Source organism: Salinicoccus jeotgali (assembly GCF_055379195.1).
The window spans coordinates 2,002,002-2,117,344 of record NZ_AP043830.1; the positions used below are offsets into that span (position 1 = coordinate 2,002,002).

108 protein-coding genes, 1 tRNA gene, 4 pseudogenes and 2 riboswitches (1 of these 115 only partly in view) are annotated in these 115,343 nt (G+C 45.1%); of the genes and pseudogenes, 48 read left to right on the forward strand and 65 right to left on the reverse strand.

Going from position 1 to position 115,343, the window contains the following annotated elements; all coding sequences use genetic code 11:
- Positions 1 to 108 carry the start of an amidohydrolase gene (locus ACZ43I_RS10335; protein WP_344700852.1) on the reverse strand. It extends 996 nt beyond the left edge of the window, so only the first 108 of its 1,104 coding nucleotides appear in the window; it begins with the start codon at positions 106 to 108; its stop codon lies beyond the left edge, outside the window.
- A gap of 211 nt (positions 109 to 319) precedes the next feature.
- Here ACZ43I_RS10335 and menC point away from each other — a divergent pair, with 211 nt between their 5' ends.
- Positions 320 to 1,459 carry an o-succinylbenzoate synthase gene (gene menC, locus ACZ43I_RS10340; RefSeq protein WP_344700853.1) on the forward strand — a complete coding sequence of 380 codons (1,140 nt, stop codon included), beginning with the start codon at positions 320 to 322 and terminating at the stop codon, positions 1,457 to 1,459.
- Positions 1,460 to 1,560: 101 nt separating this feature from the next.
- Here the strand turns inward: menC and ACZ43I_RS10345 are convergent, their stop codons facing one another.
- The 5 genes from ACZ43I_RS10345 to ACZ43I_RS10365 all read right to left on the reverse strand — a co-directional run bounded on the left by ACZ43I_RS10345 (position 1,561) and on the right by ACZ43I_RS10365 (position 5,897).
- The gene (locus tag ACZ43I_RS10345) at positions 1,561 to 2,418 is read right to left on the reverse strand and encodes a metallophosphoesterase (RefSeq protein WP_344700854.1); all 858 of its coding nucleotides are present in this window, start codon (positions 2,416 to 2,418) and stop codon (positions 1,561 to 1,563) included.
- Between the two features lie 110 nt (positions 2,419 to 2,528).
- Positions 2,529 to 3,335: a phosphonate ABC transporter, permease protein PhnE gene (phnE, locus tag ACZ43I_RS10350; protein WP_344700855.1), complete on the reverse strand. Its 807-nt coding sequence runs from the start codon at positions 3,333 to 3,335 to the stop codon at positions 2,529 to 2,531.
- A complete protein-coding gene (phnE, locus tag ACZ43I_RS10355; RefSeq protein WP_344700856.1) occupies positions 3,332 to 4,132 on the reverse strand; it encodes a phosphonate ABC transporter, permease protein PhnE in 801 nt (266 codons plus the stop codon). Before phnE (ACZ43I_RS10355) ends, phnE (ACZ43I_RS10350) begins: the two co-directional genes overlap by 4 nt.
- Positions 4,113 to 4,907: a phosphonate ABC transporter ATP-binding protein gene (gene phnC / locus ACZ43I_RS10360; RefSeq protein ID WP_344700857.1), complete on the reverse strand. Its 795-nt coding sequence runs from the start codon at positions 4,905 to 4,907 to the stop codon at positions 4,113 to 4,115. The genes phnE (ACZ43I_RS10355) and phnC overlap by 20 nt, the downstream gene beginning before the upstream one ends.
- Before the next feature lie 57 nt (positions 4,908 to 4,964).
- Positions 4,965 to 5,897, reverse strand: coding sequence for a phosphate/phosphite/phosphonate ABC transporter substrate-binding protein (locus ACZ43I_RS10365; protein WP_344700858.1), 933 nt, complete (start codon positions 5,895 to 5,897; stop codon positions 4,965 to 4,967).
- 145 nt (positions 5,898 to 6,042) lie between these two features.
- Here ACZ43I_RS10365 and ACZ43I_RS10370 point away from each other — a divergent pair, with 145 nt between their 5' ends.
- Entirely contained in the window at positions 6,043 to 6,984 is a 942-nt protein-coding gene (locus ACZ43I_RS10370) for an aldo/keto reductase (RefSeq protein ID WP_344700859.1), read from the forward strand.
- Positions 6,985 to 7,093: 109 nt separating this feature from the next.
- Here ACZ43I_RS10370 and ACZ43I_RS10375 read toward each other — a convergent pair whose 3' ends face one another.
- The 7 genes from ACZ43I_RS10375 to ACZ43I_RS10405 all read right to left on the reverse strand — a co-directional run bounded on the left by ACZ43I_RS10375 (position 7,094) and on the right by ACZ43I_RS10405 (position 12,991).
- Entirely contained in the window at positions 7,094 to 8,077 is a 984-nt protein-coding gene (locus ACZ43I_RS10375) for a Gfo/Idh/MocA family protein (protein ID WP_344700860.1), read from the reverse strand.
- A 14-nt stretch (positions 8,078 to 8,091) separates the two neighbouring features.
- Positions 8,092 to 9,336: a hemolysin family protein gene (locus ACZ43I_RS10380; protein WP_344700861.1), complete on the reverse strand. Its 1,245-nt coding sequence runs from the start codon at positions 9,334 to 9,336 to the stop codon at positions 8,092 to 8,094.
- 158 nt (positions 9,337 to 9,494) lie between these two features.
- On the reverse strand, positions 9,495 to 9,701 hold the full coding sequence (copZ, locus tag ACZ43I_RS10385) for a copper chaperone CopZ (protein WP_344700862.1): 207 nt from the start codon (positions 9,699 to 9,701) through the stop codon (positions 9,495 to 9,497).
- Between the two features lie 28 nt (positions 9,702 to 9,729).
- Positions 9,730 to 12,075, reverse strand: a complete 2,346-nt coding sequence (locus tag ACZ43I_RS10390) for a heavy metal translocating P-type ATPase (RefSeq protein WP_464761764.1) — start codon at positions 12,073 to 12,075, stop codon at positions 9,730 to 9,732.
- Between the two features lie 52 nt (positions 12,076 to 12,127).
- Positions 12,128 to 12,430 (reverse strand): metal-sensing transcriptional repressor, encoded by a 303-nt coding sequence (locus tag ACZ43I_RS10395; RefSeq protein ID WP_344700864.1) that lies wholly within the window; start codon positions 12,428 to 12,430, stop codon positions 12,128 to 12,130.
- Positions 12,431 to 12,686: 256 nt separating this feature from the next.
- On the reverse strand, positions 12,687 to 12,836 hold the full coding sequence (locus ACZ43I_RS10400; RefSeq protein ID WP_344700865.1) for a hypothetical protein: 150 nt from the start codon (positions 12,834 to 12,836) through the stop codon (positions 12,687 to 12,689).
- An 11-nt stretch (positions 12,837 to 12,847) separates the two neighbouring features.
- Positions 12,848 to 12,991, reverse strand: a complete 144-nt coding sequence (locus tag ACZ43I_RS10405; protein WP_344700866.1) for a hypothetical protein — start codon at positions 12,989 to 12,991, stop codon at positions 12,848 to 12,850.
- Between the two features lie 304 nt (positions 12,992 to 13,295).
- Between ACZ43I_RS10405 and ACZ43I_RS10410 the strand changes: the two genes are divergently transcribed.
- Entirely contained in the window at positions 13,296 to 14,537 is a 1,242-nt protein-coding gene (locus ACZ43I_RS10410; RefSeq protein ID WP_344700867.1) for a LysM peptidoglycan-binding domain-containing protein, read from the forward strand.
- Between the two features lie 120 nt (positions 14,538 to 14,657).
- Here the strand turns inward: ACZ43I_RS10410 and ACZ43I_RS10415 are convergent, their stop codons facing one another.
- The 3 genes from ACZ43I_RS10415 to glcT form a co-directional block, all read right to left on the reverse strand.
- The gene (locus ACZ43I_RS10415; protein ID WP_344700868.1) at positions 14,658 to 16,442 is read right to left on the reverse strand and encodes a S9 family peptidase; all 1,785 of its coding nucleotides are present in this window, start codon (positions 16,440 to 16,442) and stop codon (positions 14,658 to 14,660) included.
- Between the two features lie 113 nt (positions 16,443 to 16,555).
- A complete protein-coding gene (ptsG, locus tag ACZ43I_RS10420) occupies positions 16,556 to 18,595 on the reverse strand; it encodes a glucose-specific PTS transporter subunit IIBC (RefSeq protein ID WP_344700869.1) in 2,040 nt (679 codons plus the stop codon).
- A gap of 123 nt (positions 18,596 to 18,718) precedes the next feature.
- Positions 18,719 to 19,552, reverse strand: a complete 834-nt coding sequence (glcT, locus tag ACZ43I_RS10425) for a glucose PTS transporter transcription antiterminator GlcT (protein WP_344700870.1) — start codon at positions 19,550 to 19,552, stop codon at positions 18,719 to 18,721.
- A gap of 173 nt (positions 19,553 to 19,725) precedes the next feature.
- On the opposite strand from glcT, the gene ACZ43I_RS10430 reads away from it, so the two are divergent.
- The gene (locus ACZ43I_RS10430) at positions 19,726 to 20,046 is read left to right on the forward strand and encodes a winged helix-turn-helix transcriptional regulator (RefSeq protein WP_344700871.1); all 321 of its coding nucleotides are present in this window, start codon (positions 19,726 to 19,728) and stop codon (positions 20,044 to 20,046) included.
- Between the two features lie 198 nt (positions 20,047 to 20,244).
- Here ACZ43I_RS10430 and ACZ43I_RS10435 read toward each other — a convergent pair whose 3' ends face one another.
- Positions 20,245 to 21,417: an MFS transporter gene (locus tag ACZ43I_RS10435; RefSeq protein WP_344700872.1), complete on the reverse strand. Its 1,173-nt coding sequence runs from the start codon at positions 21,415 to 21,417 to the stop codon at positions 20,245 to 20,247.
- A 196-nt stretch (positions 21,418 to 21,613) separates the two neighbouring features.
- Here ACZ43I_RS10435 and ACZ43I_RS10440 point away from each other — a divergent pair, with 196 nt between their 5' ends.
- Positions 21,614 to 22,045: a pyridoxamine 5'-phosphate oxidase family protein gene (locus ACZ43I_RS10440; protein WP_344700873.1), complete on the forward strand. Its 432-nt coding sequence runs from the start codon at positions 21,614 to 21,616 to the stop codon at positions 22,043 to 22,045.
- Positions 22,046 to 22,116: 71 nt separating this feature from the next.
- Here ACZ43I_RS10440 and ACZ43I_RS10445 read toward each other — a convergent pair whose 3' ends face one another.
- From ACZ43I_RS10445 to ACZ43I_RS10455, 3 genes are all read right to left on the reverse strand, one after another.
- On the reverse strand, positions 22,117 to 22,566 hold the full coding sequence (locus ACZ43I_RS10445; RefSeq protein ID WP_344700874.1) for a hypothetical protein: 450 nt from the start codon (positions 22,564 to 22,566) through the stop codon (positions 22,117 to 22,119).
- Positions 22,563 to 23,369 (reverse strand): DUF3100 domain-containing protein, encoded by an 807-nt coding sequence (locus tag ACZ43I_RS10450; RefSeq protein ID WP_344700875.1) that lies wholly within the window; start codon positions 23,367 to 23,369, stop codon positions 22,563 to 22,565. The genes ACZ43I_RS10445 and ACZ43I_RS10450 overlap by 4 nt, the downstream gene beginning before the upstream one ends.
- A gap of 121 nt (positions 23,370 to 23,490) precedes the next feature.
- Positions 23,491 to 24,552 (reverse strand): tartrate dehydrogenase, encoded by a 1,062-nt coding sequence (locus ACZ43I_RS10455; protein WP_344700876.1) that lies wholly within the window; start codon positions 24,550 to 24,552, stop codon positions 23,491 to 23,493.
- A 281-nt stretch (positions 24,553 to 24,833) separates the two neighbouring features.
- Between ACZ43I_RS10455 and ACZ43I_RS10460 the strand changes: the two genes are divergently transcribed.
- Together ACZ43I_RS10460 and ACZ43I_RS10465 are read left to right on the forward strand one after the other, a co-directional pair.
- Positions 24,834 to 26,300, forward strand: a complete 1,467-nt coding sequence (locus tag ACZ43I_RS10460; RefSeq protein WP_344700877.1) for a carbon starvation CstA family protein — start codon at positions 24,834 to 24,836, stop codon at positions 26,298 to 26,300.
- A complete protein-coding gene (locus ACZ43I_RS10465) occupies positions 26,300 to 27,364 on the forward strand; it encodes a branched-chain amino acid aminotransferase (protein ID WP_344700878.1) in 1,065 nt (354 codons plus the stop codon). The genes ACZ43I_RS10460 and ACZ43I_RS10465 overlap by 1 nt, the downstream gene beginning before the upstream one ends.
- Before the next feature lie 59 nt (positions 27,365 to 27,423).
- On the opposite strand, the gene ACZ43I_RS10470 is transcribed toward ACZ43I_RS10465, so the two are convergent.
- From ACZ43I_RS10470 to ACZ43I_RS10490, 5 genes are all read right to left on the reverse strand, one after another.
- The gene (locus ACZ43I_RS10470) at positions 27,424 to 28,170 is read right to left on the reverse strand and encodes a 2-keto-4-pentenoate hydratase (RefSeq protein WP_344700879.1); all 747 of its coding nucleotides are present in this window, start codon (positions 28,168 to 28,170) and stop codon (positions 27,424 to 27,426) included.
- Positions 28,171 to 28,333: 163 nt separating this feature from the next.
- Positions 28,334 to 28,669: a cupin domain-containing protein gene (locus tag ACZ43I_RS10475; protein WP_344700880.1), complete on the reverse strand. Its 336-nt coding sequence runs from the start codon at positions 28,667 to 28,669 to the stop codon at positions 28,334 to 28,336.
- Positions 28,670 to 28,679: 10 nt separating this feature from the next.
- The gene (locus tag ACZ43I_RS10480) at positions 28,680 to 29,963 is read right to left on the reverse strand and encodes a TRAP transporter large permease (RefSeq protein WP_344700881.1); all 1,284 of its coding nucleotides are present in this window, start codon (positions 29,961 to 29,963) and stop codon (positions 28,680 to 28,682) included.
- On the reverse strand, positions 29,960 to 30,436 hold the full coding sequence (locus tag ACZ43I_RS10485; protein ID WP_344700882.1) for a TRAP transporter small permease: 477 nt from the start codon (positions 30,434 to 30,436) through the stop codon (positions 29,960 to 29,962). The genes ACZ43I_RS10480 and ACZ43I_RS10485 overlap by 4 nt, the downstream gene beginning before the upstream one ends.
- A 33-nt stretch (positions 30,437 to 30,469) precedes the next feature.
- Positions 30,470 to 31,498 carry a DctP family TRAP transporter solute-binding subunit gene (locus ACZ43I_RS10490; RefSeq protein ID WP_344700883.1) on the reverse strand — a complete coding sequence of 343 codons (1,029 nt, stop codon included), beginning with the start codon at positions 31,496 to 31,498 and terminating at the stop codon, positions 30,470 to 30,472.
- Between the two features lie 221 nt (positions 31,499 to 31,719).
- Here ACZ43I_RS10490 and ACZ43I_RS10495 point away from each other — a divergent pair, with 221 nt between their 5' ends.
- Genes ACZ43I_RS10495 through ACZ43I_RS10505 form a run of 3 tightly spaced genes read left to right on the forward strand, consistent with a single transcriptional unit; the run spans position 31,720 to position 35,209 of the window.
- Entirely contained in the window at positions 31,720 to 32,874 is a 1,155-nt protein-coding gene (locus tag ACZ43I_RS10495) for an aminotransferase class I/II-fold pyridoxal phosphate-dependent enzyme (protein ID WP_344700884.1), read from the forward strand.
- A gap of 48 nt (positions 32,875 to 32,922) precedes the next feature.
- Positions 32,923 to 33,588, forward strand: a complete 666-nt coding sequence (locus ACZ43I_RS10500; protein WP_344700885.1) for a GntR family transcriptional regulator — start codon at positions 32,923 to 32,925, stop codon at positions 33,586 to 33,588.
- Between the two features lie 25 nt (positions 33,589 to 33,613).
- Complete coding sequence (locus tag ACZ43I_RS10505) at positions 33,614 to 35,209, forward strand: M20/M25/M40 family metallo-hydrolase (protein ID WP_344700886.1); 1,596 nt, start codon at positions 33,614 to 33,616, stop codon at positions 35,207 to 35,209.
- A gap of 62 nt (positions 35,210 to 35,271) precedes the next feature.
- On the opposite strand, the gene ACZ43I_RS10510 is transcribed toward ACZ43I_RS10505, so the two are convergent.
- Positions 35,272 to 36,183 (reverse strand): AEC family transporter, encoded by a 912-nt coding sequence (locus ACZ43I_RS10510; RefSeq protein WP_344700887.1) that lies wholly within the window; start codon positions 36,181 to 36,183, stop codon positions 35,272 to 35,274.
- 393 nt (positions 36,184 to 36,576) lie between these two features.
- On the opposite strand from ACZ43I_RS10510, the gene ACZ43I_RS10515 reads away from it, so the two are divergent.
- A complete protein-coding gene (locus tag ACZ43I_RS10515) occupies positions 36,577 to 36,927 on the forward strand; it encodes an RDD family protein (RefSeq protein WP_344700888.1) in 351 nt (116 codons plus the stop codon).
- Between the two features lie 465 nt (positions 36,928 to 37,392).
- On the opposite strand, the gene ACZ43I_RS10520 is transcribed toward ACZ43I_RS10515, so the two are convergent.
- The gene (locus tag ACZ43I_RS10520) at positions 37,393 to 37,530 is read right to left on the reverse strand and encodes a hypothetical protein (RefSeq protein WP_344700889.1); all 138 of its coding nucleotides are present in this window, start codon (positions 37,528 to 37,530) and stop codon (positions 37,393 to 37,395) included.
- Between the two features lie 617 nt (positions 37,531 to 38,147).
- On the opposite strand from ACZ43I_RS10520, the gene ACZ43I_RS10525 reads away from it, so the two are divergent.
- Positions 38,148 to 38,639, forward strand: a complete 492-nt coding sequence (locus tag ACZ43I_RS10525) for an AAA family ATPase (protein WP_344700890.1) — start codon at positions 38,148 to 38,150, stop codon at positions 38,637 to 38,639.
- Between the two features lie 120 nt (positions 38,640 to 38,759).
- Positions 38,760 to 39,137: a DUF3021 family protein gene (locus ACZ43I_RS10530; protein WP_344700891.1), complete on the forward strand. Its 378-nt coding sequence runs from the start codon at positions 38,760 to 38,762 to the stop codon at positions 39,135 to 39,137.
- A gap of 195 nt (positions 39,138 to 39,332) precedes the next feature.
- Here the strand turns inward: ACZ43I_RS10530 and ACZ43I_RS10535 are convergent.
- Positions 39,333 to 39,551, reverse strand: a pseudogene (locus tag ACZ43I_RS10535) (recombinase family protein); the annotation flags it as partial.
- 392 nt (positions 39,552 to 39,943) lie between these two features.
- Between ACZ43I_RS10535 and ACZ43I_RS10540 the strand changes: the two are divergent.
- The 5 genes from ACZ43I_RS10540 to ACZ43I_RS10560 all read left to right on the forward strand — a co-directional run bounded on the left by ACZ43I_RS10540 (position 39,944) and on the right by ACZ43I_RS10560 (position 42,893).
- Positions 39,944 to 40,165 carry a hypothetical protein gene (locus tag ACZ43I_RS10540; protein ID WP_344700892.1) on the forward strand — a complete coding sequence of 74 codons (222 nt, stop codon included), beginning with the start codon at positions 39,944 to 39,946 and terminating at the stop codon, positions 40,163 to 40,165.
- A gap of 77 nt (positions 40,166 to 40,242) precedes the next feature.
- On the forward strand, positions 40,243 to 41,478 hold the full coding sequence (gene istA, locus ACZ43I_RS10545; protein ID WP_344703131.1) for an IS21 family transposase: 1,236 nt from the start codon (positions 40,243 to 40,245) through the stop codon (positions 41,476 to 41,478).
- Positions 41,471 to 42,202, forward strand: coding sequence for an IS21-like element helper ATPase IstB (istB, locus tag ACZ43I_RS10550; protein ID WP_239416364.1), 732 nt, complete (start codon positions 41,471 to 41,473; stop codon positions 42,200 to 42,202). Before istA ends, istB begins: the two co-directional genes overlap by 8 nt.
- A 74-nt stretch (positions 42,203 to 42,276) precedes the next feature.
- Positions 42,277 to 42,627, forward strand: coding sequence for a hypothetical protein (locus ACZ43I_RS10555; RefSeq protein ID WP_344700758.1), 351 nt, complete (start codon positions 42,277 to 42,279; stop codon positions 42,625 to 42,627).
- A gap of 23 nt (positions 42,628 to 42,650) precedes the next feature.
- A complete protein-coding gene (locus ACZ43I_RS10560) occupies positions 42,651 to 42,893 on the forward strand; it encodes a hypothetical protein (RefSeq protein WP_344700759.1) in 243 nt (80 codons plus the stop codon).
- A 1,356-nt stretch (positions 42,894 to 44,249) separates the two neighbouring features.
- Here the strand turns inward: ACZ43I_RS10560 and ACZ43I_RS10565 are convergent.
- Both ACZ43I_RS10565 and ACZ43I_RS10570 read right to left on the reverse strand, forming a co-directional pair.
- A complete protein-coding gene (locus ACZ43I_RS10565) occupies positions 44,250 to 45,179 on the reverse strand; it encodes a 2-dehydropantoate 2-reductase (RefSeq protein ID WP_344704405.1) in 930 nt (309 codons plus the stop codon).
- Between the two features lie 20 nt (positions 45,180 to 45,199).
- Positions 45,200 to 46,261 carry a PTS sugar transporter subunit IIC gene (locus tag ACZ43I_RS10570; protein ID WP_115337949.1) on the reverse strand — a complete coding sequence of 354 codons (1,062 nt, stop codon included), beginning with the start codon at positions 46,259 to 46,261 and terminating at the stop codon, positions 45,200 to 45,202.
- 720 nt (positions 46,262 to 46,981) lie between these two features.
- Between ACZ43I_RS10570 and ACZ43I_RS10575 the strand changes: the two are divergent.
- Together ACZ43I_RS10575 and ACZ43I_RS10580 are read left to right on the forward strand one after the other, a co-directional pair.
- Positions 46,982 to 48,241: pseudogene (locus tag ACZ43I_RS10575) on the forward strand (Y-family DNA polymerase).
- Between the two features lie 61 nt (positions 48,242 to 48,302).
- Positions 48,303 to 48,398: a type I toxin-antitoxin system Fst family toxin gene (locus ACZ43I_RS10580; RefSeq protein ID WP_344704402.1), complete on the forward strand. Its 96-nt coding sequence runs from the start codon at positions 48,303 to 48,305 to the stop codon at positions 48,396 to 48,398.
- A gap of 206 nt (positions 48,399 to 48,604) precedes the next feature.
- Here ACZ43I_RS10580 and ACZ43I_RS10585 read toward each other — a convergent pair whose 3' ends face one another.
- The 3 genes from ACZ43I_RS10585 to ACZ43I_RS10595 form a co-directional block, all read right to left on the reverse strand.
- Positions 48,605 to 49,288, reverse strand: coding sequence for an amino acid ABC transporter permease (locus tag ACZ43I_RS10585; protein WP_425568423.1), 684 nt, complete (start codon positions 49,286 to 49,288; stop codon positions 48,605 to 48,607).
- Positions 49,289 to 49,302: 14 nt separating this feature from the next.
- Positions 49,303 to 50,142, reverse strand: coding sequence for a transporter substrate-binding domain-containing protein (locus ACZ43I_RS10590; protein WP_344704398.1), 840 nt, complete (start codon positions 50,140 to 50,142; stop codon positions 49,303 to 49,305).
- Between the two features lie 400 nt (positions 50,143 to 50,542).
- Positions 50,543 to 51,793 carry a DUF3991 and TOPRIM domain-containing protein gene (locus ACZ43I_RS10595; RefSeq protein WP_344704396.1) on the reverse strand — a complete coding sequence of 417 codons (1,251 nt, stop codon included), beginning with the start codon at positions 51,791 to 51,793 and terminating at the stop codon, positions 50,543 to 50,545.
- Between the two features lie 123 nt (positions 51,794 to 51,916).
- Between ACZ43I_RS10595 and ACZ43I_RS10600 the strand changes: the two genes are divergently transcribed.
- The 6 genes and pseudogenes from ACZ43I_RS10600 to ACZ43I_RS10625 form a co-directional block, all read left to right on the forward strand.
- Positions 51,917 to 52,876 carry an IS30 family transposase gene (locus tag ACZ43I_RS10600; RefSeq protein ID WP_344704394.1) on the forward strand — a complete coding sequence of 320 codons (960 nt, stop codon included), beginning with the start codon at positions 51,917 to 51,919 and terminating at the stop codon, positions 52,874 to 52,876.
- Between the two features lie 221 nt (positions 52,877 to 53,097).
- Positions 53,098 to 53,200: riboswitch (TPP riboswitch) on the forward strand.
- Between the two features lie 102 nt (positions 53,201 to 53,302).
- Positions 53,303 to 54,052 carry a 3-oxoacyl-ACP reductase gene (locus ACZ43I_RS10605; protein ID WP_344704392.1) on the forward strand — a complete coding sequence of 250 codons (750 nt, stop codon included), beginning with the start codon at positions 53,303 to 53,305 and terminating at the stop codon, positions 54,050 to 54,052.
- Between the two features lie 11 nt (positions 54,053 to 54,063).
- Complete coding sequence (locus ACZ43I_RS10610) at positions 54,064 to 55,365, forward strand: NtaA/DmoA family FMN-dependent monooxygenase (protein ID WP_344704390.1); 1,302 nt, start codon at positions 54,064 to 54,066, stop codon at positions 55,363 to 55,365.
- 221 nt (positions 55,366 to 55,586) lie between these two features.
- Positions 55,587 to 56,399 carry a lipoate--protein ligase family protein gene (locus ACZ43I_RS10615; RefSeq protein ID WP_344704415.1) on the forward strand — a complete coding sequence of 271 codons (813 nt, stop codon included), beginning with the start codon at positions 55,587 to 55,589 and terminating at the stop codon, positions 56,397 to 56,399.
- A gap of 45 nt (positions 56,400 to 56,444) precedes the next feature.
- Positions 56,445 to 57,392: a lipoyl synthase gene (gene lipA, locus ACZ43I_RS10620; protein ID WP_344704388.1), complete on the forward strand. Its 948-nt coding sequence runs from the start codon at positions 56,445 to 56,447 to the stop codon at positions 57,390 to 57,392.
- 521 nt (positions 57,393 to 57,913) lie between these two features.
- Positions 57,914 to 58,309 (forward strand): annotated as a pseudogene (locus ACZ43I_RS10625) (IS30 family transposase); the annotation flags it as partial.
- Positions 58,310 to 58,354: 45 nt separating this feature from the next.
- On the opposite strand, the gene ACZ43I_RS10630 reads toward ACZ43I_RS10625, so the two are convergent.
- Positions 58,355 to 59,578 (reverse strand): MalY/PatB family protein, encoded by a 1,224-nt coding sequence (locus ACZ43I_RS10630; RefSeq protein WP_344704386.1) that lies wholly within the window; start codon positions 59,576 to 59,578, stop codon positions 58,355 to 58,357.
- A gap of 443 nt (positions 59,579 to 60,021) precedes the next feature.
- Entirely contained in the window at positions 60,022 to 61,062 is a 1,041-nt protein-coding gene (locus ACZ43I_RS10635; protein ID WP_344704384.1) for a YeiH family protein, read from the reverse strand.
- 118 nt (positions 61,063 to 61,180) lie between these two features.
- Here ACZ43I_RS10635 and ACZ43I_RS10640 point away from each other — a divergent pair, with 118 nt between their 5' ends.
- Both ACZ43I_RS10640 and ACZ43I_RS10645 read left to right on the forward strand, forming a co-directional pair.
- Positions 61,181 to 62,098 carry a LysR family transcriptional regulator gene (locus ACZ43I_RS10640; RefSeq protein WP_344704382.1) on the forward strand — a complete coding sequence of 306 codons (918 nt, stop codon included), beginning with the start codon at positions 61,181 to 61,183 and terminating at the stop codon, positions 62,096 to 62,098.
- A 58-nt stretch (positions 62,099 to 62,156) separates the two neighbouring features.
- Positions 62,157 to 62,408, forward strand: a pseudogene (locus tag ACZ43I_RS10645) (IS30 family transposase); the annotation flags it as partial.
- Here ACZ43I_RS10645 and ACZ43I_RS10650 read toward each other — a convergent pair.
- The 8 genes from ACZ43I_RS10650 to ACZ43I_RS10685 all read right to left on the reverse strand — a co-directional run bounded on the left by ACZ43I_RS10650 (position 62,372) and on the right by ACZ43I_RS10685 (position 69,056).
- Positions 62,372 to 62,716: an Hsp20 family protein gene (locus ACZ43I_RS10650; protein WP_344704380.1), complete on the reverse strand. Its 345-nt coding sequence runs from the start codon at positions 62,714 to 62,716 to the stop codon at positions 62,372 to 62,374. The pseudogene ACZ43I_RS10645 and the gene ACZ43I_RS10650 sit on opposite strands and share 37 nt — an antisense overlap.
- Before the next feature lie 29 nt (positions 62,717 to 62,745).
- Positions 62,746 to 62,934 carry a hypothetical protein gene (locus ACZ43I_RS10655; RefSeq protein WP_344704378.1) on the reverse strand — a complete coding sequence of 63 codons (189 nt, stop codon included), beginning with the start codon at positions 62,932 to 62,934 and terminating at the stop codon, positions 62,746 to 62,748.
- Positions 62,935 to 63,090: 156 nt separating this feature from the next.
- Positions 63,091 to 64,806 carry an anthrax toxin lethal factor-related metalloendopeptidase gene (locus ACZ43I_RS10660; RefSeq protein WP_344704376.1) on the reverse strand — a complete coding sequence of 572 codons (1,716 nt, stop codon included), beginning with the start codon at positions 64,804 to 64,806 and terminating at the stop codon, positions 63,091 to 63,093.
- Between the two features lie 179 nt (positions 64,807 to 64,985).
- Positions 64,986 to 65,261 (reverse strand): YciI family protein, encoded by a 276-nt coding sequence (locus ACZ43I_RS10665; protein ID WP_344704374.1) that lies wholly within the window; start codon positions 65,259 to 65,261, stop codon positions 64,986 to 64,988.
- A 45-nt stretch (positions 65,262 to 65,306) separates the two neighbouring features.
- Positions 65,307 to 66,299: a FecCD family ABC transporter permease gene (locus ACZ43I_RS10670; RefSeq protein ID WP_344704372.1), complete on the reverse strand. Its 993-nt coding sequence runs from the start codon at positions 66,297 to 66,299 to the stop codon at positions 65,307 to 65,309.
- A complete protein-coding gene (locus tag ACZ43I_RS10675) occupies positions 66,292 to 67,263 on the reverse strand; it encodes a FecCD family ABC transporter permease (protein ID WP_344704370.1) in 972 nt (323 codons plus the stop codon). The genes ACZ43I_RS10670 and ACZ43I_RS10675 overlap by 8 nt, the downstream gene beginning before the upstream one ends.
- Positions 67,253 to 68,068: an ABC transporter ATP-binding protein gene (locus ACZ43I_RS10680; RefSeq protein WP_344704368.1), complete on the reverse strand. Its 816-nt coding sequence runs from the start codon at positions 68,066 to 68,068 to the stop codon at positions 67,253 to 67,255. Before ACZ43I_RS10680 ends, ACZ43I_RS10675 begins: the two co-directional genes overlap by 11 nt.
- A gap of 16 nt (positions 68,069 to 68,084) precedes the next feature.
- Positions 68,085 to 69,056 carry an ABC transporter substrate-binding protein gene (locus ACZ43I_RS10685; RefSeq protein ID WP_344704366.1) on the reverse strand — a complete coding sequence of 324 codons (972 nt, stop codon included), beginning with the start codon at positions 69,054 to 69,056 and terminating at the stop codon, positions 68,085 to 68,087.
- A gap of 111 nt (positions 69,057 to 69,167) precedes the next feature.
- On the opposite strand from ACZ43I_RS10685, the gene ACZ43I_RS10690 reads away from it, so the two are divergent.
- Positions 69,168 to 70,187 carry an NAD(P)/FAD-dependent oxidoreductase gene (locus tag ACZ43I_RS10690; RefSeq protein WP_344704364.1) on the forward strand — a complete coding sequence of 340 codons (1,020 nt, stop codon included), beginning with the start codon at positions 69,168 to 69,170 and terminating at the stop codon, positions 70,185 to 70,187.
- Positions 70,188 to 70,277: 90 nt separating this feature from the next.
- Positions 70,278 to 70,375, forward strand: a riboswitch (SAM riboswitch).
- An 80-nt stretch (positions 70,376 to 70,455) separates the two neighbouring features.
- Positions 70,456 to 71,748 (forward strand): Na+/H+ antiporter NhaC family protein, encoded by a 1,293-nt coding sequence (locus ACZ43I_RS10695; protein ID WP_344704362.1) that lies wholly within the window; start codon positions 70,456 to 70,458, stop codon positions 71,746 to 71,748.
- A 55-nt stretch (positions 71,749 to 71,803) separates the two neighbouring features.
- On the opposite strand, the gene ACZ43I_RS10700 is transcribed toward ACZ43I_RS10695, so the two are convergent.
- Together ACZ43I_RS10700 and ACZ43I_RS10705 are read right to left on the reverse strand one after the other, a co-directional pair.
- Positions 71,804 to 72,973 (reverse strand): M20 metallopeptidase family protein, encoded by a 1,170-nt coding sequence (locus ACZ43I_RS10700; protein WP_344704360.1) that lies wholly within the window; start codon positions 72,971 to 72,973, stop codon positions 71,804 to 71,806.
- A 19-nt stretch (positions 72,974 to 72,992) separates the two neighbouring features.
- Positions 72,993 to 74,522, reverse strand: coding sequence for an AbgT family transporter (locus tag ACZ43I_RS10705; protein WP_344704358.1), 1,530 nt, complete (start codon positions 74,520 to 74,522; stop codon positions 72,993 to 72,995).
- A 265-nt stretch (positions 74,523 to 74,787) separates the two neighbouring features.
- Between ACZ43I_RS10705 and glnA the strand changes: the two genes are divergently transcribed.
- From glnA to ACZ43I_RS10720, 3 genes are all read left to right on the forward strand, one after another.
- Positions 74,788 to 76,122 carry a type I glutamate--ammonia ligase gene (gene glnA, locus ACZ43I_RS10710; RefSeq protein WP_344704356.1) on the forward strand — a complete coding sequence of 445 codons (1,335 nt, stop codon included), beginning with the start codon at positions 74,788 to 74,790 and terminating at the stop codon, positions 76,120 to 76,122.
- A gap of 136 nt (positions 76,123 to 76,258) precedes the next feature.
- Positions 76,259 to 76,693 (forward strand): MarR family winged helix-turn-helix transcriptional regulator, encoded by a 435-nt coding sequence (locus ACZ43I_RS10715; RefSeq protein WP_344704354.1) that lies wholly within the window; start codon positions 76,259 to 76,261, stop codon positions 76,691 to 76,693.
- A gap of 26 nt (positions 76,694 to 76,719) precedes the next feature.
- Positions 76,720 to 77,469, forward strand: a complete 750-nt coding sequence (locus ACZ43I_RS10720) for an SDR family NAD(P)-dependent oxidoreductase (RefSeq protein ID WP_344704352.1) — start codon at positions 76,720 to 76,722, stop codon at positions 77,467 to 77,469.
- Between the two features lie 83 nt (positions 77,470 to 77,552).
- On the opposite strand, the gene ACZ43I_RS10725 is transcribed toward ACZ43I_RS10720, so the two are convergent.
- Positions 77,553 to 78,212, reverse strand: a complete 660-nt coding sequence (locus tag ACZ43I_RS10725) for a haloacid dehalogenase type II (protein ID WP_344704350.1) — start codon at positions 78,210 to 78,212, stop codon at positions 77,553 to 77,555.
- Between the two features lie 129 nt (positions 78,213 to 78,341).
- Between ACZ43I_RS10725 and ACZ43I_RS10730 the strand changes: the two genes are divergently transcribed.
- Complete coding sequence (locus ACZ43I_RS10730; RefSeq protein ID WP_344704348.1) at positions 78,342 to 78,848, forward strand: peroxiredoxin family protein; 507 nt, start codon at positions 78,342 to 78,344, stop codon at positions 78,846 to 78,848.
- A gap of 181 nt (positions 78,849 to 79,029) precedes the next feature.
- Entirely contained in the window at positions 79,030 to 80,256 is a 1,227-nt protein-coding gene (locus ACZ43I_RS10735) for a hypothetical protein (RefSeq protein ID WP_344704346.1), read from the forward strand.
- A gap of 54 nt (positions 80,257 to 80,310) precedes the next feature.
- Here ACZ43I_RS10735 and ACZ43I_RS10740 read toward each other — a convergent pair whose 3' ends face one another.
- Both ACZ43I_RS10740 and ACZ43I_RS10745 read right to left on the reverse strand, forming a co-directional pair.
- The gene (locus ACZ43I_RS10740) at positions 80,311 to 80,922 is read right to left on the reverse strand and encodes a M20 metallopeptidase family protein (RefSeq protein WP_464761568.1); all 612 of its coding nucleotides are present in this window, start codon (positions 80,920 to 80,922) and stop codon (positions 80,311 to 80,313) included.
- A gap of 30 nt (positions 80,923 to 80,952) precedes the next feature.
- Positions 80,953 to 81,324: a M20 metallopeptidase family protein gene (locus tag ACZ43I_RS10745; RefSeq protein ID WP_344704344.1), complete on the reverse strand. Its 372-nt coding sequence runs from the start codon at positions 81,322 to 81,324 to the stop codon at positions 80,953 to 80,955.
- A gap of 395 nt (positions 81,325 to 81,719) precedes the next feature.
- On the opposite strand from ACZ43I_RS10745, the gene ACZ43I_RS10750 reads away from it, so the two are divergent.
- A complete protein-coding gene (locus ACZ43I_RS10750) occupies positions 81,720 to 82,883 on the forward strand; it encodes an acyl-CoA dehydrogenase family protein (protein WP_344704342.1) in 1,164 nt (387 codons plus the stop codon).
- A gap of 46 nt (positions 82,884 to 82,929) precedes the next feature.
- On the opposite strand, the gene ACZ43I_RS10755 is transcribed toward ACZ43I_RS10750, so the two are convergent.
- The 4 genes from ACZ43I_RS10755 to fmdA all read right to left on the reverse strand — a co-directional run bounded on the left by ACZ43I_RS10755 (position 82,930) and on the right by fmdA (position 87,747).
- Positions 82,930 to 85,473 (reverse strand): heavy metal translocating P-type ATPase, encoded by a 2,544-nt coding sequence (locus ACZ43I_RS10755; protein ID WP_344704340.1) that lies wholly within the window; start codon positions 85,471 to 85,473, stop codon positions 82,930 to 82,932.
- Positions 85,470 to 85,862 (reverse strand): ArsR/SmtB family transcription factor, encoded by a 393-nt coding sequence (locus ACZ43I_RS10760; protein WP_344704338.1) that lies wholly within the window; start codon positions 85,860 to 85,862, stop codon positions 85,470 to 85,472. Before ACZ43I_RS10760 ends, ACZ43I_RS10755 begins: the two co-directional genes overlap by 4 nt.
- 437 nt (positions 85,863 to 86,299) lie before the next feature.
- Entirely contained in the window at positions 86,300 to 86,563 is a 264-nt protein-coding gene (locus ACZ43I_RS10765; protein WP_344704336.1) for an FmdB family zinc ribbon protein, read from the reverse strand.
- On the reverse strand, positions 86,563 to 87,747 hold the full coding sequence (fmdA, locus tag ACZ43I_RS10770) for a formamidase (RefSeq protein ID WP_344704334.1): 1,185 nt from the start codon (positions 87,745 to 87,747) through the stop codon (positions 86,563 to 86,565). The genes ACZ43I_RS10765 and fmdA overlap by 1 nt, the downstream gene beginning before the upstream one ends.
- A gap of 209 nt (positions 87,748 to 87,956) precedes the next feature.
- Here fmdA and ACZ43I_RS10775 point away from each other — a divergent pair, with 209 nt between their 5' ends.
- Entirely contained in the window at positions 87,957 to 89,336 is a 1,380-nt protein-coding gene (locus tag ACZ43I_RS10775; RefSeq protein WP_344704332.1) for an MFS transporter, read from the forward strand.
- A gap of 43 nt (positions 89,337 to 89,379) precedes the next feature.
- On the opposite strand, the gene ACZ43I_RS10780 is transcribed toward ACZ43I_RS10775, so the two are convergent.
- Positions 89,380 to 90,540 (reverse strand): aminotransferase class I/II-fold pyridoxal phosphate-dependent enzyme, encoded by a 1,161-nt coding sequence (locus tag ACZ43I_RS10780; RefSeq protein WP_344704330.1) that lies wholly within the window; start codon positions 90,538 to 90,540, stop codon positions 89,380 to 89,382.
- A 114-nt stretch (positions 90,541 to 90,654) separates the two neighbouring features.
- Between ACZ43I_RS10780 and ACZ43I_RS10785 the strand changes: the two genes are divergently transcribed.
- Positions 90,655 to 91,998 (forward strand): YjiH family protein, encoded by a 1,344-nt coding sequence (locus tag ACZ43I_RS10785; RefSeq protein ID WP_344704328.1) that lies wholly within the window; start codon positions 90,655 to 90,657, stop codon positions 91,996 to 91,998.
- A 76-nt stretch (positions 91,999 to 92,074) separates the two neighbouring features.
- Here the strand turns inward: ACZ43I_RS10785 and ACZ43I_RS10790 are convergent, their stop codons facing one another.
- Both ACZ43I_RS10790 and ACZ43I_RS10795 read right to left on the reverse strand, forming a co-directional pair.
- Positions 92,075 to 93,346, reverse strand: a complete 1,272-nt coding sequence (locus tag ACZ43I_RS10790) for an amidohydrolase (RefSeq protein WP_344704326.1) — start codon at positions 93,344 to 93,346, stop codon at positions 92,075 to 92,077.
- Between the two features lie 24 nt (positions 93,347 to 93,370).
- Positions 93,371 to 94,894 (reverse strand): AbgT family transporter, encoded by a 1,524-nt coding sequence (locus ACZ43I_RS10795; protein WP_344704324.1) that lies wholly within the window; start codon positions 94,892 to 94,894, stop codon positions 93,371 to 93,373.
- A gap of 327 nt (positions 94,895 to 95,221) precedes the next feature.
- On the opposite strand from ACZ43I_RS10795, the gene ACZ43I_RS10800 reads away from it, so the two are divergent.
- The 4 genes from ACZ43I_RS10800 (at position 95,222) to ACZ43I_RS10815 (ending at position 98,557) form a co-directional block, all read left to right on the forward strand.
- Positions 95,222 to 95,294: transfer RNA gene (locus ACZ43I_RS10800), tRNA-Ala, on the forward strand.
- 157 nt (positions 95,295 to 95,451) lie between these two features.
- Positions 95,452 to 96,666 carry a DUF819 family protein gene (locus tag ACZ43I_RS10805; protein WP_425568422.1) on the forward strand — a complete coding sequence of 405 codons (1,215 nt, stop codon included), beginning with the start codon at positions 95,452 to 95,454 and terminating at the stop codon, positions 96,664 to 96,666.
- 159 nt (positions 96,667 to 96,825) lie between these two features.
- The gene (locus tag ACZ43I_RS10810; protein ID WP_344704322.1) at positions 96,826 to 97,872 is read left to right on the forward strand and encodes an ABC transporter permease; all 1,047 of its coding nucleotides are present in this window, start codon (positions 96,826 to 96,828) and stop codon (positions 97,870 to 97,872) included.
- Position 97,873: 1 nt separating this feature from the next.
- Positions 97,874 to 98,557, forward strand: coding sequence for an ABC transporter ATP-binding protein (locus ACZ43I_RS10815; RefSeq protein ID WP_344704411.1), 684 nt, complete (start codon positions 97,874 to 97,876; stop codon positions 98,555 to 98,557).
- A gap of 65 nt (positions 98,558 to 98,622) precedes the next feature.
- Here the strand turns inward: ACZ43I_RS10815 and pruA are convergent, their stop codons facing one another.
- The 6 genes from pruA to ACZ43I_RS10845 form a co-directional block, all read right to left on the reverse strand.
- Complete coding sequence (gene pruA / locus ACZ43I_RS10820; protein ID WP_344704320.1) at positions 98,623 to 100,167, reverse strand: L-glutamate gamma-semialdehyde dehydrogenase; 1,545 nt, start codon at positions 100,165 to 100,167, stop codon at positions 98,623 to 98,625.
- Positions 100,168 to 100,362: 195 nt separating this feature from the next.
- Entirely contained in the window at positions 100,363 to 101,067 is a 705-nt protein-coding gene (locus ACZ43I_RS10825) for an MOSC domain-containing protein (protein WP_344704318.1), read from the reverse strand.
- A gap of 17 nt (positions 101,068 to 101,084) precedes the next feature.
- The gene (locus ACZ43I_RS10830; RefSeq protein ID WP_344704316.1) at positions 101,085 to 102,500 is read right to left on the reverse strand and encodes an IS1096 element passenger TnpR family protein; all 1,416 of its coding nucleotides are present in this window, start codon (positions 102,498 to 102,500) and stop codon (positions 101,085 to 101,087) included.
- Between the two features lie 14 nt (positions 102,501 to 102,514).
- Positions 102,515 to 104,029 (reverse strand): gluconokinase, encoded by a 1,515-nt coding sequence (gene gntK, locus ACZ43I_RS10835; protein WP_344704314.1) that lies wholly within the window; start codon positions 104,027 to 104,029, stop codon positions 102,515 to 102,517.
- Positions 104,030 to 104,169: 140 nt separating this feature from the next.
- Complete coding sequence (locus ACZ43I_RS10840) at positions 104,170 to 104,799, reverse strand: SDR family oxidoreductase (protein ID WP_344704312.1); 630 nt, start codon at positions 104,797 to 104,799, stop codon at positions 104,170 to 104,172.
- A 93-nt stretch (positions 104,800 to 104,892) separates the two neighbouring features.
- Positions 104,893 to 105,744: a fumarylacetoacetate hydrolase family protein gene (locus tag ACZ43I_RS10845; protein WP_344704311.1), complete on the reverse strand. Its 852-nt coding sequence runs from the start codon at positions 105,742 to 105,744 to the stop codon at positions 104,893 to 104,895.
- A 156-nt stretch (positions 105,745 to 105,900) separates the two neighbouring features.
- On the opposite strand from ACZ43I_RS10845, the gene nhaC reads away from it, so the two are divergent.
- Entirely contained in the window at positions 105,901 to 107,316 is a 1,416-nt protein-coding gene (gene nhaC, locus ACZ43I_RS10850) for a Na+/H+ antiporter NhaC (RefSeq protein WP_344704310.1), read from the forward strand.
- Positions 107,317 to 107,370: 54 nt separating this feature from the next.
- On the opposite strand, the gene ACZ43I_RS10855 is transcribed toward nhaC, so the two are convergent.
- Both ACZ43I_RS10855 and ACZ43I_RS10860 read right to left on the reverse strand, forming a co-directional pair.
- Positions 107,371 to 108,570: an MFS transporter gene (locus ACZ43I_RS10855; RefSeq protein WP_344704309.1), complete on the reverse strand. Its 1,200-nt coding sequence runs from the start codon at positions 108,568 to 108,570 to the stop codon at positions 107,371 to 107,373.
- A gap of 15 nt (positions 108,571 to 108,585) precedes the next feature.
- Positions 108,586 to 108,996, reverse strand: a complete 411-nt coding sequence (locus ACZ43I_RS10860) for a MarR family winged helix-turn-helix transcriptional regulator (RefSeq protein ID WP_344704307.1) — start codon at positions 108,994 to 108,996, stop codon at positions 108,586 to 108,588.
- Between the two features lie 232 nt (positions 108,997 to 109,228).
- Between ACZ43I_RS10860 and ACZ43I_RS10865 the strand changes: the two genes are divergently transcribed.
- The gene (locus ACZ43I_RS10865; RefSeq protein ID WP_425568420.1) at positions 109,229 to 109,663 is read left to right on the forward strand and encodes an acyl-CoA thioesterase; all 435 of its coding nucleotides are present in this window, start codon (positions 109,229 to 109,231) and stop codon (positions 109,661 to 109,663) included.
- Positions 109,664 to 109,702: 39 nt separating this feature from the next.
- Here the strand turns inward: ACZ43I_RS10865 and ACZ43I_RS10870 are convergent, their stop codons facing one another.
- The gene (locus tag ACZ43I_RS10870; RefSeq protein WP_344704305.1) at positions 109,703 to 110,551 is read right to left on the reverse strand and encodes an aldo/keto reductase; all 849 of its coding nucleotides are present in this window, start codon (positions 110,549 to 110,551) and stop codon (positions 109,703 to 109,705) included.
- On the reverse strand, positions 110,552 to 111,709 hold the full coding sequence (locus ACZ43I_RS10875) for a catalase family protein (protein ID WP_344704303.1): 1,158 nt from the start codon (positions 111,707 to 111,709) through the stop codon (positions 110,552 to 110,554).
- 327 nt (positions 111,710 to 112,036) lie between these two features.
- On the opposite strand from ACZ43I_RS10875, the gene ACZ43I_RS10880 reads away from it, so the two are divergent.
- The 4 genes from ACZ43I_RS10880 (at position 112,037) to ACZ43I_RS10895 (ending at position 115,308) form a co-directional block, all read left to right on the forward strand.
- A complete protein-coding gene (locus ACZ43I_RS10880) occupies positions 112,037 to 113,425 on the forward strand; it encodes an alanine/glycine:cation symporter family protein (protein WP_344704301.1) in 1,389 nt (462 codons plus the stop codon).
- A gap of 133 nt (positions 113,426 to 113,558) precedes the next feature.
- Positions 113,559 to 114,320 (forward strand): DMT family transporter, encoded by a 762-nt coding sequence (locus ACZ43I_RS10885; RefSeq protein ID WP_344704299.1) that lies wholly within the window; start codon positions 113,559 to 113,561, stop codon positions 114,318 to 114,320.
- The gene (locus tag ACZ43I_RS10890) at positions 114,284 to 114,475 is read left to right on the forward strand and encodes an EamA family transporter (protein WP_344704297.1); all 192 of its coding nucleotides are present in this window, start codon (positions 114,284 to 114,286) and stop codon (positions 114,473 to 114,475) included. The genes ACZ43I_RS10885 and ACZ43I_RS10890 overlap by 37 nt, the downstream gene beginning before the upstream one ends.
- Before the next feature lie 119 nt (positions 114,476 to 114,594).
- Positions 114,595 to 115,308 (forward strand): sulfite exporter TauE/SafE family protein, encoded by a 714-nt coding sequence (locus tag ACZ43I_RS10895; protein ID WP_344704295.1) that lies wholly within the window; start codon positions 114,595 to 114,597, stop codon positions 115,306 to 115,308.
- Positions 115,309 to 115,343: the final 35 nt, after the last annotated feature.

Sequence of the window (115,343 nt, forward strand, 5' to 3'; positions counted from 1 at the left end):
TGCTTCCAACAGGTTATATATGTATTCCGTCGTTTCTGTTTCTTCATAGCTGATTTCGGGATGCGCATGCAGATGCTGGAAGGCCTTCATCATCTTTTCTTCTATCATAACTAAAACTCCTTTATGTATATCATTGAATGTCAATGTAATCTTCACTATAATATATTATTAATTGCTGGAAAATTCAAATTTCCACCACTCTACAGTTACATGAGTGGTCTACATAGCTTTCAGCATAAAAATGGCGTGTCCCCCGCATTATCTATATAATTACACTTAGTGCGATGGAAGGGATTCAATCTATAGGAGGAATAGTTTAATGAAGATTAAAGAAATCAAGTTGCATCAGTTGCTGATGGGATTGAAACACCCCTTCACGACAAGCTTCGGCACGCAGCAGGAGCGTTTCATCACGATTGTTGAAGCGATTGATGATGAGGGGCGTTCAGGATTTGGTGAATGTGTATCAGGAGAGGATCCACTCTACTCGGAAGAGTTCATGGACGCTTCACTCATTGCTATGAAAAAGTACTTTGCACCGCTCGTCATCCAAAATGAAATTGCACACCCTGATGAAGTTTGGGAGTTGTTCAAGCCATTCAAGCGGAATAATATGGCCAAATCGGCGATTGAGGGCGCTGTCTGGGACCTTTATGCAAAGCAGGAAGGCATAACTTTATCTGAAGCCATCGGTGGAAAAAAGAAAGAAGTGGAAGTCGGCATTTCTCTAGGCCTGGAAGACACTGACGAAGGTCTCCTTGAAAAAATACAGGAAAAAGTCGAAGAAGGCTATAAACGCATCAAGGTCAAAATAAAACCAGGACGCGACGTTGAGATGATACGGAAGATAAGGGAGCAGTTTGGTGACATCCCACTTATGGTGGATGCCAACTCCGCTTATACCCTCAATGATATGGACACTTTGAAGGCGCTCGATGCATTCGACCTCATGATGATCGAACAGCCTCTCGCTGCTGGCGACCTCATCGATCACGCCAAGCTTCAAAAGGAAATCAGTACCCCTGTCTGTCTGGATGAAAGCATCGACTCCTATGAGGCCGCCGCTGGGGCCATAGAACTTGGCAGCTGTCGGATCATCAACGTCAAAGTTGGGCGTGTCGGCGGAATTACACAGTCCAAAAAGATTCATGACCTTGCCCTGGAACATGACATTCCACTGTGGTGTGGCGGCATGCTTGAAGCAGGTGTCGGACGTCTTCACAACATCGCCATCACGACATTGGCGAACTTCACGCTGCCAGGCGATACCGCTTCCTCCAGCAGATATTGGCACGAAGACATCATCACGCCAGAAGTTTCAGCCAAGGATGGCATCGTCTCAGTCAGTCAGGAACCTGGTATAGGGGCGGTGGTCGATTTCGGTAAAATGGAACAATACCTACAAAAGACGGAAGTGGTTACAACGGAAGATGCCGTCGATATGATCTTCTACGACTGATGTCACACATAGAAGGCCGCCCGGTGCATAATGCTGCACTGGGCGGCCTTTATCGTTTCGGTGACATTCATGCGGATGCGACGATGACACTAGCCAGCAGATTACCTATTCATGCCATCCCGCTCCCCCTTGAGTTCCATCACTACGATTTCTGGATGGTTGAAGACCCGGAACGGGAAACGGCTATTGCCGAGACCCCGGCTGACGACCATATGCGTCCCATCCTTCTCATGTACCCCTTCCGTATATTTCGGCAACACTCCCTGGTGGGGGGCGTATAGTCCTTTGACTACCGGAAGACGGATCTGCCCACCGTGGGCATGACCGGTAAACACCAGGTCAATTGCATGTCTGCCATATAAATCAAGCAGCTCAGGACGATGCGATAGCACGATGGTGAATGGGTCGGATTCATTATTGAGCCTCTGCCTCAAGTCTGCCTCAAAGAAATCAGAGAGCTCGTGCTCTTCCTCATTTCCATAGAACCAAAGATCTTCCATGCCGATCAGCCGGATGTAATCGTTCCCGATATAGAGCCTCTCACTCCCCTTGCTGATGTTTCTTACTTGTGACATTCCAATGGCCTGCTCCAACCTGTCAAAATGCACATAATGCGCCTCATGGTTGCCCGTGACGTAGTAGACGGGCAGAATATCGGTCAGTTCATGCAGTAGATGGACAGCGCGCTTAAGGTTCGGTGTACGCCTGTCGATCACATCTCCAGTCACGAATATGACGTCTCCATCTGCCGCTCTGACCTTATCAAGGAGTGCCTTGGAACGCCTCCCGAAATACGCATTATGGAAATCTGATACTTGGACGATTTTATAGCCATCAAATGCTTCAGGCACCCTCTCCGACTCATGCACATAGTGTGTCGTCACGATTTTTTTATCTTCTTTATATAGGAAGCGGGCCAATGCAATGGAGAACCCAAGTATAATTTGTGAAAGTTTCATATTGATTACCTCGATTTTATTTTAATTATAAGGTATATCGGCATCTCTTGAAATAATAACATGACTCGAATGACAAAAATAAGAAGCTTCTCCGTAATCGGAGAAGCTTCTTATACTAAACGCTTCCTTATCGAACTGGATACGATGTCGATTAGACTTACAAATACTACTACCACTACCAGAATCATACCGACATCTTCCCAATTGCGCTGATATGTCGCCAGAATGAGCGGCGCCCCGATACCGCCTGCACCTACTATTCCAAGAACCGTTGAGGCGCGCACATCGATTTCGAACCTGTAGAGCGCATACGATACGAACTCAGGCAGCACTTGTGGCAATATGCCGAACCACATGGACTGGACACGATTACCGCCACTTGCCTTTATCGCATCCACATTCTCCCTATCGATCGACTCGATGACTTCTGCATACAGTTTGCCGAGCATGCCGATGGAATTGATGCTGATCGCAAGAACACCCGCATAAGGTCCGATGCCTACGGCTGCCACAAAGATAATCGCGAAGATCAATTCAGGTATAGCGCGTATCGCATTCAACAGCGCCTTTCCTATGTAGGAAAAACGTCCGCCGACATTACGGGCAGCAAGGAAACCGACAGGTATCGCAAGTATGGCTGCCACCATGATACCCGCATAGGCGATGGCAATGGTTTCAAACATATATCCGATATATTCTGGATACTGCCCATAACGTTCCGACTCCACAAGAGGTGCAATGAATAGCCGCCTCAAGGTATCCAACGTGGATACAGAAGAACTGTTGACGTCAAAAGGCGTTGATATGAGGGCTATGATATAGATGATCAGCAGCAGGGACAGGACGGCATACATATACATGCGCTTTTTTTTGCCGAAAGTTTCCTTCATTCTGATTTTCTCTTTATTTTTCATCATTCAAGACGCTCCCTTAACCTGTTGCTGATAAAGTCTATCAGGGATATTGTAATGAACAGGACGAAGATGATTGCCGCAACATTTTCGTAGTTGAACATGCTGAGCTGCTGCCTCAGGATGATGCCGATGCCACCGGCCCCTACGAAACCGAGGACGACGGATGCTTTAACATTGATCTCAAGCGAATACAGCGTGTATGACGCATACTGCGGCAGAATCTGTGGGATGACGCCATAGCGTATGACCTGCAGTGTATTCCCACCGGTTGCACGTATCGCTTCCATTGGACCAGGGTCGACTGCTTCAATCGTTTCACTGAGCAGTTTGCCGATGATTCCGACGGTCAAGACAGTCAATGCAAGGATACCGGAAACATCACCGATCCCCACCAGCGCCACAAACAAGACGGCCAAGATGATCTCAGGCACTGTCCTCAATATGTTGAAGAAGAAGCGGACGATCCGGTAGAACGTATTATTGCGGTTGATGTTCGCGGCTGCCATAAAGCTGACCGGCATCGCAAGCACTGCCCCGAAAGTGGTGCCGAACAAGGCGATGTTCCATGTTTCGAGCAATGGCTCCAACACGCTTGTAAAATATTCCCAGCTAGGTGGCCACAAATCATTGACCACAAACAGGAATATGATCGGGAATCCTTCTATCACCCGTGTCGGGTATGATTGCGTCAAGTAGGCCGCTCCCACATACAGCATCAGAACAAGCAGGATTATACCCAGGATGAAGAATTTGAACCGCCTTGGCATCAAAACAATCCGTTCAATCCTTTGCTGTTTCATCCGTCTCCTCCTCATTGCCGATCAGATCATCCTCTTTGATCGGACGACCATATATTTCTTCGAATGTCTGCTCATCGACTTCTGAGATTGGGCCATCAAAAACCAGTTCCCCATCGCGCAGGCCAATTATACGGTCAGCATACTCCATCGCCATATCGATGAAGTGCAGGTTGACGATAGTGGTCAATCCATCTTCTCGGCTTACACGCCGCAGATCCTTCATGACCTTATGGGATGTTGGTGGATCAAGACTCGCCACCGGCTCATCGGCCAGGATGATCGATGGCTGCTGCGTCAAAGCCCGTGCGATGCTTACACGCTGCTGTTGGCCACCACTCAGGTTGCTTGCTCTGACGTAGGCTTTCTCATCAATGCCAACGCGTTTAAGATTATCCATCGCAAGACGCATGTCGCTTTGTGGAAAGAGTCCGAAAATACTCCTCAATGTTCCGATATGGCCCAGTCTGCCCGCAAGGACATTCCTCAGTACGCTCATTCTCTTGACGATGTTGTAGCTTTGAAAGATCATGCCAATTCCAGTCCGTAGCTTCCTCAACTGCGGTTCTTTGAACTTCAATATATTTTCTCCACCGATGATCAACTCTCCCGAAGTCGGGGTGACCATACGGTTGATGCTTCGAATGAGGGTGGACTTGCCGGCCCCGGACATGCCGACGATTACAACGAATTCACCTTCCGGGATATTCAGGTTGATATTCTTAAGCCCTTCATGGCCGTTGGGATAGACCAGGGAAACGTCTTTGAACTCTATCAATGGAGTCACCATCCTATATAAATTGCACTCAAAAAAAGGGGCTTAGCCCCTTGCTTATTATTCGTTCAGCTGATCTTCGAATTCTGCATAGACTTCACGCACGATATCATAGTCTTCTGAACTTGCTTCTGCAACGCCATCCCACTCATAGATTTCGTACATCGTTTCCAAGACTTCCTCATTGTCGTTCATGCTAAGGAATGCCTCGGTCACTTTTTTCTTCATCTCGTCCGGCAGTTCAGAGCGCACAGAAATCGTATCGTTTGGGATATCCTCTGTGTGGCCGATGATTTTCACCTTATCCATGACATCAGGCAGATCTTCTTCCACCGTCGTACGGGCATCGTCGAATGTCGTCGCGAAATCGGCTTGGCCATCATAAACTTGAGTGATTGCGTTATCGTGCCCCCCTACAGATAATTGATCGAAATGGTTCTCCAGATCATCAACACCCTTATCCTTCAACTGCATGGCCGGGAACAGATAACCTGAAGTCGATAATGTATCTGGGAATGCCCATACAAGATCTTCTGTAGCCACCAGATCATCGATATCTTCAATATCGGAATCGGCGTTCACCACATATTGTGCTGCATATGATTCAGAACCATTTCGGATGGATTTCAATATGACTTCTACGTCCGCCCGCTCTTCGGCCTGCACAAAACTGAATGGTGCGAGGAAACCGATATCAACTTGCTGTGTACGCATCGCTTCTATCAATCCACTGTAATCTACCATCACTTCGGCCTTTACTTCGATTCCGAGCTCTTCACTCAGGAATTCTTCCAACGGCTCCGCGGTAGTCGCGATATTTCCAGCATCACTTGAAGGAATGAAGCCCATGGAGAGTGTCTCCACTTCCCCTTCCTGACCTTCCCCGTCTTTTTCTGCTGTATCTTCTGCCCCATCACTGCCACATGCTGCGACGATGACTGCCAATGCCACAAGCGAGAATAGGAAAAACAAACGTCTGAATACAGAATTCATCTGATGCTACCCCCTGAAATTATGTATATTTAGCGGAAATGAAAATCTTCCTCCTACTCCTAGAATATTCAAACCGAATTTCAAAGTCAATAAGATTCACGATACTTCAAATAGATTGTGATAAAATGGTGGCGAGGTGATTAATTTGGATAAAATAAAACTAGGTGGTTCAGACCTTGAAGCATCAAAGATAGTACTTGGCTGCATGCGTATTGCAGATATGACGGATGACGCTTTGCACCGTCACATCAGTACAGCGATGGAGGCCGGCATCAATATCTTCGACCATGCAGATATATATGGTGGCGGCGAATGTGAACGCAAATTCGGCAAAGCACTGAAATCAGGCATAAAAAGAGAAGACATCCTCATTCAGAGCAAGTGCGCCATCCGCAATTCCAGCTCGGAAGGTGACAAGTCAGGCGAATATTATGATTTATCAAAATCCCATATACTGGATTCCGTCGACGGCATACTGGAGCGTCTGGACACTGAATATCTCGATCTCCTCATGCTCCATCGTCCCGATGCACTCATGGAGCCTGAAGAGATTGCTGAGGCCTTTGATCGTCTGCATGAGAGCGGCAAAGTCAGACATTTTGGTTTGAGCAACTTCAATGCCCGCCAGTTCGACTTCGTTCAAAAATATGTCGATCAGAAACTGATTACCAACCAGATTCAATTCGGTGTCGCTGCACCGCACATGATCAACAGCAACATGCAGACGAATACACCATTTGAAGGCGCCGCCGATCGCGACGGCGGCATGCTGGATTACGCCCGCCTGAACGATGTGACCATCCAGGCCTGGTCTCCATTCCACTACGGATATTTTGATGGCATCATCATGGACGACCCTAAGTATAAAATACTCAATGAAGTCATGGAACAAATCGGGGATGCACATGGAGTGACGAAGAATGCGATTGCAGTTGCATGGATTCTGAGACATCCGGCAAACATGCAGACAATCATCGGCACCACGAATACCGATAGGCTCTCACAAATCATGAAAGCACCTGATGTATCACTTTCCCGTGAAGAATGGTATCAGATCTACAAAGCAGCTGGCCATGTGCTGCCGTAGTAATCACATGTCAGTTGGATAACTCCCTAAATAAAACGGCCTGCAAATCTTGGTTTTCAAGATTTGCAGGCCGTTTTATTTGTGGTGAGGCTGGTGGTTATCCCTCAGGCTACTTTTCATCCGCAGGATACTGTATATCAGCACTGCTTCTTGCCGCTTCGAATGCTTCCATCACATTCATGGAATGCTCAAGCAATTCAGTAGCAGCCCCCCGGTCTTCCGATGAGAGCATATCCCTGAAGCTTTCAAGTTCCGCCACCATATTATTGTCATTTTGTCCCAGGTCAATATGCTCCTTGCCTTCGTCGGTGACTACATCCACAGAATCCATGATATTTGCAGAACCATTGACCCGAATATAGCCCTTGTTCCCTTGCAGCAGCACACTATTATCCGTTGTCGTGTCCTTCGAGCCGATGCATGACGCGACACAGCCATCATACTTGAGTACACAGACACCCGAAGTGTCGGCTCCGTTATCATGTTTATTTGGCAAGTAGACTATTTCATCCGGTCGGCCAAGCAACCGGATGACGAAATGAAGATTATATATATTGAGATCGGCAAGCGCACCGCCTGAAAATTCCAAGTTGAAGACATTGGTCACCTGACCATGCTTCAACTGCTCATAGCGGCTCGAGTACTGCGAGTAGTTGGCCTGGATGATTCTGATGTCCCCTATCCGCTTCATATTCTCCTGAACTGCTTTAAAGTGTGGCAGATGAATGCCTGTTACCGCTTCAAACAGGAAAACATCCTGCGCTCCGGCCAGGTCAATCAGCTCCTTCAATTCCGCAGCTGTCGATGTGAATGGTTTTTCACATATGACATGCTTGCCCGCTTCAATGGCTTTTTTGGCATATGCATGATGTAGACTGTTCGGCGAGGCGATATAGACAGTATCATGCGCCTCGTCCTTGAGCATGGCATCCATATCCGTGAACCTGCTCCCGATATCATGCTTCTGTCCAAATGCCTCGGCCGTTTCCAGCCGGCGTGAATAGACGGCTGTAGCCTCCACACCTTCCACTTGACAGACTGCATCAAGAAAACGGTCTACGATGAAACCCGTCCCGATCGTAGCGATCTTCATATCATTTCCCTCCATCATTCTTCTTCATTCTCATCTGTTTTGACAATATGGACTTTACGGATCATCTGATCTTCCATGACTAGCACTTCAAATTTCAATCCTATCTGCTCAAGGACATCGCCTTCGACCGGAAAGTCATTGAATTCCTTCAACAGAAACCCTGAAAGGGTGTCTTCATCTTCCGGTATCTCCGTATCAAAAATGGAGTTGAGGCGGTGTAGTGTAATCTTACCGTCGCAGACGATCTCCTCATCGGAAAGCTTTTCGACGAGTGCATCGTTGCGCAGATCCGTTTCATCTTCGATTTCAAAACCGAGCATCGCTTCGATGATGTCTTCATGTGTGAGTATCCCTTCCGTGCCGCCGAACTCATCAATGACGACGGCCATATGCCGCCTTTCCTTAGTCATTTTTCTGAGTACATATTCAACGGGTTGGAATTCATGCACGGTCAATGGATCATTATCACAGTAATCCAACAAGGTCTTTGAAGGTTCCACCGACCACTGGAGAAGATATTTGGAATGGAAGACGCCGATTATATCATCCATATCTTCATCATAGATCGGATAGCGGGTGAACATATGCTCGATGACGAAATCCCTGACCTCTTCAAATGATGCAGTGGCGGAAATGGCTTCCATTTCCGTCCGGGGGGTAGTCAGGACATCCTTGACGTTAAGGTGTCTGAAATCAAGCACCCCTTTGATCCGGTAGGATTCATCTTTTGCAAGCATGCCTTCCGAATCCGCAATGTCCACGATTGCACGCAGTTCATCTTTCGACACGGTGGCTGCGCCCTTCAATTCGCCCTTTGACAGCAGTCTCGCAATGGTGTCAGTCAACCAGTTCAACACTACTGTAACTGGCTTCAATATCAGCACGAAGAACATGATGATAGGCGCCACACGCATTGCAATCGGTTCCGGGAACGTTGCCGCCACCGATTTGGGTATGACTTCGGCAAAGACGATGATGGCAATGGTCAAAGCTGCCGAAGCGATCGCTATACTGATGCCGTATTCAAGCGCCAATGTGGTTACCAGAGTAGGCAGCAAGATATTTGCTATATTGTTGCCGATGAGTATCGTGGTGATGAATACGCCTGGCCTTGAAACCAATCTGAGCAGACGCTCCGCCTTCGCGTCGCCCTTTTTCGCCATCGATTGAAGTTTCATTTTGTTGACTGCCGTCAAGGCCGTTTCACTGCCCGAGAAAAACAGTGAAGTAAACAGCAGTATAATGATCGCAACGATCATTCATTTTCCTCCTCATATATATAAAACCTAGAAATGTCTTAATTATCTATTTTAAATTTATTTTCACCATTTTACCACTCATAAGTGGAAATGTTTAATATCTCGATTCATTTTGGGCAAAAAAAAGCCTGCTCCGAATGCCGGAACAGGCTATCCCATTACTTCACATCATATCCTTGATCTTCAATTGCTTCAACCATTGAGGACTCTGTCACTTTCTGGTCGTCATATTCAACATCTACTTTATCTGCGTCCAGGTCCACATTCGCTGAAGTGATGCCATCAAGTTCGTTGAGGGCACCTTCTACTGCACTTTTACAGTGCCCACATGTCATACCTTCAACCTTTATCGTTTTTTGAGCCATTATGAATCTCCTCCCATATATCTTCATTTTATATCTTTACCCGTTTCAACCTCAAGGAATTCGTCACGACACTTACGGAACTGAAGGCCATGGCGGCACCTGCCACCCATGGTGCAAGCAGACCCAGCGCTGCTATTGGTATGCCTGCACTATTATAGGCGAAAGCCCAAAAGAGATTCTGTTTAATGTTGCGAATTGTTTTGTGACTCAATCTCACTGCTTTAGGGATGAGTGTCAATTCTCCACCCAATATAGTGATGTCCGCCGCTTCTATCGCCACTTCCGTACCTGTACCGATGGCGATTCCAATATCCGCTGTGGCCAGAGCCGGTGCATCATTGATGCCGTCACCAACCATCGCTACCGTCCTGCCTGCTTCCTGGAAGCGTTTGACCTGTTCTGCTTTTTCCTCTGGCAGAACTTCTGCAATGACCTGGTCGATTCCGACCGATCTGCCTATTGCTTCCGCCGTGCGGGTATTATCCCCGGTAAGCATGACGACTTCAAGCCCGTCTTCCTGCAGCTGGCGTATTGCTTCTGCAGCACTTTCTTTAACAGTATCCATAACCGCTACGATACCTTTGATATCACCATCGACTGCTACAATCATTGCTGTCTTGCCGTCATATTCGTACTGGGTCATTTCCTCTGTGATGGTATCATTGGCAATGCCATTGTCAGCCATGAGTTTACGTGTGCCGACGAGCACTTTCCTCCCCTCTACCGATGCCTCGATGCCGTGGCCCGGTATGGCAGTGAAATCGTCCACTTCCGGAATATCAAGCCCCCGCTCTGTTGCGTGTGCAACTATTGCTTCAGCCAATGGATGCTCTGAGCCTTTTTCAGCTGCAGCAAGCAACCCGAGCACTTCATCATTACCGGAAAAGTCGGTGACTTCTGGTTTGCCTTTTGTGATGGTTCCGGTCTTATCCATGATGATGACGTCCAATGAATGGGTCTTTTCAAGGTGCTCCCCACCTTTAAAGAGAATACCATTCTCTGCTCCTTTGCCGGTTCCGACCATGATGGAAGTTGGTGTGGCAAGACCCAGAGCGCATGGACAGGCGATGACCAGAACCGCTATCGATGCAATCAATGCCGGCTCAAAATTGCCTGGCTGGACAAGAATGTACCAGACAAGGAACGTAAGGATAGCAATCCCGACAACTATGGGCACAAAATATCCTGAAATGACATCCGCCATCCTCTGGATCGGTGCCTTCTTGCCCTGTGCCTCCTCGACCACTTTGACGATGGAAGCGAGAGCCGTATCCCTACCTACTCGTGTCGCTTCAAATTCAATCGTACCGTTCACATTCAATGTGGAGCCCACAACCCCATTCTCAACTTCCTTCTCGATTGGAATGGACTCACCGGTGATCATCGATTCATCAACTGAAGTCCGGCCTTTGACAACTTGTCCATCAACCGGTATCTTCTCACCCGGTTTGACGATAAGGCGATCTCCAACCACGACATCCTCAATCGGGATCATCGTTTCCTTACCTTCTTTTATCACACGTGCCTGCTTTGCCTGCATATCAAGCAACTTGGAAATGGCAGTGGTCGTCCTGGATTTGGCATTGTGCTCAAGATACTTACCGAAAAGGATCAATGTAATGATCAGGACACTTGTTTCGAAATAAAGGTGCGGACTATGAGTCGGATCCGTTGCCCAGACTCCTGTCTCATACACACTATAGAAATAGGCGGCGCTGGTGCCCATTGCCACAAGGACATCCATATTTGCGCTTCCACTCTTGAGATTCTTGTACGCTCCTTCATAGAACTGCCACCCTATGATAAATTGTACCGGAGTCGCAATCGCCAGCTGGAACCATGGATTCATCAGCAAACTTGGCAACTGGATACCAAACAGATGGTCCAACATTGTTATAAGCAGTGGAACAGAAAGCAATGCAGAGATGATCAATTTGATCCTCAGCCGGTTCAGCTGCCTATCCTTCGCATCCACCTTATCTTCTGCACTCCGTTTCGGCTCTGCACCATAGCCGAGTTTCTCGACACGGCCAATCAGATCTTTTTCGCTCAGCACATTCGGGTTATACTCGATGACCGCATTCTCCGTCGCCAGATTGACTGTCGCCGAGCCGACTCCATCCTGCTTATTGAGCACTTTTTCGATTCGGCTGGAACAAGCCGCACATGTCATACCCGTTATATCGAATTCAGCATGTTCCATTTCAACTCCATAGCCAAGATTCTCAATTTTACTGGTGAGGTCACCAACATCAACAAGTTCCCCGTCAAATTTAATGCTTGCCTTTTCCGTAGTCAGGTTGACGGAGGCATAGACATTGTCCATCTTATTCAGAACCTTTTCTATGCGGTTCGAACAGGCGGCACATGTCATGCCTGTTACGTTCAATTCGACATGTTTCTCATTATTCAACGTCTGTCACCCCCTATTTTGAAAATTGTTTAAGGACAGTCATCAATTCTTTGATTGATTCCTCTCCCTCTCCTTTGTTGATCGCATCTGTCACGCAATGGTTCATATGACGTTCCGTCACTGAATATCCAACATTTTTAAGCGCTGACTGGATGGCACTGATCTGGACCAATATGTCGACACAGTACCGATCTTCCTCGACCATCTTCTGGATACCGCGCACTTGTCCTTCAATCCGCTTGAGGCGGTTAAGCGTCTTCGTCTTTTCTTCGTCCGTCCTTGGAACGACGGTGTAGTCATGCATATGTTCACCCATAGTGATCACGTCCTATTCATTATAGTTAAATTATACCCCATATAGGTATTAAAGTCAATTTTAAAAAGCCAGGTCATAAAGGCCTGGCTATTTCTTTCGTCATAAATAGATGACATCTTCTTGGTCTTGCGATTCATACTATATATTACCTTTCTTACAAAAGCCTTCAAATTGTATTGTATACACTCAAGCTAGTTTTTCATTTTGTGTATGCATATGATGATTAAAAAATGAATCCAGACATTTTCTGCTGGATTCATTTCCCATTCCCTTGTTGCCTGAACATCAGATAGTTCGTCACCGCAAAGAACAATCCTGCGCCGATGCCGATCGGCCAATTGTCAAAACCGATGCCGATCAGCAATAAAAATAAAATCCCTGTACTTACCGCAACCGCAATATGCATAATTTCACCCTCTACAGCATGCTGAATACTTTTCCAATGAGACGTAGGATGAGACCGAGTGATTCCAAAAACATATCGAACAAGAAAGTGTACCAGTACTCGTTCTTCTGTAGTGGATACTGCGGCCCGTCCTGTCTTCCCTTGTTTCGTGCCATGGCCCTCCCCCCTTTTTAAACAATACCCGAATCGAGATGGCCTAATAACTTTTTTTGTTGTCTCCACTATCATATGGACCAATATATAGATATTACATTATATTTCAAGTTTTTCTTTCTAGTTACATATCTATGACATTTAACAATAAAGCTACAATTCATGATAGACTTTCTACTTGTGAATCGTCATGAATCTTTAACCGTTCCATCTTGGATATATTTCAATGATACATATAAATACACCTCAATTAAGAAACAGTTTTAGTCGTGGACGAAAAAAATTTCAAGGAGAGTTTATCTTATCATGAAAAAAACATTGCTATCAATTGCGACAGTTACTACACTCACAGGAGTTGCATCACATAATGTTTCGGCCGCGGACTACACCGTTGAGAGCGGCGATACACTGTGGGGACTTGCTAACGAAAACGGCACTTCCGTATCAAATCTAAAAGAGATGAACAACCTTTCCAGTGACCTGATCGTCCCTGGCGAAGTTCTTGAAGTGGATGAGGAAAAGGAAGAAACCCACGTTAAAGAAGAGAATCAAGGCATATATACAATTAAAAGTGGAGACACGCTTTATAAAATCGGCCAGAAATTCAATGTCGATTATAAACAGATCAAGACATGGAACAACTTGTCTTCTGATATGATCTATGCAGGCAAAACGCTGATTGTTTCTGCAGACGCCGTTCCAGCTGAACAAAAAGCACCTGTTGTGGCAGAAGCAGCAACACAAAATAATTCAGCGGACACACAGGCTCAGGCTGACACAACCAATCAACAAGCCGACTCAGAGAAAACTGAAGCCCAGCAATCAAACCAAAATAATGAAACCGAAGCACCTGCTGTTGTTGAACAAAGCCAGGACAATACCGAAGTTCAGGCAACTCAGTCAGATAATGCAAACCAACAGGTTGAGCCGAAGCAAGCCGCAACCCAGCCTGCAAATCAAAATAATGAGCAAGAATCATCTAATGTTGCCCAAACTTCAAATCAGAATAGAACAGAAGATGTTCAACAATCTGCTAATGAAAACAACCAAAATGTAAATCAATCATCTCAAGAAACGCCTGCAGTAGTTGAAAATACTAGCAATAATGAAGTTGCGACTCAGAACGTAAATTCACAAGAAACAACTCAAGTCCAAGCTCCGGCTCCACAGGCCCCAGCACCTTCAGTTGCGTCCGGTTCATACGGCAGCAACTACTATATGACTGGAGACTGCACATGGTATGTCTTCGAAAGACGTAAAGAAATGGGCGCATCTGTCAGCAATTCATGGGGCGATGCAAAAAATTGGGCGAGTGCTGCACGTAGCGAAGGCCTACAGGTCAACAACACTCCGTCCGTAGGGGCAATCATGCAATCTGCTGCTTTCCAAAACGGCTCGTATTCCTTTGGCCACGTGGCTGTTGTAGAAGCGGTGAACGCTGATGGCTCAATCGTGGTTTCAGAAATGAACTGGTCCGGCGGCGTTGGAAATAAAACAACCAGAACCGTCAGTGCAAGCAATGTTGCGAGCCATAACTTTATCCATTAATTAGGAACACCCCGTAGTCAGGTCAATGACCTCACTACGGGGTGTTTTTTGTTTTATTAATTTAAATGCACACTTTCTTATCTAGCTAAAAATATTTTCCCTGTCGTAGAAAAGCAAATCTCATTGATGCGACTCCAAAAATCGCAACATCGTTTTATAGACCTTTATTTCGTTGGCTTTTTTAGAAAAACCATGACCTTCATCATCTAGGACGAGGTATTCGACGTCCCTCCCTGCATCACGCAGCTTTTCTACAATCTGATCGGACTCCTCTTTAACGACGCGCGGGTCCTTAGCCCCTTGAATGACAAGCATTGGACGTGACATCGTATCGAGGTAAGTGATCGGTGAATCTCTTTCGAATCGTTCCTTATCCTGCTCGGGATCTCCTATCCAACGCTTCATGATCGGTTTCCAGTGCTCCGGCACTGAGTTATAGAACGTAAACAGGTTGGACACTCCGAATATATCGACTACAGCCTTAAAATACTCAGGATGCCTGCCATGAAGCAGAAGCGCCATATAACCTCCGTAGCTGCCACCGACAAGGAAGAGTGTGTCGGGTGAAGAAACTCCATTATCAAACAACCATTTGATTGCTTCTATATTGTCCAGCCGGGGCCCTTCTCCCCAGTCCTGTTCGACGTATGTTACGAACGAGGCACCATAACCGGTGCTGCCCCTGAAGTTGGGACAGAATATGTTATATCCCCTGTTAAGCAGCATCTGGAACATCGCACGATAAGATTTGCGTTCTGCTGCCTGAGGTCCTCCATGGGGCCAAAATATCGTATAACCGTTATGGTTTCCTCCCTTCGCCCGAAATAGCAGCGCTTCTATTTCGAGGCCGTCGAAAGATTCGTAAAAGATGCTTTCAGGTTCTACCATATCTCTTGCGGTGACCCCCGGCACACGGTTTTTTGTCAGCGCACTCCATTTTTCCTTATTATATTTCCAGATGTTGAAAGGTTCTGTGGCGCTGCCTCCAAGGGCGTATAGTGTACCGTCCTTTGTGACGGCGAGTTGACGCACGACATCAAAAGGCACTTTGATTTCATCTGACATATCATGGTTCAGATCGTAGTAATAAAGCCAGTCTGAAACCCCTCGCTCTGTATTGATGTACAGCATGTTGTGGTGCCTGTCGAACTGCAGGCCTGATACGGATTCATTGCCGAAGTCCATCACTTTCGAAAATACTTTATCCGTTAAATTATATTTGGCCAGATAAGTGTATTCACTGCCGTAGTTGGTAGCAAACCATACTTCGTCATCCTTCACGAATGTCATCCCACTGACGGTTTGTACAACGGTTTCATCAGGCGTAATATAATCGATGCCCGCCGGTGTTTTGATGAAGCCGAGCATATACGTATTGGACAGCACCTGAAGATAGGCACTGTTGGTCTCATCATCTGATATATCTACAAGATAGGTGGGGGCACCCTCCCCTTCGTGCAAGATCCGGGTCTCTCCATTTTTCAGATCATATACCTCTGTATTCAAGTAATTCTCATTTCCTTTGGAAGTTCCGTAGTATATCCTATCGCCGTCTCTCGATGTCTTTGAGAAAAAGAATTTTTCATCCGGTTCACCAGTGACCAGCGGCTTAGGCAGACCGCCCTTTGGACTTAGCGCATAGATTTGAAAGTTCTCATCTCCATCATTATCGTATCCAGCCAGAACATAGCGGTTCTTTGGATCGAACTTGATGAAACTGACCGCTTCATCCTTTTTTCCGAAAAGATAGGGATATGTATCCGGCTGATCCATGGCCCAGATATTCACTTTACCATCGATGTTCGTACTGAAAAGCACCCTCTCTCCATCGGGACTCACCGTAAAATTATTGATGTTGTAGGAAGAAAAGAATTGTTCTACTGCCGGTTTTGGAAATGAAATCATGCTCTGCACCCCTTTTTCTGAAAATTTTATCTCTTCAATTGTAAACGATATCAATGTGGCTGACAATTCCAGACAATAAAAAAAGGGGACGGCATGAGCCGTCCCCCATATTGTTATTTGACGTTGATAATGACATCTTCATTGGTTACTGGACCGAGCTCTCTCGCTGCGATTTCAACGCCTGCTGGTCCTGTGATTATGATCGGAGTGATGTCACTCTTTGCGTGTTCCCTTATATACTCGAGATCCACTTCCATAAGCACATCACCTTTTTTGATTTCGTCTCCAGTCTTCACTTTGAGGTCAAAACCTTCACCTTTTAGATTCACGGTATCAAGGCCGAAATGGACAAGCAGTTCAAGTCCGCCCGCGTTCTTGAGTCCAAGTGCATGTTTGGTAGGGAAGTCCGTCACTACTTCACCATCGAATGGTGCACGGACGATACCGTCTGTTGGCTTGACTGCGATACCATCACCCATCATCTTCTCACTGAACACCTGATCCGGAACTTCAGATAGTTCAACTGCTTCACCTTCTATTGGAGAATAGATATCTTTATCATTATCCTGCATCATTTCCTCGCCGGCTGCCGCTTCCACTTCTTCCGCTGTGGAATCCGTGACGGTCGTTTCGGCCGGGGAAGTGATTTCTCCGGCGATGATGCGCTGCATGTCATTCCTGATCTGATCGGATTTAGGTCCGAAGATTGCCTGCATGTTATTGCCGACCTTCATCACGCCTGAGGCTCCGAGTGACTTGAGTTTACTTTCATCTACCGCAGCCGTATCGGACACTTCTACACGCAGTCGCGTGATGCAGGCGTCGAGATGTTTGATATTCTCTTCGCCACCCATTGCTGTCAGCACACTGAATGGCAGTTCCTGCGCTGTGGAAGTTGTGACTTCTGCACTATCGTCTTCGCGTCCTGGTGTCTTAAAGTTGAGTGCTTGAATCAGGACTCTGAACACTGTGTAATAGATGACAGCGTAAACCAGTCCCACAACGATCACCCACCACCATTCTGTACGGTTCTGAAGGATGCCGAACAGGAAGAAGTCGATGAAGCCGCCTGAGAATGTATATCCGAGATGCAAATCAAGCATGAACAGTATAAGGAAGCTGAGTCCATCCAATACTGCATGGATGACATACAATAATGGTGCTACAAAAAGGAATGAGAATTCCAGTGGTTCTGTAATTCCTGTCAAGAAACTTGTAAGCGCTGCTGAAATCATGATACCTGCAACATATTTCTTACGCTCCGGACGCGCTGTGTGATACATCGCCAGAGCTGCAGCAGGCAGACCGAACATCATGACTGGGAATTCACCCTGCATGAAGTTGCCGGCCGTCAATTCCACGCCATCGCGCAGTTGGGCGAAGAAGATGTTCAAGTCACCGCGCACAATGTCCCCGGCCACGTTCGTGTACGTACCAAATTCAAACCAGAACGGTGCGTGGAATATGTGGTGCAGTCCGAATGGAATGAGGAGCCGCTTGATCATACCAAATGCAAACACGCCTATGGCAGTGTTTTCCTCCATCAACCAAAGGGATACCGAGTTCATGCCTTCTTGGATAGGTGGCCAGACGATGAACATCAACAGCCCTATCAGGAAGGAGAATACTGCGGTGACAATCGGCACAAAACGTTTGCCGGCAAAGAAGCCAAGGAAATCCGGCAGATTGATGTTGTAGTATCTGTTGTAGGCCCATGCGGCAATCACACCGATGATGATACCACCGAACACCCCAGTCTGTATGGTCGGGATGCCGAGCACGTCTGCGTATGCTGGATTTTCGGCTGCCATTTCAGGCGTGACCTGGGCAATCTGACCCATCGTCACGTTCATTATCATGTAGCCGACAAAAGCTGCAACAGCTGCGACGCCGTCACCTTTCGCAAGTCCGACTGCTACACCAAGTGCAAATAGTAATGCCAGGTTATCAAAAACAACGCCACCCGCTGCCTGCAGCATGTTGGATAGGGCAACGATCCATCCCGCTTCCAAAAATGGCAGCAGGTCGACCATCGCTTCAGTCTGCATAGCGGCACCGATTCCGAGCATCAACCCGGCGGCCGGTAGAATCGCGACCGGTAGCATCAAGGCTTTACCGATACGCTGAAGCTGTCCAAATAGTTTTTTGAACATAATGTCCTCCTTTTTGAATATGTTTATTTGTAAGGTGAAGAATCAGCAGAAAAAAGGCATAAGTTTACAAAGCATGGTTGAATAAACCATCCCTTGTAGACTCATGCCCTTACGGTAACACGTCTATTTGGAATAATGATTGAAATGTTGTATATGCATGGTAAGATAAACGACTTCAGAATCATAGACTTTCCGCTGCAATTTATTCTGTATCATCTTCACGATTTTTACAGCTATATTATAGCACGTTGGGTATTCAGTTTTCAACAATGAGTCAAAATGATCTTGGGAGGGTACACTCTCACCATTCATTACACGCTGCACACAAAAGCTGATATGTCTTACAAAACGGTCATATTGGATAGATGACTGATCGATTTCAGTGCGCAGTCCCTGTTCTATGATGACGATTGCCTGATGGACGACCTCGGACAGAAGGTTCATGTCCCTGAGTGAGCGGTTATAAAGAGATGAGTGAACATGAAGGGCAATGAACCCAGTCTCCGCTTCTGGTAGCCTGATGCCATACTTTTTATCAAACATATCGACAACCGCTTCAGCGATATGGTATTCCTTCGGATAGAGCGCTTTCGTTTCGTTGACGAACGGATTGGTGATATCAATCCCTTCTTCAAGCCGTTTCATCGCGAAAAGCAGATGGTCCGTCAAGGAAAGCAGTATGCGGTTGTTGATGGTCATCGTTGTCATATCATCAATCAATTCGATTGCTTCAAGCGTTGATTGGAACAGTTTTTCATCTGCCATCGTCAGCAGTGTCTGATAGCGACTTGTATCCTGCTGCCCTTCTAGTTTATATATCTTATCCGCATCTTCGATATCAAGCGCATCACCCATTTTTTTGCCAAAGCCGATACCTCTGCCGATCAACACGACCTCTTCGAACTCATCTCTGCCGATCACCACATTATTATTCAGTGCTTTTTCTACAGTTACCATAAGTCACCTACCCACTTTCTCTTCTACACTCCAATATATAGAAGGCATTCATCAAGTGCAAGGACACATCCAATCATTATAATGCGCTTATGCATTGTTTATATTCAAGTACGGTTCGTTTAGTTGTGATGCACGCCCAAAAAGAGTTATACTGGCTCTCAAGGAGTGATGATATGGATTATTCGATCTGTCCAAAGTTTGAAAGCGCCATGGGTATTCTCGGTCAGAGATGGACAGGACTCATCATCTACCAGCTGCTCGAAGGGCCGAAGCGTTTCTGCCACCTCGAGTCTTCCATCGGTGTCAGTGGGCGTGTCCTCTCGGAACGTCTCAAGACGCTTGAGAAAGAGGGTCTGGTCAAAAGAGAAGTCTACCCGGAAACCCCGGTGCGGATAGAATATATCCTTACAGAAAAAGGATATGCAATGGAGCCCTTCATGGATGAATTGCAGAAATGGGCCGAAAACTGGTTGGCAACGCCCCAGAAGGTATAATCATTTCAATATAAATAAGCCGCTTATGCTGATTGGCATAAGCGGCTTTTCTATGGCCACAATCCGAATATCGGAGTAAAAACCATACCACAGGAAATACAATGGGTGAGGAAAATACAACATGAAGTCTTTTCTTGTAATGTTCGCTGCTGCGCTTTTATGATTGATGCTTACTTGATCATCTCTTTTGCATCATGATTAAGGTCTTGCACCCCTTCTCTCATATCGGCCATATACGAAGTAGTATACTACCACTCCGGCCAGGACAAGCAAGGCCATCATGCTATACAGGCCATGGTAGCCAATCATCGGTACAAAACCACCAAGGATGTAGGATCCTACCCCTAGACCGAAATCCAGTGCAATGAAATAAGTAGACGTCGCGAGGCCAACGTCTTTGGCATCTGCCACTTTAATGCAGAGTGCCTGTGTAATCGATTGGAGATTTCCATAACCAAACCCAATCAGCACGCCGGATACCAGCAGCATCAAGCCGGAAGTAGTCTGACCGAGTGTAAGATACCCTATCGCCAACACTATAAAAGCCGGATAGGTGACGATATTGGCGCCAACCTGGTCCATGATCCTTCCAGTCACAGGGCGGGTAACCAATATGATCAGTGCATAGACCAGGAAGAAGTAGCTTGAAGCTGAAACAAGATTCTGTTCCTCTGCAAATAATGCAATGAAGGACAGCACCGTGGAGTATGCCATACAGATGAGCAATACCACAATGCCAATCGGCATCGCTTTCCTATCAATCCACTGGAATTTGGGCTTAGGCTCTTTGGACAAGTCTATCGTCGTATTATCCGTCTTGATGAAGATTGTAAAGAGGCTGGCGACAAGCACTAATGTGAAGACGATGACGAACAGCGTCTGGTAGGTGATGTACTGGAGCAGGAAGAAGGCCATGAAAGGCCCAAGGGCGGTCGCCATTACAAAACTCAGACTGAAATAGCTGATACCCTCGCCCCTCCGGGATTTCGGCAAGGCGAGCGCTGCAATGGTCCCAACTGCAGTGGTTGCAACTCCATTAGCCAGACCATTGAAGAAGCGCACAAGCAGCAGCAAGGTGAGATTCCCGGCAACAAAGTACAAGCCATATGTAATGATGAACATGATCGTACCGATGAACATGATTTTCCTTGCACCGATCAGACTGAGCTGATGACCAGTCAATATCCGTCCGACCAGCGAACCAACAATGAAAATACCCGATACGAGTCCTGCTGTACTGGTGGACACATTAAACTCTTCTACCGCGTAGCCGCTTATCGTCACCATAAGCAGGAACATCGCCAGCATGATGAAGAAATTGAAGATGAAGACTATGATGAAATCTTTGGTCCAAAGCTTTTCTTTTCCCATTGAATCATTCCTTAATATGTAAATCTTTTTCACGATTGTCAGACAATCATACCATATTTTGCAGTATATATATGAAGGGAATAGAAGCATATAAATTTTTTTATACTACTAATTGCGCATCAGCAATCAACCGTGATTATTATTTCCTGTAGATGGGTATAAGGATGGAGAATGATCATTAATTGGAGGTTTATCCATGAATAAGACAGATTTCACCAATAAGCTGAAAGAAATATTCGATTCCAACAAAATAGGTACGATGGCCACAATACGTGAGGACAAACCTATGAGCCGTTATATGACTTTCTATAATGATGGTCTTACACTCTATACGTACACAACGAAAGATACCTACAAAATAGAGGATCTTGAAAAGAACCCTTATGCTCATATCCTTCTCGGCTATGAAGAAAGCACTGACAAGAGCGAGCGTTTTGTGGAAATTTTAGGTAAAGCCAAATTGCCTGAAGATGTTACACCTGATGTTGACGAGACACTCGCTAAAATTGGGCAGACTTATCAGAAGTTAAAAGGCAATGATAATCTTCAAGCCATAGAAATAGAGATTGAAACGGCTAAAATAATGAATGATGACGAGACAGAAGCTGAAACAGTTGATCTGACCTAATTTATATCTTCTACCACAGAATGAAATCACGCACCTCGATGAGGTGCGTGATTTTTATATGATGCCTTTTTTTATATGATGCCTTGTATCCTCAGCACAACTTCTGCAATTAAAGCAGAACCGAGAAATGTACCTATGAAAACCAAAATCGCCACTACAATAGACTTCCATCCCATTTTTGCGAAATCGGCCCAGTTGCGTCCTATCGAGATGCCTGCATAAGCGAGTATTGGAGTAGTGATGGCCAGCAGTTCAATATCGTTCGTCCAAGTAACCACCTGTTCAGATCCGGGAAACCCCGGAAGCGATATGATAATGCCGATTAGCGCGATATAACCGACTGCTGGAATATTGACCGGGATATATTCTTCCATAATCATTCCCGCCAATGCAATCAAAATCAGGACCAGTATGCCAGGAACTGCGCCCCATGAGTAGATATCATATCCAATCATGTTCCCGAGCAGGGTTATTCCTGCAAATATCAATAGTATTAAAGTCCAATCGATGATCTTCTTCATTCGCTTCGTCCCCCTGTTTCTTCCCGGTTCATCACAGAATAGATTTTATTGGCAAGAGGGAGTCCGATGAACATGCTGACATAGAGACCAGTAGCAAGAGATATCAGATTGCTTGCTCCAGCCAATGCGATTATCTGGTCTTCCAATGCGGGGTATGCAGCAATCAGTGTCCCGCTGCCGGCCGCCATCATACTACCACTGCCGACGCCTGAAGCGAGCGCAAACGACAATGGGTGAATCGGCGTCACTGTTGCCAACAAACCTGCAATCAACCCAAGGAATATTGCCCCGAACACCGTGCCGAATATGTACATCGTCATGACCCCGCGCCCTTCGGGCGAATTGAAACCATATCGATCCATTATGAGTCCGACATTCGGCTCCCTGCCGATCGAGTGGGTCATCCCTACGCTCTCCCGCTTCATGCCGAGCCATATTGCCACAGGCAGTGCAATTAGGATGGTTCCGAGGTTGCCGAACTCCTGGAGCAGCAAGGCAGGACCAACCGCAATCAGTTCTTTTGCCTGAGGACCGATGATAACCCCTATTTTAGCAATGAGCACCCCCACTCCCATGACGATCAAAGGCTCGGCATTGATGGATTGAATTTTCGAAATCACTGGAGTGAAATACAATCCAAAACCGATAATCAACGCATAGAGCATCGGCAACAACAGAATCGCTCCTGGGCCGACGGGGATGGATATCTGTCCGATTAATTCTGTAAACAAGACAATGGTGAGGACAACAGCGTGCAGCCGCCAATCCTTCAGTATCGATTTCAATTCTTTTCTGTCGTCCATATTTTCCCCTCCTCGGGTGCACAACGTATAAATCCGTTCTTCATTAATCAGAATAGTACCACAACTCTAGTGGTTCTACAATTTCAATTTAAAAAGGATGGCTGATATAACAGCCATCCTTTTAGACTTTCCTTTTCAACCTTTTGATTACCTCACCTGCTACTTCATCAGTTGTCGCATTTCCGCCTACGTCCGGTGTAAGAATTCTTTCTGCTGCGACACTTTCCAGCGTATCGAGCAGTACAGACCCCATCTCTTCCTCACCGTGGTGATCCAGCAGCATTTTGACCGTCCAAATCTGACCTATAGGATTGGCAACGCCCTGCCCGGCGATGTCTGGCGCAGAACCATGGACAGGTTCGAACATCGACGGGAACTTGCCGTTCAAATTCAAGTTAGCCGATGGTGCGATGCCGATGCTCCCCATTATTGCTGCACCGATATCGGTGAGGATATCTCCGAATAGATTGCTGGCCACTATAGTATCGTAGCGCTGTGGATGGGTGACGAGTGAAGCCGCCAGTGCATCGATATGCTGTTGGGACGTTGTAATGCCTTCATACTGTGCTGACGTTTCGCTGAACACTTCATCCCAAAAAGGCATGGCATGAAATATGCCGTTCGATTTCGTCGCACTCGTTACATGATGACTCCTCCCTGCAGAAAGCTTGAATGCATATTCCATGGCCTGTTTTGTGGCCCTTTTTGAAAAGACGTTGTTCTGAATCGCAATCTCATCATCTCCCCGGTACATGCGCCCGCCTACAGAACTATACTCTCCCTCGCTATTTTCACGCACGATGACCAGGTCGAAATGCGCCGGATCAGACAGTGGTGAATCGATCCCTTTAAATACCTTTGCCGGCCTGACGTTGATTCCCAGTTCGAATTCCTGCCGGATTTTCAAAAGCAGTCCCCATAGAGAGATATGGTCCGGCACTTTGGAAGCATCGCCCACTGCACCAAGCAGGATACTGTCCGATTCAGCCAGGCGCTCCATCCCATCATCTGCCATCATTTTTCCATGCTTAAGATAATAGTCGCATCCATATTCGAAATGTTCATATTCAAAATCCAGTCCACCGTGAATTTCCCCTACTACATCCAGTATATCTAAGGCATGGGGCATCACTTCATTTCCGATGCCATCTCCTGGAACAACAGATAATTTTATTTTCTTCATAATTTCCTCCTTCAATCATATTGCGTCCCCTTCATTACTCAGCTCATCGGTATAGTTCAAAATGGGACTATCCTCTTCAGATTACATGAAAAATGTGTACCATGGGTAGAATGCTTCTAAAAACCGGATACACCCCCAGTATTACTACACGATTCGGTTATATTTTTCTGTTGAATTCCTCTGCTAAAAAGAGAAATCTAAATTATCTGAAAAAGTGTTGCTATTCCCTCTGGAAACTGATAAGATGTAAACAATTTTCCAATAAAGGGAGGCATTCGATTATGTGGACACTTACTTTTTCAGTTCTTCTTCTAATACTCGGCTATATGGTGTATGGAAAGATTATTGAGAAGATATTTGTTATTGATGATACTAATGAAACACCTGCTTATAAAAGCGCCGATGGTGTCGACTATATTCCAATGCATCCCATCAAAGGGTGGCTCGTCCAACTTCTCAATATAGCGGGGCTTGGTCCCGTGTTCGGGGCAGTCGCCGGCGCATTGTATGGACCTGTTGCATTGATCTGGATCGTCGTAGGCTGTATATTCGCCGGTGCGGTCCATGATTACTTTTCAGGTATGCTGAGCATTCGCCACAATGGCTCACAATTCCCTGCACTTGTAGAACGTTATCTCGGCAAAGGGGTTAAAGTCTTCATTTATGTCGTCTCTTTGACACTGATGATTCTCGTTGCAGCCGCGTTTACAGCAGGACCAGCAGAATTGATTTCACTCAAGACTGGAGGAGCCATCCCGTTCTTCGTGGCGCTGGTGGTCATCTTCGCCTATTTCCTTACAGCCACCATCCTGCCGATAAATAAAATAATAGGCAGAATCTACCCGATTTTTGGCGCAGTGTTGATCATCATGGCAGCTGCGGTATTTGGCGGATTATTGTTCTCGGGGGCACAGGTACCCAATCTGACGTTTGAGACGGCCCATCCGGAATCATTACCCGTTTGGCCGCTTCTGATGGTCACCATATCCTGTGGTGCAATTTCAGGATTCCATTCAACCCAGAGCCCGATCATCGCGCGCACGGTCAGAAAAGAATCTGAAGGGCGTAAAGTCTTTTTCGGTGCTATGATTGCAGAAGGCATCATCGCACTCATCTGGGCTACGGCCGGCATGACTTTCTTCGGTGGGACGGAGGGGCTCGGCGCGGCGCTGGCCAATGGTGGTCCTGCTGGCGTCATCGACTCGATTTCAATCGGCTACCTCGGTACATCGGGCGCTATCCTTGCATTCCTTGGTGCAGTCATCTTGCCGATCACAACCGGCGATACTGCGCTCCGCTCTTCCCGCATGATGCTCACTGAGGCGATTGGACAATTCGTGAAGTTTGAAGGTAAGATGAAACTATTTCTGATGACCGCCTTGGTCGCGGTCCCTGCATTCATGCTCGCTACAATCGACTACTCCTTCCTGTGGAGGTACCTTGGTTTCACGAACCAGACTGTTGCAGCTACGATGCTATGGGTGGCCACCGCTTACTTGATCAAAGAAGGGAAATTCCATTTCATTGCTGGCATCCCTGCATTGTTCATGACAGGCGTGGTGGGGACCTATTTCTTCTACGCCCCGGAAACGCTTGGTATGAATTATGAAATATCACTTATCCTCGGATTGATACCGGTAATTGCTACTGGAGGTCTCTACGTAAGAGCGATCTATAGACAGAAGTTTAAAAACACTGCACAACCCACAACACCACTTACTGCTCAACAATTAAGGGAGGAATTATAATGACACAGACACTGCAAATCGAACGGGCCAACAACCTTAAGGACAAACCGGATGTATCGACGGTGAAATTCGGTACAGTATTCACGGATTACATGTTCACGAACAAATATACCCCTGAGTATGGATGGTCAGAACCTTCCATACTCCCTTATCAGAATCTGCAGCTTTCACCTAGCTGTCAGGCACTCCACTATGGCCAATCGGTATTTGAAGGGTTGAAAGCCTACAAAAATGGAGAGGATGTACTGCTCTTTCGGCCGGATGAGAATTTCAGCCGGATGAATAAATCGCTCTCCCGTCTGTCGATGCCGGAAATCAACGAAGAAAATGCGCTCAATGCCCTTTACGAATTGATCAAGCTAGAGCGTGATTGGGTGCCCGATGGTCCCGGCCAGTCGCTTTATATCCGCCCATTTGTCTTTGCGGATGAGCCGTATCTTGGTGTCCGACCATCGGAGACATATCAGTTCAACATCATCCTGTCCCCGGTCGCCGGCTACTATGGCGCCCAACTCAGCCCAACCAGCATCTATGTCGAAGATGACTTTGTTCGTGCTGTGCGCGGCGGTGTCGGCTTCGCTAAAGCAAGTGGAAACTATGCAGGAAGCCTGCTTGCCCAGAAGAAGGCCAATGAACTTGGGTATGAGCAGGTTCTATGGCTTGATGGCGTCGAGCAGAAATATATTGAAGAGGTCGGCAGCATGAATATCTTCTTCATCCGTGACGGCGAATTGATCACTCCAAAACTTAATGGCTCCATCCTCCCTGGCATCACCCGGAAATCCATCATCCAATTGGCGGAATATAAAGGGTACACAGTCAAGGAAGAAGCCATCCATATCGATACGCTTGCAGAAGACTTGGAGAGTGGCAGAATCACAGAAGTCTTTGGCGCAGGTACGGCAGTCGTCGTTTCCCCAGTAGGCAAGCTGAACATCCATGGCGTCGACTACATCGTCAACGATAACCAGGTTGGCCCGGCGGCCCAAGAGCTGTATGATGACTTGACGGATATCCAATATGGACGAATTGAAGACCCTTTCGGCTGGGTCGTAAAACTATAAATGACAAAAGGCATCTTGTGGACTGACCACAGGATGCCTTTTGTTTGGTTATATAATCATCACACAGTGACTTCGAAAATCATTTTCCCTATATTTTCATATTCCACTTCGTAATGCCCATGCTTAAGTGGCACCGGCAGATTGAAAGTGCCGGAAGACACGAACATCCCGGGCACAAGCTTCTTACCCCTACCAGCAAGAGACTCCGCCAGCCACTTTACTGATTTGGCCGGATGACCGAACACTTCAGTGGAATACCCCTCCTTCAGGATCTCCCCATCGCGCCGAAGGACACCTTTGATGTCATCAAGATCACCGTAGCCATAACGGGCTGGTGCTCCATATATCACTGCACCGTTCACCGCGCCGTCCGCAATGATCTCAGTTAAGCTGGTGTTCGGGAACCAATCCTTATAACGTCCATCCGGCACCTCTGCACCCGGGGCCACCCGGCATTTCTTCATTATCTCTTCGGCGGAGTCTGACGGAAAGATTTCTTCATCGATCAGAAACACCAGTTCCATCTCGAGCAATGGTATATTATAATCCTTCAAACTGATCCCCCTCCGCACGGTTACATCAGTCATTGCTCCGTAGAGCGGCGTCTCGCTGCCGAACAGATCACGGGTCTCCTGACTCGTCAGGCTGATTTTATATCCCATGAGGATTTCCCCGTTCTCCTCCTTCATCTTCAACACTTCATCCTGGATACTGTAAGCTTCCTCCCTGGATTCAATTTCAAGCGTTCCAAGCTCCAATGGTTCATTCGTCGCGTAAGCCGTATAAAGCTGTTCCACAGTCGACATGGATACCCTCCTATTATTTTTGTAATATTCAGAATCAACTTGCCTATAGATAAAACCTGTCGAGTCAGTGACTCCCATGTCATGAAGTCACACCCAGAATATCTAAAAATGGCAGGCTGCATGATGTCACTGCGCCTGCCGTACATCTATTCAATTTTAGCCTTTAGAAGACAACAGCCAGAAAAATCAGCGGCGCTTTCCCTATATTGACTATACCATGGGACTCGCCTTTTACAATCAGGCAAAGGTCTCCAGGCCATGCCTTCCTCACCGATTGATCTGAATCCATAAATTCTGCCTCTCCGGATAAAATATAGTAGCCTTCCGAGTCGTCAGTATGCTCATGATACCCGATGTTTGCACCAACCTCTACTGTAACTTTTGCGAAAAGGTCCAAGCCATCGACTGTGCCAGGCTGCAATATCTTTTCAATAATTACACTGCCGGTTCCACTATGAAGATTGTCAAAATGTGTGACTTCACTTGGTTTCAAAATCATTTAATCTCTCCTATTTGAACAGTCCTGGAAGGAATGTTGATAACGGTGGGAAGAATATTATGATCAGGACCATAACGCCGACGATCGCCAATACATGAAGAATATATGGCAATGTCTCTTCTATACCCATCCGCCTGTCTGTAATGCTGCACCCAGCGATTAACGACAAACCAACAGGCGGAGTGATGTTTGCCAGAGCGAAATTCATGATCAATACCATCCCGAAATGGACTGGATCGATTCCGTATTGTGTCGCTATCGGCATGAATATTGGGCTCAAAAGCACAATTAGGGATGTTACCTCTGTAAGAGTACCTAGTATCAGCAGAATTATCGAGACTATAATCAGGAACATCCACGGCGATGTAGCATAATCCAGGAAGAAATTCGAGATCATAATCGGTATCTGGTTGGCTGTCAATACATATGTAAATGCATTGGCTGCAGAAATTATAATGAGGATAGTTGCAGAAGTAACTGCAGAAGACACCATTATTTCCTTATATGTCCTGAAGTTAAGTTCCCTGTATACAAGTGCAAGGATAAAGCCATACGCAACGGCAATGACAGCTGCCTCAGTAGCTGTTGCAAAACCACTGAAAATACTACCAAGGATAAATATTGGAGTCAGCAGAGGGAAAAATGCACGCCATGCTATTACCCAGAACTCTTTCCCCTTAGGAGTTTCTGCAGGAATTTCTCCATATCCTTTTTTCTTCGCAATCACCGCCACATATACTGATAGAGCAACAGTCAGTATGATGCCTGGAATGAGACCGGCGATAAACAGATCACCGATTGAAATATTAGCTGTAATACCGAGTATCACCATTGTGATGCTCGGTGGTATGATAAGCCCTAATACTCCAGCTGGTCCAATTATGCTGGCGATAAATGAATTGCTGTATTTCTCTTCCTGCAAGCGGGGTACAAGCACTGACCCGACAGCATATGTTGTCGCAACTGTTGAACCAGATACGGCCCCAAACAAAGCAGTAGTAACGACCGTAGTGATTGCTGTACCTCCGGTGAAACGTCCGACCACAGCACTGGATAATGCCATGAGTCTTTTCGTCAAACCACCCTTACCCATTATGTTTCCGGCCAAAATGAATAGAGGCAGTGCCAAATATGAAAAACTGTCCACACCGGCAAACATGCGTTGGATGACTATTTCGAGTGAAACGCCACTCAACATCAACATGGCAATGGACACCAACCCTATGACATAGGCGATTGGCATACCTATAAAGAGAAGAGCAAAAAAGATGAGCAGTATGAGAATAATCATCATGGTATCATCTCCTCCTCTTCTTCAGTAGGCGAGCCGGTCAGGTTCATTGCTATGAAGTAGAGTGAGAATAATCCACTGACCGGAATCGCCAAGTACGAGATTCCGACTGGAAGCTGCAAAGTCGATGATGTTTGTGACATTGCACTCATGGATAATTTAAATCCATAAAAAGTCAGTACTGCATAAAATACTATTATTAAAGCGTTGACCAGGATATAAAAAATCTTACGATGCTTGGTCTTGAATTTATTGACAAAATAATTTACTGCCAGATGCATCTTTTCATAGATGGCCAGGCTGCTGCCAAGAAAAGTCAACCATACAATGAATAGCCTGGATAATTCTTCGGTGCCCGGCAGGGAATAATCGAAGAATCTGGTGACGACCTGCAACAAAACGATGAACGTCAGTAATGTGATGGTTATAATGCACATCCACGTCAACAACTTTACTAGTATTTTCGTAAATCCCATTTTTATTTACGCCCCTTTAAAGATTGATGGATTTTACTTTTCCCATCCAGATGCTTCTCTATATACATCCATCAGCTCTTTGCCAAATACCTCTTCCTCCCATTTATCATAAACTGGAAGCATAGCTTCTCGGAAAGCTTCAGTATTCACATCATCATTGATCTGCATGCCGTTTTCTTCCAATTCCGCCAGATAATCTTCTTCCATACTGTCGTTCATTTCAGTGACTTCTTCGGATATCTTAGACGTTTCTTCCTTTATAAGCTTCTGATCTTCTTCAGAAATCTGATCCCAAGTGTCCGTTTCGACCATCATCATCACTGTATTGTAGAAGTGGCCCGTCAATGACAGATAGTCCTGGACTTCATAAAATTTAGCTGCATTTATAACAGACAATGGATTTTCCTGTGCATCAAGCGCCCCCTGCTGAAGCGCACCATAGACTTCACTGAATGCCATAACTGTAGGCAGAGCACCTACCTCTTCAAAAGCATCGACTCTAAGTGCTGTTTCGGCAACGCGGATATTGACGCCTTCTAGATCTTCTGGATCGACAATCGGTTTCTCATTGTTCGTTATATGCCTTTTGCCCCATTCGAGATAACCGATTTGGGTGAGACCCTGCTCAGAAGCGATGTCCGCCAGTTTTTCACCGAACTCGCCTTTGTAGGCTTCGCGTGCATGTTCTACGTCTTTCCACATATATGGAAGGTCCTCGATTGCCATCTTCATATCCAGCGTCTGCATCGACCCGACCATAATTGCGCCAGCCTGCATCGACCCTACTTGAATCTGCTCTAACATTTCTGTTTCAGAGCCTAGCTGACTGTCCGGGTAGATGTCGAATACGACCCGACCATCGGTTTCCTCCTCTACAGTTTCTGCCATTTCATCAATTTTGTCTGCAGCAGGCGTCCCGGGTGACAAGGCATGACCTAACTGTAATGTCACAGACTCGTCACTACCTCCACTAGCTGATGACTCTTCTCCGCTTCCTCCACACGCTGTCAATATAAAAACCAAACTTAAAGTAGCCACAATACCCGATAACTTTTTCATCATTCCATCCCCTTTATAATGATAACGTTTTCAATGAGTTGTATACTGTATACAAAAAGATTACAGCAGTTTAAAAAAGTTGTCAACGACTATTGCGAAAAGTGTGATAATTTAAGGTTAAGCGCTTTCTTATATTATTTATTTTTTTCGATAAAAGTTGCTTTTACTAATATATGCCAATATAATCGATATTGTATACTGTATACAATACAGGAGGTGCAAGAATGACCAGAGTGATAAACGATATTGCGAAAACCTTAGAAATACCTGGAATAAGAGTGTTTGCCAACAAAGTAAGCAGCTATAGCGACGGCATAAACCTGACAATAGGACAACCAGATTTTCCTACTCCAGAAAACATTAGGTCAGCAGCCATTGAAGCAATAAGGAAAGGTAAAACTGGATATTCACATAACGCAGGTTTGATGAAACTCAGGGAGAGCATCTCAAGCTTTTTCGCTGATACTTACGGCTTCCACTATGATTCTGCTGAAGAGATTGTGGTGACCAACGGTGCAAGTGAAGCCATCGATTCAGTTCTTCGTACCATCATCCGTAAAGGAGATGAAATCATAATCCCTTCACCTTCCTACTCAGGATACGAACCGCTCATCCGTTTAAATGGAGGTGTACCCGTCTATATCGACGTTTCAGACTCGAATTTTAAAGTCACTCCTGAAAAACTGATCGAAGCGATTACAGATAAGACTAAAGCCATCATTTTCAACTATCCTTCGAACCCAACCGGAATATCATTATCACAGCAGGAAACCGCAGCATTAGTCGACATAATAATGGATAAGGATTTTTTCATCATTTCAGATGAGATATACAGTGAGAATACGTTCAGCGGCGAACACACATCATTTGGTTCATTTCGGGAAATCCGGGACAGGCTATTTCTGATACACGGATTATCAAAATCGCATGCCATGACAGGATGGCGCCTCGGTTACGTGCTCGGCCCTGCAGATCTGATCCGATATGTTCTTCGTGTCCACCTCAACAATTCGATTTGTGCATCCCTGCCAAGTCAATATGCTGCGATAGAAGCTTTAGACCATACACGGTCTTTCCCACAAGAAATGAATGAAACCTATAAGGCACGCAGAGATTTTATATATGACAGGCTCTCAACCATGGGCCTCAAATGCAATATCCCCACCGGCGCCTTCTATATTTTCCCTAATGTTTCACACACAGGACTGGATGATCTGGAGTTTGCCACGAGGCTTCTCGAAGAAGAGCATGTTGCTGTAGTCCCCGGCTCAACCTTCTCGAATGAGGGAGCAGGATTCATCAGAGTTTCCTACGCTAATTCCATGGCCAATCTGGAAGAAGGGATGGAGCGCATGGAACGCTTCATGGCCACACTTTAAAGGATAATCGTCCTCTAGCAGCACATTAGATATGAAAGGATACTTGATATGAAAAAAATCCCCAAAAGCTCCCGCCTCTCCGACCAAGCTTTTGAAATATTGAAAGAATCGATACTCACCGGTGAATTGAGGGCCGGAGATCCTTTACCAGAAGAAAAGTATTCAAAACAACTCGGCATCAGCCGTACACCTTTTCGCGATACTTTGATGCGCCTTGCTTCAGAGGGGTTGATTATACAGAAGACGGGGGCGCCTGCTGTCGTTGCCGATTTCACTAAAGAGATGTCCCTTGAATATATGGAATTACGCAATCTCTTGGAAGTTTATAACATTGAAAAGACGATAATGAAAATCGACTCTGATATGACCAATAACCTGAAAGAGAACCTGGAACTGCAGAAGCAGGCAATAGATAACAACAGATATGCTGAGTTCATGAGACTTGATAAAGAATTCCACCTCTCGCTCGTGTCAGTCACCACCAACACGGAAATAAGGAAACTCCTTCAAAAAATCAATGATGACCTAAGCAGATCATTTCTGATCCTTTCCAAGACGGTGCCTGAAAGCGCAGAAGAGGCTTATAAAGAACACATAGAAATATTGAAGGCCATCGAGCTACAGGATACTGTACTAGCAAAAAATAAAATGCTTATCCACTTAAGTAATGTAGAAAAAAGATTTTTAAACTATTACAACGAAAATGAAAACTAGAACAACCAGATTTAGGAGGAAAATTATGCTTTGGCAATCACCTGAACAAATAGAAGATCTCCTGTGCCGCCTAGTCTCTTGGGAGAGCCGGTCGGGCACACAAGGGGAAATAGAATTCCCTTTTAATTTAAAGAAAGAATTATCCCGGCTGGAATATTATATGACGAACCCGGGCTTTATCACCTTGCATGATGCCGGTAAGGGGCGCAATGCCTTGAGTGCCCTGTATAAGAACTCGGATGCCCAGAAAACGATTGTGCTGATCAGTCATTTCGACACCGTCCATACAAAGGAGTTCGGTTCAAATAGCCAACTTGCATTTGTACCGGAAAAACTCATTAAGCACTTCAAGGAAAGAATCAGCGATTTTCCTGAAGATATACAGAATGACATCCAATCCGATGAATATCTGTTCGGTCGGGGCGCCATGGATATGAAAGCAGGTCTGGCACTGCATATCCATCTGATTGAAAAGGCGATAGAAGAAGAATGGCCGATAAACCTTCTGCTCGTGACGGTGCCTGATGAAGAAGTGGATTCCGCAGGCATGCGCGCTGCAATCGAAAGATTGGATGGCATCCGTATTGAAAATGATCTCGATTTTTCACTGTTCCTGAACAGTGAGCCTAGCTTCACCCAATATCCCGATGACCCAAATTATTATTTCTACTCTGGATCCATCGGCAAAATAATGCCTTCCGCCCTTTTCTACGGCGTCGAAACGCATGTCGGCGAACCACTCAGGGGCTTGAATGCACACTATATGGCCTCATTCATGAGTCAGAAGATGGAATTCAGCGACGCTTTTTCTGAAGAGGAGTACGGTGAAAAGACACCTCTTCCGATTACACTTAAATATTATGATCTGAAAGAGGAGTACTCTGCCCAAACATCGAATCATGTGGCGACTCTCTATAATGTATTCACCATGAAACAGAATGCTGCCGATATATTCAACACCTACCATAACCTTGTTGAAGAAACCATGGATGAATGCCAAAAGCACTATGAAAGCCTATGCAACAGAGAAGGTGTCCATCCTGTGGGCACCATCAGAACCCTGTCGTATAAAGCGCTCCATGACTATATGGCTGATAAATATGGGTCAGAGAAGGTTGAGTCGATCATCTCCGAATATGTGGACCGCAGCGATCTCGACGATCGTGAAAAATCCCTTCATATCGCCAACAGGATGGTCACATACTGCAAGGAACTCGCGCCACTCGCCGTGACGCTCTTTGCACCGCCTTTCTACCCGGCAGTCAATGCCTCTGAAGAACCGTTGGTCAGAAGCCTCGCGTCACTGACGAATGAATTTTTGACGGAAAATCATGGTATTGAGCCAAAAGAAATCCACTACTTCAACGGCATATCGGACTTAAGCTATGTAACATACGATAATTATGATGACAGTTGGGAATCGTACAAATCCAACACACCGGTATGGGGAAGGACCTACAGCATTCCATTCGAAGAAATGCAGAAACTGCAGGCCCCCTTCATCAATATAGGACCGTTCGGCAAAGACCCGCACAAGCTGACTGAACGGCTACACCGGAAAAATGCCTTTGAAATCACTCCAAAATTGCTGGATAAAGTGATAGAACATTGTATGCGCTAGATGAATTCAATAAGGGGAGGACAATCAGCAAAAACTCTGATTGTCCCCCCCTTATTCTTATTTTATATGCCAATCAGATATAGACATATTGGTATCGTGATAAGGCTGATCAACGTAGTGACTAATGTAGAAAAGGAGACAAGATTGGGTTTTACATTGAATTGAACCGCAAGCATCGTCGAATTGGCAGCCACCGGCATCGCGTTGAGGATGACGAATACCATCTTCATCGTATCATCGACAGGCATAAACAGGACCAGTACAGCTGCCACTAAAGGTGCAATAATCATCCTGACAACCGTTACCGCTGTGATATTCTTCATTTTGAATTTTTCTTTGGTAATCTGGGCCAGCTGCATGCCCAGTATGAGCATTACTACGGGGATCGCAGCATCCCCTGTCATTTCTGACATCTCCATGAGTTTATCGTCAACTGTAACGTCAAACACCTGAAGCAGTATGCCAGCCAAGGCGCCATAAATGACTGGAATCTTAAATACGTTCACAATCGCTTCTCGTACAGTTATCAAAGCCCCGGTTCCGAAAGAAGCGATGAATATCCCAATGGTACTGATTAGGAAACCATGTAGTACCATCAGCACTATGGCATAGTCGAACGCCGTTGCGCCGATTGCGAACAATACAACAGGCGAACCATAGTTCCCGCTATTTGGAAAAAGATTACCCAGCAGCATCGCCGACATCTCCTCCCTATCAGCTTTCAGGAAGTAGCCGATTATAATCGTCACCCCACCTAGAATAGCTGTAATGATGAGGGTGAAGGTAAACAAGTGAAAATAGTCCATTGTGATTTCATTAGTATAGAATGTGTTGAATGTCAGAATCGGCAGTAATATGTAAAGTGATAAGGCAGATACGGATTTTATATCCATCTTCAATATCTTTTGGGCGATATACCCTGCTCCAAATATCAAAAAGACCGGCAGTACAATCATCAGCAGTTGCATTTCCATATATCTTCCTTTCTTTTCAGCTCAAGCCGCTACGAGGGCTTCCCGTAGTTGGAATCTTAAAGATCTATACATCGGATTCGTACGCACCATTAATATTTTATATTATTCATAAAATTGAAATAGATTTATCTTTATATGTAGACTACCATAAAGGTCAAGGAAGCAGATAGAATCTATCGGCATATATCATTTAAGTAAAAGTTAGTGAAAAGGAGGGCACTTCTATGTCTTACTCGCCATTTAAAAGACGTATATACGCATTCTTTTTAGATTACGTTGTTATCGTTGTATATGGAATATTTGTTGTAGGCACCATTTCGTTCATATTCCATCCATATATTGAACCACTATTCTCTAACTCGCCGGTAACAGCTGAACTTACAGGCTTTTTTTATGATAACATTGCCAGTTTCACTCTACCTCATTTTGTGTGAATGTTCTAAATGGCAAGGGACATTAGGAAAAAAGAAATTGGGCATCCGCGTTGTTGACGCTTTCGGCCACCGCATTGGTGTTGGCCGTTCTGCTTTGCGAACGTTGGTCAAGTTTCTTCCTTGGGAGATTGCGCACTTTGGTGTATGCCGATTAATGCTTCCTTCTAACCTTTCTGAAATTACCGTTTATATAATCCTAAACGCTGTAAATCTTGCAATATTAACATATCTAATAATTCCTTTCACAAATAAAAAAAGGAAGAATGTTTATGATTGGATAGCAGGTACTGAGGTGATCAATCGAAGTTAGACGTGGTTAATCCTTCAAGCAAATTGATGAAGGTAAGGAATGACTCAGCTGAGCTCATTTTATATTGTCTTTACTCATTTTGTTGAATAAAAGCAGTATTGAAAGGGAGGATATTATATGTGGATGTTCATATTAGCTCTGATTATTTCTTTAAGCGTCGCCTTTGGCTTTTTTGATGATAAGAATAAGAAAAAATGATACGTCCATGTCATTTTAACGGAATGAAAAAATAGTGAAAATAAAATTTTTTCTAAAAGGAATTAAGATATAAAAATCATGCAGACAGATTTTTACATTCAATCGGTTCGAGTTTAAAGATACTCTAAAATAACAGGCTCTGATAGGACTATTAGATCTATCTTCAAAATATTTATATTATTTTCTGATAGTACACACTCCAATCAGAGATCAGACAGATAGTATCAAGATAAGAAGAACTCGATTTTTCTAACGAAAAATTTTCGTTTAAAAAACTATAACAAACAACAAAATAATACTAAGAATTAAAAAGACCAAAGCTAAAACTCCAAAAGGAATCCCAAAAAATTTATCCAAAAAAGACCAAACAAAGTCTCCATCTTTATTTTTAGACTTGTCTTCCATACCTTCTCCTCCTTTTTTTCAGAATATCATAATATTTATTCCAATTTCCTTTTGGTGTGAACCAACGGCAACCCTAAAGATTCAAAAAACTGTCGGTAGGCAAGTAATCTCACAGAACTAGCCTACCGGCTTTTTATTTTATTCAAAGTTGCTTTTCCCTTCCAAATACTTTCTCAGCATAAAATGTACTGCACATCGCTAAGTAATTACTCCATTGGAAACAATAGTCTTTTTTAGAGTTGCAGTATTAAAATGAGAATGAATACTATTATCTCAATTCCTAAAATTTCCTTAAGAAAAATATTAGCTGGCGAATCTTTAGCGTTATTTCTATTTGAATTAAACAATGATGAATTACTTACAAATAACAGAAGCATCGTGAAAAATAATATGGTTAACAAAATACTTAGATAACCCAACTAATCTCCTCACTTTGTTTAAGATGGATATATATTTTATTGATTTATTTGAACTTTCACTATATTAAACTGCTATTGATAGTATACTAATAAAGGAGAGTAATTTAAAAATAGATCATTTCTCATTGCTCAATTTAACATTGTTGTACCTCAAAGATAAGTTAGACATAAAACACTGCTAATGATAAGGAGGATCCTATGTCCATCGTTATTTTGATCAGAGGCAATTCTGGTAGCGGCAAAACTGTTGTAGCCAATAAATTACATAATATTTTAGGCAGTGGCACTCTTTTAATCTCACAAGATATTGTGAGACGAGAAATGCTTAAAGTTAAAGATAGACCAAATAATTTAGCGATTGGGTTAATCGATAATATATTGAGTTATGGTATTTCTAATTGTGATTATGTAATTCTAGAAGGGATTTTGGCTGAAAACAAATATGGTTCTATGTTGAGACAGTCATTGAGCAAAGTTGAAAAAACATTTGCTTATTATTACGATTTACCTTTTGAAGAAACACTTTTAAGACATAATTCAAAACCCTTCACTGATTTTGGAGCAAAAGAGATGCAGTCTTGGTTTACTGCTAAAGATTTTATTGGTTTGGAAAATGAAAAGGCTATAAAAAGGGATGTTACCGAGGAGAAAATGATTGAAATTATACTTGAAGATTTAAATTCGAATTAAAGGAATTTCATTTCTTCTTAATGACAAGAATAATTTGATGATGTTTGTCTACGTATCCTGCACGCTGTTTGTCACATTATAAATTAAATCCAAATTATGGTTGATCAAGGGGTGTGGATTATGATGCTTATTAAAAAGGGTCTTTTAAGGGGTGGCATTCCTTTTATAATTATGGAAGCTTTTGCTTCAGCACTTTACCTACAAGGTAAACTAGCGGAATCTAATGACCTTTTCTTTGGGGGTCTTGTACTATTGATTCTAGGCGCAACGACAGTGATTTATAATATAGATCAATGGAGTTTAACGAAACAAAGTGCCGTTCACTTCTCCATTATGTTGGGCACGCTTTTTCCAGTTCTATTATTAAGCGGCTGGTATCCAGTCACATCTTTACAGGATATTCTTCTGGTATTTATGATTTTCATTTCGTCTGGTTTAATAATCTGGATGATAATGTTCATACTGGCTAAAGTTTTTAAGCATCAAGGTTCTATTTAGGTCGATCAATTGGAATTAATCGATCTAAACCGTTCGCTGGTGATGATTGATCACATTATATATGGTCCCCTTTGAGACCCCTGCCAGTTTCATAATCTCTTTAATAGAGAGCTGCTTGCTCTGATAAAGGGATCCAATCATTACCGCTTTCTCTTGCGTAATCCGGGGCATCTGCCGATCGGGCCCGTGAGCGGGTTGCCTCGTGGTCCGAACCAACCAATCCAATCCCGTAACGCCCAGGGTGTCCTCTGTCCGCAAGTAATCCAAACAGATATCCAATTCGGTTCTGTTAGTTTTACGACCTCCTACCTTCTCAGAGAGTATTCGGTAATATCCAGCAGATTTCAGTATATCAATTTGGCTATTCAAGTTCTGATTGCGGGTACTGACCCGCGCATAACCTACTTTAGTCATATTTTGACTCCTTTCTAATCCGTTTTATTACATGAAACAGGTATTATCCCCTATCACTCTTACTAAATCTGATCTCACAGTGCATGGCATCGTTCAAAAACCCATGTACTTTTGAATAATATATACATTGATTATTATACATGTTTTTGGACTCAATCTATATGAATAAAGGACGATTTGACGTATGGTAAAATCGTCCAATTAACGGTTATTAATTGGACGATAATGGAAAGATATTTAGACAGATTATTTTGACAAAAGAGAATATACGAAATTATTTAATTTTAGGGAATTTTTGGTACAGTGGTGAAGACATTTCATATTTATGGTTTTAGACTATATTTTTAATGTTTAATCTTAGATATTAAATTAATTGAAGAGGAGAATGTGTTTTGAAGAAAGTCTTTTTAACTTTTATGACTGCAATTTTATTGTGTAGTGGTGTAAGCAGTGTTAGTGCTCAAGCCTCAGACAAAAAAGTTGATGAAAATAGTGACTTTGAGGAAACTCAAGAAGTATTAGAAAAATACATAACAAGTACTGAAGACGGAGAAGTTGTATTTGATGTAAATCAAGCTAAAGAGGACGGTGTAAATGGCAGTATTAAAATGTAGGAAATCGGCAATTGAAAATTGTTGGTTTACCTACATTTTTTTGTATGCTTTTCTTATGACATCGAAGGAGGATATTCATGAGAAAAGACGTACGCGAAGGAGTCAGGAAATTTATGAACGATGGTATCAAACCCAACTTTGCCGCATTGGCCCGGCAGTATGGCTGCGATTACCGGACGGTGAAAGCGGCCTATGAAGCAGAGACACAGTACCCAGAGAAGAAAAAACGGGTGAAGAGAAAAAGTAAGCTGGATGAATTTAAACCAATCATCCATGACAAACTGGAAATCCAGTGCAGCGCGTATAGTATATTTAAATTCATTGAAAAAAAGGGATATGACGGGAGTTACAGTCTGGTGAAGCAGTACTGTCGAAAAGAGAGGAAAACCCGTCAGAAGCAGGCAACCATGCGCGTGACCCACACCCCCGGTTTAGCCGGGCAAGTGGACTGGAAAGAAGACATGACTTTAATCAGCCGGCACGGCGAGATCTTCCGTTTCAACATATTCTTATACGTCCTGTCGTTTTCCCGCAAGAAATACATCACATTGACCTTTGATCGCCATCAGGACACCTTGTTTGAATGTCTGGACGATGCCTTTCACCACACTGGCGGCGTACCGGGGGAGATCTGGTTTGATAATATGCGGACTGTGGTGGATCAATCCAGCACCCAATATAATAAGGTCGTGTTTAATCAACGGTTCTACGCATTTAGTAAGGATGCCGCCTTTCAGCCCATTGCCTGCCGGCCATACCGTCCCCAGACCAAAGGGATGGTCGAGGCACTGGCACGGACGATGGACCGGTTGCGGGTCTATAACCATGAGTTCGATGACAGTGTGGATTTGATCCATATCGTCCATGATTTGTGTCATGAACTCAATACGGAAGTCTCCCAGGCGACCGACGCCATCCCCGACGCACTGTGGCTGGATAAAGAAAAAGAGCACCTACATCCACTCCCTGAAGACCTGTTGAAGCCGTACTTTGAAGACCAATTGACGAGAGTGGTCTCTAAAGAGGCGATGGTTCAGTTCCGTAAATGTAAGTACTCTGTAGATCCCCAGTATATTGGAAAGACGGTTGAGATTGAACTGTCGGATACTGAGGACAACATACACATTTATTATAACGGAGAAACGGTGCGTTCACACCCGTTAACCACCCAAAGATTCAATTATAATCAGGCAGATATGTTCAACATATTGAAGTCGGATCTGCTGGCTGGTCGGCCGGACGATGATATCCATGCGTATATCCATGAATCCCTGCAGTTATATGATGCGGTGGGAGATGGTGTCCATGAGTGATTATCAAACGCTTCTGTCCAATTTTGAAGCCCTCGGTTTAAATAATATGCGTGAATATTATCCGGTGTTGTTGGATAAGGTTCATACAGAAGACATGTCGCTGACGAGTGCGTTTCTGGAAATCACAGACAAAGAAATGAAGTTTCAAAAAGAAAAGAAGATGGCGCGTGCGATTCACCGCGCACGCTTTCCTAAAGTGAAGACATTCGATACGTTCGATTTTGATTTTCAACCCAGCCTGAACCGCACGGCCGTCCTTGAATTGAAACATCTGGGGTTCATGGAATCTAAAGAGAACATTGTCTTCATCGGCAGCCCTGGTGTCGGTAAAACCCACCTGGCGATTGCTCTGGGGGTCGAAGCCTGCCGTCAGGAGAAACGCACGCTGTTCATCAACTGCCATGAGTTGTTGATCCGACTTCGGGCCGCTTATGAAAAAGGGACCGTTGAGCGTGTGCTCAGACGGTATGCCAGATACGAGCTGTTGATTATTGATGAAATCGGCTACCTCCCCATTCAGAAGCATGAAGCCGACTTGATCTTCCAGTTATTGAACATGCGCTATGAAACCCATTCAACGATATTCACCACCAATATCGCACTCTCTGGATGGGGTGAACTATTCAAAAGTCCGGAAACGGCCGCAGCGATACTGGACCGCATGGTCCACCATGTAAAGATTTATAAAATTAAAGGTAAGTCATACCGGATGAAACACACTTAGGCTTTCCTCCACAAATTACATTGTCAAAAACCTACATTTTTAGATTGCCGAAAACCTACAATTTTAAGTTGCCCTTGACAGACGGTCAAAGTGAATTTATCATTGGATCTGGTGAAATAATAAACCAATTGAATCAAGAATATAGCCAAGAAGAAGTAACTACTATGGCGATTCCACTTCCTATTTGGGGGAACTGGTGCGGACCTGGTTATGGAGGGGGAGAAACTCAAGATTTACTTGATGCTGCATGTAAGCAACATGATTTAGATTATGCAAAATATGGTTATTTTGATTGCGATAGTGATTTAAGGTTAACAGCTAGAATAGCTGTAGATCGTAGTAAAATGGGGTTCATAGAAAAACAATATGCTAGTGCAGTAGCTGCCTATTTTGTAACTCAAACTAAATATAATAATTGTTATTAAAAAGTAAAAAAGGAGGGGGAATATTGCAAAATAAGTTTAAAGTATTTTCTTTGATTTGCTTTGTATTATGTATTGTAATTTGGGTTCCAAATGTGATTTTTCAAGTCCCTAGCCCATTTTGGATTTTAACTTTTATCATTGCTCCTTTTGGATTAGTTTTTGCACTTTTAGCTAAAAATTATTGGTTAGTTTTTGGTAATTTTGTAATGTTCTTTAGTTTCTTTATTCTTATGGCTCTTGGGTATTATATAAACTCAAAATTATAAAATTATTTATATAGATAGAACTACTTTCTATGTAATCATAATATTTTAGAGCGCCTTAAGCCGCTCTTTTTTGCGTTGAGCAAAAACTGGTTTTAGTCGACTGCAAGTCCACACTCTTTAATGACTTATAAAATAAATCTAGGATGTTATAGCTTTATTCGGATGTACATAAATAAGTACATTGATATATAAGATAATATATACTCTAGCTTTATGCCGAGAAAACTTTTTGATGCGTGACAGGCCTTAAAATACACTGAGAGCGCAAGCGAAGTGGTAGCGACAGCTATCAACTTCCGCTTGGTAGAGCTCTTAGGATTTTTAAGGGCGCAACGCATCACACTCAAAAAGGAAATTGGAATAAATCAGTAATTAGAATGTATTTTTGTGTTTTTGAAATATGGAAATATATATTATAATTAGTGTCAATGCTGGTGCCAAGGGAAGAAAATATAGTCCTAGTGTGTAATAGATTGTTGGAATCAAAATAAAAATAATACTAAGAAAAGTTGATATGGTGGATGTTTTTTGTAATCCATAAACCAATAATAATATGCCTGTTATTGTTAATATTAAAAATGAAATATTGAGAAGCATAGTGGACCCTCCTTTTTTTAATATCTACACTAATTAAAGCAGTGCAAGGTCCTGCACTTTCTCCCTGCAAAGCTTTGCACTTTCATTTTGTCATACATATGAGAGCTTTTAAAAAATTTGTTTTTCCACTATTTCTGTAATTCTTTATGTTATTACCATTAAATTAACATTCATCATTAGTAAAATTATTTTCTTTTATCGTTCGCAAAAGTACACATTAGCGAACGCCTTGTATATTGGTCTGAACGTATAGTAATGTGCGTTCGTAAACATATAAAAATTGAATGTGAACGTTCTCATTTTTTCATATACTTTTACGAACGGTTTATAGTAGAATGCAGACAGATAGCAGATAAAAGGACTCATATAGGCTTATTTGAACTTCTGCGTGTGATGATCCATTAACTGCTTATGTAAGTAAGATAAGCGAACACTCATTATTAAACCCAATAAAACACTTGATTAAACAGTTTTAATATCCTATAAGGGGGTACATACTTAATACAACATGATAAATAGCATTGTCCTTTTATTGTGACAGATACAACCCTTTTAAAACCCGCTTTATCCTCTCCAACATCAGGGATAAAGTAGAATGGCTTAATCGGACTTCAGCGAGTCTAGATTAAGCCATTCTTTTTAATTTTTCTTTCCTGCAAATCAACGGCCTTTGATAAACGTTTTTTCGGCATATAATTTATCGGATATAACTCAGTTATTAAATTTCCACTTTTATACTCTTGTAATTTCTAATCTATTTTAATGATTTTTCATTTCCAATTGATGAATTAGATGAGTAATCATATCGTTATTCGGGGTTTTAATCCCATATTCTTTTCCATATTCAGAGATTTTACCATTTAGATAATCCACTTCTGTCTGAACACCTTTTGCCAAGTCTTGATGCATCGATGGATAATGCAGTCCCGCCGCACTGTCAGGGAATGCCGCTTTGATTTTTTCTAATGAAGCATCAAAATCTAAATTTATACCACGAGCTGCTGCAACTTCTATAATTTCTTCAATTATTGGGGTGATCATTTCAATTACGGCACCGTAGGCGGCAAATTCCCCAATCCTTTTATCCAAAATTGAACATAAAGGATTTAAGACACTATTTAAGGTTGCTTTAGCCCAAATAGAATGTTGAACGTCGCTACTTATAATAGAGTTTAGGTTAGCTGTGTTGAATATATCGTTGATTTCCTCTGTCATTTTTGACGCAATGCCATCTGCTCTTTGAATCTGGATGCCACCTGATCCTGTTAATACAATTTGTCCCGGTCCTTTGAGTCCAGCGGTCCACATCGTCACTGCCAAGTATATGCGATCCTTGGACACATACTTGGCTAGACGGTCCCCATGGCCTAATCCGTTCATCATAGTGAGGATTGCTGTTTCTGCGTGTATTGAATTTTTTTCATACAATGCTTGCAGCATGTCTTCTGCATACATGGCTTTAGTTAAAATAATGATTAAATCATATGATTCATCTATATCTTCCAATAATTTTGCTTTTACAGGAACTTGATATACTTTATCTTCTGTGTGTACTTCCATTCCTTTTTCGTTAATGGCGTTGACATGTTCCTCCCATTTATCTATGAGTGTTACATCAACACCTGCTTCGTGAAGCTGTATCCCTACTCTACCACCTAGTGCACCTGCGCCTGCTACTGCAATTTTCATTTACTATACATCCTTCCATATTATGATTCTGCTTCAAAATAGAAAATAGTTGGCTTATATATCTTAAGTATTTTGACGAAGAGATAGTGGAATAGGAGTGCTGAAATTAAAGGAACAATAACGTATGCAACGATTACTTTAAATATGACACTCCCAATGCCGCCATCTAACAAAGCCATGGACTGAATTGGACCTACAAAACCCACAAGTCCGAATCCCGCTGATGCAGGGGTGCCCTGGATGTTAAGTAAACCAGAGACAAGCCCCGACACTGCTGCTGTTAAACTTACTGGTAGCAGTAGGATTGGATAGCGGATCATGTTCGGCATCATCATTTTCATCGCCCCAAGTATAACTGCGATGGGCACTCCTATTTTATTTACTTTATACGTGCCAATGAACAACATAATTGCAGCTGAAGCGACTCCAATTGCTGCGGAACCCGCTGCAACCCCCGAGATGCCAATTGCGTATGCTATTGCGACAGTAGAAACAGGTGAGATAATTACTATTGAAAACAACACTGATATAAGAATAGACATAATTATAGGCTGTGTAGTTGTAATACTATTAATCAGTAGCCCGAGTCCAAGGGTAATTGTGTTTACGTATGGTAAAAGTAATATACCAGCTAATCCCGCAATCCCCCCGCCAATAATGGGGAGCAGAATGATACTGAGACTCCCGAGTTTATCTTTGATGATTAACATGATTCCAACTGCAATGGCTGAAGTAATCATCGTGTTAATGAGATCCCCAATTCCTGTTATAATCCACCCGGAATCTGTGAATTCAGCAGCACCTGATCCTACGAAAGCAGCCGTACCCACGACGACTGTTTGTAATGGAGTCATACCAAACTGCATTGCAATCAATACACCGGTCAGGACAGGAATAGTAAATTGAATACCTACGACCACATTTTGAAGCGTAGTAAAAATATCTCCATATTGAGCAAGGTACCCAAACAGCCCTCCGAGGATCGCATTTGGAATTAGACCAACAACAATCGCAAGGGCCACCCCATTGAGTATATTAAACAAGAATTTTTTTGGTGTTATTCTTTCTTTAGCTCCATCCATGTAATTCCCACCTTCTATTTGTGATTTATCTCACAATAAATATACCATTTACTATGCTATCTGACAATCCCCTGAATTAAATTCTGAATTGTCAGTTCTCTCGTTTAATAAAAACCAATCCCTGGTAAATCAAAATAATATTTGCGTTACAATAAAAAGAGAACAATTATTAGAAAGGAAGATTTGAATGGAAGAAGATCAAAAATATTATGGCTATATGAACAAAATTGGGGAGGAGAAAATATCGCTTATATTAGTTGGTGGATAATATTTGTTTTAGGTTTGCTGTCTTATTACTGGTTTTTCTTTGTAGAATACGGCGCTTTTGTCACCGTAATTGGCACATTTATTTGTGGTTTGATTGGAGTGGTAATAGCCGTTACGTTAAAAAAGCGTAACTTCATCATCTTAAGTACTTTTCTTTTTCTTAGCCCCTATCTTATCTTCTTGTTCATAGTTTTGTTCTTAAATTAAGAAGTGGTGGGAGCTGCATAAGAAAATAAATGCAACTAAAAGAACAGTTGCGATATTGGCATTTTGATGGAGCTGTTCTTTTATGCCATTTTAAGTACTAATACTATTGTTTCTGTGAAAAAATATTCTAATAGCGATTTCAATTGAACTAAAGCTTCTACCCATTCCTGAAAACATTATAATATCTATCTCAAATTATGATATATTATAAATAGAACATACGTTCGATTTAATAGGGGGGCGGCTATGTACAATTATCATTTATGTTGTAATAGAGATATTCTTTGTGTGGATCAGAAAAGTTTTTTTGCAAGTGTATCATGCATCTTAAAAGGGCTAGATCCTTTAACTACTAAATTAGCAGTCGTTGGAAATACAAAAAGAAAAGGCTCAGTGGTTCTTGCAGCAACACCTGAATTAAAGAAACTGGGGATTAAAACCGGTTCCCGCTTGTATGAGATTCCTTCACGAAGTGATATTTATATTATAAATCCTTCTATGTAGACCTATATCGAATATTCCACTCGAATTTCTGAAATTGCATTGAAATATGTTCATCCGGAAGACTTTCATCAATATTCCATAGATGAATTTTTTATGGACATTACTGATAGCTATCATTTATTTTCTAATACACCGAAAGCCTTTGCGAAGCGCTTAAAGAAAGAGATTCATGATGCCACACAGATCCAGTGTGCCATCGGCATTGGAGAGAATCTACTATTAAGTAAAGTAGCATTAGATTCAGAAGCAAAACGCATGCCTGATGGTATTTCAGAATGGCGATATCAGGATGTGGATAAAAAATTATGGAATATTAAACCGTTGTCAAAGTTTTGGGGGATCAATAAAAAAAGTGAAATCAAACTCAATCATCGGGGAATTTTCAGTATTGGAAATCTGGCAAATTATCCGTGGCAATATTTAAAAAGAGATTTTGGCATCATTGGTGTGGACTGGCACCTCCATGCGAATGGGATTGATGAAAGTGCAATAAGGGATAAACATATGGTACATCGTCCATCTATTGCGAAAAGTCAGGTGCTACTGCGAGACTATAAATTTAATGAGTTGTATGTCATCCTTTTGGAACACGTTGATGAAGTGACTTACCGTATTAGACGAGCCAAACAGCTCGCACGGACAGTTTCTTTTTCTATCGGTACAAAAGATGGAAAAATATATCGAAAGCAATTTACGATAAAAACAGCGACGAATCATTCGAATAGAATCGTCACATTGATATGGAATCATCTTAAAAAAGTGGCTGATCCATACGAACTATATAGAACAGTTAATATATCACTCACTAATTTGATACCGGACTCAGTGATGCAGTTATCACTGTTTGATACGGATGCAAACTTAAAAGAAGAAAAACTGCACGACACAATTGATAAAATCAAAAGACGGTTCGGAGAAGCCAGCATATTACGGGCGATCAGTCTAACCGATGCATCTACATTAAAGCACCGATCGAACCTTATTGCGGGGCATAAAAAATGATACAATATCATCGTCGCCTATACTTCCTGGGCGAACATCGACCAGGAAGGAGGTGAACACCATGGAACTGATTTTTGTTAACATCATTGCCCCAATTATCGCAGGGGGCATTGTTGCGCTTTTTGTCTATTGGTTAGATAAGCGTAACAATAAGTAGGCGACAATAACCACACCAAAAACCCCCAATCTATGCCAGTAGATTGGGGGTTCGGTGATTCCATGAAACTGATTTTTGTTACTTATATTATATCATTCCAATTAATAAAAATCAAAATACTAAGTGAGACGTTCTTGATATATTTTGTAGCAATGAATTAAATATATTTCGGATATCGTAAATCAGAAACAGGGATAGGGTTATCATTAATGCTCCATATACTTGCTAAATCGTTTTTCCATCTTTTCTTGCAATGCGGAAATAACCATACAAATAGGCCAGTAAATAAGGGCTACAAGAATATACATGGTCATCGAGTCATACGTGCGCCCAGCAACAATTTGCGCCTTTTGAAATAATTCCGGAACTGTAATAACAGCGGCGAGTGACGTTGCCTTCACCAAATCGAGATAAACATTTGTTAATGGCGGGATAGCGATTCGAGCAGCCTGAGGCAAAATGATCTTTCGCATTGTCTGCCAATATCCCAGATTAAGAGCCTTAGCCGATTCCCATTGCCCCTTATCAACACTACTTAGTGATGAACGGTTAATTTCTGCGATGAAAGCCGCGCTATTTAGGCCAAATGCCAGCGAAGCAGCTAAAAAAGCGGACAGTTCAATGCCAATCGCTGGCAGCCCTGCATACAGTATGAACAAAAATACAAGGATAGGTGTTCCGCGCATGAACGATATATAAAGACGTGACGGCCATCTTAAGATAATCCACTTCGAACCGCGCCCCAGAGCCAAAAAGAAACCTAGAACTAAGCCAATAACCATTCCAATAAAGGATACGGTTAATGTGGCTGGTACACCTTCTAAAAGGAATGGAAGACTATCCCATGCTAAATGCCAATCAAACAATCCATTCAACTGAACTTGATCCATTTCTAGGTCAAACACTAATCAATACCCTCGATAGTCCGAATATCGTCATCCGGCTTCTCTGAGACATCTTCCCCGGCAAAAAATTCTTCAGACAGTTCAGTAAGGGTACCGTCTTGTTTCATATCAGTCAAAGTCTTATTAATTTTGTCTTTTAATCTATCAGCATTTTTATCGATAACAGCATGCTGGTTAGATCGATAAAATTTTAAATCTGGCTGAATCGTGACATCCAAATCGGGAAGTGCTTTTAGAGCCAGCAATTGTAAGTAATAATCATTAATCACAACATCCGTTCTGCCATTCTCAACATCTCTTAAATAGACATCATTCGTGACATTTCCATAGGTCTTGACTTCAGCGCCAAATTTACGGGCAATATCGCTGTATACCGTTGTTGCTGCACCACCAGCTGTTTTCCCTTCCAAGTCTTCAAGTGATGTGAAATCATCCACTTCATCGTTACGCACAACCATGGTCGCATAAGAATATTTATACGGCTTGCTGTAGGAAAATTTCTTCTTGGTTTCACCCCTTACTCCGGCCGGCGCCACATCAATCCGCCCTGACTGCAATGCAGCGAACATCTCGTCAAAGCCAAGTTCCTCAAATTGCACATTTAGATCGAGCCGTTTGCCAACCTCTTTCATCACCTCAACATCGTAACCAGTTAAATCATCAGAGTCTTCCGGATAATAAGAAGAAGGATACAGTGTTCCAGGTGTTCCGACAACCAGTTCCCCCTCTTCTTTTATTTTGTCCCATGTGTCATCATTAGCATGATTACTTGTCTGGCCACAGCCCCCTAACACAAATAGGAGACATCCAACGCCTACCAAACACCCCTTTAAACGCAACTTTCTCCCCTCGTTTCTAACACGTTTTATAAAAATTAACACGAATATTGTAAATGCTTTATGTCTTTAAAACAAGGTACTTATCACTTATTGTCAACAACATTAATAACTATACGCGATAAAAAACGGGGGCGTCAATAATTTTGTGTAAATGACCCTATCCCTTTTGAATTTCGTCAGCCAGTGTTTTACTTGTTTAAACTTGTTCCTCCAGCGATTCAAACATCTGCAATAATTCTGGTTTTGCCTTTTTGAAGCCTCTGTGGCACCGCATACCGAACTTATGGTTATATTTCCCATGATTTTTCACTATTTCCAGTGCTGAGAGAGCGATTCTAAGGCAAGTTAGTAATTTTAGATGGATAGTTGTCCATTAAAATGCGCTGTATGCGCCCCAGATTTACAGAATATCGTTTACTTCTAATCCAGATGGCGATTTTTGTTTCGCTTCTGACTTTTCTTTTGAATTCTTTTGAGGGTACTGCTCTTGTGCAATAGATTTTGCGATTTTCCAAGAAGAGATGTCTTTACTATTTGTAGCCTCTTTAGACAACTTATCTAAGACTCGTTCATACTTACTCTGATAATCGATTGTATCAAAATATGTGTCCTTATCTAAAACGACTGGCTGATACTGCATTTTAACATCGTGGGATTGAATATTCGTCAAAATGTCATTAAAATCTTTCACCTGATGCCACGATTTCAAATCACTCGGTTCGCCCAGTTGTTCAAAATTTTGATGTCTCGGAGAAGCAACAAAGTTTTGAACGGTGCGATCACTTTCTCGATGTTCGATTTTATTGTTGATGTGTTCCAACATGAAGCTTTCTCCGCCGACATCACTATCTACCGCAAACACCACATTTTTTGGCGGTTGTTTGGTTTCTTCATAAATCTGTCCGATAGCATGATAATATGTCTGTGGTTTTAACCCAGTCATCGAAACCAGCCGTGCATTTGGCGGATTGTACATACTGACATGGCTTAATAAATCAATCGAGGATTCAAACACATACAGATTTTCCGGCCGTCCATTCGTAATATTGAAGCCCTGCTTTTCATCCGAATTTTTGACGACTTGTTTAAACCGTTTATCAGGTTGAGTGCCTTGCTTATCCATGCCGACGACTTCTTTATTTTTCGCCCACAAAAATACGACATTGTTATTGTGATCTTGCTGTATGAGTTTTTTATCAATGAGTGTATCTACTAAGTCTTCATTGATGCCTCGTTGATTAACGAGGTAATCTTTTGCGACGGAAGTGTCTTCCGACAGCTCATCTGGCCGAAAGACAAAGGGTTCTTGTTCTTTATCGACATTGACTTCTGCGGTTTTGTACTCATCATTTAAAGTGAGTTCTTTAATGGCACTTCTAAAGCTATAATCATGAACACTTCTTAAATAATTGATCGGATTCCCTTTTAAATCTTGTGAGTTCCAGAAGAATGAGTTATTTTGCTTATCAATCACAAAACTGTCATGTTCAGCGAGTTTTGCGTACTTATCAGATACGTGGATGACGACATCGCCCTGCTTTTCAATCACATCAATGAGATCTGCTTTTTGAGCTTGAGTGACCAGTTCCTTTGGTATCGGTTTTCTTTCTTTAAACAGTTGCTGTATCTCTTTTTGAGAGTATTCTTTCATAGTCCTTCTCTCCTCTTTTTTAAGGATCGCCGATTGTAAAATTAAGCTAGACACATAAAGAAAGCCACTCGTGATACACTCAAAATGTATTTCCGACCAAAGAAATCATAGGAGTGATCACGAATGACCTACACCCATCTTAGCACGGATGAACTTGTAATTATAGAATCTTATTTCCATCAGAATGTCTCTGTATCAAAGATTTCAGAACAGATTGGCCGAGCACGTCAGACCGTCCACAATGTGGTCACTTTCCTGAAAGACGGTCACACCGCATTGGATTTCTATAAGCGCTACAAGGCAAACAAGCAGCGTTGCGGTCGAAAACAGACGGTGCTGTCGAATGATCAACGCGCATATGTGGCAGAAAAGGTCGCGCAAGGATGGACGCCGGATGTGATTGTCGGTCGCCGTGAACAGCCGATCAACTGCTCCAGCCGCACATTGTACCGCATGTTCAAGCGCAAAGACTTTGATGTTTCCACCTTGACGATGAAAGGAAAGCGAAAACCCAACGGCCATAAGGAACGCCGTGGGAGACAGGCTTTCAGACGGAAACTCTCTGACAGAAAGACGGACTACCCAGCATTCAAAGAAGAATTTGGACATCTGGAAGGCGATACCATTGTCGGCATCCATCATAAAAGTGCCGTTGTGACACTTGTAGAACGGCTGTCGAAAGTGATCATTACCCTCAAGCCCGAGGGCCGGACTGCAAAGGATATTGAAACAGTCATCAACGCATGGTTCCATCAGATCCCCAGAAATGTGTTCAAATCCATTACTTTCGACTGTGGTAAGGAATTCTCAAATTGGCAGTCAATGAGCAACCGAAATGATATTGATATTTACTTTGCCGACCCGGGCACGCCTTCCCAAAGAGGATTGAATGAACATTCCAATGGACTGCTTCGGAAAGACGGCCTGCCCAAGCATATGGATTTCAACACAGTGGATCAGAGGATGGTTGCTTCAGTAGCCTCCAAGAGAAACCACATACCCAGAAAGTTTTTGAACTACCAGACACCGCTGGAAGCATTTATGAGTTACATGAATGTAGGCAGGCTGTCTAGCTTATTTTGACAAACGAAGAAATGAAAAATAACATATACAGGGGCCATTTCCATCAATGAACGACCCCTATATAATAGTAGAAACACGTTCAATATACTGCCGGACCTCATTAGAATTTTTTTGATTCACTTGGATGAGAAGTCCTGCTCAGCTTATTCAATAAATTTCAAAGTATTCACTATTTACTTGACGTATCTCTTAGAAGTACTACAATGATATTAAATAGAATAAATTTGCACTAGGGGCGTTTTTGTAAACTGAGATGAGGATAACCTCAAACCCTTTGAACCTGATCTAGTTAAAACTAGCGTAGGAAAGTGTTACTTCGATACAGCTAAATATCTATGCCTTTATAGGTGTATATAATTCGCTCTCGATACGTAACCTTCTTACGAAGGTTGCGTATTTTTTTTCTAAAATAGAGGAGGTATTTACTTGGCAAGGACAGTTTTAGTAACAGGAAGTGGCAGAGGTCTTGGTAGATGCATCGTAAAAAAATTGAGTGAAAAAGGCTTTAATGTCATCATTAACTACAATCGCAGCAAATCAGAAGCAGAAGCGTTGCAAAAGCAAATCGGACCCCAAGCAATTTCTATTCAGGCAGACGTTACAAATAGGAAAGAAGTTGAACAGTTAGTTAAAAAAGGGACTGAACATTTTGGGCAGATTGATGTTGTAGTAAACAACGCACTCGTAAACTTCAAGTTTGACCCAACTACTCAAAAAGCATTTAAAGATTTAACCTACAAAGATTATGAACAACAACTAGACGGCACGTTAAAAGCCGCGTTCAACGTATCACAAAGTGCCCTCCCCCAATTCCTAGAGCGAAAAGAGGGTGCAATCATTAGCATCGGAACGAATCTATATCAAAACCCTGTGGTACCATATCACGAATATACAACAGCAAAAGCTGCTTTAATTGGGTTCACCAGAAATGTTGCAGCAGAGCTTGGTCAGCACGGCATCCGAGCAAATATCGTTTCGGGCGGATTATTGAAGACAACAGATGCAAGTGCAGCCACAACACCTGAAGTATTTGATTTAATCGCACAATCCACACCATTGAGGAAAGTCACATCCCCTCAAGATGTTGCGAATATGGTGGTTTATCTTTGTTCCGAAGCAGCAGATGGTATTACGGGGCAGAACATCACGGTGGATGGCGGCCTTACTATGAACTAGGGGGATATATTATGATTAATCCGAAACAGTTAAATATAGGAGTTTTATTGTATGGTGTAGGACATCATCAGGCAGCATGGATGACAGCAGATTCGAGCATAGATGAATTTACGACAATTGGATACTATGAAAATTTGGCGAAGATTGCTGAACGTGGAAAATTCGATGCGGTATTTTTCGCAGATGCACAAGCCTTCCCTGCTTATAGTGCTACGGAATTGCCAACGAGTTATTTTGATCCAATAGTTGTATTAACTGCCATGAGTAATGTCACAGCTAACGTTGGACTTGTTTCAACTATTTCGGGAACGTTTAATAACCCGTTTACTTCAGCAAGGCAGTTACTCACACTGCAGCATATAACAAAAGGACGTGTGGGCTGGAACCTGGTGACATCAATGTCCGATTACGAAGCACAAAATCACAGTATGCTGGAATTACCGGAAAGAGCAGTGCGTTATAAGAAAGCAGATGAATTTGCAGAAGTCATGGATAAATTATTTGAATCGTGGTCCATTGATGACTATAGTCCAGACAGAGCGAACAATAAAATCACCAAAAACGATAACATTCAACCGTTCAACCATAATGGAGATTACTTCCAAGTAAAGGGGCCATTAACCCTGCCTTTAGGAAAGGAAGGAAAACCGGTTGCGATGCAAGCAGGGGCATCAATAGAAGGCGTGGCACTTGCTGCGAAATATGCCGATGCAGTCTACTCAGTTGCTTGGAACTTAAGACAAGCAAAAGCCTATCGTGAGAAATTAGATCGGGCAATAAGAGAAAGTCATCGGCCAGACTGCTCAATCAAAGTGTTTCCAGGTCTAGTGACTTATGTGGGTAAGACAAAAGAAGAAGCACAAGAAAAGAAAGCGAAATTAGACGATTTACTGCCAATTGATACTGCGCTGAAGCAACTCGAATTCTTTGTTCAGCAAGACACAAAATCGTGGAAACTCGATGAAAAAGTCCCTGCATTGCCCCCAATCGAAGAATTCACAGGCCCAGTCGGGCGTTATCAAACTGTGTTAGAAATCATAGAAGACAGAAATCCGACAGTCCGTGAACTACTCGGTTACCTAAACGCTGGAGGCGGACACTTGACACTTATTGGTACGCCTGAAGAAATTGTCGATGAAATCGAAAAATGGATGAAGGCAGGTGTCGCAGATGGTTTCAACTTGATGCCGCCAACACTCCCAGGCAGTCTGGAAGATTTTGTTGAATTCATCATTCCAGAAATGCAAAAGCGCAAAATTTTTAGAAGAAATTACAATGGAGAAAACTTAAGAGAAATGCTATCATTATATTAATATTTCAATTTTTATTTTGAAGTACCGAAAATTTTCAACTTTCCAGGTACTTTAAGTTTTGAAAGTAAATTATTTGATAAATATTAAAAAAATCACTGTTTTATAATAAACTGTGATTCACTTCTTTACTTTCACTCAAGGAATTTAATAATAAGAAAATATCTGCATTTTTTCTATCACTTTAAAAAATTAGGTTGGATCTAATAAGGAGGAGGGTTATGATGCCAGAAGAATGGGGATTTTTGAATACAGGACACAACAATGCGGCTACCAATATGGCGATTGATGAGGCTTTATTAAATTGGCATAGTAGAGGAGTTATCCCCCCTACATTAAGATTTTACGGTTGGTCAGCACCAAGCCTATCCGTAGGAAGACTTCAAAGAGTAGATAAACGGATTGATTTTTCTGCACTTGAGCGATATAACTGCGATTTTGTTCGGCGTTTGACGGGCGGTAGCGCCGTACTTCATGATGATGAGCTAACCTATAGTATTGTCGTGACGGAGGATCATCCCTTCATACCCACATCTGTTCGTGAAGCGTACCATATTTTAACAAGAGGGATCTTAGAAGGGTATCGTAATTTGGGCATACAAGCTGATTATGCTTACCCATCGAGAGAAGAAATAATTAAAGGCAGATCATCGGTTTGTTTTGAACAGGCTACTTACTATGAACTAATTATTGATGATAAAAAACTTTCAGGCAATGCTCAAGTACGTAAAGATGATGTCTTACTACAACATGGCTCAATTCCAATGAATATTAATGAAAAAATGTTGTTTGATCTTTTCCTTTTTCCATCTGAAAGAATGAGAGAGAAAAAGCGTACTTCTTTTTATGAAAAGGCCATCGCTATTAATGCGATTACAAATCAAAATTACACATACGATATGTTAGTGGACGCTTTTTATCATGGCTTTCAAACTGGCTTGGATGTCAAGTTTAAACCGATGACATTGACCGATGCACAGTGGGATGAAATCAATCAATTGGCAAAAAGCAAATACGCGACCCAAATTATGAATTAAAACAACTACTTGCATTATATCAACTACTGAAGGAGTGTACTTTCGATGTCTAAAAAAGAAGAGTACCTGCGTAAACCTAAATGGCTAGAAACTAAAATCAATACTAATGGATCATACTCAGGATTAAAGAAATTGATGCGAGATAAAAAATTAAATACGGTATGTGAAGAAGCAAGATGTCCAAATATTTATGAATGTTGGAGCGAGCGTAAAACTGCTACATTTATGATTCTTGGTGATACATGCACACGTGGGTGCCGATTCTGTGCGGTTAAAACAGGAATGCCGAATGAATTAGATTGGAATGAACCAGAACGTGTCGCGGATTCTGTACAAATAATGGGGTTGAAGCACGTGGTTGTTACAGCCGTCGCTCGAGATGATTTAAAAGATGGCGGTGCGGCGGTTTTTGCTGAGACAGTCCGGGCGATCCGCAGAAAAAACCCTGGTTGCACCATCGAAATTTTACCTTCTGATATGAAAGGTGATTACGAGAGCTTGCATACTTTAATGAGCAGTGAACCAGATATTTTTAACCACAACATTGAGACTGTGAGAAGATTGACTAAAAAAGTACGAGCTAGAGCAATGTATGATAGGTCACTAACCCTGCTTCAGCGTGTGAAAGAGGTTGCTCCTGACGTACCAACGAAATCAAGTATTATGGTGGGCTTGGGAGAAGAGAAAGAAGAAATCATTGAGGCCATGGATGATTTACTGGAAAATGATGTGAATATTATGACAATTGGTCAATACTTACAACCGACGAAAAAACATTTGCGGGTCGAGCGTTATTACCATCCTGATGAATTTGCGGAGTTAAAGCATATTGCACTATCAAAAGGTTTCCGTCACTGTGAGTCTGGGCCACTTGTCCGTTCTTCTTATCATGCAGATGAGCAAGTCAATCAAGCATCAGCACAGCGTCGTATTAACTATATGAAAGGCTATGAAGCCCAGGAAAACTCGCAGGTTGACTTTACATTCAGGTGATAAACATAGTGATTATGAATACCTGTAATTATTCTGTTTCAACAAGTCAAGAATTCTCTTTCGGTGTGTGGTTCAGGCAGTTCCTTTTTCCGGCGTACTCTGAAAGACCTCGTACCCTTTAAGGTGTTCCTGAAGGAAAAATGCCAAACTGATAAGGTCTGACGTACTGTTCATCTAAAGTATGTCAGACCTTATATTTTTCTTCGTTTCCTCAAAGGTTTTTCAAAGAAAATGAGGAGCGTATATTACTGTTCTTAGACCACTTTACAGTATTGAATTGAGGGAGGCTTGGAGTCTAATGATGTAATTATAATAATGCTTTTCCATATCTGGTGAATACTTCGAATTGGGTGTGTCTTGTCCGATAGCTTCAGCCCGTAACATTGTCGGTGATCCTCCACAGCATAACCCAATATCATTTATGTCGATACGATGTACATTACCAGCCTATTCAGTGATTTCATAACGATTATGATACAGTGAATTCAACGCAGTCGTGACAGTCGTTTACAACGGCAGGTGTTACACTAAAACCCGAAGGCCGGAACGGCGCAGGATATCGAGGTTGCCATCAATACATGGTGTCAAAAGATGCCCGGGAACCTGTTCAAATCCATCACTTTCGACTGTGGCAAGGAATTCTCCAACTGGCAGTCGATGAGCAATCGGAATGACCTGTCCATCTACTTTGCCGATCCGGGGACACCGTCTCAACGGGGACTGAATGAACATTCCAATGGATTGCTCAGAATGGAGGGGCTGGCCAAAGATATGGATTTAATAGGGTCAGTCAGGCTTTTGTCTCATCCGTCTCTGCAAGAAGAAACCACATCCCAATAAAATCACTGAACTACTGCGCGCCGTTGGAAGTCTTTTTGAGTTACATGGGTGATAAGCAACTGTCTAGCTTATTTTGACAAACGAAAGATGAAAAGATACTTCGATTTATAGAAAATACCCAATTAAATATAGGTCCCAGACTTACAATTTTGAGTATCATATAAATAATCAAAGGTATCCTTAATACGCCTCATCCCATCTTCTATGCGAATCCGGTTGGAGGCAGCATTGAATCTAAAGTGGTTATTCTCATGATTTAAAAATAACTTGCTCGGAGATACTGCAATGCCTCCAATGTCGATGAAAGCTTTATGGACTACGTCAGTATCAAAGCCGGACTTTTCAAAGCTAATCCATCCGAGATAAGTGGCTTTTGGAATATCAAATGATAAACAATCAGAAAGATGCTCATTAATATAGTCATTGATATACTCAAAATTACCTTGAATATGATCATTAAGCTGATCTATCCACTCGTTACACTCAGTGTAAGCTGCTTCAATTGCTGCGAGAGCCAGGCTGGAAACATTACTGACCTGATATACTTCTTTGGCTGTTTCGGTAATTACCTGAGCCAATTTTTTATCTTTTGTAATGAAATAAGAATGGGGAATGCTGGCCAAGTTGAAAGATTTACCGAGGCAGGTGGCCGCCAATATTTTATCGCTTTCTTCCGATAGATCAATGACCGATACAAAATCTTCTTTCGGCCTTACAAAATCCATATGGATTTCATCACTGACCAAGTAAACATTATTGGCTTCACATATATTCTTAATGGTTTCGAGTTCATCTTTTGACCATACTTTTCCTGTAGGATTGTGGGGGTTGCAATGTATGTACATAGTCACATTCTCATTTCTGCATAATGAGGTGAAATGATCGACATCTAAAAAATATTCTTTTGAGCGCTTATCATAAATTAAAGGAGACTCTACAATCTTGCGGTGATTGCTTTCAATTAGATTAGGAAATATATTATATGAGGGAGTCGTTATTATAATGCCATCTTCCTCGCTCGATACCTGCCTCATCGTTTCTCCTATAGTAAACAAGACTGTCGGTGAATAATGAATATCAGAGTCATCTAGAGAGATATTATAACGCGTTTGCCACCAATGTTTAATCGGTTCATAAAACTCCTTATTTTGCCATATTGTATAGCCAAAAATTCCATTATCAAGACGTTTTTTCATAGCATCTCTAATTGCTTCAGGTGTTTCAATATCCATATCGGCAATCCAAAAAGGTTCCAGGCATTGCGTTCCGAATATAGGTTCGGTACCTTCATATTGAACGCTGTTCGTATCTTTTCTTGTAGTAATTTTATTGAAATTGAATTGCATTTCCCCATACTCCTTTTTACATGAAAAATTCAGATATTTAAAATATTATCATTAAACTCGAATAAACATATATCCTGATAAGAAACAGCAGTGTATTACATAAAGATTATTTATTTTGTAAGTTGCTTGAATCTAATTATGCTTGTTGCAAAACTAAACTGGACACATAAAAAGGACGACACACGATACACGCAAAATGTTTTTCGGACAAAAGAAATCACTGGAATACTCATATCACCACTAATGAACTGGTGTTCATAGATAGCTATTTCCATCACAGGATCACCGTACCTCGAGCATAATTTTCTTTGACAGTGATATAAAGAACTACAGTGCTAACTTAGATGCATACAGATAGTCCTTCGCCATCTCAACGTAATTCTCAGGATATTATCGCCACACCTGATATGAATTATATAGCTGCACTCAGAACCCTACTCTTTTTAAACGATAAAGTAGACGACTACAGATAATATGATCGACGTGACCGTCATTGCAGCTAATGGTCGTAACGCACGGTTACGTAAATCTCTCAAACTTACATTTAACCCAAGACCGACCATTGCAGCAGTCAATAGCCATTCTGTTAAAACTGAGACACTTTGCCTTGCACTTTCAGGAAATGGAATGATTGGACCTAGAATATAACTGCCCAAAAGGCTGAAAAGGATAAAACCCACAAGGAACCAAGGAAATTCGACCTTCGCTTCAGATTCAACATTTCCCTTATTTTTCCTTTGAAAGATTGCAATCAAGATGAAACACAGCGGAACAAGTAAGAAGACACGTCCTAATTTACTGAGTAATGCAATCGCCAGTCCATCCTCTCCTGCAGGTGCTCCCGCCAAAGCAACATGTGCAACTTCATGCAGGCTTGTGCCCGACCAAACACCATACTGTATCGCATCGAGCGGAATGATTGGACGCAATATCGTATAAGTTATTGCAAAGATAGTCCCCATCAATGCAATGATGCCGACCCCTATGGCAGTATCCTCATCTTTTGCTTTTATGATTGGAGCAACCGCCGCAATTGCTGCAGCGCCACATACACCTGTGCCAACACCAAGCAATAGGGAAATATTCTTATCCGCTTTAAATATTTTAGCAAGCCAAATCATTGCAAATATCGCAAAAATGATAACACCTGCATCAATTGCTAAAAGCCCCAGTCCGTCACTCAATACTGTATCAATACTCAGCTTCAGCCCGTATAAAATAATTGCCACTCTGAGTAACCGTTTGGAGGAAAATGCTATCCCTGATCGAATTGCCTCAGGATATCCAAATATCTGACGATAGATGACAGCAATGATAATCGCACAGGCAAGCTGTCCCACTCTATCAAATCCTGGGACCAACGCCACTAAAAATCCAATCAATGCAATGAAGAATGTAAATCCGATTCCACCAAACCAAGCCGCTTGATTGGCAAACTGCTTTTCCTTGTCCCCAGAGTTTTGTTGCTTGTTTGGCAATCCCATCTAAAAACACCTCCTTTACTAACAATAAAGTATGGATAGATATAATAAAAATAACTATCTATGATGATGATAATAAGTAATTTGTTATAGTAAAATGAACAGGAGAGAGGATGATAAGATGGATCAACAATTACGAGTTTTCATCACTGTCGCAGAGAAGAAGAACTTCTCCAGAGCTGCCGAAGAGCTGCATATGACACAGCCGGCGGTCAGCCAGTATATCCGAGCATTGGAAGAGAATTTTAATGTCCGATTACTGGAACGGTCAAATAAATATGTTCGTCTTAATAAAGCAGGAGAAATTGTTTATCATCACGCAAAAGAAATTGCAGGTCTGCACTCTCGCATGAATCTGTTGGTGGATGACCTTGTCAATAAAGTGAGTGGTCCGTTATCAATCGGTGCGAGCTATACATTTGGAGAATACGTTCTTCCACATATCATTGCAAAAATGAAAGAAATATATCCTGAAGTCAAACCGGCCGTTGTCATCGGCAACACCGCAGAAATAGCTCAATCCGTTCTTCGTCATCAACTGGATGTCGGCATCGTAGAAGGACATTCTAATCAAGATGAGCATCTGAGTACAAAGGAATTCGCCAAAGACACCATGATTCTAGTCGCTGCCTCCAATCATCCGCTTGTAAAACAAAAGACAGAAATTCAAATCAAAGATTTGGAAAATGAGACGTGGATTTTACGTGAAAAAGGCTCAGGCACAAGAGAAGCTGCAGAAAAACTTTTTCATCAGCTTGATATATCACCAAAGGAAATTATGAATTTCGGCAGTACTCAAGCCATTAAAGAGATGATTGAAGCAGGTTCAGGGGTCAGCTTATTATCCGAATGGGCTGTACAAAAAGAACTGCGTAATGGTGATTTAAAAACCCTCGATATAAAAGGACTACCTTTAGCCAGAAATTTTTTTATTTTGACAAATTCCCCATTTCAAACAAAAGCATTAAAAGTATTTGTCGATATGTTGCATAAAGAGAAGGAGTTGACTGAATTCAGTAAAGCAGACCGCCCGGGGTAATCCGATTTAACTCCCCTAAAAATTAAAGATAATATATAAATATGTACTATTGCTGAAGCAGTATGATCTGTCCATCTACTTTGCCGATCAGGAGACACTATCACAGCAGGGACTGAATGAACATTCCAATGGATTGTTCAGAAAGGATGAGCTCTCCAAAAACATGGATTTCAACACGGTCGACCAGGCTCTTACCTCATTGGTTGCCGCCAAGTGAAACCACATCCCAAGAAAATCATTGAACTACCGGACACCATTGGAAGTCTTTTTGAGTTACATGGGTGAAAAGGAACTGTCTAGCTTATTTTGACAAACGAAATTATTATATGATCTTTCTTTTTGAATTATTTTTCCTTCATCATCTTTTTGCTCATTCACAAGGTTATTCTCAGCTGCAATCGTCAACATTCCATTTTCATAGGATACATCGATAGAATCCTTGGCGAATCCTGGTAACTCAGCTTCTAGTTCGTATTTATCTTTTGTTTCTTTAATATCTGTCTTTATACTTTGGATTTCCGGGAAATTATTGAAGAATTGTTTACCAAAATCTCTGAACATCTCACTTGGACTCATATCAAAATAGTCTCCGTTGAATGGTTTCAGATCATAAGCCATGAAAAATCACTCCTTACAGTAATTTTAAATCAACTTATTTTTTTATTGATTTTTCTCCATAAATCAATTGACTTTAGATATTCTTCCCAAGTCTGACAACCTTCCATTTCGACAAAAGAAGGCATCGTCAGTTTCGTATGGCTTCGCTTACGTTCATAATCTCGTTCTTTAGACTTCAGAGGTTCATTGCGTCCAATGATATCAGTTTCTTTCATCATATCATCTCCTCCTAAACATCTATATTATCCTTACACTTTATATATATCATAATGGTCAATAAAGGTCAATAAATAATGCTTGGCACTACCTCCCAATCATATTATATGACAAACAAAAAAGACGAATGCCACAATTATGGCACTCGTCTTCCAATATCAATTTCTTCTCATCCATAATACAATTGCGGCCACAAGACCAAGTATAAACAATAGAATTGAACCGAATATTAATACTACATTCGATGAATCTCCATCGCTTGCCTGGGCACTTTCTTTGTCTGTATCAACTGATTCGGCACTCTCTTCTTCTGTTTCATCCTCAGCTGTTTCTTCTTTTGAGTCTTCACCTGTTTCTTCGGATGCTGCTTCTGCTTCAGCAGTATCTTCTTCAGCTTCTCCAGATGAAGTATCTCCACCTGCCTCTTCAGAACTTGTCTCTTCAGCATCTCCGGAAGACTCTTCTGAAGACTGCTCTGTGGTGGAAGCTGACTCTTCTGATGATTCATTTTCCGCTTCTTCCCCTACAGCTTCGAAGGATTCTTCTGATGATCCGTCTTTATTGGAAGCAGTTGCTTCTTCCGATGATCCGTCTTCTGGCTCTTCGGAGGATGTATTGCCGGCTGCCTCTTCAGAATTGGATTTTTCTTTCTCTCCAGAAGATTCATCTTTGGAGTCTGATGTCTTATCCTCTTTTTTATTTGAGTCTTTTTTCTCTTTATCCTTCGACGACGATTCCTGGTTGCTATCTTTCGATACTTGTACATCTTCATTGTCTGAGATGGAAGATTTGAGCGATTGTTCCGTTTCATCCAACTGTGCCTGCTTCACATTTTCGGTCTGCAGCAGCTCTTCAGCATTTTCAAGGGCGGCCTGGAGTGCTGGAGAGCGTTTTTCGAGCGGCACCTTTTTTGCTTCTGCCACCATCTGCTCAAGTCCTGTCCGGTCTACCTCTGGGGCGTCTGCCTGGTTACCGGTCGTTGCGGTCCTGTAGTACGAGGCATATAACGGGTTGTCGTTTGCTCCCATTGCGCGGATATAATAATTGTAGCTGGTAGAGGTCTCGAGCCCTGTGTCTTTATAGGAAGTCTTCGTGGTGGTGTCGATCAGCTGGTTGTTCCGGTACACTTCATAATAGGCTGCATTGCTGTTTGCATCCCACGCAAACTGGGTGGTGTTGCCTGTTGCTCCTTGGATGCTGATCAGACGGTTGTGCAGCGTATGCATGAACTGGTATGTCTGGGGCGCACGGTTTGCGAGTTTTGCGTTCGCATTACCCCCCAGATAATACATGGCGAATGCTTCAGCGAAATATTCCCCCGGTGCATCGAAATAAGACGGCACTTCATGGTCATGGAACAGGCTGTTCTTTTCCTGGCTCATGATGTTCAGGAATTCCTGTGTTTCACTGAGCGTCGTTCCAGCCGCAAAGTCATCCACGGCGTGTCCATACTCATGCAGTTCGAGATTGATCGTCGAGTGGCCGTTGCCTGGATTACTGTAGCCGATGCGTGCAGCTGTCGTATATCCTCCAGCCCCGGGCACATCATCCCATGTGGATCCCGTCCCTTCCCAACCATTGGGGGTGACGCCGGATAAGTATTGGAATTCCGGCAGCTCAGTAAGGGGCATATCAGTCAATATGATTTTTACCCCCGCCAAACTTGTATGATACAAAATACGTTCATCGACACGATTGAGGCGATTGGTCATCGCACTTGCTTCGTTTGCATCATAAACCCCATCATCGCTTCGGATCTCCAGCATATTATTGAGGCTTTGGCTGGCTGCCAAGGTGTTTTGGGGCGCATAAATTGTGAAAATCATCATCAGACTCATCAGGAGGACTGCACTTGTAAGTAGTTTCTGTTTCATGATTTCCCCTCCCTTCACTATTCTTATGCTCTATATTCCCTATGATACATCTTTCACACTTATGTTACAGCTTTTAGCATTATCAATTTGGTTGATAACTGCTGCTTGTTTTAAATTCCGACACAAAAAAGTCAGGTCTTGATGGCTTAAACCAAGACCTGATGTTCATATATCACCATTCAGTTGATTGTATAATCTGTCTGCATGTCCCACTCGTGGAGTTGGAGATATCGGGCCCCGTGCACAATGTACGGATCCTGAGACACGAGCGCCTCGACCGCTTCCTTTGATTCGCCCTTATAGATGACAAGTCCCCCTGCCCCATCGGTGAAGCGGCCGAACATCAGGACACTGCCTTCTTCGCGCTTTTCCTTAATGAAATCCAGATGTTGCTCGCGGTACGCTTTACTTTTCTCTTCATCTTTCATTGGAGATAAAGCAGCAAAATATTTCATTCCATCACTCTTTCTGAATGTTTGTCATCATATTACCATGTCCAATCAGATTTGTCTGGCTTTCAGCAGCAGCCGCAGGAAGTATGGGCCTCCGATCAAGGCGACCACGATACCCGTTGGAATGATGACCGGCGCGAGCAGTACTTTGCCGAGCAGGTCAGCACCCGTCAGCAGTACACCACCCATCATAAGGGTGGAGGCGAACAGCACTTTCATATTCTGGCCGAATACCAGCCGGGAAATGTGCGGGGCCAATAGCCCGACGAAGCTGATTGCCCCGCTGACACTCACCGCAAGGCTCGAGAGCATGGCCGACAAGATGATCAGGATCACCTTCTCCCGGCTTACGTTCATGCCAAGCCCAATCAGCATCTCATCATCCAAATTCAACATCTCCATCTCCCTCATCTTGAAAAAGACGACACTGGCCACAATCATGATGTACGGCACGGAAACAAGGACGAATGGCCATGTGTCCCCCCATATATTGCCTGCAAAATAACGGTTGAGCATCTCCATCTGGGACTCATCGAACATGGAGGTGAAGACATAGACGAAACCGGTCACGCCCATTGCGGTGGCGATGCCGATGAGGATGAATATATTGCTTTTGAAAGTTCCACCGATGAATGACAGGAAAAATATGATCAGGACGGTCGCTAATCCACCGAGAAAACTCATCAGAGGCAGCGCGAACAGGGATTGGCTCATCGAGCCGCTGACGAACAAGATGTACAGTACGACCCCGAATCCGCTTCCTGCATTGATACCGATGATTCCGGGGTCGGCCAATCCATTTTTCGAAATGACCTGCAGTATGAGCCCGCTCAGTGCCAACGCAGCGCCGCAGACTAGAGTAATGATGATCCTCGGCAGCCGGAAATCGAACAGCACCAGTTTGATGTCTTCCTCCGCACGTCCACCTACAAGCTTGAGCAGGTCATCCACGCTCAGACTGTATGTACCGGTCAGTAGATGGAGCACCACAATAGCCATGAGCATCAAGATGATCAGGATGAAATTTGTCCGGTTACGCATACTGGTCACCCCGCTTCCTGATGATATAGATGAAGAACGGCAAACCGATCATGGCGATGATTGCATTGACGGGTGCTTCATTGAATATGCGCGCGAGCATATCCGATATCGCGAACACCATGGCACCCGTCATGCCTGTATAGACGATGGTGAAGCGGTGTAGGTTGCCAAATGTCATCTTGACGATATGCGGCACCAGCAGTCCAAGGAAGACGACGTTGCCCACCATCGCCACGGCCATGCTTGCCAGCATGATTGCAAGCGTCAGTGTAACGCGCCGGTAGAACGCCTGATTCTGCCCGAGCGATGTCGCCATTTCATCTCCAAATAGCAGGACATCCAGCTCTTTTGACAAGAATAGGAGCACTGCCGTCAACAGCAGTGCAGCCGGCAGGATGAGAATTATGTTGGATAGCGATTGACCTGCTGCCCCTCCGGCCGTGAAGAAGGCGATGTACTGCCCCAGGTTGAAGGTGATAACCAAGAAATCTGTTACAGCGTAAAGCAACAGACTGATTCCGGCCCCGGCAAGAATGAGATGCATTGGAGACTTTGAGCGGGTGACCGAGAGAATGACCGAGCCCACTAACATCGCCCCGATAAATCCAGCGCCCATCACCCCAATGAAGGGAAGTGTCGGCAACGCGAGCGCCGCAACGATGATCGCAAGGTTGGCCCCTGCATTGATGCCCAGTATGCTCGGCTCACTGAGATCGTTATGTGTCACAGACTGCAGTATAAGACCGGATATGCTTATCATGAAACCGGCGACCAGTGCCGCCAACACCCTCGGCATACGGATTTCATAGAGAATCTGATGGACCTGGTCGGTCATGTCCAGATTGAAGATGACCTGCGCCACGGTCCCTGGACTGTATGCATTCGTGCCATACATCATCGAGAGGATGAAGGACAAAATAATGCCCATCATAAAGATGGGCAACGGGTACCATCTACGATCCATCCTGGACACCTTTTACCGTCTCGCAGAACAGCTCATAATCTGTCATGATCGGCTTTCCAGTTGCAGGATCGATGGCAATCGTACCATTTATATTGAAGACTTCATTGAGGATATCATTGGTCAGGACATCACTTGGATGGCCGCTTCTGATGATTTTCCCTTCATCCATTATGACAAGATGGTCGGAATACTTGATGGCATGGTTGATGTCATGAAGCACCATGACGACCGTCTGTTTCGTCTCCTCGTTCAGCCTCTTGACGATGTTCAAAGTTTCCAGCTGGTGGTGGATATCGAGATATGTCGTCGGCTCATCAAGCAGCAGTACATCCGCCCCCTGTGCAAGCAGCAGACTTATCCAGACGCGCTGGGACTGTCCGCCTGAAAGTTCACTCATCATGCGCCCTTCAAATTCAATGGCGCCTGTTTCCTTCAATGCCCAGTCGATTATCTTATAATCGTCCGGCTTCAGACTTTGGAACCGTTTGAGGTGTGGATAACGGCTGAAGCTGACAAGATCGCGCACTTTGACATCGTACTGCAGTCTATTCTTCTGCGATAGGATGCTGACCTTTTTGGCGATGTCCTTGGATTTCATCTGACGGATATCCATATCATTGATGTAGACACCGCCTTCCTTTGCAGAAATGATCCTCGAAATCGTCTTCAGCATGGTCGATTTGCCACACCCGTTCGGCCCTATTATGGTCGTAACCTTCCCTTCCATCAGTTCCATATCGATATGGTTCAGGATGGTCCGGTTATTAAGCTCGATCGTTATATCCTTCAGTTCTACATGCGTCATGTACGACACCTGCCCATCATTTTTTCGTCAATTCTTCAACGATGATATCCAACTCGTGCTCAAGTGAGTAGGGATCGTTGTAATAGAATGTCGGAGAATCGAATTCGATCACCTGGTCATTTTGAACGGCGTCGAGATTATTCCACACTTCTGTTTCGCGGTATGCATTATCTGCGCCCGAATCCCCCGTTCCGACAAATATATAATCTCCTGCATATTTCTCCACTTCTTCAGCTGATATCTTTTTCCAGCCTGTCTCCACCACTTCTTCCTGGACCGCTTCAGGGACTTCCATGCCGAGCTCCTGGTAGATGATTTCTGTACCGCGTCCCCAGTTTGTACCATATACATAGATATCTTTGGCAAACTGTTCCATGACTGTGGCGGTGGCACCTTCAGGCACGGCTTCTTCAACTTTCTGTCGGGCTTCCTCCGTTTTAGAATCCCATTCTTCCATCCATTGCTCGGCCTTATCCTCGTTGCCTGTAATGTCAGCCAACTCCTTATGGATATCCAGATAGTTCCACTTGGCATAGTCGATCGGAATCGTCGGTGCCACGGATTTTAGTTTATCGAGGTTCTGATCTGAGTTGAAGGCGATGATCAGGTCGGGATTGAGGCTCATGACCTGCTCGACGTTCCCCTCCTCGACCAGTTCTATATCTTCAGTATAAGGTTTCAGCACTTCACTTTCCGTAACGCGCGAATGTACACCCACTACATTTGCATCCATCTGCATCAAGTTACCGAAATAACTTGTCGCCAAAACGACGATGCGCTGTGGATCTTCAGGTATTTCAATCTCTTCTCCCGCATCGGTCGTATAGGAAACCATCTCTTTACCCTCTGCGCCGGATTCTGAAGTTTCTTCTTTCGCGTCAGATGTTTCTCCATTAGAGGCTGACTCTGAGGAAGCATCGTCCCCGCTTCCGCATGCTGCCATCAGCATTACTATGAAAACCATGAGTAATCCAAGTCTTTTCTTCATATATATACCTGCCCATATCAAATTTTTAAGCATTGAAGATTGATAATCATTCTCAATGACTTTATAATAAATGACCAAGAAGCAAATTTCAACAATCAAGGGTGAAATATTATGAAAATTTCCGACACACTCATAATCGGAGGCGGGCCAGCTGGATTATATGCCAGCTTCTATGCAGGATTGCGCGGTATGAGCGTACAGCTCATTGACCATCACCCTGAACTCGGAGGGAAGCTCAACATCTATCCGGAAAAGATGGTGTGGGATATCGGAGGTGTGGCGCCTGCGCCTGCCGAACAGATCCGCCAACAGATGATAGATCAGGCAAAGACTTTTGATCCGGACATCCATGTGTCGACGACATGTGAAGCAATCCACCAACATGAGGATTATTTTGAGGTGGCTACAGACAAAGGACCGCTATTCAGCCGTACGCTCATCGTCGCTTCTGGCCGGGGCATCTTCTCGCCCGTCAAACTTACAGTTGAAGGCACGGAGTCCGGTGGATTCAGCAACCTCCACTATACAGTCAAACGCCTTGACCGCTTCAGGGGGCGTGACATCCTCATCTCTGGCGCCGGCAACACTGCCATAGATTGGGCAGAAGCACTGTGCAATATCGCATCATCCGTCACCCTGGTCTACCGGAGCGAGGAAATGAAGGGGCACGAGGCGATGATCGCCTCCCTCCATAAGAAAGAAAACCTCCATATGTGTCCACAATGCCAGATCGACGCCCTCATCCCTGATGAGACAACAGAGGAAATCGACGCTGTCCGCCTGTCCAATGGCCTCACGATTGATGTCGACGATGTCCTGGTCAGCCATGGATATGAATCGAACTGCACATTCCTCGATGCACTGGGTGGAGAAATTCCATTAAACGACCACCAGATGATATTGACTGATGACATCGTCGATACACCTGTAGCGGGATTATTTGCATGTGGCGACCAGATCACCTACGACGATAAAGTACACCTCATTGCAGGATGCTTTACAGAGGCGGCACAAGCTGCGAATCATGCTAAGAAATTCCTTCAATCCGACGCACCAGCAGAAGGCATGGTCTCTTCCCATAACGATATATTCAAAGAAAAGAACAGACAGCTCATCAAAAACAGACGATAAAGGCCGCAGGCCCATCGTGAGGCATCAGCCGCACACTATTGACACTCCAACTAAAAGAAGGTAGAGTGGATTAAAATTAAATCGAGAAATTTCTTATCCAGAGAGGTGGAGGGACTGGCCCTTTGAAGCCTCGGCAACACCCAAGGGTCTGTGCCAATTCCAGAAGCGTCATGCTTGAAAGATAAGAAGAGATATCATCGCCCTCTTCTTCTATATGTAGAGGGCCTTTTTATTTTCTCAAACCATCAACCATATGGAGTGATAAATCATGATGAAAAATACCCGGGGCAATCCCCTCGCACTATTGCCGCTGCTCATTTTCGTACTGCTTTTCCTTGGAACCGGCATCGTGGCGCAAGACTTCTACGCCATGCCGATCACCGTCGCGGTGATCATCGCCATCATAGCGGCCATGCTGCTCAAACCAAAAGAACGCCTGAATGATAAGATTGCCGTGCTCACCCGAGGTGCCGGTCAGGAGAACATCATGCTGATGGTCATCATCTTCCTGCTTGCCGGCGCTTTTTCACAAGTTGCAGAGAATATGGGGGCCGTCGACTCGACTGTCAACCTCGGGCTGGCCTTCCTGCCAAGTAGCCTTCTGCTCGTCGGCCTGTTCGTGATCTCCTGCTTCATCTCCATCTCAATGGGTACGTCAACCGGTACGGTTGCCGCTCTGGTCCCGATCGCCGTTGGCATTGCGGGACAGACCGATCTCGCCTTGGCATTGACTGTAGCGACGGTTATAGGCGGGGCGATGTTTGGGGATAATCTGTCCATCATCTCCGACACGACCATCGTCTCGACCCAATCCCAGGAAGTGAAGATGGTCGACAAATTCAAAACGAACTTCCTGATCGTCCTGCCCGGGGCCATAATTACGATGATCATACTATGGTTCATTTCATCCGGCCAATCTGCAGCCGCTGGAAGTGATGGAGACTACAGTCTACTGAAGGTGTTGCCGTATCTTCTCGTCCTTATCATCGCGCTGATAGGCGTCAATGTACTGCTTGTCCTTTTGAGCGGTATAGTGTTTGCCGGAATAGTCGGCCTTGCCGACGGAGCCTATACAGTGACTTCCCTGATAGCTGCCGCCGGCGAGGGTATCGGCAACATGCAGGAGATTGCCGTCATCACGATATTGATCGGTGGCCTTATCGCACTTATCCAGCACTACGGTGGAATCGACTATCTGCTCCACTTCATTACAAAAAGGATCCATACCAGGCGCGGAGCTGAGTTCGGTATTGCCACCCTGGTCAGCGTCACCGACCTGAGTACGGCCAATAATACGATCTCAATCATCATCACAGGGCCCCTCGCCCGCGACATTGCTGATGAGTATGGTGTCGACCGCAGGAAATCCGCCAGCATCCTGGACATCTTCGCCTCAGCATTTCAGGGCGTCATCCCCTATGGTGCCCAGATGCTTGCGGCGGCCGGACTGGCCAGCATTTCCCCAATCGCCCTTATACCGTTCGCCATCTATCCAGCGATGCTGCTCATTTCAGGCATTATAGCCATCGCCATCGGCTTTCCGAAGAAATTGAATGCCTGAAGTAACTGAAGCACCCCCTCCATGCGTCATCAGCGCATGGAGGGGGTGCTTTATTTTAGTGTTTGCCCATGTTCAAGGCGACAAGGACCATCATTTTGACCCCATCGCTGAAACTGTCTTCATCGATGCCGAACTTGGGGTGGTGGTGGGGGTATTCCATATCCTTCTCGCGGTTGCCCGCTCCAATGAAGGCATATGTCCCTGGAATCTTCTGTGAGAAGGCCGAGAAATCTTCTCCGCCCATGGCCATCGGGTATTCAAAGATGGCATCACCGAATTCCGCCACTGCAATCTCCCTGACCCGGTCTGTCATATCATGGTTATTGATGACAGCAGAATACCCATAGTTGAAGGCAAAATTAAAAGTCGCATTGTACATGCTGCAAACTCCTTCGATGGCTTTTTCCATCCGCTCTTTAACCAGCTCCCGTGTATTTCCGTCTATAGTACGGACACTGCCCTCAAGCATCGCGCTATCAGGGATTATATTTTTTGCGGTACCTGCATTGAATTTCGTCGTAGAGATGACCACGGAATCCAGCGGTGAGGTAATCCGCGAAACGATGCTCTGGAACTGGGCGACAATCTGACTGCCTATCACCACAGGATCTATTGCGTTTTCAGGTTGGGAGGCATGCCCGCCGCTCCCCTGAATCTTAAGCTCGAACGTATCTGAATTGGACGTGACTGCACCATTGGTGACGCCAATTTTGCCGGTTGGAATCGGTGTGAACAGATGCTGGCCATAAATGAAATCGAGTTCGTCGAAAAGCCCAGTCGCCATCATTTCCCGTGCCCCTCCCGGCGGCACTTCCTCAGCATGTTGGAAAATCAGATAGATGGTGCCATGCAGCTGATCAACATTTTTGCTCAGCACCTTTGCTGCCCCGAGCAATATGGCGGCGTGGCCATCATGGCCGCACGCATGCATTGCCCCTTCATTTTCAGACACAAAATCGATGTCTTCACGCTCTTCCTGAATTTCAAGTGCATCGATATCCGCCCGCAATCCAATCTTTTTTCCGGGATGAACGCCCTTTATCACGCCGAGGACACTTGTTTCAGTCGGCCGTGATACTTCAATCCCCGCCATTCCAGAAAGGGCTTCTTCAATATATCCGCTCGTCCAGACTTCCTGAAACGATACTTCCGGGTGGCGATGCATCTCCCTTCTCCATTCTTTGACTGCTCCCATGACTGCTTCTATCTCTTGATTGACATTCATTTCATTTCCTCCTTGATAATTATTTTTCAGGCAAGTAGATCGGCCCATCAATGCCTAGAGGGATGCCGATCAAATACCATACGATCAGCAAGATCGTCCAAGCGAAGAATAATACAATCGAATATGGCAGCAATGCTGACAGCAAAGTACCAAGTCCTGCATCCTTATCGTACTTTTGCGCAAAAGCCAGCAGCAATGGCAGGTACGGCAGCATTGGAGTGATCGGGTTCGTAAATGAATCTCCGATCCGGTAGAGCATCTGGGTGAAGGCCGGATCGAAACCAAGCAGCATGAACATCGGGACGAAGACCGGAGCCAGAATTGCCCACTTTGCAGAAGCACTGCCGATGAGCAGGTTGATGAGACCAGCCAATAGGATAAAACCGATGATGAGCGGGATGCCGGAGGCGTTCGCCGCTTCCAGTAAATTCGCACCCTTTATCGCAATGATCGGCCCCAGATTACTCCAGCTGAAATAAGCGAGCATCTGGGCGGCGAAGAAGACTAGCACGATGTAGCTTCCCATCGTCCCCATCGCCGAGCCGAGCATGCCGCCGAAATCCCTGGTCGACCGGATGGTGCCCGCCTTCATTCCATAGACCAAGCCAGGCACAAAGAAGAAGATGGTCAGTATGAAAATGATCGAATCCATAAAAGGAGATTCCTGGATGATTGAGCCTGTCTCAGCATTACGGAAAATCCCATTTTCCGGCAACAGAAAAATCATGAATACAACGAAAGTCAGCAACGCAGAAATATTGGCCCACCGCAACGCTGTAATTTCTTTCTTTTCAAGGGGTTGATGATCAGCCGTCTCCATCCCTTCATATGTACCGAGGCGAGGCACCGTGATTTTCTTGGTTACGATATAGACGATGAACAGCAGGAAGAAAGTCGCAACTGCTGTAAAATAGTAGTTCATCAATATATTGCCTGTGTAATCCGGCGCAATCAGCTGGGCCGCAGGTTCTGTGAACGCAATCGCCAGCGCCTCCGTCATGCCTGGGATGAGGTTGGCGGCAAATGCCCCTAGAGAGGCGGCATAAGCCATGACCAGCCCGACAAAGGGGTGATAGCCAAGCTTCATGACCACCATCGCCGCGATGGGTGGTAGGATGATCGGCGCTGCATCACCGGCGACATTGCCGAGTATGCCGACGAGGATAATGGCCGGGAGTATAAGCGCCTTCGGCGACACTTCGATCGCACGTTTCATTGCAGTCTCAAAGTAGCCTGATTTATCGGCGATGCCGATACCGATCATGACGACCAGCACCATGCCAAGTGGGGGAAATTCACTGAAGTTCGTGATTGCTCCAGTGAATATGCGGACGATCCCCTCTCCATTCAGCAGGTTCACCGCTTGGATCGTTTCACCATCCGCTGGGTTTTCAGCTTCCCAATTCATCATGCCCCCAACGAATGATGCACCGAGGATGATGAACATGAGTATGATAAAGAGCACAATCGGGTCGGGCAACCTGTTTCCGACCCGCTCGACGATATCGAGAAAGCGGCTGAACAGGCCTTTCTTCTGATTATCTTCCATAAAACACCGCCCCTTCAGTTAGAATTTTTGACAATAGTTTCATTATTCCAAATATCAAAGGAAATCACAACGGTTATTTTAATATTCTAAAAATAGATGGTTGAGAAGATAACACCTCGAATATTCGAAGCCCTTTGGTAACCATCAGAATTATTCGATAAAAATTCAGTCTCAATGTTTGGACACCCCATTGTTGAGGTAAACATGTATAGAAACGTGTCGATTGTAAGGTCGGCACCAAATAACATAGGAGTGTGTTAATTTTATGACCGAGTACTCGAGGGAAGATATTCTAAAGATGGCTGAGGAACAAAATGTGAGGTACATCAGGCTTCAATTCACAGATATTTTGGGTCACATCAAAAACGTGGAGATCCCTTCCCGCCAACTGGATAAGGCATTGGACGGAGAAATGATGTTTGACGGTTCTTCCATTGAAGGTTTTGTGCGCCTGGAGGAGTCCGACATGTATCTTAAGCCCGACCTGAATACTTGGGTCATCTTCCCCTGGTCACAAGATGATACTAAGATCGGCAGACTGATCTGCGATGTCTACTGCATTGATGGACAGCCGTTCGAAGGAGATCCCCGTTCGAATTTGAAGCGTGTAGTCAATGAAATGCAAGAGATGGGCTATGACAGGTTCAATCTTGGTGCAGAACCGGAATTCTTCCTGTTCAAGTTGGATAAAGGCGGCCAACCTACAACCGAGCCAAGCGACGAAGGTGGCTATTTTGACTTGGCCGCGATGGATGACGGTGAGGAATGCCGTCGGGAAATATCACGTACACTTGAAGAGATGGGCTTTGATATCGAAATGTTCCACCATGAGAATGCCCCAGGCCAGCAGGAGATCAGTTTCGAATACTCAGATGCAGTCACTACATCCGATAATATACAGACATTCAAGCTTGTCGCTAAAACTGTTGCCAGACGTTACAATCTGCATGCCACATTCATGCCGAAACCAATCGATAACCAGTCAGGCAGTGGTATGCACTACAATGTTTCATTGTTCAAGGATGGCAAAAATGCCTTCTATGATGAGAATGACGAATTCGGTCTCAGTAAAGAGATGCGCCACTTCATGGCGGGCTTGCTCAATCATGCTAGAGGCTATACTGCCGTGTGCAACCCGCTTGTAAATTCCTATAAGCGCATCCAATCAGGCTTTGAAGCACCGCGTTATATCGCATGGAGCGGACGCAACCGTTCACCACTCCTCCGCATACCTTCCACCCGCGGGGCTGCGACACGGGCGGAAGTACGTTCCCTGGATCCTTCCGCCAACCCGTATCTCGCGACAGCCGTCGTCTTGAATGCCGGGCTTGACGGCATCAAAAACGAAACCGAACTCGACACGCCCGTAGATGCAAATATCTATGAAATGACGAAGCAACAGCGGGAAGTCGAAAATGTAGAAGACTTGCCGACGACACTCTACACCGCACTTAAAGCGCTTAAAGAGGATACCGTCATCCAAGAAGCACTCGGTAATCACATATATAAGCAGTTCCATGACAACAAATCACTCGAATGGAAAATATACAGCGCACAAGTCACCGACTGGGAACTCAATGAGTATCTGAAGCATTACTAAAAAAGTGGAAACCGCCTATAAACAGGCGGTTTTTACTTGCATATATATATCTTAGTGCTAAATATCTTACTGATAAGATGATTCATGCTATAATGGAATCAAGGAAGAATTTTCATTTAAAGGAGGATCGTTTATCATGAAGCATTCTACATTTATCGAACTTATCCACATTTCGGAAATGCTGAGCGATAAGGCCGTTGTCCATTATTTGAAGACGTTCAACCGTAACATCAGCGTGTCGCAGATCATCGTACTCAACCGTCTAGGTGAAGAAGGCGCCCAGATGCCCTCTCAACTCGCCCGCGTGCTCGGTTATACTACAGGTGCCATGACAGGCATCGCCAACAAGCTGGTACAGTCAGGATATGTGAGACGCTGTACCCAGGAAGGCGACAGGCGTGTCAGCAAACTCGTTATAACAGACGCCGGCAGAATCTTGTTGGAAGAGGCACATACGCATGGGCTGAAGATGCGGGAGACTCTCTACTCTGTACTCACTGATGACGAACTCAACCAGTATCTCAGCATACAGAAGAAACTGCTTCATCATCTGATGGACGACGACTGTTGAAACTATCATTTAAAAGGAGCTTGATTATGAGACTGAAAGGTAAAGTAGGCATCATTACCGGAAGTGCATCCGGCATCGGACGCGGAATCGCACTTGCTATGGCAAAAGAAGGCGCCCATATCACCATCGTGGATATCAACGAAGAAAAAGGTCAGCAGACACTCGAGGAGATCAATCAATACACTGAAGGTATGTTGATCATCAAAGATATTTCAAAAGAAGAAAATGTCAAATCTGTCGTCGACAGTGTTGTAGATAAATTTGGCGGCATCGACATCCTTGTCAATAATGCCCATGCCTCCAAGCAAGCCATGCTGATGGACACAACACTCGATATGTTCGACCTGTCATTCAATACGGGATTCTACCCGACTTTCCACTTCATGAAAGCATGTCACCCGCACTTGAAGAAAAGTGAAGGCAAAGTCATCAACTTCGCTTCCGGTGCTGGCATCAATGGTCAGCCGACCCAGACCGCATATGCGGCAGCCAAAGAAGCCATCCGTGGCATGACCCGCGTTGCAGCCAACGAATGGGGCCCTGACAACATCAACATCAACATCATTTCGCCGATCGCCAAAACTGAAGGTGTTGAAGCATGGAGTAAGAGCGACCCTGAGCAATATGAAGAAATGGTCAATGCCATTCCATTGCGCCGCCTTGGTGATCCTCAAAATGACATCGGCAAAACAGCTGTCTTCCTGGCGAGTGAAGACTCCGACTACATCACTGGGCAGACGATTATGGTCGATGGTGGTTCCACTAAACTATACTAATTTGAGTTGCCCTAGCTATATATCAGAACCAATAGACACCCCCCATCCGGTTGGATGGGGGGTGTCTATTGGTTCTTCTACATCTAAAGCCACTCAAGTATTCCTTTCAGATCCGTATAGGCCTTCTCCGGCTGTATATCCAGGTTGTCAGGTTGACTGCGTGCACGATTGATCCATGCTGTATGGAAACCAAAGCTTGCTGCGCCCATAATATCCCAACTGTTGGAAGACATGAACAATACCTCATCTCGGGTGACGCCAAGCTGATCAAGGGCGTAGGCATAGGCAGGGGCAGCCGGCTTATATTGTTTTATGCCATCTGCACTGATGACCTTGTCGATATGAGGTTCGATCCGTGAGCCCGAAACTAGTGGATGGATCATATTTGGAGACCCGTTCGAAAAGATGACTCGCTGTACCCCCTTGCATTCAGCAAGCACTGCCTCGACTTCTTCAAACAGCTCGAGGTCCAGATAGGCATCCATCAATCCCTTGATTTCCTTCTGTGATGGCTTTACGCCTTCTGCTTTACAGGCAAACACTAGGGCATCTTCTGTAAGTTCATCGAAAGGCCGGTAACGTCCCATCAGCTGACGCTGGAAAAAGTATTCCAGCTGTTTTTTTCGCCATAATATACTGATTGATTCCCCTTTTTTTGGAAATAGCTTTTCGCAGGCAGTCTTTACGGAATATACGTCATAAAGCGTTCCGTACGCATCGAACACCAATGCCTTTATCATCATAATTGCCTCCTCGAGTATCTTATGATGCACTTCTACCCTATTCTTCTGCCAGAAAACCAACAGGCAGAGTGTTGGACAATAGAATTCTTAGCCATGTAATATGAATTGATAGAAAGGGGCGGAGCAACAATGCCACAGTTTAAACTGAATGAACAATTACCGGACTTCTCACTCGAATCCCTTGAAGGAAAAACAGTGACCTTTTCTGATGTTTTAGCGGAAAAAGGCAACCATTGGCATCTTATCGTGTATTTCCGCGGCTCATGGTGCCCGGCTTGCATGGAAGAATTGGATGAATTCGAAGCAAGCAAAAGCTACTTCGACAAGCAGAACATCAACTTGATCACCATCACGCACGACGACAAAGAAGATCTCGAAAGAATGGTTGACGATCATGGGTTCACTTTCCCGGTGCTCGTCGATGACGACTATGAATTCCTAGATAAATATGGTGTGCACTATCATGGGAAAGATACGCCATATGAGGACCATGGTGAACACCCAGAGCCAGCCTACTTCCTGACGGACGAAAGCGGCAGACTGATGTACCAGCAGAAACAGACGAGCCCATTCGGCCGGCCGCATCCAAAAGAACTGCGTAAAATCATCCAATATATCAGAAAAAACCTAAAATGATGATTGTCCACAGACACCCACCCTAGAGTTTATCCGGGGTGGGTTTTTTCATTGTTCAGTTCCTTAGCCGACCATAGCGGCCAGTCTTCAAAAATGCTAATAAATCATATACATAAAGCATATCTTTTGTCATTATGGTTATATACATAAAAAGAATGTTTAAACGATAGGAGCCGGACATATGGAGAGAATCAGTATCGCATTATTCACAGCACCTGGCATCGCCGGCCGAGTTAGTGCAAATCTTATAGATAATCTGCCCGATATGCTCGAATATTACATTACAGATGAATATGAGTGGTATATCGATTATCAGGAGGATATCCTGACCGGAGGAACGAACGATTCATACAAGGTAATAGAAGCTGTGTCGGATAAGAAAGACCAGGGGGATTGGGATTACGCCATCGCCTTGACTGATCTGCCAGTTTTTGAAGACGAGAAACCGGTGGTCGCCGAAGCATTGAGAGATAAAAATGTTGGCTTCATCAGCCTACCGGGATTCGGATTCACCAAAATGGAGAAACGGGTACGGGAAGCTATATTGCAGCTGGTGAATGAGATCTATTATGGTACATCCGATTCATCACGTGAAGAGGCGCAAGAACATATCGACTCGAAAGGTCCACAGAAATACGATGCGCTGCGCAATAAAGGTTCGCGCGAACTTATCGGAGGTCGATTGTTCGAACGTTTTTCTCCCCTTATCCGTGAAAGGCCTGTCGAGGAAGATGCTGGGGTTGCCGTCCGCTATACCGTCAAATCGCGCATGAGCGGCATGCTCCGAATCATTTCTGGTATGGTTTTCGCTAATGAGCCTTGGAAGATGTTCCCTTCATTCCTGAAGATACTGATCATCGCCTTCACAACCGGGTCATATGCCCTAGTATTTCCAACCTTGTGGAAATTGAGCGATGAGTACAGTGTAGTTCGCCTTCTCCTCCTAATGTTCGCAGCCGTTCTAGCCCTTGTCGGATGGATTATCATGGCCCACCAGCTTTGGGAGAAGAAAGATGAAAATAACAACAAATTCATACGCAAAATGAACAATGCTTCGACTTTCTTCACATTGCTGCTGACTGTACTGATGTATTATGCGCTGCTTTTCGTCCTATTTTTAGTGACCACCTTCATGCTGGTTCCGCCAAGTGGGCTCGAAACCCAATTATCGCGCGACATCACCATCTTCGATTTTCTCATCATCGCCTGGACTGCAGCCAGCATCTCGACCCTCATCGGGGGACTCGGTTCCGCTTTCGAAGACGAGCAAGTTGTTCTGGACAGCACATATGGCTACCGGCAGCGCCAGCGCCATGAAAAGATCAAAAAGCAGCGTGAGAAGGAAAAAGAAAAGGAAAAAGCACAACGTGAAGAATATGAAGGTGAAGATGAAGACGAAAATAATTAATGTTCTCCCTGACCATAGCGGAATGTACCCAGCTGATGGTTGGGGATTTTTTTATCACTTACCTTCCTTCAATGTCCGGAGTGTATCCAGGGCGACTTCTGTCATGCCTTCGATTCCGTAGGGAATCGCATCTTCATTAAACCTGAATGAAGGATTATGAAGTGGTTTCTGGGTATCCCCTGTTGAACTCCCAAGCCAGTAGTATACACCTGGATAGTTCTGCAGAAATCTGCTGAAATCTTCTCCCCCAAGGCTCGGCTTGAGATCAGGCAACGCTTTTTCACCGTATAGACCAGAAAGCGTTGTATGGACTTGACCCGCCCATTTACGGTCATTCACAGTCGCCGGGTATCCGTCAAAATATTCGATTTCAACCTCTGCCCCCATAGCAGCCGAGACATTCTCCACAACTTCAAAGAATCGCTTCTTGACTTTATGCTTCATAGTCGCGCTTTGAGTACGGATTGTGCCTTCCAATAAAGCGGTTTCAGCAATGACATTATATTGTGATCCAGCATTGAATTTGCCGATTGTCACGACCGCCGGATCGAAAGGATCCGCATTCCTGCTGACTATCGTCTGGATCGCTGTGACAATCTGGTTGGCCGCCGCTATGGCATCTGTGGTGTCATGGGGCATCGCAGCATGGCCGCCTGATCCCGTCACTCTTATCTTAAAACGATCAGAGTGACGGGATCAGGCGGCCATGACACCAAATTCACCTGGGGGCAACTGTGGCCAGACGTGCTGGGCGATCAGCACTTCCGGTTTGTACTCGTCAAACACCCCGTCATCTATCATGCGCTGCGACCCACCAGTCGGGGACTGCTCTTCAGCAGGCTGAAAGATCAGCAGGATGGTACCTTCGATTTCTTCTCTTCGATTAAGCAGATTTTTGGCGGTGCCATAAAGCATCGCCGTGTGGGCATCATGGCCACATGCATGCATTACACCTTCTTTTTCGGAAGAGAATGGTTCCCCTGACATTTCCGTTATAGGCAATGCATCAATATCTGCCCTGAGTCCAATGACCGGTCCAGGCTTCCCCCCTTCAATAACCCCAAGCACACCGGTGCCGGCATAGCCCCATGTATACGGCAGGCCAATGTCATCGAGTCTTTACCGGATCCGCCTCGATGTTTCATGCTCCTCGCTGCTCAGCTCTGGATTGCGATGCAGTTCACGCCTGAACGCTACTACCTCTTCTATGATTTCTGGATCGATTGTCATTGACATCCCCACTTTACTGAAAAGTCTGTATTATTTGATAATAATATCATATTTTGATCTATTCGCAAACATTCCATCTTCGTGACAAGACACCTTTGAAATATTTGTATGCACCAAGATAAGAAAAATGGAAGAATAAGCAAAGCGCTTTATTTTATTCAATTGAGAAGTACAATGGTAGTATGATGAATTAAATCTTACTAGCAAGGTATGCTTTATAGGAGGCGCATTATATGGATACATTGCAAGCATTAGATCAAAGTAGCCGCCTGGCTCTGACTCGTGAGACCGCCAAGCGATTCAGGGAGACATCGCGGATGCATGATGAAAACATCAGCTTTCCTTTCGAGAATTTTGAAGCGTTGAAAGAAATCGGGTATCACAAATTATCCATCCCGAAAGAATATGGTGGCGGAGGCATTTCGGTCGAGGAACTGATGCAGCACCAGGAGATCATCGCCCGTTATGACGGTGCCACTGCACTGGCCATCGGCTGGCATATGGGCATCATCATGGACATCGGTGAGAAGCGTGCGTGGGATACGGAAAAATACAGACGCGTCGTCCACGATGTTTTAAATGACGGGGCCCTCGTCAACAATATTGCCACAGAACCGGCGACCGGCAGCCCGACGCGCGGAGGCAGGCCCGAAACCACAGCACGGAAAAAGAATGGCAAATGGATCCTGAACGGACGCAAAACATTCGCCACGCTGTCCCCGGCACTTAAATATGCCATAGTCAGTGCAACAATCGAAGGTAGTGATGAGGTCGGCAACTTCACCGTCGACACTGCCCTCGAAGGCATTACAGTAGATGAAACATGGAATTCGATCGCCATGCGTGCGACCGGCAGCCACGACCTCCTGCTGGAGAATGTGACAGTCGAGGAAGATGACCTCGTATCCTACCGAACACCGGGTAGGAAGCAGCCAGCTGGATGGCTGCTCCATATACCCGCTTGCTACTTGGGCATCGCACGTGCGGCACAGCGTTCTGCTGTACAGTTCGCCAAATCCTATTCGCCAAACAGCATTGAAGGCACTATTTCAGAACTGCCGAACGTCCAGGAAAAACTTGGCCGAATTGAATTGATGTTGATGGAAGCAGAGCATTTCCTCTACTCCGTCGCCAGACAGTGGGACGAAAGTGATGAGGAGATGCGTGCTGAGATGGGTGGTACGCTCGGTGCGGTCAAGACATCGGTTGTGAACAAAGCGGTCGATGCAGTCGACCTTGCGATGCGTGTCGTCGGAGCAAAGAGCCTGTCAGAGGACAGCGACCTACAGCTGCATTACCGCAACGTGCGCGCCGGCATCCATAATCCACCAATGGACGACATGGTGATGATCGGCCTGGCCAAAAGCAGCATCAGCAAGATCAATGAAGACGATTAAACACAAAAAGGAGAAAGCCGTCGGCTTTCTCCTTTTATATTTCCAACTATTTCTGTCTGAGCAGGCGCATACTGTTTAATATGACAATGAGTGCTGCGCCCGTGTCACTCAACACTGCCATCCAGAGCGTCAATATGCCTGGGAATATCAATGCCAGTGCTGCGAATTTCGTCAGCAGTGAGAACCAGACGTTCTGTTTGATGATGCGCAATGCTTTCTGGCTCAGGCTGATAGTGTGCGGCAGTTGTTCAAGGTTATCTGCCATCAGCACGATATCTGCTGTCTCCATTGCAGTGTCCGTTCCAGCACCGCCCATGGCGATGCCGAGATCTGCGGTTGCGAGTGCTGGCGCATCATTGATGCCATCCCCGACCATCGCAACGAAGCGTCCTTCATCCTGAAGTTGCTTCACAGCTGAAACTTTATCTTCAGGCATCAATTCTGCAAAGTAGCGGTCGATGCCTGTCTCATCCGCAATATTTTTTGCGGTTCCCTGGTTGTCCCCGGTCAGCATGACCATTTCGCTCATGCCCATGTTTTTGAGTTTCTCTATCGACCGGACCGTGATATCGCGGATTGTATCAGCGACTGAAATCAAGCCGAGTGCTTCTGAACGCGTCCCCACTACGACTAGAGTATTACCTGCAGCCTGTAATGTATCGATTTGCTCTTCCATATTGCCGAGCTGTACACCCATCTCCCTGAATAACTTAGGGTTTCCTGCAAAATACTCCAAACCGTCTATCGTCGCTTGGGCACCCTTACCGGCTATGGTTCTATAATCTTCGCCAGGCTTAGTGCCGATATTTCTTTCTTCAGCATAGTCGATGATCGCTTTGGCGATCGGATGGGTGGAATGTGCTTCTATCGTGCGGGCGATGCTGAGAAGTGTCTCAGAATCTTTTTCGAAAGAAACGACTTGGGACACTTTCGGCTGTCCTTCAGTCAATGTACCTGTCTTGTCGAATGCAATCGCCTGAATGGCTCCTGCCTTTTCAAGGAATGTGCCACCTTTAATCAGCACACCGTTCTTCGCTGCATTACCGATCGCCGAAACGATTGCTACAGGTGTCGATATGACTAGGGCACATGGACAGGCGATGACAAGCAGTGCAAGTCCTTTATAGAGCCATTCACCCCATGTTCCAAACCCAAATAGCGGCGGTCCGACCATTACAAGCAATGCAAGAATGAAGACAATCGGTGTATATACGTTCGCAAACCGGTCAACAAATGCCTGCGTCGGGGCTTTCTGCTCCTGTGCCTCTTCGACTAGGTGGATGATTTTGGCAATCGTCGTGTCCTCAACCAATTTCGTCACCGTGACTTCTAGCGAGCCACTTTCATTGACCGTCCCTGCGTAGACAGTATCCCCCTGCTCTTTATCGACAGGGAGCGATTCACCTGTAATCGGTGCTTGGTTGACACTCGAAGAGCCTGCCATCACTTCACCATCAAGCGGCATCTTTTCGCCCGGCCTTATGACGATGACGTCACCGACATCAATCTCTTCTACAGGTTTGGATATAAGGGTGTCCCCACTTTTAACATTCGCTTCCGATGGTGCCAAATTGATGAGTCCACGGATGGAATCTCGGGTCCGTTCAATGGATCTGTTCTGCAATGTATTTCCTAAAGCAAACAGCCACACGACCATCGCACCTTCAAACCATTCGCCGATAAGCGCGGCGCCAATGGCAGCTGAAGCCATCAGAACGTTCATATCCAATGAGCCACTCTTGATGGCATAGTATGCACTCTTGACTGGTTTCACTCCACCAATGACGATGGCAGCTGCATAAAGCAGCGTCACTATGTTTTCTGGCGTACCAGTAAACGATAATATGAAACCAAGAATCAGGAAAGTACCAGATAACGTGGTCGTCAGTACACTTTTTCGTTTTACGGCAGAAGTTTCACTTTGCCCTTTTTCCTCCAATGATGCATCGAACCCTGCCCGCTTCACTTCTTTGATGATCTCCCGCGGCTGCAGTGAGTGGTTGACATGCATTTTACCGGTGGAAAAGTTGACTTTCACCTCTTCAACGTTCGGGTTTTTGCCGAGATGCTTTTCAATGGTCATCGCACAGGAACCGCAATCCATCCCTTCCACCTTATATGTTTCAGTGCCGCGGCCTTTATTCAGTTGCGCCGCTTCAAAACCCAATTTATGGACTTGCTTGGGTATTTCATCATGGACGCTCGGTCCGTTCGCCGCTACTGTCATTTTTCCGGTGCTGTAATTAATCTGGACCGATTCAATGTCCGGCCTTTTCTTCAAGCTTTTCTCTATGGTTGCAGCACAAGAAGGACAGTCCATCCCCTCGATGCGGTATTCTACAGAACTCAGAGGAGCAGCAGATTCTCTCTCTAAAGCTCCAGCACTTTTATCGTTTCCAGAACTGCAGCAGCTCGAGGTGCTCTCACTCGCTTCCGGAGTGGAAGAACAGCAGCTGGATGTTTCCTCAGCCTTTTCTGCAGTAGATGAGCAGCAGTTCTTTTCTTCTAGGCTTTGCTCTTTTACTTCTGTCGCCCCTCCGCTGCAGCATGCTGAGTTTTCTGATTCACGCTCTTTCAGTGCCTGCTTCATCTGTCCGCCCCCTCTTTAACTGCTTCTTCATTCGAGTGCACCAGGGCGATTGAAATCAACTGGTGCACGTGGTCATCAGCCAATGAATAGAATACCAGCTTCCCATCCTTCCGGCTTTTGGCTATATTCATGTTTTTTAAAAGCCTTAGGTGATGTGAAGCAGAGGCAGTCGTCGCCCCGATGATATTCGCCACATCACAGACGCAGAGCTCCTCTTCGAGAGTAAGTGCATAGGCAATCTTCATACGCGTTTTATCCGCCAGCGATTTGAAGATCAGTTCTACACCCGCCACCTCTTCGACACGCGGCTGAATGCGGTTGACCAGCGCTTCATCATAACAGAATGTTTCACATGTATCGGGTACTGCTTTATTTAAAGTATCATTCATGTCCACACCTCATTCAAATGATCGTTTGATTATATTTTAATTGCATGCAGGAAAGGTGTCAATGAATATATTCAAATGGATGTTTGAATGATTTATGTGCGTAATAAAAAAAACGACCCCATAAAGACTGGAGTCATTTCAGACAATTGTTCAATCAAAGCCTTGTTTAATCTCTGCCGTGGCCGCGAGCAGCGTGGATACGTGGGACTGCACCATTTCATCACTGATACCTAAAAGAGAGGGGATGTTAACAAAACATCAAGGTGGAGATTAGAAATTTTGTGTTGTTACTTAAAAATATTGTAAGCGATACTATCCGACTTCCTAGTAGTACTTTTAAGTCTGTGCTGTTGCTCTTATATTTTCAGATAAAAAGGAGAAGCTTAAGAGTCTTCTCCTTTTTATCTACTATACTCTCCTATCTCATATATATTGCTTCACATCATCCAAGGCCTCGGATTCCTCTCTCCCTGCCTTTTATTGCGTTGCGGTAGTTCTGTCTTCTTTACAACTTTTGGCGTCATACCCTGCTCGATATGCCTTGTCACTTTAGCGTCGAGGTAACTTGTTCTGAATACTTGGAACACCCTTTTACTTTCGGACCCACACTCAGGACACTGATCGCCCGCAAGGTCTTCTGTGCTCCGCTTCCATGTTTCATAGCTGCCGCATGTCCTGCATTCGAATGTATATCTTGGCATCAGTCGAGCTCCGGAATGATGCTCTGATCGAATATTTCTTTTGGAAGCGACAATGTACAACAGGCGTTCGGAATGTCCACAATGCCTGCAACATGGCCTTGGACGGGAGCGGAGCCAAGCAGCATATAAGCCTGTTCGCCGGTAAAGCCCAATGTCTTCAAATATTCGATCGCATTCAGGCATGCGTTGCGATAGGCGGTATTCGCATCCAGATATTCCTGTGTTCCGTTGAATTCATTGACTGAGATGCCTTGGAATACGAGATATTCATTGTAGTGCGGCATCACCGGCCCTGGCTGGAACGCAGGGTTCTTTTCGATTTTATGCTTCTTCATGCCGCCTTTGATGACGTTCACTTTAAGTTCAATCCATCCTGGCATCTCGATGCCCCCGCAGAAGGTGATTTCGCCATCCCCTTGGGAGAAATGCAGGTCGCCTACAGATAGTTTGGCGCCTTCTACAAATACCGGGAAATAGACTCTAGACCCTTTTGAAAGATTCTTGATATCACAGTTCCCGCCATTCTCTCGTGGTGGCACCGTTCTCGCTCCTTCTTTGGCCACGCGGTCATAGTCTTCCCCCTTCAATGTGCCGAGGACGGTCGAATCAGCATCTGGAAGATTGGCAAGTGGTGGCACACGTTTAGGATCTTTATCAACGAGCTTCTGCTCGCGCCTGTTCCATTCATCCAACAGCTCCTGCGACGGCGCCACGCCGATCAGGCCGGGATGGATGATGCCCGCAAATTTGACGTTCGGCACGTGCCTCGATGTCGCATAGATGCCTTCAAAATCCCAGATGGACTTTGCTGCTTCTGGATAATGCTCGACCAGGAAACTGCCTCCGTTTTCTTTAGCGAATATGCCGTTGAACCCCCACTCGTGACTGCTGAATGTCCCAATATCCAAAATATCGACGACAAGAAGGTCACCGGGTTCCACGCCATTGACATGCACCGGACCGCTTAATACATGCACACGCTTCAAATTCACCTTCTCGATATCTGAAGGGTCGTCATCGTTACTGATCTGGCCATCCGTCCAATCTAGACATTCCATCTTGAAAGATTCACCAAGTTCGACTGAAAAAGCTGCCGGGATATCCGGATGCCATCGATTATGGCCGGGGTGCTTCTGTTCATGCATCTTCTTTGATAGGTCAATTTCAAAAATCTTCTTTGACATTTTAAAACCCCCTGATCATTATTAGAAAGCGATTTCACATGCAATTGTACCATTTTAAGAAACAATATTCCATATTATTTACAATTTTCACCAAATAATTCGCTTCCTATAATTTACGATTAGACGGGGATATTTCCACTCTGTTTTGACCATCACTCCCCTCTATGCAACAATGAATACAATTATTGATGACGGACGGGGTGGCCTGCATGGCAGAAGATAAGATACAGAGTAAGGGCGTCGTTGCAGTAATCATCTCTGCAGCATTTCTGCTCACTTTCAACCAATTTCTATTGATTACAGCTTTCCCGACGATAATGGAAGAGTTCAATATCAATGCGACTGAGGTCCAGTGGCTGACGAACGCTTTCATCCTTACGACCATCATCTTCATCCCGATGTCGGGCTACCTGTCGACCAACTTCTCTTCAAAGACGCTGGTTATATTCTCGCTCAGCTGTCTGCTTTTGGGCACGGCTGTCGGTGGCTGGTCGCCGACTTTCGGTGTTCTGATCGCGTCGCGGATGATCCAGGCAATCGGCGCAGGCATCATATTGCCATTGATTCAGACGATCCTGCTCATCGTCTTCCCCTATCATAGGCGGGGATTCGCCATGGGATTGCTCGGAGCCGTCACCAATATTGCTCCCGCTTCAGCCCCATCGATTTCAGGCATCATCATCGACTATCTGGATTGGCGGTCCCTCCACTGGGTGCTTCTGCCTTTTATCGCCATCACTTTCATACTCGCACTGCTGCTGATGAAGGACGTGCTCGAACAGAACAAGTCGAAGCTGGACATCCGTTCGGTGATCTTATCCGCGCTCGGCTTCTCTTCCTTCATATATGGCTTGAGCAATATCAGTGTGTACGGATTCCTGAGCCCATTGTCGCTTATCCCTATGATCATCGGTATTTTAGGCATCCTGTTCTTCAGCAGCCGACAATTTAAGATCGCCACGCCAGTAATGAACCTGGAGTTGTTCCGGAACAGGACGTTCACGCTCGCCATCATACTGATATTCATCAATATGATGCTGCTGTTGTCGACTGAGACGATCCTGCCCATGTTCGCCCAGGATGCACTCGGCACAAGCGCATTCCTGTCCGGATTCCTGCTCGTTCCGGGCACGGTCATCCTGTCTGTCATGACTTTCATTTCAGGTAACCTATATGACCGCTACGGTGGTAAGCGTATCGCGATGATCGGCTTTTCGTTCACAGCTTTGTCCCTCATACTGCTGAACACCGTCGGTATGATGGATTCGCCCTACTGGATCATGGTTCATTTCTGTCTATTCATGACCGGTTTCGGTCTTACCCTCATGCCGCTTGTGACAGTGAGCATGTCGGAACTTGGCGGGTCGGATATTCCGCACGGCTCCGCAATCGTCAATACGGTGCGCCAATTCGCCATGGCGTTTGGCATCATCATATTGACTTCGATCATCAGCATCACGGTATCGCTGGTGGATGTGCCATATAATGAAGGGACATATTTGGGCACTTCCTATGCCCTGGCTGTGATGGCGGCCTTGGCAATACTCGGTTTAAGTCTGACATTCCTGCTCAAAGAGCAGCGCCAATAAAATTACCCGCCCCCCGGCAGGTCTCCGGAAGGCGGGCAATTCTTTATCGTGCTTCACGCATTTTAATGTATTTTTCCAATCTATCTGCCGCTTCAGTCAATTCTGCCATGCTGCAGGCGAATGACAAACGGATATGGCCTTCCCCGAACTCGGAGAATGAGCGACCAGGAACTACTGCCAGCTGTACCGTTTCGAGCAGGTCCGTCGCAAACCTGAAGGAATCCTCATCATATTTGCTGATGGATGGGAAGATATAGAACGCACCGGTCGGTTTTGAGACTTCCAATCCCATATCAACGAGTCTCCCGTAGATATAGTCCCGTCTTCTAATATAGGCTTCATTCATTTCTGCTGGTACGTGCCGTTGGTTGCGCAAGGCTTCTATCGCGGCGTATTGGCTCGGTATCGCCGCACAGATCGTATTGTAGAGGTGCACAGTGATGACCTCTTCCATAATGTCGCGATGGCCAACGACGTAGCCGATTCTCCATCCTGTCATCGCATGGGATTTGCTGAGTCCGTTGACGACCAACACCTTGTCCTTGATGTCCGGATAGGCTGCCATGCTGGCATGCTCGCCTTCCAATGTATTTTCAGCATAGATTTCGTCGGTAATGACGAATATATCATGTTGTTTGAACATCTCCGCCAAGCGATCGACCTGTTCTTTTGTATAGGTAACACCGGTCGGGTTGGTTGGATAGTTCAGGATGACAGCTTTTGTCCGTGCAGTGATGTTCGCTTCTATCGCTTCGGGCGTGGCAATATAGCCGTCAGCCGTGGTATCGATGAATTTCGTCACCCCACCGCTCAATTCAATGATCGGTTCATAGCCAAGATAAGTCGGGGCAGGAACCAGCACTTCATCCCCCGGATCCAATATGGCGCGCAGTATGGCATCGATGCCCTCACTGCCGCCGACAGTGACCAATACTTCACCATGTGGATCATATTCACCGCCATACTTCTCCTTGTAGTAGCTGCTTATCACTTCCCTCAGCTCAAGCAGCCCCGTATTATGGGAATACCTCATTTCTTTGGTGCTGATCGCTTCGATGGCCGCTTCCTTGACGGATTCCGGCGTGCTGAAATCCGATTGGCCGAGCGTCAGATCGACCGCATCTGGAAATTCATCCACCCTGTTTGCAAACTGTCTCGTGCCGGGCACTTCTATGTGCTTCATATGCTTATTCGCCTGTGGCATGCTATCCCTCTTTCAAAAATATTCACCTATGCATTATAACAGAATATATGGACATTTTCGACAATTTAAATTATCATTGGAGGCGCTACCAATTTATACATAAGGGGATATCTCATGAATTTTTCAACTCAGACTAAAGTAAAAACGTGGACGGTTTCCATTCTTGCCTTGCTATTATTCATTGTTCCCGTCTATGTCAACGACCAGTGGACCATCATACTCGGTATCTTTGCAGATTACATATTGACCGGACTTGACGGGAAAATTGCGGGCATCCTGACGGTCATCATGACCATCTTCTTGTTGATAACCTTCTACGCCACCTTGATCAACCGCAACAGCTTCAAGAACTCTCCGAAACTGAGGGATATCTTCGTCATCAGCTGGCTGTGGTTCCTGCTGCGCGTCATCGGTATACTTTTTGCCATCATGACAGTGACGGGTTTTGGTCCGGAGGCAATCACCAGTGACCTGACGGGCGGCACGATGATGTTCAACCTGGTGCCGATACTCGCCACTTGGCTTCTATTGGCCGCCTTCCTCATGCCTTTATTGATGAACTTCGGACTGATGGAATTTGTCGGGACGTTTTTAGAGCCCGTGATACGCCCATTATATAAAGTGCCGGGCCGATCCTCGATCGATGCACTGGCTTCCTGGATGGGCAGCAGCCCGGTCGGTGTCATGATCACAACACAGCAGTATGAGAACGGTTTTTATACAAAGCGTGAAGCATTGAACATTGCGACGAACTTCTCAGTGCTCTCCATACCGTTCAGCCTTGTCATCGCGACCTTCATCGGCATCGAGGAGTACTTCCTCCAATTCTATTTCACGATGGCAGTCGCATGTATCATCACAGCCTTTGTAATGGTCAGAATACCCCCGTTATCAAGACGTGAAGATACTTACTATGAGGTGACGGGCAAACAGATCGACGACCGCGGATATGAAGATACCATGCTCAAGACAGCCACCACACGCGCCTACAGGAGGTCAGATGAAAGCGATGGCGCCAAAAGCATCGTACGCGACGGCTCCATCAACGTCATTGATATATACGGTGGACTGATCCCTGTCGTCATCGCCATCGGTACGATGGCCCTGATCGTCGCCGAATATACACCTGTATTCGAACTGTTGAGCTACCCGGTCCAGTTTTTCCTGTCGCTCATTAATGTTCCTGAAGCAGCGGCAGCCGCTCCCGCATTCATCATCGGTGTCACCGACATGTTCCTGCCGTCAGTTATAGGTTCCGGCATCGAGAGCACATTTACCAAGTTCCTGATCGCCGTAATGTCACTGACGCAGATCATCTACTTCTCCGAAGTGGGTGCGCTACTGCTCAAGTCCAAGATTCCAGTTTCAGTTTGGGAACTCCTCATGATCTTCGTGTTGCGTACAATAATATCATTCCCAATCATCTATATCTTCGCATGGCTATTTGTAGGCATGTAAAAAAGTACCCTGTCGGGATATCCGGCAGGGTACTTTTGCGTTTTAGCCATAAAGGTACAATCGTCACGTGATCATTTTATTGTCCAGAGAGTTCCACAGCCGATCTATACAGAACTTCTACAGCAGAAATCATGCTGCCTTCATTGATGTCGAATGCTTCATTGTGATGGCCTGCTGCAAGCTCGGTACCGAAAATGCAGTAGGTGGCCTGTCCGCCGTTTTGTTGGACAGCATTGATGAAGAAAGTCGCATCTTCAGATCCTGAACTTGCGTCGCTCTTCATTACACTGTGAAGTCCTTCTGCCTCCGCAGTTTCTTTGAGTACCTGGGCTATTTCAGACGAACATTCTGCACTTTCCCCTTCTCCAACGAGCTCGATATCGTATTCTGCCCCATGCATCTTAGCCGCCCCTTCAATGATGGCCTGGGCTTGCCCTTTGACATGGTTATTTATTTCAGATGTTTCACCACGCGTCTCGATTTTCATTACGGCATGGTCGGCGATGATGTTGCGGCCGCTGCCCGCATGCAGCTCGCCGACATTGATACGGGTGGCGCCATCAGAGTGCCGCGGCACCGTATACAGATTTGTGGCGGCATTAGCCGCGGCCAGTAGGGCATTTCGCCCCTCTTCAGGCCGACTCCCGGCATGGGAGGCGATGCCGGTAAAAGTGACATCCATCTTAGATGTCGCCAAGAAACCATTATTTGCGGCGATGAAATGTCCATCCGGTACATCCATTCCTATATGCGAAGCGATGAAGTAATCGACACCGTCAGCGACACCAGCTTCGACCATGGAGCGCGCGCCTCGTGTGCCTTCCTCTGCCGGTTGGAATATTATTTTGATGACACCCGATAATTGATCTTTCTGGCGCATGATTTTTGTGGCCAGTCCCAGACCAATGGCTGTGTGGGCGTCATGGCCGCACGCATGCATGTTGGACGTAGTCGATCTGAAATCTTCTGCTACAGGCACATGACCCTCCGCCGAAGTCTCAGTAATCGGCAGTGCATCCATATCTACCCTGTAGGCGATGATCGGGCCTTCCCGTCCGGTTTCGAGGGTCGCCACAATACCTGTGAAGCCTTCGGAAACTGCATCAAGGTATTTGGGCACTGCGCCATTCTCCTTGGCCCATTCCAGATGTCGATGGGTTTCTTCAGCGCCAGGTTTACCCATGCAATAATCGGGGGCCATGACTTCATTTCCAATCTGAATTGTGTACCCCAACGTTTCAAGCATATCGGCCACAATGGTGGCAGTACGCATCTCAAGAAAGCCAAGTTCCGGATATTGGTGGAAATCACGGCGCCACCTCACCAGTTGTGCTTCAAGCTGTTCCATTTCATTTTCCTCCCTTTATATTCATTACGGTCTGTTTTCCAAGTATGTGCTGACCCCCGGCCCATATGGTATTCCTATGAAATAAAATACAGCAAGCAGTATGATCCACACCACAAGAAATGCGATGGAATAAGGCAGCATCAACGAGATATATGTGCCGATGCTTGCATTCTTGTCATACCGCTGCATGAAGGCAAGGATGATGACCATATAAGGGAAAAGCGGGGTGATGATGTTGACGGATGAGTCGGCGATACGATAGGCGACTTGTGTAAAGGCTGGATCATAGCCGAGTTGCATGAACATCGGCACGAATATTGGTGCTTCGATGGCCCATTTGGCAGAACCGGAAGTAATCAGGAAATTCATCAGACCGGTGAAGATGACATATCCGACGACCAAGCCGAATCCAGTAAATTCGATGTCCCGCAGGAATTCAGCACCATTGACGGCTACCCATGTACCGAGATTCGACCAATTGAAATAGGCGATGAACTGGGCAATCGCAAAAACCAGCACAATATAACCGGCCATGTCCTTTATGGATTCCGTCATATAATAGGTGATGTCCTTGCTGGACTGTATCTTTTTTGTGACCAGACCAAAAGCTGTACCGATGATGACGAAGAATATCAGAATCAATGGCACGATACCGTCGATTAATGGTGATGGGATTATGCTCCCACCTTCGCCCCTTAGCGGACTATCCGGCAGCATGACGACAGTTAGGATGACTGCAAAATATAGAAGCCCTGCTATCAATGCAGCGAAAAACCCTTTTTTTGCGTTCGGAAGCTCTTCTGCATCTTCGTCTTCCAAAGCCTCCCCCTCATATTTGCCAAGACGCGGTTCCACGAATTTCGATGTCAACAACCCGCCTACAAATGTCAAAAGAAAGACAGAAACTATATTGAAGTACCAGTTATCCACCGCCGTAACGACAATATCTTCGTTGATGATGGCAGCCGCTTCGGTCGAAATGCCTGCAAGCAGGGCATCTGTACCGGCAATGAACAAATTGGCGGTAAATCCGGCGCCAGCACCGGCAAAGCCGGCCGCAAGACCTGCCAGTGGGTGTCGGCCGACCTTATAGAATACAAGTGCTCCAAGTGGCGGAATCAGGACGACAGCAGCATCAGAAGCTAAGTTACCCAAAATACCTGTAAATACCACTGTATATGTAAGTAGGAATGGCGGTGATTTCAAAATTGTCTTGCGGATTGAATAATCAAGTAGTCCAACCTTCTCGGCAAGCCCAATACCAAGCATCATTGCCAGAACCAGCCCAAGTGGTGCGAATCCGGTGAAGTTTTCAAGCATTGATGTCAGGATGAACTGAAGGCCTTCGCCAGATAACAGATTCCGGATCGGAGTATCTTCTCCTGTACCAGGATGGATGACTGAAGCCCCAGCCAGACTGAATGCGTAGGAGATGAAAATCATCAGGACTGCCAACCCGATGAACAGCATGAATGGATCAGGCAGTTTATTGCCGACCCTTTCTATTATATCCAGCAGTTTCGAGAAAAACCCTTTCTTCTTTTCCATGATACTCTGCACCTCACAACTGTTTTATTTTATACATGTCTCTTTTGTGCACCTTGGTCCTCTGCATGATTCCGGGATTTATATAAACGGTTCCCGATGATTGTGTTTATGTGGTAGAAGCGCCATAGAGCGCACTTTATCTGTCTATAAAGTTTTACATCACTATACTACAATCAATTGTCAGACATGTCTATATTTTTTCAATAGTTGGAATACTGAAGGCCTTGGCCGACACTTGTTTGTCCAGATATTGAAAATGAGTTTTTCGACAATAAATGGGCTTGTATATTACGGTGTTATCATATAGAATATTGTTGTAGCACAAACGGGGCCATAGCTCAGTTGGGAGAGCGCTACACTGGCAGTGTAGAGGTCAGGGGTTCGAGTCCCCTTGGCTCCATTGATTCCTCCACCTTCAACGGGTGGAGGATTTTTCTTTTTTCATACCCTACATATTAGAAGTCGCCTAGAATTTATTATATAATTTCAGCTATATACATCCAAAAAGGGTTGCTGATGCAGTCCAAAGGACGGCTGGCGCTAAAAAGGAGTTTGGTATTATTAATGCTTTGATATCACCCGACGAAACTTGGCTGCTGTGGGCATTCCTTGTAGGTTGGGCAGCTGTCAGCATATGGCTGGAACAGCGCTATGAATGGGCTTCGAAACTGTCAGGCGCAATCATTGCGCTTGTCGGAGCGATGCTGATGGCGAATACGGGGCTGATTCCCACCGAGTCGCCCGTCTACGATTCGGTATGGACGTATGTCGTACCTTTATCCATACCGCTTTTGCTCTTCCAGTCCAATTTACGTAAAATTTGGCAGGAAAGCGGCCGTCTGCTGATGATCTTTCTGCTCAGTTCCATTGGTACCGTCGCTGGTTCCATAGTCGCATTTACCTTTCTGAAGGATCTGATACCAGGCCTCCCCCATATCGCTGCTATGATTTCAGGTTCCTATACGGGAGGCAGTGTGAACTTCGCAGCTTTGGCGACGCGGTTTGACGTGCCTGGCGAAACGGTCTCTTCAGCGGTTGTCGCCGACAATCTTCTGATGGCAGTCTACTTCTTCATACTGATACTGATTCCTGCAATCGGCTTTTTCCGCAAAAAATATAATACTCCCCACATCGATGCCATAGAGGCACGAGAAGAAGGCGACAAGACGACATCCGCTTCCTACTGGAAGCGTAAGGAAATCGCACTGAACGACATCGCGCTTGCGGTCGGTTCTTCATTCGTCATAGTCGCCGTATCGTTCAAGCTTGCAGAAATTTTCCGCTTCCTCATACCCGAAGATGCGAATATTTTCCTGAGTGTGTTAAGGGCAGTGATTGGAGACGATTATCTGATGTTGACAACATTGACGCTGATTCTTGTTTCATTTATCCCGAAATACTTTGAACGCATCAATGGGGCCCAGGAAATTGGTACTTTTCTGATCTATATATTCTTTGTCGTCATCGGGGTGCCCGCGTCCATCCCGCTGATCATAGAAAATGCACCACTCATTCTGTTGTTCGCTGCCATCATTGTCTTCATCAATATGATCGTATCGTTCTCGTTCGGCAGAGTATTCAAATTCGACCTTGAGGAAATCATCCTCTCGAGCAATGCCAACATCGGCGGTCCTACAACAGCCGCCGCCATGGCCATTTCGCGCGGCTGGACACGACTGGTCGGTCCAATTCTCATCGTCGGCACACTTGGTTATATCCTTGGCAACTACATCGGAACCACGCTTGGCCTCTGGTTCAGCAGCATGATGTAACTTCATGCCAAAAAGGAGCACTCTTTTTTAAGAGTGCTCCTTTTTTATTTCCATCTCTTTCTCGAAAGTTTATTTTGCGTTTATATTGCCGTTACATCCGGTTTATATCGCCTTGATAGACTATGGTCAATACAAATCGAAAGGAAGCATTGAATCGAGATGAAATTAGCCTTGAAAGAACTGAAGTTCTATAAGTTCAAGTACATCATGGTAACTGCCATACTGTTCCTGCTCGCTTTTCTGGTGCTGTTCGTTTCAGCATTGGCCCAAGGGTTGGCACGAGAAAACATTTCAGGCATCGATGCCTTGAACAGTGAATACTTTGTCATGGAGGAAGACGTGGAAAATGACCTCATGCGCTCAGGACTGTCTGAAGATCAGATCAATGGCGTACAAGAAACAACCTCCGCCGATCCTCTCCAGTTATCGATGCAGAAAATAGAATCCGGAGACTCGGAAATCAGCCTGCTCATTGCGGCAACCGACGAGTCAAAAGAACCTGCTGTAAAAGAGGGGCGTTTTCCTGAATCGCAATCCGAACTCCTCCTGAATGAAAAATTGAAGGCAGAAGGGTTCAGCGTCGGAGATGATGTTACATTAACCAATGAACAGACATACGAAGTCAGCGGATTTGCCGAAGACATCATGTTTGCCCATAACTCGATGGCTTTTGTGACACCTGAAGCAATAAATGACTTGGAATCCAGGACGGCTGCACTGATAATCAGTGAAAGCAGTGAAGCAGAACGTCAAACGATTGACGATGCGCCTGGCGTGGCGGTGGTTTCTGCTTCTGAACTGAAAAACGCCGTCCCAAGCTATCAGGCCGAACAGCAGCCGCTCAACCTGATGATTGTCTTTCTATTCGTCATTTCAGCAATCGTACTTGCAGCCTTCTTCTATGTCATCACCATCCAGAAAACTTCCCAGTTCGGCATACTGAAGGCAATCGGTACGTCTTCCCGTACATTGGCCGTCTCCATCCTGATTCAAGTCATACTGATCACGTTGACTGGTGTCGTATTGTCACTGATCACCATTTCTTTAATCGGTATGGTCATCCCAATCGATATGCCGTTTTATCTGAACACCAATCTGATGGCATTAGTATCAGTACTGTTTCTGGTGGTAGCGTTCATCGGTGCTGGTTTGTCATTGGTAAGAGTAATAAGAATAGATCCATTGGAGGCGATCTCAAGTGAATAATATGACATTGGAAGTACATGGATTGACTAAAACGTTTGGCACGGGAGATGCGAAAACCGATGTGCTCAAAGGAATCGACTTCAGTGCCTCAAGCGGTGAATTGATCATCTTGAGCGGCGCATCAGGTTCCGGCAAGTCGACCTTATTGTCGATACTCGGCGGCCTATTGTCCCACACTGAAGGAGAGGTCAAGTTAGACGATGTCGATTACTTGGATCTTAGCGAAAAGGAATTGACGAAAATGCGTCTCACAGATATTGGATTCATATTCCAATCCTCCCACCTCATACCCTATATGGATATCGTCTCACAGCTTAGTTTCGTTGCAGAGCAAGCCGGGCTTAGTAAAAATGAGGCCCGTAAGCGCAGCAAGGCATTGCTCGAAGAAATTGGACTCAGCCACCGTTTCAACAGCTATCCTGGTATGCTCTCAGGTGGCGAAAGGCAACGTGCCGCCATTATGCGGGCTTTGATGAACAAGCCCAAGATGCTTCTGGCCGATGAACCTACGGCGAGCCTCGATGGTGCACGCGCCATAGAAGTCGTCGAAATGCTCCGGGATATTGTTAAAGATCGTGGCATGATTGGCATACTGATCACGCATGATTCACGTATTTTCGAGTACGCAGACCGAGTGCTTACGCTTGAAGATGGCCATCTCAAAGCGGAATCCCAGATGCAGTAAAATAGCACACAAAAAAGCGGAGGATGACTACCCAGTCGTCCTCCGCTTTCATCATTTCTATTGATTTAGAACATTTCTGATACAACTTTTTGCTCCAGGAAGTTGAGCATATAGTCAGGGCTACCTGTCTTCTGGTCTGTACCGGACATCTTGAACCCACCGAATGGGTGATATCCTACGACAGCTGCCGTACAGCCACGGTTGAGGTAGAGGTTGCCGACATTGAATTTGCGGCATGCCAGAATCCAGTTCTCACGTGTATTTGTGATGACTGCACCTGTAAGACCGTATTCAGTATTATTGGCAATTTCAAGCATTTCATCGAAATCATCTGCTTTAGCAAATGCTACGACTGGTCCAAAAATCTCTTCTTGCATGATGACCGCTTTTGGATCCAAGCCTGAGAAGATTGTCGGATGGATGAAGTATCCTGTAGAATCATCAGTTTCTCCACCGATTTCCAATTTACCTTCTTTTTTGCCTGTTTCGATATATTCACTGATCTTATCAAACTGCTTCTTGTTGATTACCGGCCCCATGTAAGTTTCATCTACAGGGTTACCGACCGTCAATTCTTTTGTCAGTTCGATGGATTTAGCCAATACTTCATCGTATACATCTTTGTGGATGACTGCGCGGGAACCGGCAGAACATTTCTGGCCGGAGAAGCCAAATGCTGAATTGACGATGGAATCCGCCGCCAAGTCCAAGTCTGCATCCTTATCGACGATGATTGTATCTTTACCGCCCATTTCAGTTATGACTCTTTTCAGGAAATCCTGTCCTTCGTGTACTTCGGCTGCTCGTTTATTGATGCGGAGACCCGTCGCTTTGGATCCTGTGAATGTGATGAAGTGCGTCTTATGATGATCGACCATATAATCCCCAATTTCAGCCGGATCACCTGTAACGAAGTTCACGACACCTTTTGGAAGTCCTGCTTCCTCAAGCACTTCCATCAACTTATATGCAATCAATGGTGTGTCTTCTGCAGGTTTAAGCAGTACTGTATTCCCTGCAATGACTGGTGCTGCGGTTGTTCCTGTCATGATTGCGAACGGGAAGTTCCAAGGTGAGATCGTCACACCAGGACCCATTGGCTGATAGAAATAATGGTTGTGTTCACCTTCGCGGTCAAGGGTCGGTTTACCGTCTGCCAATTCCATCATTGAGCGGGCATAATACTCTATGAAATCAATGCCTTCGTTCGTATCTCCATCAGCTTCGTTCCATGGCTTCCCTGCTTCGTACACCATCAACGCAGAAAATTCATGCTTGCGGCGACGGATGATTGCAGCGACTCTGATGAACAGTTCTGCACGATCTTTCGGATCCCACTCGCTCCAGGTTTCGAAAGCTTTTTCTGCCGCTTCCATTGCTGAATCAATATGCTCAGTCGTGGCTTTGGATACATGACCGACGACTTCTTCTTTATTTGAAGGGTTGTAAGAAGTGATCTGGTCATCCGTTTCGATATGTTCTCCACCGATGATCAATGGGCGTTTGACGCCGAAATCCTTCTTCACCTGCTCCAGAGCATCTTTAAATGCTTTTTTATTTTCTTCTTTCGTAAAATCCGTAGCTGGTTCTGCACTGTATGGTACTACCATGAATGACTTCCCCCTTAATTTAATTGGTTCAGCACTTGGGATGGGTGCCCATTCCTATAGTACTAAAACCGTTTCCATATGAATTCTACCGCATTAGAAAACTTTTTTAAAGATTTATGCATTATTTATGGTCGACTTAAAAGAATGCTTGAAAATTTCTGAAATCAAACATACTCTCAATCATTTGAATATTCATCACCTGTTCGGACCGAATACCCGCTTCTTACTGCTCCCCTCTTTACCCAAAAGACGTTTCTCGAGTGTCGCTTTCCAATTGGGGGCAAGATACTCACATGCACTCAAACTTTCGGCAAGACCGACATTATCTACTTGGTCATACATGACTTCATTGCATGCACTGATCGTCCACTCCGGGCATGGCTGTTCAATGAGCTCCAAAGTGTCGCCGGGCTGTACGTATCCTTCCTGCAGCACCCTGAAATACCAGCCCGTACGACCCGTATTTTGAATCTGCAGGGCAAGATCGATGATCCTGTAGCGTCGTGCCGGTTTCCAGCAGGGTCGGCGCGGTTGCGAAACTTGGATGACTGCACCCCCTACTTTATATGTATCTCCTATCGAAATAGAAGATTCATCCATTCCCGTAATTGCGAAATTCTCACCGAAACCACCCGCTTCAATATCGACCCCTAACTCGCGGCGCCATGTAGCATAATGGATCATTGGGTAGGCGAATACTGCCTTCTCAGGTCCGCCATGGTTCCTTTTGTCTGCCACTTCATCCGTGTCAAACCCGGTTTTTGTAAGATAGCTTCTTTCATGCCGCTCTGTCTTGAATATCGCACTTTTCCATTCTCTATCGAACTTATCCTCTGCGTCTGGATGTCCCATCGTCTTTACTTTGCCGGTGAACAACTTCCGGACTTTTGGTTTTTCCATATGAGCCGCTCCTCTCGTCACTCTATTTCATCTATATTGTATTCTGTAATCGGATATGACTTCCTGAACATTTTTTCAAGCTGATTGTTGATGGCCGTTACAGGATACCGTTCCCTGTAGTTGGTGGCCCGCACCTTCTCATAAGTCCTTATATAATCAGGATGGTCTACTGAAGACAGCACTTCAAGAGTATCGGCAAGATATGCCGCACCACCTATGTTCTCTATCGGAGCCGGGCCTTGATGACTTTGGACCTTTGGTATCGGCCGGTGGATATGGGCTTTGGCTTCAATATCGAGCGTCACCCGATAATCTTCTCCATATAGGTAGTGGAGGGTTTCATGATGCGCAAATACCGCATCAATCTGGATGTAACTGGACGGCAATCGCCCCTCACTTCCCAATGCATCTCCTGTTGCATCTATCGTCAATGTCCCTGCTTCGAACGAGGCATCGTGCTTCTGCCGCCATCCCATCGCTTTTTGGATGACGAGATGAAGCTCGAAACAGTTGCTGCCTGCCGGCATGATGATTTCCCGGGAAATTTCAAAGTCTAGATCTTCAATCTGTGCATGGAGGACATAGGCATTGAAATCTCCACCAGGCGGACGCCCAACCGGCGACCCAGACTTTCTCCGATGAGCTTCGACCGCTTCAAATGATACTTCCTCCAATGCTGACCTGACAGCTTCATGCATGACATAATGATCAGCATGGATTTTGACGAGGAGACCTAGATTCCGGGCATCCGACCACCTTGAGCTCGCTTCATATACATTGAATCCCTTTTGGACATTGTCTTCGATCTGCTCAAGATCCGTCGTATTCAGCTGGAGCAGGATGCCCTCAAGATATTTTGGATTGGTTATGATAGAGGTCAAATGGCGCAGATAATCATCTTTTTGATGGCCATCAGGCTCTGCATTCAGACGCTTCAGCATCCGGCGCAACTGACGCCAGGTGATATTGTCATATAGCCAGTAGATCGGTCCACGGTAGATGCGGTCAAGCATTGCGACATCATCCTGGTCCAGGGGTTCATTTTTATGGATATACATCGGATGGGCGGGTATATTGTGGTTTTCCTTTAATGCTTTATGGAGCGCCTCTACAATATCATGATGAATGACGCCGCGCCCCTCGCCAGCCTCCAGTATATATTGGAAGTCGGTGAGTACAGGGTAATCATCGACTCTATAGATTACCTGGTGCAACCCTTCTGGCGGCTCAATATCGATCAGTTGTCGGATAAGGGCTATTTCAGTCATCGTCACCATATCAGTAATGGGGGCGGCCCCGTCCATCAATCTGATTTCCGACACTTTAAAGTCAACCAATGAAGCGAGTGTCTCAAACACCCCATCATTAATGAGGTTGGCACGAGCCAATTCATTTTCCTCCATATAATAGGAGAAGAATTCATGCAGTTCCATCCGTTCCACCTCCGTTATCTGATTTCGTCCATCCTATCATAGAAAGGTTCGAGCGCCCGACCAAGCTCGATATAAACACTCATGATTTCCTGATACTTCAAGTATACCTTCTCGTCCGGTATATATGCATCGCTTTCACCGACGAAGTCTGCAACTTCATTCAAATCACGTATTTCGCCAAGGGCGTAAAGACCGAGGAGACAGGCGCCGAAAGCACTTGATTCATATGATTTCGGCACAGTCAATTGCTCCCCGAATACATCAGCCATCAACTGCTTCCACATCTCACTACGTGCAAAACCGCCACTCGCCTTAATGCTTTTCACTTCATTCATCTGTTCACGAAGTGCCAGATATACACTGTAGAGATTGTAGACCACGCCCTCCAGGGCTGCCCGGATCATATGGCTCCGCTCGTGGGATAAAGTCAATCCATAGAAGGAACCGACCGCTTTCGCATTCCATAAAGGGGCCCGCTCTCCTGCAAGGTAGGGATGGAAGATGAGCCCATTGCTGCCCGGTGAGACACTATCCGCTGCACGCGTCATAACTTCATAGGGATCTTCATTATAGGCATCTGCTTTCCCCACCTCTTCTTGGCACAGTTCGTCACGTATCCACCTCAGGATTACACCGCCATTATTCACCGGCCCGCCGATGACATAGCGATTCTCCGTCAAATGATAACAGAAGGTCCGCATCTTGGGATCGGTCCGGGGTTCTGTAATGACTGTGCGGATCGCCCCACTGGTACCGATGGTGATTGCCACGTCCCCCTCCTGTATGGCATTGACGCCGAGATTGGCGAGGACGCCATCACTCGCTCCGAGAATGATTTTCGTGTCCTTGGCCAGACCAGTCTGGCCAAGGTTCCGTCCGATACTCTGATGCACTTTGGTTGTACTGACGATATCCGGGAGTTGTTTTGGTGTCAGATCCAGCAGTTCAAGCACCTCACTGTCCCATTGCGATGTGTCAAGATCCATCATGCCCATGCTGCTGGCGATGGATTTATCGACTTCGTACATCCCCGTCAAATGATGGAGCACATATTCCTTGATGCCCACGATTTTACCGATTTGACTGTAGATCTCAGGCGCCTTCTCCTTAAAATGAAGCAGCTTGATGAACGGGCTCATGGGATGGATTGGGGTACCTGTACGCCTGTAGATGGCAAGCCCTTTGGCATCATCCCATTTCTCTGCCATATCCTCACTTCGCCGATCCGCCCAAGTGATGCACTCCGTCAGCCGTTCACCTGAATGATCCAGAAGGATTATACTGTGCATGGCAGCAGAACAGGAAACGAAGGCAATCTCGTCACCACACGCGTTCCGTTCCACCAGATTATTCAGTGCGCGCATGGATTTCATTAGAATCTCATCCGGATCCTGCTCCGCCGTGTAGACATCCGGTGTATGCAGTGGATAGTGTTGGGTCTCCTTATCTATGTATCCACCTTGAGTGGTGAATAAGACAGCCTTTACCGCAGTTGTGCCGATATCGAGACCAATCATATACTGTTTCATGATGAAACCTCCTATGCTTCCCTTATATTATATCGTTTTCTTTAACATATACAAAACTCAGCCCCATACTTAAGATCCCAAGGCATTCACCAACTCAAAAACAGCCACCCAAGAGTTCTCTCAGGTGGCTGCTAATATATCTATAGAATCTGACTGATTGAAGTCTCTCCTTCAACCACATAATAGATTTTATCCTCTGGTGGATAGCCGATTATTTTAACCAGCACATCAGCTACATCTTCACGGATGATTTCTCCGTACTCGGTTTCTCCTTTGTATTCATAGAAAGTGACGGTGCCCTTACCTTCTCCATTCGTCAATAATCCAGGACGAAGTATCGTGTAGGGGACTCCAGAATCGATCAGGTGCTCATCAGCCCGGTGTTTGGCGTGGAGGTAGGGGCGTATCTCACCTTCTACACCACGGGGGTTTTCAACACCCAGACCGCTGACCATGACAAAATGATCCAGTTCATATGATTTTGCGAGATCAATGGCTTCAATGGCACCCTCCTGGTCAATCAGGATGGTCTTATCGGCTCCAGTCGAAGCACCAGACCCTGCTGTGAATATCACTCCATCCACACCTTCAAAGGCATGGCTAAAGTCCCCTTCGAGATCTGCAATCACAGTGTCGATGCCATCATCTTCAAAAGCTTGTGCCTGCTCCTCTTTACGCAGCATGGCTACTGGCTCATGTCCTTTTTCCTTCAGTCGACTGACGACCATTTGACCTATTTGGCCGTTGGCGCCTATGACGAGTACTCTCATTATGTCTGCCTCCCATGTTCGTTATACCCATATCATGCAGATGCCCGCACCAAAAATCAAACATCATACCTACATCTTCCTATGGCACTTCCATTATTCTGCTCGGATATATGTTGTCAGACGGCCAAGCTGCTCAATCTCCACCACCACTTCGTCACCTGCCTTCAACCATGGCCGCACTTCTCCCCCGTGCCCCATGGCGACCCCTTCAGGAGTGCCGGTCAATATGACATCACCCGGTGCAAGCGTCATGTGATGGGAGATATAGCTGACAAGTGCTTTACATTTGAAGATCATATCATTGGTGTTCGAATCTTGACGCACTTCATTGTTTACTGTGCATTTGATCCTGAGTTTATCGGAGTCTTCAATCTCATCTTTTGTGACGATGTATGGACCGATTGGACAGAATCCATCCAAACTCTTACCAAGTAGCCACTGCGAAGTTTTAAATTGGAACGCACGCTCCGACAGATCGTTCGCCGCACTGTAGCCGAATATTGCATTCTCGGCCTCGGTTTCATCTATTCTGTAAGCCGTCTTGCCGATGACTATGGCGAGTTCAGCTTCATAATCCACTTGTTTGGCTTGTGATGGAATGTTCACGATGCCCCTATCGCCGGATAGGCTGTTTCTGAACTTGCTGAAGATGATGGGGTTATCTGGCACTGACATTCCTGACTCAACAGCGTGCCGCCGGTAGTTGAGCCCAACACAAATGATTTTTTCTGGGCAATCGATCGAGGGACCAAGTTTAGTTTTATGCAATTCTATAAAGGAGCTGGTTTCTGCTTCCATGGCGAAATCAAGGAAATCATCAAGTCCCTTGTGCCTTTCAATCGCTTCGATCATCGTGGGGTATGCCCCGGAAATATCGAGGATACCTTTTTCAGTCAAGATTCCTGGCCGAAGTCTACCTTCTTTATAGAACGTTAAAAGTTTCATGAGTCATCCCCCCGATTGTTGAGTTCAGTTTAGAGGATTATATCATAAAATTTAGAACACTCTTAATTAAACGTAATTGGAATGAATCGAGATTTTCATAAAAGAACCTGTTAACATGTTTCTATTGTATAGTCTAATTATATAGGAGGTTCAAAAATGTTCCGCATTCAACCTGCCCAGACACCATCTTTACCCGAAGCACTCATTGCAGTCATCAGTATCATCATTATAATCAGCACAAGCATCATCCATTTTGAAACCACCCCACATATGGCATTGATGTTTTCTATCATATTGCTCATCATCTATGGAACCGTCAAACGCGTCCCCCACCAGAAACTTCAAGAAGGGCTTTCTGAAGGTGCTAAATCGGGGATGGGTGCTGTATTCATCTTCTTTTTGATAGGCATGCTGATTGCTTCATGGATCTACAGCGGTACCATCCCAACGCTTATATATGGCGGTTTTGAATTGGTGACCCCTTACTTCTATCTCTCCATCGTATTCATCGTGACCGCCATCGTCGGCATATGTGTCGGCAGTTCTCTGACGACTGTCGGTACCGTCGGTGTCGCTTTTATTGGTGTGTCCAGTGCATTGGACCTTTCTTTAGCCATGACAGCCGGGGCCATTGTGTCTGGAGCGTTCTTCGGTGACAAGATGTCTCCTTTGTCCGATACGACTAATATGGCATCCAGTATATTGGAAGTGGATTTGTTTGATCACATTAAAAATATGATGTGGACCACCATTCCAGTTTTCCTGATCACATTTATTCTTTTCGCCTTATTATCTCCGAATATATCTTCTGTCAATTTTGGCGAAATGGAAGTCTACCAGCAAGGTTTGCTCGATACTGGTTTGATAAGCTGGTATAACGCAGCAGTGCCACTGGCTGTCCTTCTTGTCTTTTCAATGCTGCGTGCGCCTGCACTGCTTTCTCTTACAGCCGGTATTGTCAGCGCACTCCTGTTGTCGACTCTACATACTGCGCCATCTCTTACAGGAATATTCAACATCCTATTCGGTGGCTTTGTTTCTGAAACCGGCGTGGCGGAGATCGATGAACTTTTGACCCGTGGCGGCATGGAGAGTATGTTCTTCACAATCGGCATTGTCATCCTTGCATTAGGCATGGGCGGGTTGCTCTTTAAGCTTGGCATCGTACCGAGATTGTTCGCTTCAGTGGAGAATACGCTGAAGGATGTGAAATCGGTCATTATAGGATCGGCCCTCAATGCAATCGGTGTCAATATATTGATCGGTGAACAGTATCTATCCATTCTGCTGACGACCGAGACGTTCCAGAAGCAATATGAAAAAGTGGGACTTGAGAACAAAAACCTTTCAAGGGTGGCAGAAGATGCGGGCACCGTTATCAATCCACTAGTACCGTGGAGCGTGTGCGGGGTCTTCATTGCAAGTGTGCTGGGTGTCCCCACCCTCTCCTACCTGCCATTCGCCTTCTTCTGTCTGCTCAGCCCGATTATGACGATCCTGTTTGGAGTGACCGGCAAGACACTTACCTACATCCACAATGATGCACAAAGGGACGGATGGAAATCTCCATGAAATGATCTTAGTTGATAGAAAATTACCCACAGGCACTGCCGGCGGGTAATTTTTTTATCGCGCATGATTCGATTGTTGTCGACTACGGCTTTCATGTCTGCCGTAGACTATGAAGTAGATGCCCATGGCGAGGAGTATGGACAGGACAAGGAGCTGATAGACACCACCGTAGCCAAATGATGGTACAAGCAGCCCCAGGAATGCTGGGCCGAAGCCGAGGCCGATTTCCATCATGATGAAGAAGGTACTTGTAGCAAGTCCAACGTTCTCACGTGTAGCGATGTTTACACAGACGGTTTGGGCGATCGATTGGAAATTCCCGTAACCGAGGCCGATTAAGACACTGGCTGTAAGCAGCACCCATCCCGTCGTGGCCCCTCCAAGCATATAGAAGCCGATGGCCATCAGTATGAATGCCGGATAGAGGATGATGTTCGCCCCCCGATTATCCATCAGCTTACCTGTGAACGGCCGTGTGAACGTTATCGAGATGGCATAGACGATAAAGAAGAAGCTGGCGGCAGTGACCAGATCAGCTTCTTTGGCAAACAGGTTCAGGAAGGACAGGATGGCGGCGTAGGCAAGGCCCATAAAGAAAATTGAAACGCCCATCGGAAGGACCTGCCGATCAATCACCTTAAATTCCTTTAGTGTGGGTTTGGACGGATATTTGATATTATTCGTCCGAATCATCGGAATGGTGAAAGCCACCAGAAGTACAGCTACAGCGATGATCAGCAACATCATATTATATGGCATGATGCCCATCATGAAGAAGCCAAGGAAAGGACCGATGGCGGAACCGACTACGAAACTCAGACTAAAATAGCTGATGCCCTCGCCCCTACGGTTCTCAGGCACCGAAATGGTGGCCAGCGTATTGAGCGCGGTGCTGATCAGACCGGTTGCGAATCCGTTAAGGAAACGCGTGATGATGAGCAGCGCGAGCCCACCCTCTATAAAGTAGAGACTATAGGTGGCAAAGAACATCACTGTTCCGATGTAGAGAAGGTGCTTTGCACCGACTGTATTGATCTGTTGGCCTGTCAGCGCTCTGCCGATCAGGACGCCGACGATGAAAATACTCGCTACCAGGCCAGCTGTGCTGGCTGATGCATTATAATTGTCTATCACAAAACTGCCTATTGTCACCATTGATATGTACATTGAGAACATAATGATGAAATGGTACATGAATATGGCCAGAAACTCTCTCGTCCAAATCTTATTTTCCTGATGCATTTCCCGGGACAAGCCATCATATCCTTTCTATATATTGATTCTCCGCAACATTTTTATCATTGCGTCCACTTCTTTAGAGTCAAAATCTTCAAGTATCTCTCTCTGCATACCTGTCATACGGGCGCGCACTTCCTTGAATAGTCTATCCCCTGAAGCACTCATACTCAGGTTCTTGCGCCTGCGATCGTCAGTACCGGGTGTCGATTCAATCAGGTCGAGTTCAAGCAAGTATGTGATTACTTTGTTGGCGGTTGATTTTTCTATCTGCCTTCTTCTGCTTACATCGACGAGCGTTGTCTCGCCATGTCTGGCAATATCCTTTAGAATCTGCCACTGGGCGCTGGAGAGGTCATAGGCTGATAGTATTTTGTTGGCTTTACCGATATAAGATCTATAGAGATTGATATACAGGTCGAAGAATTCCTGTTCAGGATTCATCCGCAACACCCCTATTGGTTAGTTAGACTAACCAATTCTAACGCTTGTAAAACTTGAAGTCAAACATGTAAACGTTTTAGTGATTTAAAATTTCACTCTAATGACATCGAGCTTACATCTACATAAAAATACATGAATATCATGTCATCTTCGGGAATCGCGAACCGATTGCCGAAATAATCCTTAAGAATGGTATAATATGTATGTAAATAGAATTGAAAGGATGTCTCGAGTGGATCATTTTCACGTTGCAGAAAAGGAAGTACAGATATTATATGCGGACACTGACATGATGGGCGTCATCTATCATGCCAACTATGTAAAATGGCTGGAGCTCGGACGGATGCAGCTCGTCGAAGATATCGGATTTGATTATACCGCTATGGAACGAGAAGGATTCTACGCCCCTGTATACAATGTGGATATTACATACAAAAAAGCGTTGAAGTATGGAGACCGTGCGTTTGTCCGTACGTGGGTGGAAGAAAATACAGGCATGCGGACAAAATATGGTTTTGAGATTGTAGACGACTCGGGGAATATATGTGCTGAAGGGACGACGACACACCTTGTCGTCAAGAAAGTCTCTGGCGAATTTAAGCCGGTTGCGTTTAAAAAGGCATTCCCCGAGTGGTTCAGAAAATATGAAGAGATTAAAAAAAACTAGAAGAAGCAGCTTTTGGCCGCTTCTTCTAGTTTTTTATCGCTATACATATTCTTCGTATTCGTTAGGATGCTGACCCTCAACCCGGCCTTCTTCTCCCTTATCAAGGGAATCTATCGCTTCAAGGTCCGCTTGTGAAAGTTCAAAATCATAAACATCAAGATTCTCTTTCTGATGCGCGGACGTAGCCGATTTTGGTATGACAAGGACATCGTTCTGCAGATTCCATCTTACAATCACCTGTGCAGGTGATTTTTCGTATTTATCCGCTATCTCCTTGATTGTTGGATTGTCCAACACATCGTTGATCTCCCTGCCGAATGGACTCCATGCTTCGGTTACTATGCCACGTTCCCTATTGGCCTCAACCAACGCTTTATTATTGAAGTACGGATGGCGCTCAATCTGATTGGTCGCCGGAGTGACGCCTGTCTCATCAATAAGACGGTCGAGATGCTCTTCAAGGAAATTGGAGACGCCGATGGTTTTGATCAATCCGAATTTCTTGGCATCAATCAGAGCTTGCCACGCCTCGACATATTTATCCTGCATCGGCAAAGGCCAGTGGATCAGATACTTATCAAAATAATCGAGGCCTATGCGATAGAGCGATTCCTGAATCATCTTGATCGCCTTGTTATAGTCGTGTGTTTTGCCTGGTAGTTTGGAGCTGATGATCAGCTGTTCCCTCGGTACTTCAGCACGCCTGACTGCTTCTCCCACTGCCCCTTCGTTAAGGTAGTTGGTGGAAGTGTCGATAAGACGATATCCATTGCCATCAATTGCCGTCAGCATGCTGTTGATCCCGGCGGCCCCTTTGATGCCGACCGTCCCGAGTCCAATCTTAGGCAACACACTTCCGTCGTTGAGTTCAAATTTTTCCTGGTTCATCTATATCTTTCCTTTCTGCATATGTTGATATTCTTTTCTACCCATCAGTTTTACAACCACAGAATCCACTAGCTCCGCCACCTCATATTTTGAAGACATGGAGCTCACGAAATCATAGACTTCCAACACTTCTGGATTATCGAGCAGTCTATGATAAGTTCCGATTTCCTGTGCATCGGCTCTATGCGCGAAGTGAGGCCAGATATTTTCCAGGAAATTTTTCGTTTTTTCTGCGGTATATTTCCTCTCATATGTCTGATCAATAAGGCATTCAAAATCCCCAGCTGTAATCCCGGTGGATGAGTTGAATAGGTTCTCGATTTGGTAAAATATTTCCGGATCTTTGAGAAGTACATAATGTTTTTCTTCCGCCCAGAGTTCTTTTAGCAATCGGTATTCCTCTATACCAATTTCCGTCTCCTGCAACCTTCCAAAGAAGGAACGCCTGTAGAGGAAATGGCGCAGATAAGGGATTTCGCCATTCGGTGCGCGACCGAATGGCGCATTCATCGTATCAAAAAACTTTATGCCTTGAACCTTTTCCTCTCCAATCGACATATTGCCAAGATGTGTGGTTCTCCTCGGGCAATGCTCTGTTATATATGGGTCCATCTCCGAATAGAGTTCGATATTGCCGCTCTGCGGATCATAATCCATGCGGAATTTCAGCGTATCCTTGCCGTAGCTATGGGTCGTATAATATTTATAGCCCATATCCGTCCGCTTCGGCATTTCCGCAAGAAGGGAATCCAGACGGCTGTACAGGCCGCCTGCACGGAAAATATTGAGAAATCGTTTCACGTTTTTCCGTTCCACGTAAAGATGGATGTTGTACATCAGATTGATGACCTCGGAAGAGGTGCTGAATGGGAAATACGGGAAGTTGACACCGATGATGTCAATAGCCCGTATGGGATGGTGGAACCTGATGCTGCATCCTTTGATGTTGACCAGTTGTTCAGGTATTTTTTTGGAGGTAGCCGCATTTGACAGCCTGACCGTTGCGCGCTCCACATCCCCGAATACCTTCTTTCCCTCTGCATTCAAGTGTACTGCTGCGCGATGCAGTGTGCCGTTGCCGTGTGCCCGTTTGCTTCCTGCGTCATGGACATCGAACCGCTCTATCAGATCGATGATGATCTCCGCTGCTGTCTTCATATCACACCTCCTTCCGTTTCATCATTTCCTATTTAATCTCACTCCTATTTTTCACTTTTCCGTCACTCTCTAAACACTTTAAGCAGAAGCTACCTTTCCCTTCTCTCTTATGCATTTCCCTGGATGTACCGACGAGGTATATAAAACTGAAAATTATGAAATTTTTTTAAATTAATATTTAATTCACTAAAAGAAAAAATTTAGTTTAAAGAGGTATAATTACAATAGACAAATGATGAATTTTTGTTATGGTGGATGGACTGTAACACAAAAATGATGGTTCTTATAAAAATATGAGAGCGTTTTCAGGATAATGGGAGTGGAAATATGCTAGAAATCTTAAGAGAAATAAACGCGATACTCTGGGGACCACCAAGCTTAATACTGCTTGCCGGCACAGGCCTGTTTCTGACCCTCCAACTAAAGGGAATGCAGTTCAGCAAGCTCGGATATGCATTCAAACTGGCATTCACTAAAGACAAATCGGATGATGACGCTGAAGGTGATGTCAGCAACTTCAAGACATTGATGACTTCACTCGCCGGCATGATCGGAAACGGCAACATAGCCGGTGTCGCCACTGCCATTACACTCGGGGGGCCAGGCGCCCTGTTTTGGATGTGGCTTGTAGGTCTGCTCGGGATGGCCACTAAATATTCCGAAGCGCTGCTCGCCCAGATGTACCGGGTCAAAAATAAGAATGGAGAGTACTCCAGTGGTCCAATGTACTACATAGAAAAAGGGCTCGGTTCAAAATTCAAATGGTTGGCTGTTCTTTTTGCCTTCTTTGCAGCCTTTGCCGCCCTTGGCATCGGCAACGGTGTGCAGTCCAATACAATCGCCGATGTCATGGAGAACAGCTTCAATGTAACTGGATGGGTGACGGGCGTCACCCTCGTCATCCTGGTCGGATTGATTGTGTTTGGAGGGATAAAGCGCATCAGTAACGTCGCCGGCGTATTTGTGCCGGTCATGGCCGTCCTCTACATCGTCAGTGCCCTTCTGATTCTGGCGCTGAACTATGATCAGATCATCCCGGCATTTGGATTGATATTCAAGCATGCATTCACACCAGTATCTGCTGCAGGCGGGTTCTCGGGAATCGTGGTCATGCAGGCTATGCAGCACGGTGTTTCAAAAGGTATCTTCTCGAACGAAGCGGGGTTGGGTACAGTCGCTCTGATTGCCGGTAACGCACGGACCACCCACCCGGCTAAACAGGCGCTTGTGGCAATGACAAGCACTTTCATCGTAACGATCGTGGTCTGTACCATGACGGGCCTCGTGCTGATTGTAACTGGTTTCTGGGATGCTTCTGGCGGTCTCATTTCAGGCGTGAGCCATAATCCGAATCTTGAAGCCGGTGCCTTGACCAGTGCTGCATTCGGCTCCTCTCTTGGAGCCATAGGGGAATACATCGTCTCCATCTCAGTCGTATTCTTCGGCTTCTCTACAATCATCGCCTGGTATGTATACGGCATAAAATGTTTCGAGTATCTATTCGGCCTGAAATATATTGTGGTCTATGGCGTCATCTACATCACAGCGACATTCCTCGGCACAGTGGCAGACCTTTCCACTGTCTGGGCTTTCGCTGATACTGCGAACGCACTGATGATGATACCGAACCTGATCGGACTGCTTTTCCTCTATAAAGTGATCAAGACGGAAACACAGAAGTTCTTTGCAAACCCAGTCCAAAAAGTAAATATGTAGAAATTGGCTATCTGACCGCCCAAACTTGGGCGGTCAGACTTTTTTTCATACTTCTGCGTTGCTTGCCCCTCTACCGACTCGCGGCCATCTGCTATAATGTGCTTACACTCAATCGCAGCGGAAGGAGGAGACCATGGCACAAACCCACAACAAATATCCAATAGATGAAAGGATGTGGTGGACCTACCCGATTCTGTTCCTTTCTGTCATCATATGGGGCAGCAACTTCATCATCGGGAAGATCCTGGTCGAACACTTCGATGCCTACAGCATCACCATCATACGCCTGATTGCCATAAATGGTTTCCTCTGGCTGTTTGCTTCCCGCTATTTCCGCATGCCTAAAGGTCCCGCTAAAGTCTGGGTGGTCATCGCCCTGTCGGGAATCATCGGAATCGCCATGAACCAATACACATTCTTCTTGGGCCTGGTTACAGCGAGTCCCGTAACATCCGCCCTGATTCTGGCACTCGCCTCTGTCATGACAGCCATGCTAACCATTTTCGTCTTCGGCGAACGGAGAGGGGGCAAGTTCTGGACGGGCGCAGTGCTGGCTCTCGTTGGAGTGGTACTCAGCACTTTCGACGGCACGGCCATTGTCTTCGGATGGGGGGAAGGCGTCATAATACTGACTATGCTGACGTTTGCAGTATTCATGATCCTCATCCAATGGATGTCAAAATATATCAATGCCATACAGATTACACTGCTATCCAACCTCTTTGGCCTCATCATTTTGCTGCCCTTCCTATTGCCGATTATGGGCGGCTATGGGCGGCTGATTGGACGATGTAGTTTCTGCTCATCGCAAGCGGCATCATCGTCCATAGTATTACAAACATGGCATGGAATCGCGAAATGCCTAAAGTTGGGGCTGCGAATACAGCATTGCTGATGAATCTCGAACCATTCGTCGCCATGTCAGGGTCGGCACTGATTCTTGGCACTGATATCCTCTCTACTGAAGTCATCGGCGCCATACTGATCATCAGCGGGGTGACCCTATCCATACGCCGGGTACGCCGGAACAAACAACTTCTACATGACTGATCTGGAAACAAATAACTGAATCATACACTTGAATATAGTGTGATACCAAGGCCGTCGTCGCCGATACAGAAAGGAAGCTGGATATCATCGAAACTTTAACCCTTTTCGCCGTACTAACTGTGGGAATCGCAGTTGGATTCATCAATATCGTTTCAGCCGGCGGTTCCATGCTGACACTGCCGATGCTCATATTCTTCGGCCTGCCATCGACTGTGGCGAACGGGACCAATCGTATCGCCATCCTCTTCCAAAATTGCTTTGCGCTTTATCAATTCCATAAAAATGGCCATCTTAATTGGCGCCTGAGCCTGATGCTTGCTGTACCCACAACAATCGCATCAGTCTATGGTGCCCGTATTGCCGTCAATATCGCCGATGAGACTTTCGATACTCTGCTGGCGACCTTCATGGTGATCTTTGCCATTCTGCTCATCATCAAACCACAGCGCTTCATGAAGAGGGACTTTAATCTGAAGGTCTCCATCCCGCTTCTTCTGGTTGCCTTTACATTGATCGGCTTCTACGGAGGAACGTTGCAGGCTGGCGTCGGCTTCTTCATCAGTCTGATCCTCCTTATGCTTATCCCGAGGATACCGATGGCCGAAGTACACGGCATCAAGACGCTCGTCGTCACCATCTACGTCTCCATATCGCTGCTCGTCTTCATATTCAATGATATGATCGACTGGAAATTCGCAATCGCCCTGTCCATCGGTTCAGCGATAGGCGGATCCTTCGGTGGTAAATATGCAAGCATCATGCCGGACCGGCTTCTTCAGCGCATCCTGATTGGAGCCATAATATTCTTCGCACTCATATTGATATTGAAATAGGATTCTCTCTAAGGCTAAAGACCTGGTTGTCCGCC

What these genes read in the sequence shown, in the direction of transcription:
- menC (WP_344700853.1), top strand. Translation starts at nt 320, where the DNA reads ATGAAGATTAAAGAAATCAAGTTGCATCAGTTGCTGATGGGATTGAAA.
- ACZ43I_RS10345 (WP_344700854.1), bottom strand. Translation starts at nt 2,418, where the DNA reads ATGAAACTTTCACAAATTATACTTGGGTTCTCCATTGCATTGGCCCGC.
- phnE (WP_344700855.1), bottom strand. Translation starts at nt 3,335, where the DNA reads ATGATGAAAAATAAAGAGAAAATCAGAATGAAGGAAACTTTCGGCAAA.
- phnE (WP_344700856.1), bottom strand. Translation starts at nt 4,132, where the DNA reads ATGAAACAGCAAAGGATTGAACGGATTGTTTTGATGCCAAGGCGGTTC.
- ACZ43I_RS10365 (WP_344700858.1), bottom strand. Translation starts at nt 5,897, where the DNA reads ATGAATTCTGTATTCAGACGTTTGTTTTTCCTATTCTCGCTTGTGGCA.
- ACZ43I_RS10375 (WP_344700860.1), bottom strand. Translation starts at nt 8,077, where the DNA reads ATGAAGATCGCTACGATCGGGACGGGTTTCATCGTAGACCGTTTTCTT.
- ACZ43I_RS10380 (WP_344700861.1), bottom strand. Translation starts at nt 9,336, where the DNA reads ATGATCGTTGCGATCATTATACTGCTGTTTACTTCACTGTTTTTCTCG.
- copZ (WP_344700862.1), bottom strand. Translation starts at nt 9,701, where the DNA reads ATGGCTCAAAAAACGATAAAGGTTGAAGGTATGACATGTGGGCACTGT.
- ACZ43I_RS10390 (WP_464761764.1), bottom strand. Translation starts at nt 12,075, where the DNA reads ATGACATGTGCCGCCTGTTCGAACCGCATAGAAAAGGTTCTGAATAAG.
- ACZ43I_RS10395 (WP_344700864.1), bottom strand. Translation starts at nt 12,430, where the DNA reads ATGGGTGAACATATGCATGACTACACCGTCGTTCCAAGGACGGACGAA.
- ACZ43I_RS10400 (WP_344700865.1), bottom strand. Translation starts at nt 12,836, where the DNA reads ATGCATATTGCGGTTGCGGTAAGTACAGGGATTTTATTTTTATTGCTG.
- ACZ43I_RS10405 (WP_344700866.1), bottom strand. Translation starts at nt 12,991, where the DNA reads ATGGCACGAAACAAGGGAAGACAGGACGGGCCGCAGTATCCACTACAG.
- ACZ43I_RS10410 (WP_344700867.1), top strand. Translation starts at nt 13,296, where the DNA reads ATGAAAAAAACATTGCTATCAATTGCGACAGTTACTACACTCACAGGA.
- ACZ43I_RS10415 (WP_344700868.1), bottom strand. Translation starts at nt 16,442, where the DNA reads ATGATTTCATTTCCAAAACCGGCAGTAGAACAATTCTTTTCTTCCTAC.
- ptsG (WP_344700869.1), bottom strand. Translation starts at nt 18,595, where the DNA reads ATGTTCAAAAAACTATTTGGACAGCTTCAGCGTATCGGTAAAGCCTTG.
- glcT (WP_344700870.1), bottom strand. Translation starts at nt 19,552, where the DNA reads ATGGTAACTGTAGAAAAAGCACTGAATAATAATGTGGTGATCGGCAGA.
- ACZ43I_RS10430 (WP_344700871.1), top strand. Translation starts at nt 19,726, where the DNA reads ATGGATTATTCGATCTGTCCAAAGTTTGAAAGCGCCATGGGTATTCTC.
- ACZ43I_RS10435 (WP_344700872.1), bottom strand. Translation starts at nt 21,417, where the DNA reads ATGGGAAAAGAAAAGCTTTGGACCAAAGATTTCATCATAGTCTTCATC.
- ACZ43I_RS10440 (WP_344700873.1), top strand. Translation starts at nt 21,614, where the DNA reads ATGAATAAGACAGATTTCACCAATAAGCTGAAAGAAATATTCGATTCC.
- ACZ43I_RS10445 (WP_344700874.1), bottom strand. Translation starts at nt 22,566, where the DNA reads ATGAAGAAGATCATCGATTGGACTTTAATACTATTGATATTTGCAGGA.
- ACZ43I_RS10450 (WP_344700875.1), bottom strand. Translation starts at nt 23,369, where the DNA reads ATGGACGACAGAAAAGAATTGAAATCGATACTGAAGGATTGGCGGCTG.
- ACZ43I_RS10455 (WP_344700876.1), bottom strand. Translation starts at nt 24,552, where the DNA reads ATGAAGAAAATAAAATTATCTGTTGTTCCAGGAGATGGCATCGGAAAT.
- ACZ43I_RS10460 (WP_344700877.1), top strand. Translation starts at nt 24,834, where the DNA reads ATGTGGACACTTACTTTTTCAGTTCTTCTTCTAATACTCGGCTATATG.
- ACZ43I_RS10465 (WP_344700878.1), top strand. Translation starts at nt 26,300, where the DNA reads ATGACACAGACACTGCAAATCGAACGGGCCAACAACCTTAAGGACAAA.
- ACZ43I_RS10470 (WP_344700879.1), bottom strand. Translation starts at nt 28,170, where the DNA reads ATGTCGACTGTGGAACAGCTTTATACGGCTTACGCGACGAATGAACCA.
- ACZ43I_RS10475 (WP_344700880.1), bottom strand. Translation starts at nt 28,669, where the DNA reads ATGATTTTGAAACCAAGTGAAGTCACACATTTTGACAATCTTCATAGT.
- ACZ43I_RS10480 (WP_344700881.1), bottom strand. Translation starts at nt 29,963, where the DNA reads ATGATGATTATTCTCATACTGCTCATCTTTTTTGCTCTTCTCTTTATA.
- ACZ43I_RS10485 (WP_344700882.1), bottom strand. Translation starts at nt 30,436, where the DNA reads ATGGGATTTACGAAAATACTAGTAAAGTTGTTGACGTGGATGTGCATT.
- ACZ43I_RS10490 (WP_344700883.1), bottom strand. Translation starts at nt 31,498, where the DNA reads ATGATGAAAAAGTTATCGGGTATTGTGGCTACTTTAAGTTTGGTTTTT.
- ACZ43I_RS10495 (WP_344700884.1), top strand. Translation starts at nt 31,720, where the DNA reads ATGACCAGAGTGATAAACGATATTGCGAAAACCTTAGAAATACCTGGA.
- ACZ43I_RS10500 (WP_344700885.1), top strand. Translation starts at nt 32,923, where the DNA reads ATGAAAAAAATCCCCAAAAGCTCCCGCCTCTCCGACCAAGCTTTTGAA.
- ACZ43I_RS10505 (WP_344700886.1), top strand. Translation starts at nt 33,614, where the DNA reads ATGCTTTGGCAATCACCTGAACAAATAGAAGATCTCCTGTGCCGCCTA.
- ACZ43I_RS10510 (WP_344700887.1), bottom strand. Translation starts at nt 36,183, where the DNA reads ATGGAAATGCAACTGCTGATGATTGTACTGCCGGTCTTTTTGATATTT.
- ACZ43I_RS10515 (WP_344700888.1), top strand. Translation starts at nt 36,577, where the DNA reads ATGATAACATTGCCAGTTTCACTCTACCTCATTTTGTGTGAATGTTCT.
- ACZ43I_RS10520 (WP_344700889.1), bottom strand. Translation starts at nt 37,530, where the DNA reads ATGGAAGACAAGTCTAAAAATAAAGATGGAGACTTTGTTTGGTCTTTT.
- ACZ43I_RS10525 (WP_344700890.1), top strand. Translation starts at nt 38,148, where the DNA reads ATGTCCATCGTTATTTTGATCAGAGGCAATTCTGGTAGCGGCAAAACT.
- ACZ43I_RS10530 (WP_344700891.1), top strand. Translation starts at nt 38,760, where the DNA reads ATGATGCTTATTAAAAAGGGTCTTTTAAGGGGTGGCATTCCTTTTATA.
- istA (WP_344703131.1), top strand. Translation starts at nt 40,243, where the DNA reads ATGAGAAAAGACGTACGCGAAGGAGTCAGGAAATTTATGAACGATGGT.
- istB (WP_239416364.1), top strand. Translation starts at nt 41,471, where the DNA reads ATGAGTGATTATCAAACGCTTCTGTCCAATTTTGAAGCCCTCGGTTTA.
- ACZ43I_RS10565 (WP_344704405.1), bottom strand. Translation starts at nt 45,179, where the DNA reads ATGAAAATTGCAGTAGCAGGCGCAGGTGCACTAGGTGGTAGAGTAGGG.
- ACZ43I_RS10570 (WP_115337949.1), bottom strand. Translation starts at nt 46,261, where the DNA reads ATGGATGGAGCTAAAGAAAGAATAACACCAAAAAAATTCTTGTTTAAT.
- ACZ43I_RS10580 (WP_344704402.1), top strand. Translation starts at nt 48,303, where the DNA reads ATGGAACTGATTTTTGTTAACATCATTGCCCCAATTATCGCAGGGGGC.
- ACZ43I_RS10585 (WP_425568423.1), bottom strand. Translation starts at nt 49,288, where the DNA reads ATGGATCAAGTTCAGTTGAATGGATTGTTTGATTGGCATTTAGCATGG.
- ACZ43I_RS10595 (WP_344704396.1), bottom strand. Translation starts at nt 51,793, where the DNA reads ATGAAAGAATACTCTCAAAAAGAGATACAGCAACTGTTTAAAGAAAGA.
- ACZ43I_RS10600 (WP_344704394.1), top strand. Translation starts at nt 51,917, where the DNA reads ATGACCTACACCCATCTTAGCACGGATGAACTTGTAATTATAGAATCT.
- ACZ43I_RS10610 (WP_344704390.1), top strand. Translation starts at nt 54,064, where the DNA reads ATGATTAATCCGAAACAGTTAAATATAGGAGTTTTATTGTATGGTGTA.
- ACZ43I_RS10615 (WP_344704415.1), top strand. Translation starts at nt 55,587, where the DNA reads ATGCCAGAAGAATGGGGATTTTTGAATACAGGACACAACAATGCGGCT.
- lipA (WP_344704388.1), top strand. Translation starts at nt 56,445, where the DNA reads ATGTCTAAAAAAGAAGAGTACCTGCGTAAACCTAAATGGCTAGAAACT.
- ACZ43I_RS10630 (WP_344704386.1), bottom strand. Translation starts at nt 59,578, where the DNA reads ATGCAATTCAATTTCAATAAAATTACTACAAGAAAAGATACGAACAGC.
- ACZ43I_RS10635 (WP_344704384.1), bottom strand. Translation starts at nt 61,062, where the DNA reads ATGGGATTGCCAAACAAGCAACAAAACTCTGGGGACAAGGAAAAGCAG.
- ACZ43I_RS10640 (WP_344704382.1), top strand. Translation starts at nt 61,181, where the DNA reads ATGGATCAACAATTACGAGTTTTCATCACTGTCGCAGAGAAGAAGAAC.
- ACZ43I_RS10650 (WP_344704380.1), bottom strand. Translation starts at nt 62,716, where the DNA reads ATGGCTTATGATCTGAAACCATTCAACGGAGACTATTTTGATATGAGT.
- ACZ43I_RS10655 (WP_344704378.1), bottom strand. Translation starts at nt 62,934, where the DNA reads ATGATGAAAGAAACTGATATCATTGGACGCAATGAACCTCTGAAGTCT.
- ACZ43I_RS10660 (WP_344704376.1), bottom strand. Translation starts at nt 64,806, where the DNA reads ATGAAACAGAAACTACTTACAAGTGCAGTCCTCCTGATGAGTCTGATG.
- ACZ43I_RS10665 (WP_344704374.1), bottom strand. Translation starts at nt 65,261, where the DNA reads ATGAAATATTTTGCTGCTTTATCTCCAATGAAAGATGAAGAGAAAAGT.
- ACZ43I_RS10670 (WP_344704372.1), bottom strand. Translation starts at nt 66,299, where the DNA reads ATGCGTAACCGGACAAATTTCATCCTGATCATCTTGATGCTCATGGCT.
- ACZ43I_RS10675 (WP_344704370.1), bottom strand. Translation starts at nt 67,263, where the DNA reads ATGGATCGTAGATGGTACCCGTTGCCCATCTTTATGATGGGCATTATT.
- ACZ43I_RS10680 (WP_344704368.1), bottom strand. Translation starts at nt 68,068, where the DNA reads ATGACGCATGTAGAACTGAAGGATATAACGATCGAGCTTAATAACCGG.
- ACZ43I_RS10685 (WP_344704366.1), bottom strand. Translation starts at nt 69,056, where the DNA reads ATGAAGAAAAGACTTGGATTACTCATGGTTTTCATAGTAATGCTGATG.
- ACZ43I_RS10690 (WP_344704364.1), top strand. Translation starts at nt 69,168, where the DNA reads ATGAAAATTTCCGACACACTCATAATCGGAGGCGGGCCAGCTGGATTA.
- ACZ43I_RS10695 (WP_344704362.1), top strand. Translation starts at nt 70,456, where the DNA reads ATGATGAAAAATACCCGGGGCAATCCCCTCGCACTATTGCCGCTGCTC.
- ACZ43I_RS10700 (WP_344704360.1), bottom strand. Translation starts at nt 72,973, where the DNA reads ATGAATGTCAATCAAGAGATAGAAGCAGTCATGGGAGCAGTCAAAGAA.
- ACZ43I_RS10705 (WP_344704358.1), bottom strand. Translation starts at nt 74,522, where the DNA reads ATGGAAGATAATCAGAAGAAAGGCCTGTTCAGCCGCTTTCTCGATATC.
- glnA (WP_344704356.1), top strand. Translation starts at nt 74,788, where the DNA reads ATGACCGAGTACTCGAGGGAAGATATTCTAAAGATGGCTGAGGAACAA.
- ACZ43I_RS10715 (WP_344704354.1), top strand. Translation starts at nt 76,259, where the DNA reads ATGAAGCATTCTACATTTATCGAACTTATCCACATTTCGGAAATGCTG.
- ACZ43I_RS10720 (WP_344704352.1), top strand. Translation starts at nt 76,720, where the DNA reads ATGAGACTGAAAGGTAAAGTAGGCATCATTACCGGAAGTGCATCCGGC.
- ACZ43I_RS10725 (WP_344704350.1), bottom strand. Translation starts at nt 78,212, where the DNA reads ATGATGATAAAGGCATTGGTGTTCGATGCGTACGGAACGCTTTATGAC.
- ACZ43I_RS10730 (WP_344704348.1), top strand. Translation starts at nt 78,342, where the DNA reads ATGCCACAGTTTAAACTGAATGAACAATTACCGGACTTCTCACTCGAA.
- ACZ43I_RS10735 (WP_344704346.1), top strand. Translation starts at nt 79,030, where the DNA reads ATGGAGAGAATCAGTATCGCATTATTCACAGCACCTGGCATCGCCGGC.
- ACZ43I_RS10750 (WP_344704342.1), top strand. Translation starts at nt 81,720, where the DNA reads ATGGATACATTGCAAGCATTAGATCAAAGTAGCCGCCTGGCTCTGACT.
- ACZ43I_RS10755 (WP_344704340.1), bottom strand. Translation starts at nt 85,473, where the DNA reads ATGAAGCAGGCACTGAAAGAGCGTGAATCAGAAAACTCAGCATGCTGC.
- ACZ43I_RS10760 (WP_344704338.1), bottom strand. Translation starts at nt 85,862, where the DNA reads ATGAATGATACTTTAAATAAAGCAGTACCCGATACATGTGAAACATTC.
- ACZ43I_RS10765 (WP_344704336.1), bottom strand. Translation starts at nt 86,563, where the DNA reads ATGCCAAGATATACATTCGAATGCAGGACATGCGGCAGCTATGAAACA.
- fmdA (WP_344704334.1), bottom strand. Translation starts at nt 87,747, where the DNA reads ATGTCAAAGAAGATTTTTGAAATTGACCTATCAAAGAAGATGCATGAA.
- ACZ43I_RS10775 (WP_344704332.1), top strand. Translation starts at nt 87,957, where the DNA reads ATGGCAGAAGATAAGATACAGAGTAAGGGCGTCGTTGCAGTAATCATC.
- ACZ43I_RS10780 (WP_344704330.1), bottom strand. Translation starts at nt 90,540, where the DNA reads ATGCCACAGGCGAATAAGCATATGAAGCACATAGAAGTGCCCGGCACG.
- ACZ43I_RS10785 (WP_344704328.1), top strand. Translation starts at nt 90,655, where the DNA reads ATGAATTTTTCAACTCAGACTAAAGTAAAAACGTGGACGGTTTCCATT.
- ACZ43I_RS10790 (WP_344704326.1), bottom strand. Translation starts at nt 93,346, where the DNA reads ATGGAACAGCTTGAAGCACAACTGGTGAGGTGGCGCCGTGATTTCCAC.
- ACZ43I_RS10795 (WP_344704324.1), bottom strand. Translation starts at nt 94,894, where the DNA reads ATGGAAAAGAAGAAAGGGTTTTTCTCGAAACTGCTGGATATAATAGAA.
- ACZ43I_RS10810 (WP_344704322.1), top strand. Translation starts at nt 96,826, where the DNA reads ATGAAATTAGCCTTGAAAGAACTGAAGTTCTATAAGTTCAAGTACATC.
- ACZ43I_RS10815 (WP_344704411.1), top strand. Translation starts at nt 97,874, where the DNA reads ATGACATTGGAAGTACATGGATTGACTAAAACGTTTGGCACGGGAGAT.
- pruA (WP_344704320.1), bottom strand. Translation starts at nt 100,167, where the DNA reads ATGGTAGTACCATACAGTGCAGAACCAGCTACGGATTTTACGAAAGAA.
- ACZ43I_RS10825 (WP_344704318.1), bottom strand. Translation starts at nt 101,067, where the DNA reads ATGGAAAAACCAAAAGTCCGGAAGTTGTTCACCGGCAAAGTAAAGACG.
- ACZ43I_RS10830 (WP_344704316.1), bottom strand. Translation starts at nt 102,500, where the DNA reads ATGGAACTGCATGAATTCTTCTCCTATTATATGGAGGAAAATGAATTG.
- gntK (WP_344704314.1), bottom strand. Translation starts at nt 104,029, where the DNA reads ATGAAACAGTATATGATTGGTCTCGATATCGGCACAACTGCGGTAAAG.
- ACZ43I_RS10840 (WP_344704312.1), bottom strand. Translation starts at nt 104,799, where the DNA reads ATGAGAGTACTCGTCATAGGCGCCAACGGCCAAATAGGTCAAATGGTC.
- ACZ43I_RS10845 (WP_344704311.1), bottom strand. Translation starts at nt 105,744, where the DNA reads ATGAAACTTTTAACGTTCTATAAAGAAGGTAGACTTCGGCCAGGAATC.
- nhaC (WP_344704310.1), top strand. Translation starts at nt 105,901, where the DNA reads ATGTTCCGCATTCAACCTGCCCAGACACCATCTTTACCCGAAGCACTC.
- ACZ43I_RS10860 (WP_344704307.1), bottom strand. Translation starts at nt 108,996, where the DNA reads ATGAATCCTGAACAGGAATTCTTCGACCTGTATATCAATCTCTATAGA.
- ACZ43I_RS10870 (WP_344704305.1), bottom strand. Translation starts at nt 110,551, where the DNA reads ATGAACCAGGAAAAATTTGAACTCAACGACGGAAGTGTGTTGCCTAAG.
- ACZ43I_RS10875 (WP_344704303.1), bottom strand. Translation starts at nt 111,709, where the DNA reads ATGAAGACAGCAGCGGAGATCATCATCGATCTGATAGAGCGGTTCGAT.
- ACZ43I_RS10880 (WP_344704301.1), top strand. Translation starts at nt 112,037, where the DNA reads ATGCTAGAAATCTTAAGAGAAATAAACGCGATACTCTGGGGACCACCA.
- ACZ43I_RS10885 (WP_344704299.1), top strand. Translation starts at nt 113,559, where the DNA reads ATGGCACAAACCCACAACAAATATCCAATAGATGAAAGGATGTGGTGG.
- ACZ43I_RS10890 (WP_344704297.1), top strand. Translation starts at nt 114,284, where the DNA reads ATGCCTAAAGTTGGGGCTGCGAATACAGCATTGCTGATGAATCTCGAA.